The sequence below is a fragment of the Nocardioides sp. HDW12B genome (assembly GCF_011299595.1).
Lineage (GTDB): Bacteria > Actinomycetota > Actinomycetes > Propionibacteriales > Nocardioidaceae > Marmoricola_A.
Window position 1 is genome coordinate 1086655 of sequence record NZ_CP049867.1, and the last position, 115343, is coordinate 1201997.

The following is a 115343-nucleotide window of genomic DNA, read 5'->3' on the forward strand; positions in this document are numbered from 1 at the left end:
GGAGCAGCGGTGGATCCCGCGGCGGAGTCCGGGGAGACCGCTCCCGCGGCAGGGACCGCGGCCGGGGACGCGGCGAGCCCGGCGGCCGGGTCGGAGGTGGTCGTCGACGTGGTCGGCCGGGTACGTCGCCCCGGGATCGCCGTCCTGCCCGCTGGCTCCCGGGTCGTCGATGCGCTCAAGGCCGCCGGCGGCGCCCGCCCCGGGGTGCGCACCGACAGCCTGAACCTGGCGCGACCACTCACCGACGGCGAGCAGATCGTGGTGGGTCGTGCGGCAGCCGTGCCGGCACCACCCGCCGCGTCGGGCACGACCTCCGGGGCCACCTCGAGCGGCGCGTCTCCGACTGCCCTGGTCAACCTGAACACCGCCGACCAGGTGGCGCTCGAGACGCTGCCGGGAGTGGGTCCGGTGACCGCCGCGGCGATCCTGCAGTGGCGCACCGAGCACGGCGGGTTCACCGCGGTCGAGGAGCTGCTGGAGGTCAGTGGGATCGGGGACGCCACGCTCGCGGAGATCGCCCCGCACGTGACGATCTGACACAGTGCGAGCGGACGGCCCCCGCCCCCTGCTCCCACCGTCGGGCCCGGCGGACCCGGCCGGCCCCTCGGCCGCGGGTGGGGGGACGGCCGCGGCTGAGGGGACGACCCCGAGCGAGCAGACGGCCGCCGCCCAGCGAGCGGCACAGGACGCAGGGACGGCAGAGGCCGGAGGGACGGCGCGGGCCGGTGGGACTGACCCAGCACCCCGTGACCTGCGCGCACCGCAGCTCGCGGCGACGGCGTGGGCGGGCTGCGTCGTCGGGTTGCTGACGCCCGGGGCGGTGGCGGTCGCAGCCGTGACCCTGCTGGCGCTGGCCACGGCGGCTCTGGTCCGCCGCAGCCGGCTGGTCGCCGCCTGCTGCCTGCTCGCTGCGGGACTGTGCGGTCATGCGGCGCTGACCGTCGACCGGCTCGACTCCGGCCCGGTCGCAGCATGGGCCCAGGAGCGCCCCATCGTGACGGTGGAGCTGCGGGCGACCGCGGACGGAGTCGTGCGTGAGGGCGACCACGGCCCGTTCGCCCTCCTGCGCGCCGAGGGGACCGTGTGGACGGTCCGCGGGGAGACCGCCCGGGTATCCGCGCCGGTGCTCGTCATCGGTGACGAGTCGTGGGGCGACGTCGCGTGGGGGGACACGGTCCACGCCGTCGCGCGGCTGCAGCCCGCCGACGGGCACGACCTGGCCGCGGTGCTCAGCGCTGTGGGCGACCCGGAGGTCGAGGCCGGCCGCTCGGACGTGCTCGCGGGGGCGGACGCCGTACGCACCTCGGTCCGGACCGCCGCCCGGGACGGGCCCGGGCACTCCGACGCGCTCGTACCGGCGCTGGTGACCGGCGACGACGAGCGGCTGCCCACCGAGGTCACCGACGACTTCCGCACCGCGGGACTGACCCACCTGACCGCGGTGTCGGGCACGAACCTGACGCTGGTGCTGGCCTCGGTGCTGCTGCTCGCCCGCTGGGTCGGGGTCCGCGCCCGAGGGCTGCTCGTCGTCGGCGCGCTGTGCGTCGTGGGGTTCGTGCTGGTCGCCCGGCCCGAGCCGTCGGTGCTGCGGGCCGCCGTCATGGGCTCGGTGGCGCTCGTCGGTCTCGGGAGCGGAGGGCGCGCGGCCGGTGTGCGGGCGCTCGGTGCGGCGGTGGTGGTGCTGCTCGCCCTGACGCCGGCGATGGCGCTCTCACCCGGCTTCGCGCTGTCGGTCTGCGCCACGGCGGGCATCCTCGTGGGCGCGCCGGCGGTGCGCGACGCGCTGGCGTCGTGGCTGCCGCGCTGGCTGGCCGAGGCGATCGCGGTGCCGTGGGCGGCGCAGATGGCGTGCACGCCGCTGGTGGCAGGGCTGTCCGGTCAGGTGTCCTTGGTCGCCGTGGTGGCCAACCTGCTGGTCGCCCCGGCGGTCGGTCCGGCCACCGTGCTCGGCCTCGGCGGCGGGATCGTCGGGCTGCTCGTCCCGCCGCTGGGGCGCGTGGTCGGCTGGCTGGGCTGCTGCTCGGCGTGGCTCATCCTCGCTGTCGCCGAGCGTGCGGCCCGACTGCCGGGGGCGGAGGTGGCGTGGCCGAGCGGCTCGCTCGCCCTGGTGGTGCTCGTCGTGCTCAGCCTGGTCGGCCTCGTCGGCGCCTCGTGGGTGATGCGCCACCGGTGGCTCACGGTCGCGGCGGCACTGCTCCTGCTGGTGGCGATCCTGCGGCCGGCGCCGTCACCGGGGTGGCCGCCCGAGGGGTGGGTCCTGGTGATGTGCGACGTCGGACAGGGCGACGCCCTGGCGCTGCGGACCGGTCCCGCCGAGGCGGTGGTCGTCGACGCAGGGCCCGAGTCGGCGCTCGTCGACGGCTGTCTCGACGACCTCGGGGTGAGAAGGGTGCCGGCGGTCGTGCTGACCCACTTCCACGCCGACCACGTCGACGGGCTGCAGGGCGTGCTGGAGGGGCGGGCGGTGGGGGAGGTGCAGGTGACGTCGCTGCGGGAGCCGGCGTACGGCGCCGAGGAGGTGGACCGGCTCGCGGCCGCGCACGGCGTACCGGTGCGGGTGCCCGCAGTCGGAGAGCAGGCGGCGAGAGGGGAGGTGAGCTGGCGGGTCGTGGGGCCGCCACGGGTGCTGGGGGAGAACCCGAACGACGCGTCGCTGGTGCTCCTGGTCGAGGCCGGCGGGCTGCGTCTCCTGCTGGCCGGGGACGCGGAGCCGCCGGAGCAGGGTCAGCTCGAGCGGGCGGGCATCGGTGACGTCGACGTGCTCAAGGTCGCTCACCACGGCAGCCGCTACCAGGACCACGGGTTCATCGCCGACCTGCGGCCGCAAGTGGCGCTGGTGTCGGTGGGCGAGGGCAACGACTACGGGCACCCGGCCCCGGACCTGACGGCGTGGCTCACCGACGGCGGGGTCGACGTACGCCGCACCGACCGCGACGGCGACGTGGCCGTCGTGGTCGGCGAGGACGGGTGGGGCGTGGTGTCCCGGGGGTGAGGCCGGCGCCAGAGGAATGCTGTCGACGGGTTGTGGCAGGCTTCGCCGCATGAGTCCGCGCGCCGCCACCGACACCCACCCCTTGGGCTCGGTGACGCTGGTGACGGGGCCCGAGGAGCTGCTCAACGACCGGGTCGTGCGCGCCGCGCGCGCCGCCGTACGTCGTGCCGCTCCCGACTCCGACCTCACCGTCGTCCAGGCGGCCGAGCTGACCCGCGGCTCGCTGGGTGAGCTGACCGCGCCGTCGCTGTTCGCCACGACCCGGCTCGTCGAGGTCCGTCAGCTCGAGGACGTGCCCGAGGACAGCCACGACGGGATCGTGTCCTACGCGACCACCCCGGACGCCGACGTCGCGCTCGTCCTCGTCCACTCCGGCGGGCAGAAGGGCTCCGGCCTGCTGAATCGGTTGCGCAAGCTGCCGAGCGTGCACGAGCACAAGTCCGAGCAGGTGAAACCGGCCAACCTCGTGGGGTTCGTGATGGAGGAGGGCCGCAAGGTCGGGGGACAAGTCGACCGCGACGCCGCCGACGCGCTCGTCGAGGCCATCGGCGGCGACCTGCGCGCCCTCGCTGCGGCTGTCGAGCAGCTCAGCCACGACTTCCCGGGCCAGCCGTTGAGCACCGAGATCGTGGGGCGCTACTTCTCGGGACGCGCGGACGTGAAGGGCTACATCATCGCCGAGCATGCCCTGTCCGGGCGCACGGCGCAGGCGCTCGAGGAGCTGCGCTGGGCGCTCGAGACCGGCGTCGGGGGACCGGCCATCACGGGATCGTTCGCCTCGGCGGTGAGGTCGCTGGCACGGCTCAAGGGAGCAGCCCGCGGCATGCGCGACGCCGACCTGGCCCGTGAGGTCGGCGTGCCGCCGTTCCGCATCCGTCACCTGCGCGACCAGCTGCGCGGCTGGGACGAGCAGGGGCTGGGTGTGGCCGTCGGCGCGGTGGCCACCGCCGACGCGGAGGTCAAGGGAGCCGGCGCGCACGCCGGCTACTCGCTCGAGCGGATGGTCCTGACCCTGGCCGACGCGAGGGTCGGCGGGCGCTGACCGCGACGCGGCGTACCGTCCGGCGGGCAGCTCGGCGCCCGGACGCCCGGAAGGGGCTCGCGATCGGCTGAGCCGCCTGTCCGACGGGACCCCGGACGCACGAAAGCCGCCGACCCCGGAGGGGCAGCGGCTTCGAGCGTCACGCCGTGGAGGAGGGCCTCAGAGCGAGGAGGCCTGCTTCGCGATGGCCGACTTGCGGTTCGCGGCCTGGTTCTTGTGGATGACACCCTTCGAGGCGGCCTTGTCGAGCTTGCGGTTGGCGTCGGCGGCCAAGGTGCGGGCCTTCTCGGCGTCACCGGACTCGGCGGCCTCCTTGAAGCGGCGGATGGCCGTCTTCAGGGCGGACTTGACCGACTTGTTGCGCTCGTGCGCAACCAGGTTCTGCTTGTTGCGCTTGATCTGGGACTTGATGTTCGCCACGGGGCAGGCCTCAGTGCTTTCGATTGCGTTGACAGGTCGGATGCTCAGGGGCGCGGCGCACCCGGGGACGACCCGGTCGGCGCGCACGCGACAGGTGATCTTAGCAGCGGCGCCGGATCGGCCCCAAATCGAGCCGGGGAGCGCCTGCTTCCCTAACGATCCCGGCGCTTCCCGAGCGAAACATCGTTCGGGAAGTGCCGGTTTCACCAGGTACCTAGTGAAACCGACACCGACATCGCGCTACCAGTGGCGGCGGGAGGCGAGCCAGGACCAGGCGGCCTCGGCGCTCCAGCGGGCGTGGACGCCGAGGAAGGGGGAGCTCGCGCGGAGGGGCTGCTCTCCGGCGCGTCGCATCCATCCGGCGTACGCCGCCAGCCACACGTCGATCTCCTCGCCCGGGACCTCCCCGGTCAAGGGGTGGTCGGCCAGCAGCGGCTCGACGTCGACCCCGTCGCCGTGGGCGGCGACCAGGACGTCGACCACGTCGAGCCACACCGGCCCGCGGCACGGCCAGTTCCAGTCGCAGAGCAGCGTGCGGCCGTCGGCGCAGAGCAGGACGTTGTCGTCACGGGCGTCGCCGTGCACGAACCCCTGGCGCGGCAGGTCGGGCAGGCGGGCCGCCAGCGCGGCGGCCGAGCGGACGTGGCGGTCGTCGGGGGAGCGGGCCGCGAGGACCTGCCAGGCCCCGGCCAGCCCGGGGAACGCCTCGACGGCCGGGGGCAGCTCGTCGCCGAGGTCGTCGGCCACCTCAGCGGTGGACTGCGCCACCAGCGTCAGCAGCCCGAGGGTGCGGTCGAGCTCGTCGTCGCGCCACGGCCGCTCGGGGGTCAGCGCCCCGACGTCCTCGATGCCGAGCACCACCCACTCGTCGTCATCGTGGGTCCAGCGCAGCTCCGGCGCGGGCACGGCGTACGGCGCCAGGCGCGTCAGCACCCGGGCCTCCTCGGTGTAGGAGTCGGCGACGGCCCGTTGCGCGACCTTGCTGGCCGCCTTGACAAACAGCCGCGTCCCGTCGGCGGTGTGGAGCCGGGAGGCGAAGCCGGGGGTGAACCCGGTGCCCTGCGACTGCGACGACACCACGGGGGAGCCGAGCCGCTCCTCGACCTTGGCGCGCAGGGCGGCCGGGAGGTGCAGCCACGACAGGCGCCGGGCGGTGCGGCCGTGCGGCACCGCGGGGGCGGTGAGGACGGACGTCGAGGAGCCGGGCACCCGGCCATTGAACCGCACCGTCCGACCGTGGCCCGGCTGCGTGGGACACTGGGGGTGTCCGGCGCGTCGCCGCCCCCGGACCCCGCTCCACCCGCACCGTCCCCGCCCGTCGGCGGCGACCCAGCGGCCAGTCATCACCCAGCCCCGCCCAGATCATCGCCCAGTCATCGCAAAGGGAGTCGTGTCCAAGTCCTCGAGCCGTCCCGCGGCGCCTCAGCCGGGCAGCACCGACCCGTCGATCATCCGCAACTTCTGCATCATCGCCCACATCGACCACGGCAAGTCGACGTTGGCCGACCGCATGCTGCAGCTGACCGAGGTTGTCGACGCCCGCAGTGCCCGCGCGCAGTACCTCGACCGCATGGACATCGAGCGCGAGCGCGGCATCACCATCAAGAGCCAGGCCGTCCGCATGCCGTGGACGGCCCGCAGCGGTGACGAGAGCGGCACGACGTACGTGCTCAACATGATCGACACCCCCGGCCACGTCGACTTCACCTACGAGGTCTCCCGCTCGCTCGAGGCGTGCGAGGCCGCGGTCCTGCTCGTCGACGCCGCCCAGGGCATCGAGGCGCAGACGCTGGCCAACCTCTACCTCGCCCTCGGCGCGGACCTGCACGTCGTCCCGGTGCTCAACAAGATCGACCTGCCGGGTGCGGAGCCGGAGAAGTACGCCGCGGAGCTCGCCGGCATCATCGGCTGCGACCCGTCCGAGGTGCTGCGCGTCTCGGCCAAGACCGGCGAGGGCGTGCCCGAGCTGCTCGACGAGATCGTGCGCCAGACCCCGCCGCCCACCGGCGACGCCGACGCCCCGGCGCGCGCGCTGATCTTCGACTCCGTCTACGACACCTACCGCGGCGTCGTCACCTACGTGCGCGTCTTCGATGGCAGCCTCACCCACCGCGACCGGATCAAGATGATGTCGACCGGCGCGGTGCACGAGATGCTCGAGGTCGGCGTCATCTCGCCCGAGCCGCTGAAGTCCGCCGAGCTCGGCGTCGGCGAGGTCGGCTACCTCATCACCGGGGTGAAGGAGGTCCGCCAGTCCCGCGTCGGCGACACGGTGACGTGGCAGAACAACGGCGCGACCGAGCCGCTGAGCGGCTACAAGCACCCCAACCCGATGGTGTTCGCGGGTCTCTACCCGATCGACGGCGACGACTACCCGACCCTGCGCGAGGCGCTCGACAAGCTGCAGCTCAACGACGCGGCGCTGGCCTACGAGCCGGAGACCTCCGGCGCGCTGGGCTTCGGGTTCCGCTGCGGCTTCCTCGGCCTGCTGCACATGGAGATCGTCCGTGAGCGGTTGGAGCGCGAGTTCAACCTCGACCTGATCTCCACCACCCCCAACGTCGTCTACGACGTGACGATGGACGACGGCTCGACGGCCCAGGTCACCAACCCCAGCGAGTTCCCCGCGGGCAAGATCGCCGAGGTGCGCGAGCCGGTGGTGAAGGCCACGATCCTCACGCCGAAGGAGCACATCGGCACCATCATGGAGCTCTGCCAGGCCAAGCGCGGCAACCTCCAGGGCATGGACTACCTGTCCGAGGAGCGCCTCGAGATGCGCTACACGATCCCGCTGGCCGAGATCGTCTTCGACTTCTTCGACAACCTGAAGTCGCGCACCAAGGGCTACGCCTCGCTCGACTACGAGACCACCGGCGACCAGGCCGCCGACCTCGTCAAGGTCGACGTGCTGCTGCACGGCGACCCGGTCGACGCGTTCAGCGCGATCGTGCACCGCGACGCCGCCTACGCCTATGGCGTCTCGCTGGTCGGCAAGCTCAAGGAGCTCATCCCGCGCCAGCAGTTCGAGGTGCCGATCCAGGCCGCCATCGGCAGCCGTGTCATCGCGCGCGAGACCATCCGCGCCATCCGCAAGGACGTGCTCGCCAAGTGCTACGGCGGTGACATCAGCCGCAAGCGCAAGCTGCTGGAGAAGCAGAAGGCCGGCAAGAAGCGGATGAAGATGGTGGGCCGCGTCGAGGTCCCCCAGGAGGCGTTCATCGCCGCCCTCAACACCAGCGACCCGGGTCCGAAGGACAAGAAGTAGCGCCTCCCGCAGGCTCCGCGCGCAGCGCACGCGGGGCGACGTACGCCACAGGGGAGGGGTGCCCGAGCGGTGCTAGGGTGAGGCGCCGCCGTCCGGCGGCACACAACTCATTCACCTCGCCTGCCAGGGGAAGCCGGTCCAAGTCCGGCGCTGACCCGCAACCGTAGCCCTCCCTCGGGAGGGGAGCCGGAACACCTGCGGCCAGGGGATCTGACATCCACGCTGTCGCGGAACGCAGGTGGACTCCCTCCCGGGGTCCTGCCTGCATTGCAGCGGGAAGGGAAACCGATGCGCTTCCAGCGCTCTGCTCACCGAGCCCTCCTGGGACTCACCACCCTCGCCGTCGCCGCCGGTACGACGTTCGTCGGCCCGGCCGCCCAGGCCGCCACGGCTCCGGCGAGCGCCACCTCCGGCTGGCTGACCTCGCAGCTGCAGGACGGCATGCTGTTCACGACCTACGACGGGGTGCAGTACTCCAGCCCGGGCGTGACGCTCGACGCCGCCACGGCCATGCAGACCGCCGGCGTCCGGGCAGCGGCCCGCGACCGGGTGCTCGACCGCTTCGAGCGCGACGGCGCCGACTACTACGCGCCCGGAGGCAACGACTCCGCAGGCGGGATCGGCAAGACCCTGACCTTCGTCCTCGGCGAGGGCGTCGACGCCGACACCTTCGAGCCCGGCCTCGACGAGCGCCTCGAGGACCGTCTCGTCACGAGCGGGCCCGAGGCGGGGCGCGCGAAGGACGAGGGCGCGCCGGACTACAGCAACACGATCACGCAGAGCTTCGTCGTGCGAGCCCTGACCCTGGACGCCCCGGGCGCCGCGAGCGCGGAGCGCGCGACCGACTTCCTGCTGCAGCAGCAGTGCGAGGCCGGCTTCTTCCGGACCTACATGGACTCGGCCGACTTCACCTGTGACGGCGGCACCGACGAGGAGAGCGGGCCGAGCGTGGACGCCACGGCCTTCGCCGTGCTGGCCCTGGCCGAGTTCGAGCGCACGAGCGGCAGCGACCCTGTCGTCGACACCGCGCTCGCCGACGCCCGACGGTGGCTCCTGCGGACGCAGGCCGCCAACGGCTCCTTCAGCGACGAGGGAGTCCGCAACGCGAACTCCACCGGCCTCGCGGCGCACGCACTGTCCGAGCTCGGTCGCAGCGCCGCCGCCCGCGACGCCGCCCGCTGGGTCGCGAAGCTGCGAGTCACCACGAAGATCGCCAACCAGACCGCGCTCGACAAGGCCGACGTGGGCGCCATCGCCTACACCGCGGCCGACCTCGCCGCGGCCAAGCGACGCGACATCACCGCCGACCGGCTGTACTACTGGCACAACGCCTCCGCGCAGGCGCTGGTCTCGCAGAACCTGATCGGCTGATGCAGCTCCGGCTCGCTCCGTCGAGGGCGGCGACCGTGGTCGCCGCCCTCGCGGTCTCGTTCGCTGCCCTCCCGGTCGTGGCGGGCGGGGCTCCCGCGGTCGCCTCGGCCGGCGCGTGCTCGCCGGGGACCGGCGTCACGATCGTGGTCGACCGGAACCCCGGCGACGGCGCCGAGGGCGCGAAGTACTGCGCGTCCGGCAGCGGCCGGACGGCCAAGGCCGCGATGGAGGCCGCCGGCGTGCCGGTCGAGGAGGTCAGCTCCGAGCCGGGCTTCGTCTGCAAGATCCAGGGCTACCCCGCGGAGCAGTCCTGCCAGCAGACGCCGCCGGCGAGCGCCTTCTGGAAGCTCTACTGGTCCAACGGCACCTCGGCCAGCTGGAACGTGAGCTCCTACGGCTACGCCTCCCTCCGGGTGCCGACCGGTGGCTCGGTGGGCTGGGCCTACCAGGGCGGCGGCTCGGGGGCCCCCGACGGCTCCCCGAGCACGAAGCCGTCCCCGTCACCCTCGAAGCCGGCCGGTGGGTCCGGGGGGAGCACGAAGCCCTCACCCTCACCGAGCCAGCCGTCGGCCACGCCGTCGACGTCGGCCCCGGCGCCCTCCGCGTCCGCCTCCACCGCACCGAGCGCGAGCGCCTCGGCCGCGGAGCAGGCCGGTCCGAAGGTCAGGGAGAAGGCAGCACGCGAGAAGAAGGCCGACACGAAGGGTGAGAAGAAGTCGGACCGGAAGAAGGATGACGACGCTCCCGCCAAGCAGCGGGGTGCGGGTCGCGACGAGCCGACCGACCTGCTCGAGCCCTCCGAGGGCGAGACGGTGACCTCGGGCGAGCTCGCGACCCCGGTCAGCGCCGATGCCGCGGGCATGACGGGCAGCGACCTCGCCCTGCTGGGCGTGGCGGGCGTCTGCATCGCCGGGCTCGCCGCCTCGGCCCTCGTCATGGCACGACGTCGGAGGTCCTGACCCGGCGTGACGCACCCACCGGAGGCCGGGGCCACGAGCGCCGGCTCCGCCACGACAGCCGCCGCGGCGACCACGGGTCGCCGTCGGCGGCTGCCGCGCGACCTGCACCCGGTCGCCTGGTGGCTGTGGGCCCTCGGGCTGGCCGCCGCGGCGACCCGGACGACCAACCCCTGGCTGCTCGTCCTGATCGTGCTGGTCGCCTCGGTCACCGTGCTCGCGCGGCGCACCGACGCACCATGGGCGCTGTCGTTCCGGCTCTACCTCGTCCTGGGTGGCGTCGTGGTGCTGCTGCGCGTGGTCTTCCGCATCCTCTTCGGAAGCGGCTACGGCGAGACCGTGCTCCTCGACCTGCCGGCGGTGCCGCTGCCGGACTGGGCGGCGGGCATCACGCTGCTGGGACCGGTCGCACTCGAGTCGCTGCTCGCGGGTGCCTACGACGGCATGCGCCTGGCGACGGTCATCATCTGTGTCGGAGCGGCCAACTCGCTGGCCGACCCGCGCAAGCTGCTGGCCTCGCTGCCCGCGGCGCTCTACGAGGTGGGGACGGCCGTGGTGATCGCCTTCTCGCTGTTCCCGCAGCTCGCCGAGTCCGTCCAGCGCGTACGACGAGCCCGTCGCCTCCGCGGTGAGACCGGACGGGGCATCCGTGCCCTGCGGCGGATCGTCGTCCCGGTGCTCGAGGACGCCCTGGACCGGTCGGTCGCCCTGGCCGCGAGCATGGACGCCCGGGGCTACGGCCGCTCGGGTGCCACGAGCCACCGCCGGGTCACCGGGGCCTTCCTGCTGATGGGTCTGCTCGGGCTCGTCGTGGGGTCCTACGCCTATCTCGACACGACCGCGCCCCGGGTGCTGGCCTGGCCGATGCTGGTGGTCGGCCTCGCGCTGGCGCTGGGCGGGTTCCTGGCCGCCGGCCGCGGCGTGGCTCGGACCCGCTACCGGCCGCCGCGCTGGCTGGCGGCCGACGTGCTGACCGCCGTGACCGGGCTGGTGGCCGCGGTGCTGATGACGGTGGCCGCCCGCGACCTCGTCGTGGTGCTGCCCGACCCGTCCCGGGTCCCGCCGCTGTCGTCGCTGGCCCTGCTGGCGTGCCTGGTCGGGCTCGTCCCCGCCTTCGCCACACCGCCGCCGGTGCTCGGACCCACGACGGGCCAGGCCGGCGCGACCGACGACGTGGCAGGAGGTGAGCCCCTTGCTCGCGTGGCGTGAGGTGTCCTTCGCCTACGACCCGGACGCCGAGCCGGTTCTGCGCGGCGTCGACCTCGAGATCGAGGAGTCCGAGCTGGTGCTGGTCGCCGGGCGCACCGGCAGCGGCAAGTCGACGCTGCTGCGCACCCTGAACGGCCTGGTCCCGCGCTTCAGCGGCGGGGTGCTGAGCGGCGACGTGGTGGTCGGCGGGCGGTCGGTCCGTGACGCCAGCCCCCGCGAGCTGGCCGACCTGGTGGGCTTCGTGGGTCAGGACCCGGTGCAGTCGTTCGTCACCGAGGTCGTCGAGGACGAGCTGGCCTACGGCATGGAGCAGCTCGGCGTCGCCCCCGGCACCATGCGCCGCCGCGTCGAGGAGACCCTCGACCTGCTCGGCATCTCCGAGCTGCGGTCCCGCTCGTTGCGCACGCTCTCGGGCGGCCAGCAGCAGCGGGTCGCCATCGGCGCGGTTCTCACGATGCACCCGCGGGCTCTGGTGCTCGACGAGCCGACGTCGGCCCTCGACCCGACCGCGGCCGAGGAGGTCCTCGGCACCCTGGCCCGGCTCGTCGACGACCTGGGACTCACCGTCGTGCTCGCCGAGCACCGCATGGAGCGGGTCGTGCCGTTCGCCGACCGGCTCGTGCTCGTCGAGGACGGCCGGGTGCAGGTCGGCGACCCGGCGACGATGCTGGAGACCTCGGTCGTCGCGCCGCCGGTGGTGGAGCTCGGACGTCTCGCCGGCTGGAGCCCGCTGCCGCTGTCGGTGCGCGAGGCCCGGCGACGCTCGCGCGCGCTCAGTGAGCGGCTGGCAGCAGCCCCGCCGCCGGTGCGTCTCGCCGCGCGCCCGGCCGAGCTGGACACCGCCCCGGACGCGGGCACGACGTCGGGCGGGGCCCCGGCCCCGGTGCTGCGCGCCACCGACGTGGTCGTGACCTACGGCCGCACGGTCGCGGTGCGTCACGTCTCCCTCGACGCCCACGCCGGGCGGGTGACCGCGATCATGGGCCGCAACGGCTCGGGCAAGTCCTCGCTGCTGTGGGCGTTGCAGGGCACCGGTCGACGCCACGGAGGGCGCGTCCTGGTCGAGGGCACCGACCCGGCCGAGGTCGACGTACCGGCACGGCTGGTGGGGCTGGTGCCGCAGTCGGCCACCGACCTGCTCTACCTCGAGACCGTCGCCGCGGAGTGCGCCGCCGCGGACCGGCAGGCCGGCGTCGCCGCGGGCTCCTGCCGCGCGCTGCTCGACGAGCTCGTCCCCGACGTGCCCGACGACCGGCACCCGCGCGACCTCTCCGAGGGCCAGCGGCTGTGCCTCGTGCTGGCGATCGTGCTCGTGGCCAGCCCGCCGGTGGTGGTGCTCGACGAGCCGACCCGCGGCCTGGACTACGCCGCCAAGGCCCACCTCGCCGACATCGTGCGGCGCCTGGCCGGTCAGGGCCGGGCCGTGCTGACGGCCTCCCACGACGTCGAGTTCGTCGCGCAGGTCGCCGACGAGGTGGTCGTGATGGCCGCGGGGGAGACGGTCTCGTCGGGCCCGACCGCCGCGGTGCTGGCCGAGTCGCCGGCCTTCGCGCCGCAGACCACCAAGATCCTCGGCGACGGCTGGCTGACCGTCGAGCAGGTCCGGGCGGTGGTGGCGTGAGCACGCTGCGCGCCTCCCGCCGTGACGGCCCCGGCACCCGCGGCGCCGACCCGGTCGGACGCCACCTGCTGCCGCTGGGCCGCCGCTCCGCCGCGGTGCTGGGCCTCGCCTCGCTGGCCGGGCTGCTGATGTTCGCCTGGCCGCTGCTGCTGGTGCCGGACCCCGGGGCCGCCCAGGTGGCCCCGCCGTTCCTGTTCCTGGCCCTGCTGCCGGTGGTCGTCCTCGTGGTGCTCGCCGAGCTGTCCGAGGGCGGGATGGACGCCCGGTCGATGGCCCTGCTCGGCGTGCTCACCGCGGTGAACGCGGCGCTGCGCAGCCTGAGCGCGGGCGTGGCCGGCGTCGAGCTCGTCTTCTTCCTGCTGGTGCTGGCCGGGCGCGTGTTCGGGCCCGGGTTCGGCTTCGTGCTCGGGTGCACCTCGCTGTTCACCTCGGCGCTGCTGACCTCCGGCGTCGGCCCGTGGCTGCCCTACCAGATGCTGTGCGCGGCCTGGGTCGGGCTGGGCGCCGGGCTGCTGCCGCGCCGGGTGTTCGGGCGGCCGCTGCTGGGGCGCCGCGAGATCGCGGTGCTCGTGGTCTACGGCATCCTGTGCGCCTATCTCTTCGGCCTGCTGATGAACCTCTCGTCGTGGCCCTACACGCTCGGCATCGCGGTCCCCGGCCACGAGGGCACGCTGTCCTACGTGCCGGGCGCGCCGCTGGTCGAGAACCTCCAGCGCTTCGGGATCTACACGCTGCTGACCTCCACCGGCGGCTGGGACACCGGCCGCGCGATCACCAACACCCTGGCGATCCTCCTGCTCGGCCCGGCGGTCCTCGCCACCCTGCGGCGCGCCGCCCGCAAGGTCGCGTACGCCGCTCCCGTCGCGTCCGCGACGGACGCGACCTCGGGGCAGACGCCGGGACCCGGCACGCGCTGATGGTCCACCTGCCCGCCGGGGTGCGCGGCATGGCCGGCCGCGGCGAGACCTGGGCCGCCTGGGTCCGCGGGCTGCCCCGGCTGGCGGACGACCTGCTGGGGGAGTGGGACCTGCGCCAGGACGGCCTGGCCCAGCACGGCTACACGGCGCTCGTGCTCCCGGTCCGGGACCGCCAGGAGCAGCCGACCGTGCTCAAGATCGCCTTCCCCGACGACGAGTCGGCGTACGAGCACCTGGCGCTGCGGACCTGGCAGGGCCACGGTGCCGTGCGTCTGGTCCGGGCCGACCCGCGGCGGCGGGCGCTGCTGCTGGAGCGGCTGGAGGACCGCACGCTCGACACCGTCGACGCGATCGAGGCCTGCGAGGTCGTGGCCGGGCTCTACGGCCGGCTGCACGTGCCGGCCCCGCCCCAGCTTGACCTGCTGTCGGCCCGGGCGGCGCGCTGGGCCACCCGGCTGCGGGCCCTGCCGCGCGGCGCGCCGGTGCCGCACCGGCTCGTCGAGCAGGCCGCCTCCCTGGCCGAGGACCTGGCGCTCGACCCCGCCACCGACGGGCGGCTGGTCCACTTCGACCTGCACTTCCGCAACGTCCTGGCCGCCGGGCGCGGACCGTGGCTGGCGATCGACCCCAAGCCGCTGAGCGGTGACCCGCACGCGGAGGTCGCCCCGATGCTGTGGAACCGCTGGGACGAGGTGGTCGCGAGCGGCGACGTGCGCGAGGCCGTCCGAGACCGGTTCTTCACCCTCGTCGACCACGCCGAGCTCGACGAGGACCGGGCACGCGCCTGGGTCGTGCTGCGGGAGATGGTGATGGCCGTCGAGGAGCTCACCGCCGACGACGCGGGGCGCCGGTCCGAGAGCGCCGCCGCGGCGGCCGCGGTCACCACCGCAGTCACCATCGCGGTCACCATCGCGAAGGCCGTGCAGGACTGAGACGACCGAAAGCGCCCCTCGGGGGCGGGGGCGGCCCACACTGGGGCCATGAGCTTCCCGCGCCTCGCGTCGGTCAACGTCGGGACCGCGCGCACCCTCGAGCACAAGCCGCTGCTGGTCTCGGCCATCGACAAGCTGCCCGCACGCGGGACCGTCGAGGTCGACGGGTCGTCCCTGGTCGGTGACGAGGTCGCCGACACCCGGCAGCACGGGGGCACCTACCAGGCGGTCCACGCCTACGCCTCCGAGGACCTGGCCTGGTGGACCCAGGAGCTCGGGCGCCACGTCCGTCCCGGGCTGTTCGGCGAGAACCTCACCACCCTCGACCTGGACCTCAACGCGTGCATCGTGGGCGAGCAGTGGCTCGTGGGCACCGCACGCTTCCAGGTGTCCTCGGTCCGCACGCCGGGCCCCACCTTCGCCCGCTGGATGGGGCTGCAGGGCTTCGACAACGACCGCTGGACCGAGCGGTTCACCCGCCACGGGCGGGCCGGCGTCCACCTCACCGTCCTGGAGCGGGGATGGGTGCAGGAAGGCGACATGGTCACGGTCGTCGACCAGCCGAGCCACGGCCTGACCGCCGGCACGATGTTCCGCGCACTGACCACCGAGCCGGCCCTGCTGCCGCTGCTGCTGGAGGTCGACGGCCTGCCGCTGCACGTCTACGAGCGGGCCGAGCAGGGGCTGACCCGGCGCTGAGCCGCGGCTCGGCGTACGTCCCCGGGTGCGCCCGTCTCTCTGCCTGGCTCTGCGCCCCGCTCCGCGTGGGGACCCGGGTACCTACCCATCGGTAGAACCGGTGAACTAGGGTTCGCTCCAACACAACTGAGGCGGCCGTCACACCGGGGTGACGCGGTCGACCCACGGAGCCGGAGAGGTGTGCTGGGGTGTCCCCAATCGTCAAGGATGCAAGCGTCGTCGAGGACCGTCCGATGACGGTCGGCGAGCAGTTCATGGACCGTGTGGCCGCGGGAGGGGACCGTGAGGCCTTCCGTTTCCCCGACGGTGACGACTGGGCGTCGATCTCCTGGAAGGAGGTCGGGGCGAAGGTCACCCGCCTCGCCGCCGGGCTGGTCAAGCTCGGCATCGAGCCGCAGCAGCGCGTCGGCATCGCCTCGGGCACGCGCGTCGAGTGGATCTACGCCGACCTCGCCATCATGTGCGCCGGCGCGGCCACGACCACGGTCTACCCGTCCACGATGACCGACGACGTGGCCTACATCCTCTCGGACTCCGAGTGCCACATCGTCTTCGCCGAGGACGACGCCCAGATCGCCAAGCTGCGCGAGAAGAAGTCCGAGCTGCCGCACGTCCACAAGGTCGTCACCTTCGAGGGCACGGCGGACGGCGACTGGGTCATCGGCCTCGCCGACCTCGAGAAGCTCGGCGAGGACCTGCTCAACGAGAACGGCTCCGCGGTGCAGGAGCGCATCGACGGCACCGAGGGCGACTCGCTGGCCACCCTCATCTACACCTCCGGCACCACCGGCCGCCCCAAGGGCGTGCGGCTGCGGCACAAGTCGTGGACCTACGAGGGCGCGGCGATCCAGGCGCAGAACATCCTCTCCGAGGACGACCTGCAGTATCTCTGGCTGCCGATGGCGCACTCCTTCGGCAAGGTGCTGCTGAGCACCCAGCTGGCGATCGGCTTCGCCACGGCGGTCGACGGCCGGGTCGAGAAGATCATCGAGAACCTCGCTGTCGTGAAGCCGACCTTCATGGGCGCCGCCCCGCGCATCTTCGAGAAGGCGCACGGTCGCATCATGACGATGCAGGCGCAGGAGGGCGGGCTGAAGGAGAAGATCTTCAACGCCGCCTTCGCCGTCGGCAAGCAGGTCGAGAGCCGCAAGGCGCAGGGCAAGGGCATCCCGCCGCACCTGAAGGTGCTGCACGGGCTCTTCGACAAGTTGGTCTTCAGCAAGATCCGCGAGCGCTTCGGAGGGCGGGTCCGCTTCTTCATCTCCGGCGCCGCCGCGCTGAACCGCGAGGTGGCGGAGTGGTTCCACGTCGCCGGCATCCTCATCCTCGAGGGCTACGGCATGACGGAGACCTCCGCCGGCTCGGTGGTCAACCACCCCGACTCCTACAAGTTCGGCACCGTGGGCATCCCGATGCCCGGCACCGAGATCAAGATCGCCGAGGACGGCGAGATCTGCATCAAGGGCCCGGGCGTCATGGAGGGCTACCACAACATGCCCGAGGCGACCGACGAGACGCTGGTCGACGGCTGGGTCCACACCGGTGACATCGGTGAGTTCGACGGCGAGCACCTCAAGATCACCGACCGCAAGAAGGACCTCTTCAAGACCTCCGGCGGCAAGTACATCGCGCCGTCGGCGATCGAGTCGCAGTTCAAGGCGATCTCCCCGCTGGCCAGCCAGTTCCTCGTGCACGGCAACGAGCGCAACTACTGCGTCGCGCTGATCGCGCTCGACCCCGATGCTCTGGCCGACTGGGGCAACCACGCCGGCAAGGGGGAAAAGTCCTACGCCGAGCTGGTGAAGGACCCCGACCTCGAGAAGGTCATCGGCGAGCAGGTCGAGGAGCTCAACAAGCGCCTCAACCGCTGGGAGTCGATCAAGAAGTGGGTCATCCTCGACCACGACCTGACCGTCGAGTCCGGCGAGCTGACCCCCTCGATGAAGGTCAAGCGCAAGGTCGTGGAGCAGAACAACAAGGAGCAGATCGAGAAGCTCTACGCCTGATCGCCTGATCGCCTGATCGCCTGATCACCCGCACTCCCGTCGCGCCCGGCCCTCGTGGCCGGGCGCGACGCGTTTTGGGCCCGGCTCGCCCGCGGGGGAGGATGGGGCCATGCCGTCGGTCCCCCCTGAAGGCGAGCCGGCCCCGAGCGACGGCTCGCTGCCCGCCCCCGCCCTGGACGGGGCCGCCGAGCGACCGCTCGGGTTCTACGTGCACGTGCCGTTCTGCGCGACCCGGTGCGGCTACTGCGACTTCAACACCTACACGGCGGCCGAGCTCGGCGGGGCGGGCGCGCCTCCCGGGGCGTCGCGCGACTCCTACGCCTCGGCGGCGGACGTCGAGACCCGCTTCGCAGCCACGGTGCTGGGGGCGGCGGCCCGACCGGTCTCCACGGTGTTCTTCGGCGGCGGCACGCCGACGCTGCTGCCGCCGGACCACCTGGTGGACATGCTCGAGCAGATCCGCTCGTCCTTCGGGCTGGTCGACGGGGCCGAGGTGACGACCGAGTCGAACCCCGACAGCGTCGATCTCGCCGACCTCGAGCGGCTGCGCGAGGGCGGGATCAACCGCATCTCCTTCGGGATGCAGTCGAGCGTGTCCCACGTGCTGCAGGTCCTCGACCGCACCCACGACCCGGAGCGGCTGCCGCGGGTGGTCGAGTGGGCGCGGCAGGCCGGGTTCGAGCAGGTGAGCCTCGACCTGATCTACGGCACGCCGGGGGAGTCGCTGGCGGACTGGGCCGGGTCGCTCGACGCCGCTCTTTCTTGTCGACCCGACCACATCTCGGCGTACGCCCTGATCGTGGAGGACGGGACCGGGCTCGCCCGACGGGTGCGACGCGGCGAGGTGGCGACGCCCGACGACGACGAGATGGCCGACAAGTACGTCATGGCCGACGAGGTGCTCGGCTCCGCGGGGCTGGGCTGGTACGAGCTGTCGAACTGGGCGCGCGACGAGGCGGCCCGCTGCCGGCACAACCTGCTCTACTGGCGCGGCGGCGACTGGTGGGGCGTCGGTCCCGGCGCGCACTCCCACGTCGGTGGGGTGCGGTGGTGGAACGTGCGGCACCCCGCGGCGTACGCCGAGCGGCTGGCCGCCGGGGTCAGCCCGGCCCAGGCGCGCGAGGTGCTCGACGACGAGACCCGACGGGTGGAGCGGATCCTGCTCGAGACCCGGCTGGTCGACGGGTTGGCCGTCGACGTGCTCGACGACGCCGGCCGGTCCTGGCTGCCCGACCTCGTGGACAACGGCCTCGTCGAGCTCCTCGCCTCCTCGGGTGGAGCCGCCCCCGACGACCGGGTGGTGCTGACCCTCAAGGGCCGCATGCTCGCCGACGCCGTCGTCCGCGACCTCGTCCCCTGACCGACCGTCTTCCCCCGCGAAGCGTCGATCGTGCACGCGCGAAACGTCAGTCGTGCACGTGCAGGGGAGGGATCGTGCAGGTCGCGAACTGACGCGCGCGTCCCTCCGCGATCGGCCGGACGGGGGCGCATACGCTTCCGCCATGACCTCCACCCCTCCCGACCGTCCCGAGGACGAGGGCGACGGCCCGCCGCCCCCTCCCGCCTGGGGACAGCAGCCCCCGACGCCGTCGGACTCCCCGGTCCCGCCGCCGGCGCCCGGCTACGGCCAGCCCGGTGACAGCGCGTCGGGCCACCCCCAGTCGGGCTCCGGCGACTCGGCCTACGGCGACCAGGGCTACGGCCAGCAGGGCTACCCCCAGTCCGGCTACGGGCAGCCGGGGTACGACCAGGGCTACGGCCAGCAGGGCTACCCCCAGTCCGGCTACGGGCAGCCGGGGTACGACCAGGGCTACGGGCAGCAGGGCTATGCGCAGCAGGGCTACGGCCAGGGCTACGGGCAGCCGGGCTACGGACAGCCCGCCTACGGACAGGGCTACGGCCAGCAGTACGGACAGGCCCCCAGCCCCTACGGACCGCAGCCGGGCGCGCCGTACGGCGTCGACCCGAAGACGGGGCGACCGTTCTCGGAGAAGCAGAAGCTCGTCGCCGGGCTGCTCCAGGTCCTGCTGCCGCTCGGCATCGGGCGCATGTACATGGGCGACGTGGGGGTCGGGGTGGCGCAGCTCGTCGTCACGCTCGTGACCTGCGGCATCGGCGCACTGTGGCCCTTCATCGACGGCATCCTCATCCTCGTCGGCGACCCGGTCGACTCCGACGGGCGGCCGCTGCGGTCCTGAGAGCGCCGGAGCCTCAGGCGTCGAGGCGGGTGTCGAAGAACCGCACGGTGCGATCCATCGCGGCGAAGAACGCCGGCCCGAAGGCGTGCCCGTCGTCGTACCACTCCAGCTGCGAGTCGACGCCGGCCCGTGTCATCGCCTTCTGTGTTGCCGACGCCCAGCGCGGGGGACAGGTGTCGTCGTACCGTCCGTGCACGAGGAGCACCGGTTCGGTGATGCGGTCGAGGTAGGGCCGCGACGACGCCGCGGACCAGAAGTCGGGGTTGTCCTCGGGCAGCCCGTAGCGGCGCTCGATGACGTCACGCAGCCCGGCGTCCTCGGGATCGTCGCGCTGGAACTGGTCGTAGTTCTCGCCCTCCAGCGACGAGACCGAGGCCCAGGCGGACGCGGCGCCAGCGAGACCGGGCTCGGCGATGAGCGCCTTCTGCACGACCCCACCGCCCATGGAGCGGCCGAAGAGACCGATGCGGTCGTCGGCCACCGGGACGTCGCGGCTCGCCTGCAGGGCCTTGACCGCGTTGACGACGTCGGCGGCGTACCCCAGCCGCAGGTCGTTCTCCCCGTCGGGCGCGTCGTCGGACTCCGCGTGGTTGCGGTAGTCGACGTGCAGGGCGACGTAGCCGCGCGAGGCGAGGTAGCCGCGCTCACGCGTCATGCCCTGGCCGCGCACGTAGATCGCCGGGTCGATGTAGCCGTGGGCGAGCACGACCGCGGGGAACGGTCCCCTCCCGGTCGGGACGTTGAGGACGCCGGTGATGCGGTAGATCTCCTTCTCGCCACGCGCGTCGATCGTGATGCTGCGATACGCGACGTCGTACGACGTGTAGGCCGCCGTGCGCTCGCGGACCGCGCCGAGGGTCAACCGGTCGCCGCGGTGCTCGGCGGCGTCGAGGGCCTCGACCGACACCGGGCGCGGGAGCGGCGTGCGTGAGGGGGTCGGGCTCGTGTCCGACCGGTCGGAGGTGCCGCCGGGGGACCGGCTCGGGGTCTCCGACGGGCGGGGGCTCGCCGACGCGCTCGGCGGGTCCGAGGGGCTGCTCGACGTGCTGCCCCCGCTGGGGGCGGCCTCCGTGGTGTCGCTGGTGCAGGCGCTGAGCAGGCCGACCGCCGTCAGGGCGGAGACGACTCCGAGTCGGGTGCGCACAGCCAGCTCCTCGCGGTCGGGGACCTGCTGGGGACGCTACCGGGGTGTCCGAAACGAGGGCTCGGTCCGCTGCGGGCGACGTGTGCCGGCCGGTCCAGTCGAGCCTGGTGACGCGGGCCCGGCGGTGCCACGCTGGGAGGAGTGACGGGGAGACGAGGAGGTCACCGGCCGTGGACGTGTTCACCCTCTACCACCGCAGCGTCGAGACCTGGGCCGACCGGGTCAACGCCGTACGTCCCGAGCAGTGGGACCTGCCCACGCCGTGCCGCGAGTGGTCGGTGCGCGACCTGACCAACCACGTCACGGGCGAGGACCGCTGGACCGTGCCGTTGATGCGAGGGAGCACCCCCGACGAGGTGGGCGGTCGGCTCGACGGCGACCTGCTGGGCGACGACCCGATCGAGGCCTCCCTGACCGCGGCGGCCGACGCGACCACGGTGGTCCGCGAGACCGTGGCCTCGGACAAGCCGGTGCACCTGTCGTACGGCGACGAGGGTCGGGGGGAGTACCTGCACCAGCTCGCGGCCGACCACCTGGTCCACGGCTGGGACCTGGCGGTGGCGACCGGGAGCGACCCGCGCCTGGACCCGGCGCTGGTCCACGAGGTCGCGTCGTGGTTCGCCGCGCGGGAGGAGATGTACCGCAGCGCCGGCGTCGTGGGTGCCCCGGCGGTGGGAGCGGTCGCGGCCGGCGACGCGCAGGCCGAGCTCCTCGCGCGGTTCGGCCGGGACCCCGCCTGGGGGCCGAACCACGCCGCCCTGTTCCGGCTGTCCGAGGCGTTCGGGCGCGGCGACGTCGACGCGATCATGGCCACGCTCACCGACGACTGCGTCTTCGAGTCGACCTCGCCCCCCGACGGTGAGGTCGTCGTGGGCGCCGACGCCATCCGCGCGGTGTGGACGGACCTGTTCGCCGGCGCGGGTGCGCGGTTCGAGGAGGAGGAGCTCGTCGTCGCGGGCGACCGCGGGGTGCTCGCCTGGCGCTACTCCTGGACCGGTGAGGACGGCCCCGGGCACGTGCGCGGCGTCGACGTGCTGCGGTTCCGCGACGGTCGGGTCTGCGAGAAGCGGTCGTACGTCAAGGGCTGAGATCGGGCGCGCGTCGACGTACGCGCCGTCTCGTCGCGACGGGAGTGACGCTTCGCTGCGACGCGGGTGACGCTTCGCCGCGACGCGAGCGACGCTTCGCCGGGAAGGGCGGGGTGGGCGCGGGTCAGTCGGTGGTGACGAAGTCGATGAGCTCCTCGACGCGGCCGAGGAGGGCCGGCTCGAGGTCGGCGTAGGACCGCACGGTCCCGAGGATGCGCTTCCAGGCCTGGGCGACGTCGGCCTGCGTGCGGTGCGGCCAGCCGAGGTGGGTGCAGATGCCGTGCTTCCACTCCATCGTCCGCGGCACGGCGGGCCACGTCTCGAGACCGAGGCGCTGCGGCTTCACCGCCTGCCAGACGTCGACGTAGGGGTGGCCGACGATCAGCACGTGCGCGCCGTTCGGCCCGCGGCGTACGGCGTCCGCGATGCGGCTCTCCTTCGACCCCGCCACCAGGTGGTCGACCAGCACGCCGACCTTCCGGCCAGGGCCCGGGCCGAAGTCCTTGAGGTGCGAGCCCAGGTCGTCGACGCCGCCGAGGTACTCCACCACCACACCTTCGAGCCGCAGGTCCTCGCCCCAGACCTTCTCGACGAGCTCGGCGTCGTGCCGGCCCTCGACGTAGATCCGGCTGGCGCGCGCGACGCGGGCCTTCGCGCCCTGGACCGCCATCGAGCCCGACGCCGTGCGCGTCGGGGCCGCCGGGCCGCTGCGGACCGGCGGGCGGAGGGTGACGGGCTTGCCGTCGAGGTGGAAGCCGGGACCGAGGGGGAACACCTTGCGGCGGTTGCGCCGGTCCTCGAGCGTGACGGTGCCGATGTCGCGGTCGACCTTGACGATCTCGCCGCAGAACCCGGTCGTGGCGTCCTCGACGACCATGCCCTTCTCCGCCGGGGTGTCGACGGAGCGGCCCTTCTTGGGCCTGCGCCAGTCGTCGGTGAGCACGTCGGAGCCGTAGCGGTCGTGGGACATGGTGCGAACGCTACGGCGACTCGCGCGGGCCGGTCGCGCGGACGCGCCGGGGGCTCCGTGGGCGGTCAGGCCAGCGGGAGCTGGCGCGCCGAGCCGGGGGTGACGGGGGCAGGCAGCTGCGCGAAGCCGCGGCGTACGGCGTGCTCGAGCCCCTCGGCGGGGAACGGCCACTCAGCGTCGCGCAGCGTCTCCTCGACGCTCAGCCCCTGGGCGGCCGCGGCGCGGATGTTCTCCGCCACCGCCGTGATGTCGCCGCGCTGGTCGGTGACGAACGAGCGCGGCACCACCGCCCCGTGACCGGGCACGACCGTGGTCGACTCCGTCGTCAGGCCGATGGCGGTGTCCAGGGTCGCGGCCCACTCGAGGGGGAACGAGTCCGCCCCGTACGCCGGCGGGCCGGCCTCCTCGACCAGGTCACCGAAGACGACGAGGTCGACGTCGCCGATGCGCACGACCAGGTCGCCGCCGGTGTGGCCGCGCCCGGGGTGCATCAGCTCCAGGACCCGGTCGCCGAGGTCGACGACCCCGACCGAGCTGAACACGGTCTCTGCCGACAGGACGTCGGTCTCCAGCACGTCCGGGCCGTAGGGGTCGTCCGGGTCGTCGCGGAAGTAGCCCTTGACCCGCTCGGCCGCCTCCTGGGTCCGGGCCGCCGCCTCCTCGTGGGCGTGCAGGGCGGTGTCCGGCCACGTCCCGCGCAGCGTCGCGTTGCCCAGGACGTGGTCCCAGTGCTCGTGGGTGTTGACCGCCGCGACCAGCCCGCGCTCGGCGTACGGCAGCGACCGGAGGTCCTCGACGAGCCCGGCGGCCGCGGCCCCGGAGCCCAGCGTGTCGATGACCGCCAGGCCGCGCTCGCCGGCGACGACCGTGACGTTGAGCTCCATCCACTCGTGGTGGACCACCCAGACACGGTCGGCGATCTCGGTCAGCTGCCGGACGTAGCGCTGGGGGGAGGCCATGGCCGCCACTGTAGGTCGGGCACGGGTCGGGCAGAGGTGCCCGGAGGTCGGCACGAGGGCTGGACCACACGCTGCGGACCTGCCTCCGGGCGCCCCGCGCGTTAGGATTGGCACTCGCGAGATGTGAGTGCCAACGAGGAGCGAGGAGGAGCCATGGTCGAGGAGCGCAAGCTGGCCGTCCTCCGCGCGATCGTGCAGGACTACGTCTCCACCCAGGAGCCCGTCGGCTCGAAGTCGCTGGTCGAGCGCCACCAGCTCGGGGTGTCCCCGGCGACGGTGCGCAACGACATGTCTGCGCTGGAGGAGGAGGGGCTCATCGCTCAGCCCCACACCAGCGCCGGGCGGATCCCGACCGACAAGGGCTACCGCGTCTTCGTCGACCGGCTGAGCGCCATCAAGCCGCTCTCGACGGCCGAGCGCCGCGCCATCACCACGCTGCTCGAGGGCGCGGTCGACCTCGACGACGTCGTGGCCCGCTCGGTGCGGCTGCTGGCCCAGCTGACGCGGCAGGTCGCGATCGTGCAGTACCCGACCCTGTCGCGCTCGACCGTGCGCCACGTCGAGATGGTCACCCTCAGCGCCACCCGCATGCTGCTGGTGCTGATCCTGTCGACCGGCCGTGTCGAGCAGCGCGTCGTCGAGCTGCCCGTCACCCTCGACGACGAACAGGTCGGCTCCTTCCGCCGCGCGGTCAACCGCGCGGTGATGGGCGAGCGCATCGCCGACGCCACCGAGAAGCTCGCCGCGCTGCCGGGCACGTTCGACAAGGCCGACCGGCCGGTGCTGAGCGTGGTCGTCGCGGCGCTGGTCGAGGCCATGAGCGACCACCGCTCCGACGAGCGGGTGATGGTCGGCGGCACCGCCAACCTGGCCCGCTTCGGCGACGGCTTCGACGTGACGATCCGTCCGCTGCTCGAGGCGCTCGAGGAGCACGTGCTGCTGCTCAAGCTGCTCGGCGAGGCCAGCTCGCCCTCGGCGCTGACGGTCCGGATCGGCCACGAGGTGCCCCACGAGGGCCTGGTCTCGACCTCGGTCGTGGCCAGCGGCTACGGCCCCGGTGTCGAGTCGCTGGGCACCATGGGGGTGCTGGGTCCGACCCGCATGGACTACCCCGGCGCCATGGCCAGCGTCCGGGCGGTCGCGCACTACCTGTCCAAGATCCTCGACGAGGCATGACGGCCACCTCGGCGGCCCCCGGTCGCCGTACGCCGTGCCTGGTCCGCTGTCCCTTCACCTACGACGTGTCTGAGAGTTCTGAGTGAGTCACGACCCCTACGAGGTCCTCGGTGTCGCCCGCGACGCGGACGAGACGACCATCAAGAAGGCCTACCGCAAGCTCGCGCGCGAGCTGCACCCCGACGTCAACCCCGACCCGGCGACGCAGGAGCGGTTCAAGGACGTCAGCCGCGCCTACGAGATCCTGTCCGACCCGCAGAAGCGGCGGCAGTACGACCTCGGCGGCGGCGAGAGCGGCTTCGGCGGGTTCGGCGGCGCCGGGGCCGGGGCGGGCTTCTCGTTCACCGACATCATGGACGCCTTCTTCGGCGGCGGAGCCGGGGGCGGCCAGGGACGCGGTCCGCGGCCGCGGGTGCGTCGCGGCCAGGACGCGCTGATCTCGCTCGACATCGACCTCGCCGAGGCGGCCTTCGGGACCACGCGCGAGCTCAAGGTCGACACCGCGGTCCTCTGCTCGACCTGCTCCGGCGACGGCACCGCGCCCGGCACCCGCCCCGTCGTGTGCGAGACCTGCCAGGGTCGCGGCGAGACCTTCCACGTGCAGCGCTCGCTGCTCGGCGAGGTCCGCACCATGCGACCCTGCGCCGCCTGCCGCGGCTACGGCCAGCTCATCCCCGAGCCGTGCCGCGAGTGCGCCGGCGACGGCCGCGTCCGCTCGCGCCGCACGATCACGGTCAAGATCCCCGCCGGCGTCGACGCCGGCACCCGCGTCCAGCTCTCCGAGCAGGGCGAGGTCGGCCCGGGTGGCGGACCCGCCGGCGACCTGTACGTCGAGCTGCGGGTCAACGACCACCCGGTCTTCGTCCGGCACGGCAAGGACCTGCTCTGCACGGTCACGCTGCCCATGACGGCCGCCGCGCTCGGCGTACCCCTGCGGCTGCCGACGCTGGAGGCCGACCTCGGGGACGCCGAGGCCGCCGAGGCCGGGTTCTCCGGCCCGCCACCGGTCGACCTGGCCGTCGAGATCAAGCCCGGCACCCAGTCCGGCGCCGAGATCGTGATGCCCGGCCAGGGCGTGCCCGCGCTGCGCGGGGGCAACCGCGGCAACCTCGTCGTGCGCGTGGTGGTGGAGACGCCGACGCGCCTCGACGACGAGCAGGCCGAGCTGCTGCGCCGTCTCGCCGAGCTGCGCGGCGAGGAGAAGCCGGCCGGCCAGGTCGAGAGCTCCTCGCACAAGGGTGTCTTCGGCCGCCTGCGCGACGCGTTCGGGCCCCGATGAGCCTGGCGACCTTCGTCCACCCCGACGTCGGCTCGGCCGGCGTGGGGGAGCAGGTGCGCCTGGACGGCGAGGAGGGCCACCACGCCGCCGTCGTACGCCGCGTCGCCGCCGGTGAGCAGGTCACGCTGACCGACGGGGCCGGCCACGTGGCGCGGTGCCGCGTCGTCGAGGCCGGCAAGGGCTGGCTCGACCTGTCGGTGCTCGAGGTGGCGGCGCACCAGGCGGAGATGCCGCGGCTTGTCGTCGTGCAGGCGCTGCCCAAGGGCGAGCGCGGCGAGCTCGCCGTGGAGATGCTGACCGAGGTCGGCGTCGACGTGATCGTGCCGTGGTCGGCCTCGCGCTCGATCGCCCGCTGGAAGGGCGACCGGGTCGAGAAGTCGCTGGCGAAGTGGCGCTCGGCGGCCCGCGAGGCGGCCAAGCAGTCGCGCCGCTCGTGGTTCCCCGAGGTCGCCGACCTGGCGACCACCGCGGACGTCGTGGCGCTCCTCGCCTCCGCCTCGGTGCGCGTCGTGCTGCACGAGGCGGCGTCCGGCCCGCTGGCCGACGTGCCGGTGCCGGGCCGCGGGCAGATCGTCATCGTCGTCGGCCCCGAGGGCGGGATCACCGACGAGGAGCTCGAGGCGTTCTCCGCCGTCGGCGCTGAGCCGCTCCGCATGGGCTCCTCGGTGCTGCGTTCCTCGACCGCCGGCGTCGCCGCCGCGGCCGCGCTCCTCGCCCGCACCCCTCGCTGGCGCTGAGGGGCCCTGTCGGTTTCACCAGGTACCTAGTGACTCCGGCGCTTCCCGAACGAAACATCGCTCGGGAAGCGCCAGTTTCGTCGGGGGAGCTGGCACGTCTCGGCGCACGTACGTCGTGACGCGGCCGGCTCAGGCGGGTAGTGGCAGACCGTTCGGTGCGCCCGGCCGCACCGGGTCGACGTACGCCTGGGGAGGTTGCTTCCCGAGCGAAACCGGCGCTTCCCGAGCGAAACTTCGCTCGGGAAGCGCCGGTTTCACCAGGTACCTAGTGAAACCGACACCCCCACCTACTCGACGGTGAGGCGCTTGGTGTCCTCGGTCTCGACGGCGCCGGGCTCGCCGGAGGTGTCGGCCTGGTAGACGCGCAGGGTGTAGTCGCCGGGGTCGACGTCCTTGACCTGGAAGCGGTACGGCGACATCACGCAGCACTCGCGGGCCGTGGTGAACCCCTCCTTCACCACCTCGCCGGGGGGATCGAGGAGCTGCCAGGAGACGGTCGCCTCGAAGAACGCGCCCTGGCCCTCGACGGCGAAGGTCGAGCCCACGGTGTCGCCGTCCTGGGGGCTGGTGACCCACACGGGCGCCAGGGTCGACATCGCCTCGCCGCGGCTCACCCCGCCCGTGACGTCGACGCCGAGCAGGGTGTCGGGTGCGTCGCCGTCGACCTCGAAGGTCACCGGCACGTCGCGCTGCAACGCGGCTGTCGCGGTCCACACCAGCTGCTGCACCGCGAGACGCGCGTCCGCCGCGCTCATGCCGTCCGGCCGCTCGGCGAGGTCGGGTCCGCTCCCGCTCAGGGCGAGGAGGATAACGTCGCCCGCAGGGGGCGCGGCGTCGACCTGGGCGCCGAGGCCCTCCCACAGCGAGGAGTAGTCGGGGTCCAGGGACGCGCCGCTCAGTGACGCGCCCACCGCGCTCAGCAACGGGTCGTCGCCCTCCCCGGCCTGGAACTCGCGGTACAGCCCCAGGCCCCTGCCGGTGGACCCGACCAGGTAGACCGGGACCGTCCCGGAGACCACGGCCGACCCGGACGGCTCGGGGTCGGCCGTCTCCGAGGTCTCGGCCGACTCCGACGGCTCGGGTGACCCGGACGGCTCGGCAAGGTCGGAGCTGGCGGAGGGGGCAGGGTCCCCGGAGCCCGCGACCGGGGTGTCGTCGGAGTCGCTGAGCACGGTCACCGCGACGACGGTGGCGGCGGTCGCCACCGCCGCACCGAGGGCGCCGTAGATCCAGGGTCGCTTGTCGCTCATGGGGGTCGCCTTCGTTCGGTCGCGGATGTGGTCCAGGGCGGGTGCGGGGTCGACGTCGTCGACCGCGTGGTGGAGAAGACGCCGCAGATCGGCGTCGTCGGGGGGCGTGCGCTCGTTCACGGGCGGTCCTCCGGGGTCGCGGACGGCGTGCCGCCGTCGCGGTCGAGGTGGCGGCGCAGGGTGGCGGCGCCGCGCGAGGCGTGGCTCTTGACCGCGCCCCGGCTGATGCCGAGCTCCGCGGCGATCCCGGCCTCGTCGAGGTCGAGGTAGTAGCGCAGGACGAGGACCTCGCGCTGGCGCGACGGCAGCCGGCCGAGAGCAGACAGCACCGCGTCACGGCGTACGCCGTCCTCGGCGGGGTCGGTGACCAGCGCACCGGCGTCGGTGGCCAGGGTCGGCGCGTGCCGCCGCTCCACGCCGCGGTGCCGCAGCACCGACCGGGAGCGGTTGACGACCGACTGCCGCAGGTAGGCCAGAGCCTTGTCCGGCTCGCGGAGCCGACGCCACCGGCCGTGCATGGCCACGAAGCAGTCCTGCACGACGTCCTCGGCGGCGGCGCGCTCGCCGACCAGCAGGACCGCCAGTCGCACGAGGGAGGCGTAGTGGGCGGCGTACAGCTGCTCGACCGCGGTGTCGGCGTCCCACGCCGAACCCGCGGACCGCGCCGCCTCCGTCATCACACCCGTCACGCTAGTTCCACGCGCTCCTCGCCCCTCCGGTTCACACGCCGGGACGACTGGGTGATTTCTCCCGGTTCACCCTCGCTCCCGGTGGACGCGTCGGTTCACGGCCCGGGTCCTCCACCGGCGCTCTAGGTTGGTCGCCATGAGCGCATCCCAGCAGCTGGTCGAGGCCGTGCGGGCCCGGCTGGTCGGCACGCCCTACCGGCTGGTCGAGACCGAGCACGGCTTCGACGTCGGGGTCGACCTCGCCGACGCGACCTACTACACGCTGATGTACCAGCAGCACCTCGAGAAGACCTTCACCTACCGCGCGCGGCTCGACGAGGACGCGAAGGTGCTGGCGATCACCGACGACAGCTACGAGCTGGAGTGGAGGCGCGGGGCCGACGTCTCGGGAGGCGTCCCGGTGCCGACGATGGGTGCGCGGCTGTCGCGGCAGATGGGGCGCCTGGAGTCGAAGAGCTTCCAGCGCACCTACGCGATCGGGGAGGACGGGAAGTACGGCAAGGTCGTCGACTTCACCTTCGACTCCGGCGAGGGGCGCCGCCTGATCCGCGAGCCGGCGCGCGAGCTCGGGTGGACCGAGAAGGCCGGTACGGCGCAGCGTGTCGGCCTCGCCTTCGCCCTGGTCGGCGGCATCGGCGCGCTCATCACGATCGTCGTGCTGCTGCTCGCCCTGCTCTGACACGGGCCTCGACGGAGACCCCGACGTCATGGTCACCCGGGCGTCCTAGACTGGCCCCCGAGCCGAACCGGCTCGACCGGACGAGGGAGCCGTACCCGGACCGCGACAAGACGGCCACCGAGGAGTCCGTCATGGCGTGGTTGGTCCTGATCGTCTCAGGTGTCCTGGAGGCCGTGTGGGCCGTGGCGCTGGGCAAGTCCGAGGGGTTCACCCGGCTGACGCCCTCGCTGGTCTTCCTCGGCGCGATCGCGCTCAGCATGGCCGGGCTGGCCTACGCCCTGCGCACCCTGCCGGTCGGCACGGGCTACGCCGTCTGGGTGGGGACCGGTGCCGCCCTGACGGTCGCCTACGGGATGGCCACAGGAGCGGAGCCGCTCACCGCGGCGAAGGTGCTGCTGCTCGTCGGCCTGGTCGGCTGCATCGTCGGCCTCAAGCTGGTGCACTGAGCCCGCTGTGACGCGCGGACGCCCACCTGCGTCCTCGGGGGACGACGGGTGGGCGTCGCGTCGGTCGGGCCCGGGCCGGCCCGGGCCGGCTCAGAGCTGGTCGCGCCGGGTGGGGTAGGTCAGCGGCGGCTGCGGGTTGAAGGCCCACAGGGTGTAGCCGTCGAGCTTGCGCAGGGCACGTCGGGCGCGGCGCGAGGTGGGGACGGGGGGCAGGGTGGTCGCCATGCTCATGACGGGTCCTTCCTGATCGAGGTGGGATGTCGTGGGGGCGGGCCGTGGGCAGCCTCGCCGTCTGTCACTTATTTTAACGATCCAAGCATGTGGGTTCATCCCCGAACGGGCCCGAACATGTGTGATCCCGCGCACGGCGTACGACGACGCGGGCCCCGTGGTTGGCTGGCGCCATGACCGACTCCGACTGCCTGTTCTGCCGTTTCGTGGCCGGCGAGCCCGCCCCCGACGTGGTGCACGAGACGGCCACGACGCTGGCCTTCCGCGACATCAACCCGCAGGCGCCCACGCACGTGCTCGTGGTGCCGAAGGCGCACCACCGCGACGCCGCGGCGCTGGCCGCGGCCGAGCCCGCGGTGATGGCCGACCTGGTGGCGTCCGCGGCCGAGGTCGCGCGGGCCGAGGGTCTCGGCGACGGCTACCGCCTCGTGCTCAACACCGGCGAGGGGGCCGGTCAGACGGTGTTCCACGTGCACCTGCACGTGCTGGGCGGGCGCGCTATGCAGTGGCCTCCGGGCTGAGCGCGTGGTGCGTCCCGGTCCGGGCCGAAACGACCACGACGGGTGTCGCCGTGCTCCCGTAGCATGGCGATGACCGTTCCCTGATCGAGGAGGCCAGGCCGTCGAGGCCCGTCCATGACTGACACGACATCCCACGACACCGCCGCCGGCGCGGGCTCCCGCGACGCGCGCCGCGACCAGCCGCAGCACATCGTCGACGTGCCCAACAGCATCAACATGGTCTCGCTGCTCGGCCCCAACGACGAGCACCTGGCGATCATCGAGAAGGCCTTCGACGCCGACATCCACGTCCGCGGCAACCGGGTGACGATGCGCGGCGAGTCCGCCGAGCTCGCCCTGGCCGAGCGGCTGCTCGACGAGCTGGTCACGATCCTGCGCACCGGCCAGGGGCTGACCCCCGAGACCGTCGAGCGCGCCGCCGGCATGCTGCGCGCGGAGTCGCAGGAGCGCCCGGCCGACGTGCTGAGCCTCAACATCCTGTCCAACCGCGGCCGCACGATCCGGCCCAAGACGCTGAACCAGAAGCGCTACGTCGACGCCATCGACAAGCACACCATCGTCTTCGGCATCGGTCCCGCCGGCACGGGCAAGACCTACCTCGCCATGGCCAAGGCCGTGCAGGCGCTGCAGAACAAGCAGGTCAACCGGATCATCCTCACGCGTCCCGCGGTCGAGGCCGGCGAGCGGCTCGGCTTCCTGCCGGGCACGCTCAGCGAGAAGATCGACCCCTACCTGCGCCCGCTGTACGACGCGCTGCACGACATGCTCGACCCCGAGACGATCCCCAAGCTGCTCGCGGCCGGCACCATCGAGGTCGCCCCGCTCGCCTACATGCGCGGCCGCTCGCTCAACGACGCCTTCATCATCCTCGACGAGGCGCAGAACACCTCGCCCGAGCAGATGAAGATGTTCCTGACCCGCCTGGGCTTCGGCTCCAAGATCGTGGTCACCGGCGACATCACCCAGGTCGACCTGCCGGGCGGAGTGCAGAGCGGCCTGCGCGTGGTCGAGGGCATCCTCAACGGCGTGGAGGACCTGTCGTTCAACCGGCTCACCAGCCACGACGTCGTACGCCACCGGCTCGTGGGGCGCATCGTCGCGGCGTACGACGAGTTCGAGGCGCGTGCGACCCCCACCACCGACTGGACCGGCGGCCGCTCGCGATGAGTCCCCGAACGCCCGCCCGGGAGCACGTCCGATGAGCGTCGAGGTGCTCGAGGAGTCCGGGACGTCGGTCGACGTCGCGCGCATGGTGCAGCTGTGCCGCTTCGTCATCGAGCGGCTGCGGATCCACCCGCTCGCGGAGCTGTGCATCAAGCTCGTCGACGAGGACACCATCGCCGAGCTCAACGAGCAGTGGATGGACAAGGAGGGCCCCACCGACGTGCTGGCCTTCCCGATGGACGAGCTGCGGCCGGGGCTGGTCAACGACGAGCCGGAGCCGGGCGTGCTCGGCGACATCATGCTGTGCCCGCAGATCGCCGAGCGGCAGGCGACCGAGGCGCGCGAGAAGGGCCAGGAGGGCTACACCACGACCGACGAGGTCGACCTGCTGACCGTGCACGGCATCCTCCACCTCGTCGGCTACGACCACGCCGAGCCCGACGAGCACGCCGAGATGTTCGGCCTCCAGGCCCGGCTCCTCGCCGAGTGGCAGGGCGTCCTGGCCGGCGACCGGCCCGAGTGACGCCGACCGAGGGGCCAGGGACGACGTCGTGAGCACCGGGGACCCGTGGCTGGTGGCCCTCGCGGGCCTGCTCGTGGTCGTGGCGGGGGTCTTCTCCAGCGCCGACGCGGCGCTGGCCTCGGTGTCGCGGGTCCGGGCCCAGGAGCTGCTCGACGAGGGCGTCGGCGGCGCCCGGCGCCTGCTGACGATCGCCGAGGATCCTCCGCGCTACCTCAACACCGCGCTCTTCCTGCGCATGCTCTGCGAGATCGCCGCCGTGGTGCTGACGACCGAGGTCGTGCTCGGGTGGCTCGAGGACGAGCGGCTCGCGGTCCTGGTGGCCGTGCTGCTGATGCTCGTCGTGCAGTTCGTCGCCATCGGGGTCGGGCCCCGCACGGTGGGGCGGCTGCACGCGCAGCGGGTCGCGCTGCTGAGCGCGACGCCCGTCGTGGTGTTCACGCGCATCCTCGGGCCACTGCCGCAGCTGCTCATCGTGGTCGGCAACATCATCACGCCCGGGCGCGGGTTCAGCGAGGGACCCTTCTCGTCGGAGGCCGAGCTGCGCGAGCTCGTGGACATGGCCGAGGCCAGCCAGGTCATCGAGTCCGGCGAGCGGGCCATGATCCACTCCGTCTTCGAGCTCGGCGACACCCTCGTGCGCAACGTCATGGTGCCGCGCACCGACGTGGTGTTCATCGAGCACCACAAGACGCTGCGCCAGGCCATGTCGCTGGCCCTGCGCAGCGGCTTCAGCCGGATCCCGGTGGTGGGGGAGAACCTTGACGACATCATCGGCGTCGCCTACCTCAAGGACGTCACCAAGCGCGTCTTCGACCGCCACGAGGCCGAGACCACCGAGCGGATCGAGCGCGTGCTGCGGCCGGTGATGTACGTCCCGGACTCCAAGCCGGTCGACGCCCTCCTGCGCGAGATGCAGTCGCAGCGCACGCACGTCGCCGTGGTCGTCGACGAGTACGGCGGCACCGCCGGCCTGGTGACCATCGAGGACCTGCTGGAGGAGATCGTCGGGGAGATCACCGACGAGTACGACCAGGCCGAGGTCGAGGTCGAGCACCTCGCCACCGGGGCGGTCCGGGTCAGCTCGCGCTTCCACGTCGACGACCTGCACGAGGCGTGCGGGGTGGCGATCGAGGACGACGACGTCGAGACGGTCGGCGGGCTGATGGGCAAGCACCTCGGGCGGGTCCCCATTGCCGGGTCGGTCGTCGAGGCCCACGGGCTGCGGTTCGAGGCCGAGGGGCCGGCCGGGCGCCGCAACCGGATCGGCACCGTGGTCGTGACGCGTCTGGACGACGGCCCCGAGGACGACGCCTCCGTGCACGACTCCTACGCTGAGAACCATGCCTGACGAGCTCGCCCCCGAGGACGCCAAGATCGTGACGCTCGCCCGCTCGGCGCGGGCCCGGACCGGAGCACCCGAGGGCGCGGCGGTGCGCGACCAGGACGGGCGGACCTACTCGGGCGCTGCCGTCGACCTGCCGTCGCTGCAGGTCTCCGCGGTCGGGGTCGCGGTCGCGATGGCGGTCAGCAGCGGGGCGAAGAGCCTCGAGGCCGTCGCCCTCGTCACCGACGCCGACGACGTACGACCCGAGGACCTGGACGCCGTGCGCGACCTCGCCGGCACCGACGTCCCGGTGTTCCGGGCCGACCGGCGGGGCCAGGTCCAGGCGCGCGCCACCACCTGAGTGGAGCGATGAGGCGGCCGCCTCACATGTCGGTGCCGGGGAACTGCGGGTCGCCGCCGCCGGGTGGGACGTCGGCGAACTTCTCGCACGCTCCGGTCACGACGTCGCAGTCGTAGGCCTGGGCGTCGGGCTGCCCGAACGCCGTGGCCAGGACCGAGCCGTCGGTGTCGACGGTGAAGAAGGTGGCACGGACGTCGTCGAGACGGATCGGCGTGCCGCCCGGGGTGGTCGGCTGGAGGACGCGGTCCCAGGCGACCACGTGCGCCCCGTCGTGGGTCAGCAGTCCGTCGACCGGACCCTTCACCGCGCGCCAGCCCTCGGGCAGCCGGGTGGGCCGGCCGCCGTCGTACAGCGCGACCCGGTTCTGCACGTCGGCGAAGCGGGTGGCGGGACCGGCCAGCGGCATCCACTCCTGGTCGGGCGAGTCCCACGTCCAGGCGATCGTGCCGGCCTCCGAGCGCAGCAGGACGCGCCCGTCGGAGATCGCGTCGATGACCAGGGCGTCGCAGTCGCCCATGCAGTCCGGCGCGGTCGTGGCGACGGTCTCGTCCGCGGCCAGGTCGTAGACCTCGAGGCTCGGCTCCCCGCCGTCGTAGGTCATCCACGCGGCGAGGTCGGTGGCCGGGTCGACCTTGATGGTGGGGTGGGCTCCACCCGGGACCCGGCCGGCGTCGGTGAGCGGGCGGGGGGTGCCGGTCGGCTCGAGCAGCTGGATGGTCCCGTCGGTGTCGGTGTAGAGCACGCCGTACGACGACGCCGCCGCGTCGGTGTCGAGCCAGAAGAACTCCTCGCCCTTGATCGGCACGGACGTGTCGCCGAGGAAGAGCCGGGTGCTCGGGGAGAACACGGCGCGCAGGCCGTCGCCCATGTCGAAGCCGCCGGGGACGGCGACCTCCTCGCTCGGTCGGATGACCTCCGCGGCGCCGTCGGCCAGCTGGTAGAAGCCGAAGGTCGCGGCCGCGACGGCGCCGACCAGGACCCCGGTGCCAGCGACCCAGCGGCGCGAGCGCACGGTGCGACCGCGCGCACGGGCCCGTGCGAGGTCGGACGGCGGGGGAGCGACCTCGTCGAGGTGCTCGGTGAGGAGGCGGGACAGCTGGTCGGTGCTCATGCGGGGTCTCCTGCCAGGACGGAGGTCAGGCCGTGGGCCCGGAGGTTGGTCAGCGCGGCCGAGGCCTGGGACTTGACGGTGCCGGCGCTGCACCCGAGGGTGCGGGCGATCTCGGCCTCCGACAGGCCTTCGTAGTAGCGGAGCACGATCACCGCTCGCTGCCGCGGGGCGAGCGCCCGGACGGCGCGCCAGACCGCGTCGCGCTCGACGGTCGCGCCCTCGTGCGAGTCGAGGGGGGACGGTCGCGGGTCGTCGGTGGAGCGCTCGGCGCGGAACCACGGCTTGCGGACCGTGTTCAGCACCTCGTTGACCGCCATGCGGCGCACGTAGGCCTCGGGGTTCTCGGCCGCCTGCACCCGTGCCCACGACGCGTACGCCTTGGCGTAGGCCGCCTGGAGGGCGTCCTCGGCGACGGTGCGGTCGCCGGCGACGCCGTACGCCACCCGGAACAGGTGGGCCCACGTGGTCCGGTACAGCTCCTCGAACTCCGCGTCGCGTCGCCCGCTCACGGCGTACCTCCTGGTGCAGAGATCCTCATGCACCGTAGACGGTCGGGGAGCCCGGCAGGTTGGGTCGACGGTCCAGAAATCTCACGCGTGCCGGTTCACCGGGCACTAGTACCTCGGCGCTAGCCTGAAAGGGTGGTCGGCATCGTCGGGTGGCCCGCTCACGAGCGGGGCGTGGAGCGCCTGCGGGCGTCGTACGCCGCCCTGCCCGCGGACGCCCCGGTGCGGCTGGCCAAGCGCACCTCCAACCTCTTCCGGCGGCGCGACCCGGCCGGCGGGGGTACGTCGAGCGCGGGGCTCGACGTCACCGGCCTGGCCGGCGTCATCGAGGTCGACGCGGGGGAGCGCACCGCCGAGGTCCAGGGCATGTGCACCTACGAGGACGTCGTCGCCGCCACGCTCCCGCACGGCCTGGTGCCGCTCGTCGTCCCCCAGCTGCGCACGATCACGCTCGGCGGGGCGGTCACCGGTCTGGGCATCGAGTCGACGTCGTTCCGCCACGGGCTGCCGCACGAGTCGGTGCTCGAGATGGACGTGCTCACCGGGGCCGGAGAGGTGGTCACCGTCAAGCCGGGCGACGACCTCTTCGACGCCTTCCCCAACTCCTACGGCTCGCTGGGCTACGCCACCCGGCTGCGGATCGAGCTCGAGCCCGTCGGGCCGACGGTGGCCCTGCGCCACGTGCGCTTCCACGACGTCGCCGAGCTGGCCACGGCCGTCGAGCGGATCTGCGCGGAGCGGGCCTGGGAGAGCGAGCGCGTCGACGGCCTCGACGGCGTCGTGTTCGCCCCGGACGAGGCCTACCTGACGCTGGCGCGCTGGGCCGACGAGCCGGGTGAGACCAGCGATTGGACCGGCGCGACGCCGTACTTCCGCTCGCTGCAGCAGCGCGGCACCGACCTGCTCACCACCCACGACTACCTGTGGCGTTGGGACACCGACTGGTTCTGGTGCTCGGGTGCCTTCGGCCTCCACGATCCCCGGGTGCGGCGGGTCTGGCCGCGCCGGTGGCGGCGCAGCGACGTCTACCACCGGCTGGTCGGGCTCGACGCCCGCTTCGGGATCACCGCCCGGCTCGACCGGCGCCGCGGCGTGCGCCGGGAGCGGGTCGTGCAGGACGTCGAGGTCCCGGTCGACCGGCTGGCCGCGTTCGTCGCCTGGTTCGACGAGGCGGTCGGGATGCGGCCGGTGTGGGTGTGCCCGCTGCGGCTGCGCGAGCCGGCCGGTCCCGGCAGCGCCCGGACGTGGCCGGTCTACCCGCTGAGCCCCGGCACGACGTACGTCAACGTCGGCTTCTGGGGCACCGTCCTGCTCGGTCCCGACGAGTCCGACGGCGACCGCAACCGCGCCGTCGAGGCCGAGGTGACCCGGCTGGGCGGCCACAAGTCGCTCTACTCCGACTCCTACTACGACGAGGCGACGTTCGCCTCGCTCTACAGCACCGCCCACCTGGACCGGCTGCGCGCGCAGCTGGACCCGGCCGGGCGGCTGCCCTCCCTCTACGACAAGGCGGTGCGACGACGATGACGACCCTCCAACGGACCGAGCGCACGAGCGCGATCGCGCCGGCCCTCGAGCTGCTGTTCGCCCACGACCTGCCGTTCCGGCTCACGGCGTACGACGGGAGCGCGGCCGGTCCGCCCGACGCCCCGGTCCGGCTCCACCTGGCCACCGAGCGCGGCCTGGCCTACCTGCTCACCGCCCCCGGCGACCTGGGGATGGCGCGCGCCTACGTGCAGGGCGACCTGGTGCTCGACGGCGTCCACCCCGGCGACCCGTACGACGCGCTGCGGCTGTTCATGAGCCGGCTGACCTTCCGGCGTCCCTCGCCGGCCGAGGCGGTCCGCGTCGTGCGCGCCCTCGGGCTCGGGCAGCTGCTGCCCCCGCCGCCTCCGCCGCAGGAGGCGCTGCCGCGCTGGCGTCGCATCGTCGAGGGGGCGCGGCACAGCCCGGCGCGCGACGCCGAGGCGATCCAGCACCACTACGACGTCTCGAACCGGTTCTACGAGCTGGTGCTCGGGCCGTCCATGACCTACACCTGCGCCTGCTACCCGACCGCGGGGGCGAGCCTCGAGGAGGCGCAGGCGCACAAGTACGACCTGGTCGCGCGCAAGCTCGGGCTCCGTCCCGGGATGCGGCTGCTCGACGTCGGTTGCGGCTGGGGCGGGATGGTGCGCCACGCGGTGACCCACTACGGCGTGACCGCGCTGGGCGTCACGCTGTCGCGCGAGCAGGCCACCTGGGCGCAGCGTGCGATCCGCGACGCCGGGCTCGAGAGCGTGGCCGAGGTGCGCCACGCCGACTACCGCGACGTGGGGGAGACCGGCTTCGACGCCGTCAGCTCCATCGGCCTGACCGAGCACATCGGGATCCGCAACTACCCGGCGTACTTCGGGCGGCTGCGCGACCGGCTGGTGCCCGGCGGGCGGCTGCTGAATCACTCGATCACCCGGCCCCACAACCGGCCCACCTCGACCGGGGCGTTCATCGACCGCTACGTCTTCCCCGACGGGGAGCTGACCGGGTCGGGGCGGATCATCACCGAGATGCAGGACGTCGGGCTCGAGGTGCGGCACGAGGAGAACCTGCGCGAGCACTACGCGCTGACCTGCCGGGCCTGGGCGCGCAACCTGGCCGAGCACTGGGACGAGTGCGTCGCCGAGGCCGGGGAGGCGACGGCGCGGGTGTGGGGGCTCTACCTGGCCGGGTGCGCCCTCGGGTTCGAGATCAACGACATCCAGCTCCACCAGGTGCTGGCGGTCAAGCCGCACCCCGACGGCTCGGCCGACGTCCCCCTGCGCCCCGACTGGGGCGTGTGAGACGCACCGGCACAACCCCATGTAACGCGGGGTTATGGACGGCTCGCAGGGGTCACACCCCAGGGTCGGCGTCCATAACCCCGCGTTACATGCCCAGGGGTCACATGTTCTGGGGGTTGCATGCCCAGGGGGCTGGTCTGTCAGAAGCCGAGGCGGCGCAGCTGGCGCGGGTCGCGCTGCCAGTCCTTCGCGATCTTCACGTGCAGGTCGAGGTAGACCGGCGTCCCGAGCATCGCCTCGATGCCCTTGCGGGCGTCGGAGCCGACCTGCCGCAGCCGGGAGCCCTTGTGGCCGATGACGATGCCCTTCTGGGAGTCGCGCTCGACGAAGAGGTTGGCGTGGATGTCGAGCAGCGGCTTGTCGGCCGGCCGGTCCTCGCGCAGGTTCATCTCCTCGACCACCACCGCGATGGAGTGCGGCAGCTCGTCGCGCACGCCCTCGAGCGCCGCCTCCCGGATCAGGTCGGCCACGATCGCGGTCTCCGGGGCGTCGCTGAGCTCGCCGTCGGGGTAGAGCGCGGGCCCCTCGGGCAGCCGCGCCACGAAGAGGTCCGCCAGCAGCTGCACCTGGTCGCCGGAGACGGCCGAGACCGGCACGATCTCGGCCCAGTCGGTCTGGGTATCGACGCCGAGCTGCTGGATGTCCATCAGGTGCTCGGCCAGCCGCTCAGGGCTCACGAGGTCGGTCTTGGTCGCCACCGCGATCCGGGTCGTACGGCGAACCTTGGCCAGCTCGGTGACCAGGAACCGGTCGCCGGGGCCGATCTTCTGGTCGGCGGGGAAGCAGGCGGCGACGACGTCGACCTCGGCCCAGGTGGTCGTCACCAGGTCGTTGAGGCGCTCGCCGAGCAGCGTGCGGGGCCGGTGGAGGCCGGGGGTGTCGACCAGCACCAGCTGGGCGTCGGGCCGGTGCACGATGCCGCGCACCACGGTGCGCGTGGTCTGCGGCTTCGACGAGGTGATGACGACCTTGGTGCCCACCAGCGCGTTGGTCAGCGTGGACTTGCCGGCGTTGGGACGTCCGACGAAGCAGGCGAAGCCGCTGCGGAACCCCTCCGCCTTCTCGGACGGGAAGGCGGTGGCTGAGGGGCTGGGGTCAGGGGACTGCGGGGCGTCGCTCACCGTCCGATCCTCCCAGACCGCGCGCCGGGGTCTCGCCCCTTCGACAGGCTCAGGACACCGCGAGCTCGACCGGCGACCTGGGCAGGTGCACCTACGCGGGGGCCCAGCAGAAGCCGTAGCGCTGCCCGGTCTCCCACTGCGCCTCGGTCGGCCACTCCCAGCCGTAGTCGATCTCGGTGGTGAACCCGGCCTGGCTCTCGACGTAGTCGGCGCACGCGCCGTCACCCGACGAGCGCACCTTCGCCACGCCCGGGTAGCGCGCCGAGTCGGCGATGCGGAGCGTGGTCAGGGCCCGCCAGGTGTGGGGCAGCGAGCAGATGACCCGCTCGAACCCCGGCGACCCGGGAGCGGAGGTGCCGCAGGTGCCGAAGGTGTCCAGCGCCCCGTCGGCGGCGAGCACGCCCTCCAGGCGCTGCTGCGGCAGGGCGGCGAAGGCGTCGTCGCGCCCGAAGGCGACGACGTCGCAGCGGTACCACGCGGCCCCGGCCTCCGCCTCGGCGTCGGTGGGCACGAACCAGATGGCGACGAAGCGGCTGAGGTTGCGGGTGACCGGGTCGCCCCCGAGGAAGGCGTCGACACGGCGGGGACACTCCGTCGCGAGCCGTCGCCCGACCCGCGGGTCGGTGACCGAGTCACCGGCACCCAGGGCGGCCAGCCGTCCCACGTGCACGGTCCGGGCGGTGTGGTCCTTCGTGCACGGCACCGGGTCGGCGTCGGAGGAGGCGTCGTCGGCCGCCGCCACCGTGAGGTCGTAGCAGGCCCCGGCCTTCGGCGGCGGCGGAGGCGGCGTCGGGGCCGAGGACGAGCTCTCCTCGGCGGACGGGGACTCCGCGGGCGCCGGGTCGGGCGCCTCCGAGGAGCAGCCGGTCAGCACGACCGCGGCCAGCAGGGTGACGAGGGACAGACGCATGCTCACTCCGTCGTGCGCGCCCAGCAGACCGCACGGTTGTTGCCCGCCTCCCACTCGGCCTCACCGAACCAGGTGTAGCCGTAGTCGTACTGCGGGGGGTAGTCGAGCCACGCCAGCACCGAGTCGGAGCAGAAGTCGCGGCTGAGGACCTCGACGAGCCGGTCGCCGGGGTACTTCTCCTTCTCCGAGACCACGATGGTCGAGACCGCGCGCCAGGAGTGCGGCTCGTCGCACGAGAGGTACGGCGCGTCCTGCACGGCCTCGGCGTTCACGCAGGCCAGCCACCGGTCGGGCGGGATGCCCAGCAGCACGCCCTTCGTCGTCTCCGGCAGCGGCACCAGGCCGTCGGGGCGCTCCTCGCCGGCGACCACGTCGCAGCGGAACCACCGGGCTCCCTCGTCCCACGCCGACTCCGAGGGCCGGAACCACGCCCACGACACGATCGAGCGGAGCGTCAGGCTGGCGTCGGCGCCGGTGAACTTCGCCCACCGCTTCTGGCACTCGTCGTAGACCAGGCCCGCGAGCGCCGGGTCGTCGTACGCCGCGTCGTCGGGGAGCTCGCCGACGTGGAAGGTCTCCGCGGTGTGGTCCTCGCGGCAGTCCACGGGCTCGGTGTCGTCGCTGGGCTGGCTGATCGCCTCGACGTCGAGCACCCGGCACAGGCCGTTCTCCGGGGCCTCGACGGGGGTCTCCACCTGCTCGCTGCTCGACGACGACCCGCCGTCCTCGGGCGAGGAGACCTCGTCCAGGGGCGAGCTCTGGTCGCACCCGCTCAGCACGACGACGGCCAGTGCCGCGACGACGGCAGCGGCCCGCCCGCGCGGAAGTGCTGGTGCGCGCACGATCCTCCCTCACCTGGTCCGGCGAACCCGCCTCACCCTACCGAGGGGTACGCCGCCCCCGCGGCGGTTCGCGTGCACGGGCGCGTCAGGCGGCGGGCGCCGAGCGGGGACCAGGTGGGCACCCGGTGGGCACCCGGTGGGCACCAGGCGGGCATCAGGAGGGCATCAGCAGCGCCGCCAGCGTGCCGCCGAGGTCGAGGGCCCGTGCCCGGTCGTCGGACCCCACCTCGCCCAGCACCTCGACGGTCGCCGCCGCCTGCCGCCAGCCCAGCGCCCCGGTGATGGCGAGCACCGACCGGACCGCACCGGTGACGTCGTACCGGCCGTGCACGAGCAGCCCGAAGGGACGCCCGCTCGTGCCGCCCGTCCCGGGCCGGTCCCCGTCGCCGGCGGAGCCGTCGTCGGCGAGCGCGCCCCCGACCGCGAGGAACGTGCTGTCGAAGAAGTGCTTGAGGGCGCCGGACATGTAGCCGAAGTTCGCCGGCGTGAGCAGCAGGTAGCCGTCGGCGGCGAGCACGTCGTCCGCGGTCGCCTCCAGCGCCGGCCGTACGGCGACCTCGACCCCCTCGACGTCCGGGTGCCGTGCGCCCTCGAGCAGCGACGCGTGGAGGTCCTGCACGGACCGGGTCGGGGAGTGGTGCACCACCAGCAGCCGGGCCATGGGCAGGACCCTAGCCAGAACCCGAGCCAGAACCCGAGCCAGGACCCGAGCCAGGACCCGGCCACTGACGGTGACCGTGCCGGGTGGGTGCGGTAAGGTCGGGCCCATCATGACCCGCGGCCTCCTCCTTCGGTGCCGCAGCGAGGTTCGCTGACCCGGACCCCCTCGCTGCGGAGTTTCGTGTCGCTTCCGGAACCCTTCCCAGCCAGCGAGGACCCAGCCATGACCCCGTACGAGCACAACCCGCAGCAGTCGAGCGGCATGCCGCACACCCGCTACGAGCCGTTCATTCCCGTCGACCTGGCCGACCGCACGTGGCCGACCCGACGGATGACCGAGGCGCCGCGCTGGTGCGCGGTGGACCTGCGTGACGGCAACCAGGCGCTCATCGACCCGATGAGCCCGGCCCGCAAGAAGAAGATGTTCCAGCTCCTGGTGGACATGGGCTACAAGGAGATCGAGGTCGGCTTCCCGGCCGCCAGCCAGACCGACTTCGACTTCGTGCGGATGCTGATCGAGGACGACCTGATCCCCGACGACGTCGTCATCCAGGTGCTGACGCAGGCGCGCGAGCCCCTGATCGAGCGGACCTACGAGTCGATCCGCGGCGCCAAGCAGGCGATCGTGCACCTCTACAACTCGACCTCGACGCTGCAGCGTCGCGTGGTGTTCGGCCTCGACATGGACGGCATCGCCGACATCGCGGTCCAGGGCGCGCGGCTGTGCAAGAAGTTCGAGGAGTCGGTCCCGGGGACGACCGTCTACTACGAGTACTCCCCGGAGTCCTACACCGGCACCGAGCTCGAGTTCGCCGCCCGGGTGTGCAACCAGGTCATCGAGGTCTTCGAGCCGAGCGCCGAGAAGCCGGTCATCATCAACCTGCCGGCGACGGTCGAGATGGCCACGCCCAACGTCTACGCCGACTCGATCGAGTGGATGAACCGCCACCTCAACCACCGCGAGCACGTCGTGCTGTCGCTGCACCCGCACAACGACCGCGGCACGGCGGTCGCCGCGGCCGAGCTGGGCTACCTGGCCGGCGCCGACCGCATCGAGGGCTGCCTGTTCGGCAACGGCGAGCGCACCGGCAACGTCTGCCTGGTCACGCTGGGGCTGAACCTCTTCACCCAGGGCATCGACCCGCAGATCGACTTCTCCGACATCGACGAGATCCGACGCACGGTCGAGTACTGCAACCAGCTGCCGGTCCCCGAGCGTCACCCCTACGGCGGCGACCTCGTCTACACCGCCTTCTCCGGCTCCCACCAGGACGCGATCAAGAAGGGGTTCGAGGCCCTCGAGCGCGACGCGGCCGCGGCCGGCGTACCGGTGGGCGAGCACGCCTGGGCCGTGCCCTACTTGCCGATCGACCCGGCCGACGTCGGGCGCAGCTACGAGGCCGTGATCCGGGTCAACAGCCAGTCCGGCAAGGGCGGCGTGGCCTACATCATGAAGACCGAGCACAAGCTGGACCTGCCGCGCCGGCTGCAGATCGAGTTCTCCCGGGTGGTGCAGGAGCACACCGACAGCGAGGGCGGCGAGGTCTCCGCCGACAGCATGTGGAGCTACTTCACGCAGACCTACCTCGACCCGACCACGCCGCTGAAGCTCAACTCCGTCCACACCTCCTCCGCGGCGGGGGAGAAGGACCAGCTCGAGGTCAACGTGTACGTCGACGGCGAGCTGCAGACCCTGCGCGGGCAGGGCAACGGCCCGATCGCGGCGTTCTGCGACGCCCTCGCCGGCGTCGGGTACGACGTGCGCGTGCTGGACTACGCCGAGCACGCCCTGTCGTCCGGCGGCGACGCCATCGCCGCGGCGTACGTCGAGTGCGCCGTGGACGGTCAGGTCGTCTGGGGTGTGGGCCTGGACCCCAACATCGTGACCGCGTCGCTGCGGGCCGTGACCAGCGCCGTCAACCGCGGCTGACAGCCGACGGGGACGGGCGGGACCTCCCGCCCGTTCACCGTCGTTGCCGCCCCCGGACGTGGGCGCCTCTGGCACTCTGTGGGAGCGTCGCGCGCGCTGGCGCCCAGGAGAGCGGGAGGCCCAGCAGGTGCCGAGCAGGCGAGGGGGGCGACGGGTCCTGATGGACTCCGTGATGCACCGGCAGCTGCTGTTCGTCGTCCCGGTCCTGCTCAACGCCGCCTTCATCCTGCCGACCGGTCAGGCTGTGCTCGGCGCCGGGGACGCGTACCTCGGGGGCCTGGCCCTGGTGGTGCTGGCGACCGTGGCCGCCGTCGCGAACGAGACCGGCCGCTTCCCCACCCGGCTGCTGTGGCTCGTCCCGGTCCTCGACCTGCTGGCGGTCGGGGCCCTGCGCCTGGTGCCCGAGAACGGCGGGGTCGGCGTGCTCGTGGTGCTGCCGGCCGTGTGGCTCGGCGTCGACCTGCTCGAGCGCGGCGTGCTGCTGACGGCGGTGCTCACCCTCACCACCGTCTCGGTGCCGCAGCTGGCGGTCTTCGGCACGGGAGCGGACTCGTGGTCCCGCGCGGTGCTGCTGCCGGTCGTCGCGGCCAACGTGGCGATGGCCGGGGCGGCCCTCGCGCGCCGCTGGACCCGCCAGACGCACCGGCTCGCGATCAAGCACGAGGAGCTGGAGAAGACCTACGAGCACGAGCACCGGGTGGCCGCGCGTCAGGAGCTGATCGCCGCGACCATCGACGTCGGGCTGGTGATGATCGACCGCAGCGGCGCCTACACCTCGCTCAACAGCAAGCAGCGCGAGCTGCTCGACGTGGGCTACCCCCACGGGCACCGCGGGCAGGCCGGCCAGGAGGGGATGGTCTTCGCCGAGGACCGGGTGACCCCGCTGCGCACCCGCGACATGCCGACGACCCGGGCGCTGCGGGGGGAGCGGTTCACCGACTACGTCATCTGGGTCGGCGACCCGGCGGTCCGGCAGCTGGCGATCTCGGTGTCCGCCGCCCCGATGTTCGACGAGCTCGGCGACTTCGACGGCGCGGTGCTGGTCTACAAGGACGTCACGGAGCTGGTGTCCGCGCTGCGCGTCAAGGACGACTTCGTCGCCACCGTCTCCCACGAGCTGCGCACGCCGCTGACCTCCATCATGGGGTTCCTGGACCTGGTCACCGAGACCGACGAGTCCTTGAGCGAGAGCACCCGGGCGCAGCTGTCCATCGTCAAGCGCAACTCCGAGCGGCTGCTGCGACTCGTCAGCGACCTGCTGATGGCGGCCCAGACCGACGAGGGGCGCCTCGTCCTCGTCCGCCGGTTGCGCGACCTGTCCGAGCTGGTCGCCCAGGCCGTCGACGACGTGGTGCCGCAGGCCCGCGACGGCGAGGTCCGGCTGGAGCGCCGGATCGCGCCGCTGGTCGAGCTCGAGATGGACGAGACCCGGATGCGGCAGATGGTCGACAACCTGGTCAGCAACGCCGTGAAGTACACCCCGCCGGACGGCGTGGTCGAGGTGAGCCTGGTCGACCACGGGGACCGGGTGGTGCTGCGGGTCAGCGACACCGGCATCGGCATCGCCGTGGCCGACCAGGAGCACCTGTTCACCCGGTTCTTCCGGGCGCCGGAGGCCGAGACGCTGGCCATCCAGGGCGCCGGCCTCGGGCTGGCCATCACCAAGGCCATCGTCGAGGCGCACGCCGGGACGATCGAGGTGGACTCCGAGCCGGGGCGCGGCACCCGCTTCGAGGTCACGCTCCCGCGGCTGACGGCGGTGGACCCGCCGGACGCGGGGGACGCTCCATCTCGCTCTTCATGAGCGTGGCGCCGGGACGGATCGGCTCGCGGGCACCGGTCGGCGCGAAGCCCAGGTCGCGGTAGAGCCGCTCGGCCGGGTTCTGGTCGGCGACCCAGAGGACGAGGCGGTCGCCCCGCGGCACGGCGCCGACCAGGTGCTCCAGCACCGCGCGACCCACCCCGCGGCCGCGGTGCTCGGGGGCGGTCCACATCGCCACCACCTGCGACACCCCCGGGGTGGGGATCACCAGACCGCCCGTCGCCACCGGTTCGGCCTGCACGGCGGCACCGACGCGCGCCAGCACGGCGTACGACGTCGCAAGGCGCTCGCGCCACTGCTGCTCGGTGAAGTCCTGCTCGCGCTGCCACGCAGACCCGAACGCGTCAGGGTCGCTGCGGAGCCCGCGCAGACGGACCTCGCGCCAGGCGCGCCAGTCCTCGGGGACGGCCCGGTGCACGACGACGGGGCCGGCGGACGGGGAGGGCGGAGTCGGCGGAGACGGGGGAGTCGGCGGAGACGGGGGAGTCGGGGGTGGCGGCACCCGACCGGTTCTACCAACCTCCCGGCGACCGGTGCCACGGGGTTTCCACTTCTGGGAGACTGTACGCATGGCGGCGACGTTGGCCTCGGAGCAGGTCGGACAGTTCATGATGGGCCCCTACCGGCTGGAGTACACCCAGTACGGCGCCGGGGACCACTGGGTCGTGCTGCTGCCCGGCCAGCTCATGCCGCGCTCGATGCACGGGCCGCTGGCGCGGGTGCTGGCCTCGGCAGGCATGCACGTGGTGACGCTCGACTTCCTCGGCCACGGCCGCTCGGACCGGCCCGAGGACCCGCGCGTCTACTCGATGACGGCGTGGGGGGAGCAGGTCGTGGCGCTGCTCGACCACCTCGGGGTCGAGCAGGCGCTCGTCGGCGGCACGTCGTTGGGCGCGAACGTCAGCCTCGAGGTCGCCGACGCCGCCCCCGAGCGGGTCAAGGGGCTGCTGCTGGAGATGCCGGTCCTCGACAACGCGCTGGAGGCCGGGATCGTCGCCTTCGCGCCGCTGATCTACGTCGGCCGCTACCTGCCCTTCACCATCACCGGCCTGGCGACGCTGAGCCGGATGGTGCCGCGGCGGCTCGTGCCGCACTGGGGCGCCGTCGTGCTCGACACGATGCTGCAGCGCCCCCGGCCGATGTCTGCTGCCGTGCACGGGCTGTTCTTCGGTCGCGTCGCCCCGCCCCGCAAGGACCGGATGCGCATCACCGCTCCTGCCCTGGTCATCGGGCACCCGCACGACCCCATCCACCTCGCGGCCGACGCGCAGATGCTGGCCGAGGAGCTGCCGAACGCCACGCACCTGGCCGCCTCGAGCATCCTGGAGTGGCGGCTGCGGCCGCAGCGCCTCGACGACGAGGCGACGACCTTCGCCCGCGCGGTCTGGGGCGAGGGACCGGCCGTGGGCGGGTCCGCCTCGCGCGTCGGGGGCCGCTAGCGCCGTCGGGCTCGCGGGACCGGGCAGAATGGGCCGGTGCCCACCTACCGCGACGAGGCGGTCGTGCTGCGCACCCAGAAGCTGGGTGAGGCCGACCGCATCATCACCCTGCTGACCCGCTCGCACGGTCGTGTGCGCGCGGTCGCCAAGGGCGTACGTCGCACCAGCTCACGCTTCGGGGCGCGGCTCGAGCCGTTCGTCCACGTCGACGTCCAGCTGGCCGAGGCCCGCACCCTCGACGTGATCACGCAGGCCGAGACGCTGCACGCCTACACCGACCGGCTCGGTCGCGACTACGCCGCCTACACCGCCGGCACCGCGATGCTCGAGACGGCCGAGCGGCTGGTGGTGGAGGACAAGGAGCCCGCGCTCCAGCAGTACCTGCTGCTCGTCGGTGCGCTGCGCGCGATGTGCGAGGTCGGGCGGGCGCCGGCGCAGGTGCTCGACGCCTTCCTGCTGCGCTCGCTCGCGGTGGCCGGCTACGCGCCGTCCTTCGACGCCTGCGCGCGCTGCGGGGTCGAGGGCCCTCACGTCGCCTTCCACCCCTCGGCCGGCGGGATGCTCTGCGCTCCGTGCCGCCTGCCCGGCTCGGCCCGGCCCGCGACCGGCACGGTCGCGCTCCTCGGCGCCCTGCTCGCCGGGGACTGGGACCTCGTCGACGCCGGCGACCCCCGGCACCTGCGGGAGGCCAGCGGCCTGGTGGCCGGCTACCTGTCCTGGCACCTCGAGCGTGGCCTGCGGTCGCTGCCGCTGGTGGACCGGTGAGGGGCTCGCGTCGCCGGGCGGCCACCACCACCGCACGCCGGGAGGTCCGCGCACCGACCCCGCACCCGTCGGGCGACCGACCACCGGCGATCCCGGCCGAGCTCGTGCCCCACCACGTCGCCATCGTCATGGACGGCAACGGTCGCTGGGCCAACGAGCGGGGGCTGCCCCGCACGGCCGGGCACACCGAGGGTGAGAGCTCGCTGTTCGACGTCGTCGAGGGGGCCATCGAGCTCGGGGTGAAGGCGGTCTCGGCGTACGCCTTCTCGACGGAGAACTGGTCGCGCTCGCCCGAGGAGGTGCGCTTCCTCATGGGCTTCAACCGCGACGTCATCCGGCGCCGGCGCGACGAGATGCACGAGCTCGGCGTGCGGGTGCGCTGGGCCGGCCGGGCGCCGCGGCTGTGGCGCTCGGTCATCAAGGAGCTCCAGGTTGCCGAGGAGCTGACCCGCGACAACGACGTGCTGACGTTGACCATGTGCGTCAACTACGGCGGGCGGGCCGAGCTCGCCGACGCCGCGCAGGCGCTGGCCCGCGACGTCGCCGCCGGCCGGGTGAACCCGGACCGCGTCGACGAGAAGGTCTTCGCGCGCTACCTCTACGTGCCCGAGCTGCCCGACGCCGACCTCGTCTGGCGGACGTCGGGGGAGCAGCGGCTGTCGAACTTCGTGCTCTGGCAGGCCGCCTACTCCGAGATGGTCTTCACCGACGTGCTGTGGCCCGACGTCGACCGCCGCGACCTCTGGCGCGCCGTCGAGACCTACGCCCGCCGCGACCGCCGCTACGGCTCCGCCTGACCCCCGCTTCTCATTGCGAGGGGCCTGCCGATTTCACTGGGGCCTGCCGGTTTCACTAGGTACCTGGTGAAACCGGCACTTCCCGAGCGAAGCATCACTCGGGAAGCGCCGGTTTCGTGCGGGAAGCACGCCGTACGACGGGTCAGGGGCTCGTCGAGGGAGCCGGGGCGCTCGCCGCCGGGCTGGAGGCGACCGACGGGGAGCTGCTCGGCGACGGCGCCGGCGTGGTGCCGGAGCTGCCGCTGCCCGAGTCCGTGCCGGAGGAGGTGCCCGAGTCGGTCGAGCCGTCCGTGTCGTCCGTCGTGCCCCCGGTGGTGGTGCCACCCGTCGAGGTGGTCGGGGACGGGCTCGTGCCCGTGGTCGGGGTGGCCGACCCGGTGGGCGACGCGCCGTCGCTCGGGGTCGCGCTCGGGCTCCCGCTCGGCGTGGCGGACGGGTCCGGCGGGACCTCCACCGGGTCCAGTGCGTTCTCGGCGACCTGGACCTCCAGGATGGCGAGGATCTCGTCCTTGTAGCCCTCCAGCCGGCTGATGATGTCGGCCAGCGGCAGCGTCGGGATGGTGGCCGCGAAGGCGGCGATCTCGGTCCACAGGTCGGCCAGCGCGACCTGCTGGGCCTCGCCCGGGAGCGCGTCGACGGTGACGACGAGCTGGCTGGCCACGGCGGCGGTGATGCACTCGAAGCAGTCGTAGTTGGCGGCGGTCGAGAGGTTCTGCGGCACGATCACGTCGGCGTCGCCGACGATGACCACGACCTGGAACGCGACGGCCACCGACACGCAGTTGGAGCAGCTCGACAGGGCGATCGCCTCGTTGGTGTTCAGGGCCTGGTCGTCCTCGACCCACACCATCGCCATGGCGACGTCGTACTTCACCGAGCTGTCCGTGGTGTTGACCGCCAGTGCCTGGTTGTCGCCCTCGTCGGGGGGCAGCGGCTGGTTGAAGGGGAAGACCCAGGTGGGCGCCTGAGGGTCGGTCGAGCCGCCGTCGGTCTCGCTCCCGGCGTCGGGGTCGACCGCGGTGTCCTCGTCGCCGGGCTCGGCGACGGTGCCCCCGCTGTCGACGGTGCCGGTGCCGGAGGGCACGAGGACCAGGGCCGGGACCGGCTTGTCCTCGGTGGGCAGCGGCTGGTCGGCCGGCAGCACGGTGCGGGCCAGGCCGCCCTCGAGGGCCTGCGAGGTCGGCACCTCGATGCCGACCCGCTGCAGAGGGGCGGCCGCCGCCTGCTGCAGCGTGCCGCCCTCGAAGGGCAGCACGGGGCGGTAGCGCTCGGCGTCGGGCCACCACGCCCAGACCAGACCGGCGACCATCGCGGCGATCGTCGCCATCGCGATGCCGCGGCGGAAAGGCTTGCCGGCCGTGCGGGTCCACGTCGCGGTGCCGACGCTCGTGCCGAGGCGGTAGAGGATCAGCGCGATGGCCAGCACCGGGAACGAGAAGGCGATCATCGAGACCAGTGCGTCCAGGGAGGCCAGGACCTCCATGTCGCCGACGGCGGCGCCCAGCTTGGAGGCCTCCTGCGAGGTGCTCGCCCAGGCCGTGCCCAGGATGCGCGGCAGCGTCAGGACCATGGTGAGCAGCGCGAAGGCGAGCAGGGGCACGACCGCCAGCACCCAGACGGTGATGACCGCGCGCGCCCACGGCTTCAGCTCGGCGGCCTTCGGGTCGCGCCAGCGGGTCGGCCACAGCGACGCGAGGGTGGGCCCGATGCGCGGGTAGAGATCGGGTACGCCGGTCAGGTCGGCCAGCACGTGGTAGCCGTCGAAACGCACCAACGGGGTGAGCTGACGGATCATCTGCAGGATCTGGGTGGCGATGACCAGCAGCAGGGCGTCCCAGCCGGTGCCCCACCACACGCCCGCGATCGCGACGGCGACAATGGCGTTGAAGTAGAGCCCGCCGAGGTCGGTGCGGATCCGGCCCAGCCGCCCGAGGCGGTAGCTGTCGGTGACGTCGGTGTAGAAGGCGGGCCAGACCAGGTAGATGCCGGCGCCCATGACGCCGGGGACCGCGCCGCCCTTGCGGGCCGCAGCCGCGTGGCCGAACTCGTGGAAGCCGGCCGAGAGCACCGTGACGGCCACGACGAGCAGCAGCAGGCCGGGCTTCTGGAACGCCTCGTAGGTGGCCGAGGCCAGACCCTTGTCCAGCAGCAGCCACCAGCTGGTGACCAGGAAGGCCGCCATGAGCGGGATCCAGACCAGGGGCGAGAAGAGCACCCGGAAGGGATCGGTGATGCGCTGGGTCCGCTCGGGGTCGGTGACCGACACCTTGGCCCGCAGGCCGAGCAGCGGGTTGCTGCGCTTGAGCTCCGGTGCGGAGCCGTCGGCCTTGAGCAGCAGACCGAGCGGGCGCAGCTGCGAGTCGACGAGCGTCCGCACGTTGTCGGCGGTGACCGGCTTGCCGGTGCGGTCGCGCACGCCGTCGGCCACCTCGTCGTACCCGCGCCTGCCGTCGACGGCTTCGAGGACGGCGTACAGCAGCGGCGTGACCTGCAGGGTCTGGCCGTCGGCGCGACGGACCAGGGAGGGAGGGGTGCGGTAGCCCGACCCCTCCATCTCCCCGATCAGCTGCAGCCCGTCGGGGCGTGTCGGCACGTCCGAGACGACGGTCACTCAGGCCTCCCAGCCGGGTCCAGCGCCGGCACGGGGCCGGCGCGAGGTCACTGGGTGATCTCGGCGTCCTGGTCGGTGGTGGCCTCGGCGCTGCCGGTGATGTCCTGGGTGATGATGGCGTCCTGCTGGGACACCGCCGTCGCCTGGGAGTCGACCGAGCCGATGTTGGCCGCCACCGCGGCGTCGATGGGCGCCGCCACGTTGGCGTTGGCCGCGACCGAGCCGGCGATGGGCGCGGCCAGGTCGGCGTCGGCGTCGACGTTCACGTTGACGTTGAGCAGGTTGCCGTCGAGCAGGCCGCTGGTGTTGACGCCGTCGACGGTGTCGCCCACCGTGCCGGTCACGCCGTCCACGGTGCCGCCGAGGCCGCCGGTCACGCCGTCCACGGTGCCGCCGACGCCGTCGGTGCCTCCGACGACCCCGTCGACCACGCCGTCGGCCGTGCCGCCGGTGTCGCCACCGACCACGCCGTCCACGGTGCCACCCACGGTGTCGGTGACGGTGCCGGTGGTGTCGCCGCCGACCACGCCGTCGACGGTGTCGCCCACGGTGCCGGTCGCGCCGCCCACGGTGTCGCCCACCGTGCCGGTGGTCCCGTCGAGCGTGTCGCCCACGGTGCCGGTGGCGCCGTCGAGGGGCTCGGAGACCGAGGTGGGCGCGTCGGTGACACCGGCGGTGCCGGCGTCGGTGGCGGTCGTCGCAGCCGCGGCGTCGACCGGTGCGGTGCCGCTCTCGGTGCCGTCGTCGATGACGTCGTTGCCCTGGTCGATCGCGCTGTCCTGCTCGGACGTCGCGAGGGCGTCGGCGTCGACGCTCTGGTCGATGATCACGCCCTGGTCGCTGAGCGCCTGGGCGGTCGAGCCCTCGGACAGGATGTTGGTGCCGACGGCCGCGTCGATCGGGGCCGCCACGTTGAGGTTCGCGGCGACCGCGAGGTCGATGGGTGCGGCGGCGTCGATGGCGAGGTCGACGTCGGCGTTGAGGTCGAGGATGGATACGACCTCCTTGTCCGGAAGGGCGGTCACCCCCTCCGCCATGAGGTCGGCCTCGCTGAGTCCCTGCGGCTGTACGTCGGTCATGTGTGTGCTCCTCGAGTCCCGGACCAGGACCGCTCGTCAGGGCTCGTGCGCCCCGAGCGGTTCGTAGAACCCTGTCCCTTGCGTCCCGGTTCCAAACGTGCGGTGAGGGGGTCCGGACCGATGCGGTCCCTCGCCTGAGGCGCGGCGTCAGTCGCGGACCCGACGGCCCCCGTCGTCGTCGTACTCCACGCGCTCGAAGTCGACGGGTCGGCGCGCGTTCGCGAGCGCGGTGACGGTGACGTGGCCCAGCGGTCCGTGACGGTCGAGGACCGCCACGGTCCCGACCGCGATGCCGTCGTGCTCGACCCGGTCGGTCGCCTCCAGCCCCACCTCCACGCCGTACGGCGCACGCGCCAGCGTCAGGGTGAGGTCGGTGTTGATGTACTGCACGCCGCCGGTGCCCCAGTGCAGCACCATGCTGGCGCTGTCGGCGACCGAGGCGACGGCGACGAAGCCGCTGGGCCGCTCGCCCGCGACCACGGGGAGACCCGTCTGCCAGGTGCGCTTGCGGCCGTCGTTCTGGTGCTCGGCGAAGTCCTGCGACCACCCGGCGCCGCTGTCGAAGAACGGCACCCGCGGCTCGTCGCTCGCGGGCACCTGCTCCAGGGGCGGTGGCTGGGACGCGGCCCGCGACGACCACACGCGGCCCTCGGGGTTCTCGGTCGGCAGCAGGTGGACGGCACTGGCGCGCGCCACGACCGCGTCGCCCTGACGCAGGTCGGCGTCGACCAGCACGATGCGGCGCCCCTCGCGCACCACGCGCGTCGCGACCGTGCACGGCTCCATGGTGGCCGGGCGGAAGAGGTCGACCGCCCAGCGGGCCGGGCGCAGCTCGGTGCGTCCGAGCTGCGCGAGCTGCTGCTCGACCCCGCGGGCCAGGGCGCCGCTGACCGCGACGCCGTGCATCTGGTTCTCGCTCCACATGCTCCGTGCGATCGAGGTGGGGACCAGCTGGTCGCCGGCGAGGGTGAACAGGGCCAGGCTCATGGGCCCGAGCCTCCCAGGTCGTCGCGCCGGGCCGGGTCGTGGGTGTCCGCAACCGGACACCGCTTGTGTCCGCGAGCGGACGGACCGGGGGCCGGTCCGCTGGAAGAGTCGGCCCCGTCGGACCGGCTCGGGGGCCTGTCCGGTGCTGGGCCCGACCGGCGAGGAGGGGACGCCGTACGCCGGTCGGGGCAGGTGGGGAGCTGGTGGGGGGACATGAGCCGGTGGCGGGTCCGATCGGGCCCGCCACCGGTGACCCGGTGTCCCGGTGTCGCCGGTGTCGCTGTGTCCCGCGGCTCAGTCCTCGCGCGGGATCCCGGCCTGCGTCAGCCGCCGCGTGGGGTGGGTGCGGCTCAGCCGCAGCGAGGCGCCGTCGAGCAGGGCCGCGGTCGGGGTCTCCTGGGTCAGCGCCGCCACGAAGGCCTCGCCCGGGATGCGGAGCACGACGGCGTCGCCGACGGCCCGCACCGTCGCGGTGCGCGCGATGCCCTCGATCAGACCGATCTCGCCGAAGCCGGCGCCGGGGCCCATCGTCGGCAGGTCGACGACGCCGCCGTCCTCGCCGCGCGCGCTGACGGCGAAGTCGCCGGACTCGGCGACGTAGAACGCGTCGGCGGTGTCGCCCTGGCTGATGACCGTCGCGCCGGCCGGGACCTCCTCGCGCACCGCCTGGGCGGCGAGCTGCTCGAGCGCGCCCTCCGACACCGACGCGAACAGCCCGGAGCGGGAGAGCAGCGCGAGCCGGGGAGCGAGCTCGGCCCGACGGGCCGCTGACTCCGCGTCCAGCCGGCGCAGCGCGGGCAGCCCGAGCAGGCACAGCACCGGTACGCCGACGCCGGTGAACCACAGCATCGCGTCGAGGCCGAGGACCCGGATGCCGACCGGCACGAGGGCCGAGCCCACCAGGATGGCGCCGAGGCAGAGCCCGTCGAAGGCGCCGAAGACGCGTCCGAGACGCTCGGCCGGCACCGACCGCTGGAGCGCGGTGATGGCCAGCACGTCGACCACGAGGGTGGCGGCGCCGCGCAGGCACTGGGCCACGAAGCCCACCGCGGGCTCGTCGCTGACGAGGAAGACCAGGGTCGGCAGGCAGTAGAGCGCCATCCCGACGAGGATCACCGGTCCCAGCCGGGATCGCCGCTCGAGCCGGGTGACCAGCCCGGCGGCCGCGATGCCGCCGATGCCGAGGCCGGCGAGCAGGTAGCCGTAGCCCTCCGCCCCGGTGCCGAGGACCTCCTCGGAGACCACCACGAACAGCACCGTGTCGGTGCCGTAGACGAAGGTCGCCACCACGCTGAAGGCGACCAGCACGGCCGTGCCGGCGGACTCGCCGATCGTGCGGATCCCGACGGTGAGCTGGTGCAGCGGGCCGGCCTCGCCCCCGTCGGTCACGTCGACGGGGCGGCTGCGGGTGCGTACCCGACCCACCAGGAGCGCCGAGGCCGCGAAGGTGAGCGCGTTGAAGCCGACGGCCAGCCACGGGTCCGCGACCAGCAGGGTCAGGGCCCCGATGGCGGGTCCGGCCACCACGCACACGTTGTCGACGGTGTTGCGCAGCGCGTTGGCCGAGCCGAGGTCCCGCTCCGGCACCAGGAGCGGTGTCATCGCGGTGGCGGCCGGCTCGTAGACCGTCGACGTCGCCGCCGTGACGCCCACGGTCACCAGCACGAGCACGGGGGGCGCCCCCACCAGCATCTCCAGCGCCAGCACGGTCATCGCCAACGCGAGGAAGACGTCGAGCCCGACCATCAGTCGGACCCGCTCGAACCTGTCGGCCAGCACCCCGCCGTAGGCACTCATGACCAGGGCCGGCCCGAAGCGGGCGGCGGTGGCGGCCGCCAGCCACCCGGCGGACCCGGTCTCGTCGATCAGCCAGACGGCGAGCGCGACGTTGTAGGCCCACGAGCCGATGCACGAGGTGGTGAAGGCGCCGATGAAGAAGCGGTAGTCGCGGTGGCGCAGGCTGGTCAGCAGCGACGGCCGGTCCGGGGGCCGGTCGCTCACCGGCCCGCCTTGCGCGCCAGCGTGGGACGGTCCAGGACCACGACGCGACCGCGGCCGAGCTCGATGACCCGCTGCTCCTGCAGGCGCTGGAGCACCTGGTTGACCGACGGTCGCGTCCCTCCGACGAGGTCGGACAGCTGGTCCTGGGTCAGGGGGACGACCGTGGGCGACGGGCCGTCGGCGTACACCTCCTGGAGGCGGAGTAAACAGCGGTAGACACGACGGTCGAGGCCGACGTACATCGTCTCGAGCAGGCGGTCGCTCAGCTCGCGGACCCGCTCGGCGAGGAGGTCGACCAGGATCTGGTTGACCGCGGGGAACTGCTCGCGCACGGCGTGGAAGGCCGCCGCGGACAGCACCTGGGTCTCGGCCGGCTCGAGGGCCAGGACGGTCGCCGAGCGTCGGTGCCCCAGCTGGCCGGGCAGCAGCGCCAGCTCGCCGACGTGGGCGCCGGGGGCCAGCACGTTGAGCGTCGCGCGCTCCCCGTCCGGGGTGGCGACCTGGACCGCGAGGTGACCGGCGGTCACGAGGTGGAGGGCGTCGCCCGGGTCACCCTCGTGGAAGACGACCTCGCCCTTGCGGAAGGTGCGGTGACGGGCGGCGGAGAGCACCGCGGACCGCGCCTCGGGCGACAGCGGTGCCAGCAGGGGCCAGTCCATGGCGAAGGTCTACCACAGGGGTCCGGTGGCGGCGCGTGCACAACCGGCCCTCTGCGCACGGGGTTTGCAAGACTGCCGCCATGACGACCGACGGCACGCCTCCCACGGGCGCCCCCGACCCCGACGACATCGGACTGGCCGCCCGCCTCGGCGACGCCCTGGGCACGGCGGTCCGTCCCGACAACCTCGAGCGGGAGCTGCGCGCGGCCACCTCGGGCATCCGCGAGGCGTTCGGTGCCGCGGCCTGCTCCTTCGCCCAGGTGCAGCCGGACGGGGCGACCCTGCGCTTCGCCGCGGCCGACGGCGCCGGCGCCGAGGAGATCGTCGGCGTGAGCCTGCCGGTGAGCCGCGGCATCGTCGGGTGGGTGGCGATGTCGGGGGAGCCGATCCAGGTCGCCGACGTCGCCTCGGACAAGCGCTTCGCCCGTGACGTCGCCGAGTCCACCCACTACGTGCCGACGACGATCATGGCGGCGCCGGTGCTCGACGCGCACGGCGACATCGCCGGCGTCGTGGAGGTCCTCGACCCCGCCGAGGCGCCGGCGGGCGGCCCGGCCCGCGACTCCGGCCGCGACCTCACGATCCTGGGGCTGCTGGCCGCGCAGCTCGGCTCCATCATCCGGCTCTCCGCGCTGTACGACGCCCTCGGCACGGGCCTGCTGCGGACCCTGGCCGACCCCGAGGCCGGCGGCGCCTTCGACGAGGCCCTCGCGGCGGTGTCAGACCCCGAGGCCGGCGTGGCGCTGCAGGGCGTGGCCGAGGCCTTCCACGACCTGGCTGCGGCCGGGCCCGCGGCGGCCCGGATGGCCGAGCGCGTGCTGAGCGAGGTGGCGTCCTACGTCAGCCAGACCGCGCACCAGCCCGGCCGGGCCGGCGGCCGGTCGTCCCGCACCTCCGGTCGTCCCCGGCCATGACCGTGCTGCCCGAGTGGTCGGCGGCGTTCCTGGGCGACGGTCCCGGACGCACGATCGGTCTGCCGCTGCCGCAGGAGCGGCGCGAGTGGGCCTGGGGAGGAGCCACCGGGGCCGGGGTGAAGGTTGCCGTGGTGGACAGCGGCGTCGACGCCTCGCACCCCGCCGTGCGTCACCTGGCCGGGGCCGTCGCGATCGAGCCGGACGCCGAGGCGGAGGACGGCTACCGCGTGGTCGAGGGCGACCACGAGGACCTCTACGGCCACGGCACCGCGTGCGCCGGGATCATCCGCGCGCTGGCGCCCGAGGCCGAGATCTACAGCGTCCGGGTGCTCGGCAGCAACCTGAAGGGCAAGACGTCGGCGTTCTACGGCGGCATCGCCTGGGCGGTCGCGAACGGCATGCAGGTGGTGAACATGAGCCTGAGCTCCAAGAGCGACCAGTGGTACGCCGCGCTGCACGAGGTGGTCGACGAGGCCTACTTCGCCGACGTGATGCTCGTGTGCGCGGCCAACAACATGCCGGGTCCGACGTACCCCTCGCAGTTCGCCTCCGTCTTCTCCGTGGCCGCGCTGGGCGGGGACCGGTCCGAGGCGCTCGCCTACAACACCTCGCCGCCGGTGGAGTTCGGCGCCCGCGGGCTCGACCTCGACGTCGCCTGGACCGGAGGCACCACGATCAACGCGACGGGCAACAGCTTCGCTACCCCGCACGTCGCCGGCATGGCGGCGCGGATCCTCTCCAAGCACCCCGGGCTGACGCCGTTCCAGATGAAGGCGGTCCTGCACGCGATCGCCGACAACGCCGACTGAGACCCCGACCGAGGCTCGGACCGGAGCCCGGGCCGGAGCCCGGACTGGAGCCCGGACTGAAGGTCGGACGAGGGTCCCTGGTGTTCGGGACCGAACGGTGGTTGTGTCGGCCAGCAGACGGTCCGCGGACCGGCGGGCGGCGAGAGTAGTGGCACGGACAAGAACCCACCTACACACCCCCAGGGGGACACCATGAGCACCTTCCAGCCCGGCGACGAGACCTTCGACGACGTGACCGGCCACAAGCTTCCGGTCCGCGGCGCGGTCCCCGAGGACGAGTCCACGACCGAGGGCCACGGCTTCCGGGCGCTCGCCCTCCCGGACGACGAGACCGACCAGGCCGACGAGGTCGAGGGGCACAAGCTGGCCCGGACGAACTTCACCGACGACGAGGAGGTGGAGGGCCACAAGCTGGCGCGGACGAACTTCACCGGCGACGACGAGGTCGAGGGCCACAAGCTGGCCAGGACGAACTTCAACGACGACGACGAGGTCGAGGGCCACAAGCTGGCCAGGACGAACTTCACCGACGACGACGAGGTGGAGGGCCACAAGCTGGCCAGGACGAACTTCAACGACGACGACGAGGTGGAGGGGCACAAGCTGGCCAGGACGAACTTCACCGACGACGACGAGGTCGAGGGCCACCGCATCCAGGCCCTGCCCGGCGACCTGCCGGCCGACGCCGACGACGACGTCGAGGGCCACCGCCGCCCGATGGTGAAGTGACCCGCTCCTGACTCAGCTCTCCCACCGAGCCCCGCGGTACGACGTACCGCGGGGTTCGCTGCATCTGCCGGAGGGTTGTGGACGCCTCCCCAGGGGTGTGCGCCTTGGTCGGCGTCCATAACCCCGCGTTACATGCGGTGGGACCTCGACCTCGCACGCAGGGGGAGGGGCCGGAGGGGGGAGGGGCCGGAGGGGGGAGGGGCCGGAGGGGTGGGGTCAGCGGCAGGCGGGGCAGGTGCCGAAGATCTCGAGAGTGTGGCTGACGTCGGCGAAGTCGTGCTCCTCGGCGACGGAGGTGGCCCAGCGCTCGACGGTGGGACCCTCGACCTCGACGGTGCGGCCGCAGGCGCGGCACACGAGGTGGTGGTGGTGGGTGCCGCTGCAGCGGCGGTAGCGCGCCTCGCCGTCCTCGGCGCGCAGCACGTCGACCTGGTCGCTCTCCGCCATCGCCTGCAGGGTGCGGTAGACCGTCGACAGCCCGACCTGGTCGCCGCCCTGGCGCAGCAGGTCGTGGATCTCCTGGGCCGAGCGGAAGTCCTCGAGCCCGGCCAGGCAGGCCGCGACGGCCCGGCGCTGGCGGGTGGGCCGGCCCCCGGTCAGGTCGGTGCCGGGCTCGGCGCTCGTCGGCTCAGTGCTCGTCATAGTGGCTCCCGTGGGGTGCGTGGCGGTGGCCGTCGTGCACGTAGTCGACGTGGTCGCCGTGGCGGACCGCGAGGTGACCGCAGTCGGGTCCGTGAAGGTGGCCGTGGTCCTCGGGCACCACGTGGTGGGTGTCGTCGAGCTCGAAGGCGTCGGTCTCGTGGCCGAAGGGCTGGCGTCGCCGCAGCCGCGAGCGCGACCACATGCCCACCGGCCAGGCGAGGGCGAAGCCGGCCAGCGCGATCAGCACGATGGTCGCTCCCGGCTGGACGTCGACGTACGCCGAGACCATCAGCCCGGAGACCGACGCGACCGTCCCGACGACCATCGCGGCGAGCAGCGTCGCGCGGAACGTCCGGGTCACCTGCTGCACCGTCGCCACCGGCACCACCATGAGAGCGCTGACCAGCAGCAGCCCGACGGTGCGCATCGCGACGGTGACGGTGACGGCGGCGAGCACCGAGACCAGCATGTTGTAGGCCCGGACGTTGACCCCGGCGACCCGGGCGAAGTCGGGGTCCTGGGTGATCGCGAACAGTCGTGGGGCGAGGCCGACACTGAGGGCCACCACCGCCGTGGCCAGACCCACGACGATCCACAGGTCGTTGTCGTCGACGGTCACGATCGACCCGAAGAGGTAGCGGTTCAGCGTGTTCGCGCCCTGCCCGGCGAGCCCGGTCAGCAGCAGGCCACCGGCGATGCCGCCGTAGAACATCAGTGCCAGGGCGACGTCGCCGCTGGTCCCGCGCTCGCGCACGATCTCGACGACCACCGAGGCGATGATCGCGACCACGACCGCGGCGAGGACGGGGGAGGTCTGCGTGAGCAGCCCGATGGCGACGCCGGTGACGGCGACGTGGCCGATGCCGTCGCCCATGAGGGCCTGACGGCGCTGCACGAGGTAGGTGCCGACGGCGGGTGCGGCCAGCCCGGTGACGACGGCGGCGAGCAGCGCGCGCTGCATGAATTCGAGGGCGAGGATGCTCATCGGCGCGGCTCGTGGTCCTGGGGGCGCTGCGACCCGTCCGCCTGCGCGCGCGGGACCTCGAGCGGTCCCCGGACGTCAGGGGAGTAGTCGTCGTGCGCCTGGTGTGTCGGCGGGTGGTGGGCGTGCGAGTGCGGCACGTCGTGGAACGTGCCGAGGGGGTCGCCGTCGTAGGCGACGCGGCCCTCGCGCATCACGACCGTGCGCGTGATCAGCGGCGCGAGCGGGCCCATCTCGTGGGCGACCAGCAGGATCGTGGTGCCGCGGGCGACCAGCCGCTCGATGATCGCGGCGAAGCTCTCCTGGCTGGTCAGGTCGACGCCGGCGGTCGGCTCGTCGAGGACGAGCAGGTCCGGCTCGGCCGCGAGCGCGCGGGCGATGAGGACGCGCTGCTGCTGCCCGCCCGAGAGGACAGCGGTGCCGTCCTTCGCGCGGTCGGCCAGGTCGACGGCCTCGAGCGCGTCCTGCACCGCGCGCCGGTCGACGGCGCGCAGCGGCTGCCAGGCTCGGCGGTGGGCCAGGCGACCGGCGGTCACGACCTCGCGGACGCTGGCCGGGACGCCGGTGGTGGCGGTGATCCGCTGCGGGACGTAGCCGACCCGGCGGTGCTCGGTGAAGTGCGCGAGGTCGGTGCCGAAGAGCCTCACCGACCCGGTGCGCAGGGGGGTCAGCCCGAGCAGCGCCCGGACCAGGGTGGACTTGCCCGAGCCGTTGGCGCCGAGCACCGCGACGACCTCGCCGGCGTGCACGGCGAGGTCGAGGTGGCGCAGGATCGGGCGTCCGCCCAGCACGACGCCGCCGTCGGAGATCTCGACGACGGTCGCGCGGGGGGCGGACGAGGGGGGCAGAGGCGTCACGAGCAGGAGTTCGCCGTCCGGATGGCCTCGAGGTTGCTCTCCATGAGGGAAAGGTAGTCCTCGTCCTCGGTCTCGTCGGTCAGACCCTCGATCGGGTCGAGCACGGCGGTCTCGATGCCGAGGCCGTCGGCCAGGGTCTCGGCGAGCGCGGGGCTCACCAGGGTCTCGTAGAACACGGTCGTCACGCCCTCGTCGGTGATGACGTCCTGCAGCTCCGCCAGCCGGGCGGGGGACGGCTCGGCGTCGGGGGAGATGCCGGCGATGGGGGCCACCTCGATGCCGTAGGTGCCGAGGTAGGAGAACGCGTCGTGGCTCACCACGATCGTGTCGGTCTCGCACGACGCCAGACCGGTGCGCATCTGCTCGGCGAGCGAGCCCAGGTCGTCCTCCAGCGCCGTCAGGTTGGCGGCGTAGGCCTCGGCGTTGTCCGGGTCGGCCTCGGCCAGCTGCTCCTCCAGGGCCGCGGCGACCGACGACATCCGCTCGGGGTCGAGCCAGAAGTGGGGGTCGGTGCCGTCGGCTCCCTCGGCCGCATGGTCGTGCCCCTCCTCGCCCTCGTGCTCGGCGTGCTCCTCGGGGTCCTCCTCGGCGGCGAGCAGGTCGGCGGAGTCAGCGGCGTCGACGACGCGCTCGGGCCCGTTCTGCTCCAGCGCGTCGTCCACCGCGGGTTGGAAGCCGGCCAGGTGGACCGCCACGTCGGCGTCGGCCAGCTCGGCCGTCTGCTGCACGCCGATCTCCAGGTCGTGGGGCTCCTGGCCGGGGCTGGTCAGGTTGACCACGGTGGCGTCGGGGCCACCGATGCGCTCGGCCAGGTACTGCAGGGGGTACATCGAGGTCACGACGGTGACCTCGTCGCCGCCGGCGGCGGAGGCGTCGTCGCCGCAGGCGGCGAGGGGGAGCAGCAACAGGGACGCGGCGGGGAGCGCGAGGCGACGGGTGAACATGACAACTATTCTCAAGAGGAATGAGAACCGTTGTCAAGTTGGTCGGTGCGCGGGGGCCTACGATCGCCCCGTGATGGTCATCAACCGCTTCGTCGTCGAGCACGACTCCGACGCCTTCCGGGCCGAGATCGAGCGGGCCCGGGCCGTGCTGGCCGCGCAGAAGGGCTTCCTCGACGGCGCGGTCGGGCGCAACGTCGACGACCCCACTCGGTGGGTGCTGACGACCCGGTGGGAGGGGCCCGGCGCCTACCGCCGCGCGCTGTCGGCGTACGACGTCAAGGTCGAGGCCTGGCCGGTCCTGGGGCGTGCCGTCGACGAGCCCAGCGCCTACGAGACCCTGGAGCCGGGGGAGCGGGCCAACGACGCCCGCCCGCGCGTCACCGACTGACCGGATCCCGGGCGTCACGGCGCAGAAGGCCCCACTAGGGTGGGGCCTTCGTCCGGGGCGGTCAGCCAGGCCGTCGCACCACGACAGCGCAAGGAGCCACCAGCGTGTCCACCAAGTCAGGGGCCACCATCGACAGCGTCGTGAGTCTCGCCAAGCGGCGCGGCTTCGTCTACCCGTGCGGGGAGATCTACGGCGGCACGCGCTCGGCCTGGGACTACGGCCCGCTCGGGGTGGAGCTCAAGGAGAACATCAAGCGCCAGTGGTGGCGCGCCATGGTGCAGCGCCGCCAGGACGTCGTTGGGCTCGACTCCAGCGTCATCCTCCCGACCCGCACCTGGGAGGCCTCCGGGCACCTCAAGACCTTCAGCGACCCGCTGGTCGAGTGCCAGTCGTGCCACAAGCGCTTCCGCGAGGACCACCTGCAGGAGGACTTCGCCACCAAGAAGGGGCTCGACGACCCCGACGCCGTGGACATCAACGAGTCGGTGGCCTGCCCCAACTGCGGCACCCGCAACGCCTGGACCGAGCCGCGGGCGTTCAACATGATGCTCAAGACCTACCTCGGCGTCATCGAGGACGAGTCCGGGCTGCACTACCTGCGCCCCGAGACCGCCCAGGGCATCTTCCTCAACTTCGCCAACGTGCTCACCAGCAGCCGGCAGAAGCCGCCCTTCGGCATCGCCCAGATGGGCAAGAGCTTCCGCAACGAGATCACGCCGGGCAACTTCATCTTCCGCACGCGCGAGTTCGAGCAGATGGAGATGGAGTTCTTCGTCAAGCCCGGCGAGGACGAGGAGTGGCACCAGCACTGGATCGACGAGCGCACCCGGTGGTACACCGACCTCGGCATCAAGCCCGAGAACCTGCGCCACTTCGAGCACCCGGCCGAGAAGCTCTCGCACTACTCCAAGCGCACCGTCGACATCGAGTACCGCTTCGGGTTCTCCGGGCGTGACTTCGAGGAGCTCGAGGGCATCGCGAACCGCACCGACTTCGACCTCAAGCAGCACAGCGAGTTCTCCGGCAAGGACCTGTCCTACTTCGACCAGGCCAGCAACGAGCGCTACGTGCCCTACGTCATCGAGCCGGCAGCGGGGCTGACCCGCAGCCTCATGGCGTTCCTCATCGACGCCTACTCCGAGGACGAGGCCCCCAACACCAAGGGCGGCGTCGACAAGCGCACGGTCCTGCGGCTCGACCCGCGGCTCGCGCCGGTGAAGGTGGCGGTGCTGCCGCTGTCACGCAACGCCGACCTCACGCCGAAGGCGCAGAAGCTGGCCGCGGACCTCCGCGAGCACTGGACGGTCGACTTCGACGACGCCGGTGCCATCGGTCGCCGCTACCGCCGCCAGGACGAGATCGGTACGCCGTACTGCGTCACGGTCGACTTCGACACCCTCGACGACGACGCGGTGACCGTCCGGGACCGCGACACCATGGCGCAGGAGCGGGTGGGCCTCGACGGGGTCCGTTCCTGGTTCGCGGAGCGTCTCCTCGGCTGCTGAGGCTCCGAGCAGGCAGAATCAGTGGAATGGACGACGTGCTGACGAAGCGACCCACCCGAGCCCTGGCTGCCCTCCTCGCCTCGGGACTGCTGCTGGCCGGGTGCAGCGGCGGCGAGGACGAGCCGGAGGCGGACGCCAGCAGCACGCCCACGGAGAGCGCGTCGGAGTCGACGTCGGCCTCCCCGGCCGGTGACGACGTCACCTCCGCGGGCACGCAGCTGGTGTACGGCGACACCGCGACGGTGGAGTACGAGGCCAAGGGCCGCACCGCGCTGCTGGACCTGACGGTGAAGTCGGCCGAGGAGGGTGCGCTCGGCGACTTCTCCGGCTTCGACACCGAGGACCCGCTCGTGCGCAACGCGAGCTTCTACTACGTGCGCGTGCAGGTCGAGAACGCCGGCAAGAAGGCCTTCGGCAGCGCCGAGGTCCCGCTGTGGGGCATCAGCGGCGCCAACACGCTGCTGCCGCCGGTCAAGTTCACCTCCTCGTTCAAGACCTGTCCCACCGAGACGCTGCCGGCCAGCTTCAAGCCCGGCGCGAAGTTCTCCACCTGCCTGGTCTTCCTCTCCCCCCGCAAGGGCAAGCTCGAGGGCGTCAGCTACCGACCGACGGTCGACGTCACGCCCATCGAGTGGCGCGGCGACGTCGAGAAGGACGCGCCGAAGAAGAAGTCGGCCGACAAGAAGTCGGGTGCCAAGAAGAAGGGCTCCGGCCAGGGGTGAGCCCGGTCGGACCCGACCGTCGAGGCAACCGAACGGTGTCGCGGTGCGTCGTCTCCTGCGTAGGCCCCTGACAGGAGAACGAGCAGTGACCCTTCGACCCAGCACCCACGGCAGTCCGGCTGGGGGCGACCGGCTCCGGTTGCGTGCCCGGAGCACGGGCACAGCCCTGGCGCTGCTGCTCGCGTTCGCGGTCGCCGGCTGCGGCGACCAGGACGGTGCGTCGAGTTCCGAGGAGGGCGCGCTGGTCGGCGCCCGCGTGCTGACGCCGGGCGGGTCGACGTACGACGCGGTGCGACTGACGTGGGCGCAGGACGGCACCCTCCACTACGGCGACCGCACCTTCGACACCGGCGCGACCAGCATCCGCCAGCTCGCCGCCGCCACGTCGGGGTGGTTCCTCCAGGTCGCCGACGGCCAGTCGGCGGAGGACCCGGATCGCTGGGTCTTCTTCGACGGCGAGCGCACCACCGCGCTGGGCGAGGCCGTCGAGTTCGTGGCGACCTCGCCCGACGGACGGTACGCGGGCTGGGTCGACCGGGACGGTCCCGAGCGGGCGGGCGGTCAGGTCGCGCGGGTCGTGGTCGTGGACCTCACCACCGGCCGGGTGGTGCTCGACGACTCCACCGGGATGGGTGGGGAGAGTGCCGGGGACGACGTCGACTACCTCTACTCCGAGCTGCCGCCGACGTTCCTCGGTTTCGACGGCACCTTCGCCTACTGGCAGGCCCCGTCCGGCCGGCTGCGCTGGTCCGAGGCCACCGGCGTGGAGACGGCCCAGAAGGAGGTCGACGGCGCACCCGGCCCGATGCCGCGCGGCCGCCCCGTCGACCGCTACCTCGGCACAGCGATCGCGGTGCGGGAAGGGCGCGTGGACACGACCGGGGAGGGCGGGCCCACCGGCACGCTGTCGCCGGACCGGGACACGGTCGCCACGGCCAGCGGCTACGGGTCGACGGTGGTCACCGACGCCCGGACGGGCACCCGCGTCGCGCTGGACGTCGGGCACCGCTTCGCGACCTTCGGGTCGTGGGTCGGCGACGACCAGGTCGCCCTCGTCACCACCGACGAGAGCCTGTGGGGCCTCAAGGCCGAGGAGCGCTACCCCAGCGGCGGGTTCGTCACGACCTGCTCGCTGACCACCGGCGTGTGCCGCGACGAGCCGGTCCGTCGGGTCTACGAACCGACCCGCGGCACGTTCACGGTCGTCTTCCCCGGCGAGCTGCGCGACTTCTACCTCTGAGCGCCGGTCCGCCGGCCAGGGGCACGGCCGCCCGGCGGCGCGATTTCACCGCGGTGGGCCCACGGGGGACAATCGAGGCATGACGTCGCTGCAGCTCGGCCCCCTGGAGGTCGAGACCCCCGTGGTGCTGGCCCCCATGGCCGGCATCACCAACGCGGCGTACCGCCGGCTCTGTGCCGAGCAGGGGGCCGGGCTCTACGTCTGCGAGATGATCACCTCCCGCGGCCTGGTCGAGCGCGACGAGCACACGCTGGACATGCTGGCCTTCGACCCGGCGGAGAAGGTGCGCTCGGTGCAGCTCTACGGGACCGACCCGGCGTACGTCGGGAAGGCGACCGAGATCCTGTGCGCCGAGCACGGCGTGGCCCACGTCGACCTGAACTTCGGGTGCCCGGTGCCCAAGGTGACCCGCAAGGGCGGCGGGGGAGCGCTGCCCTGGAAGCGGGGCCTGCTGGGCGAGATCCTCACCGCCGCGGTGACCGCCGCCGCGCCGTACGGTGTGCCGGTGACGATGAAGACCCGCAAGGGCATCGACGAGGACCACCTGACCTACCTCGACGCCGGCCGCATCGCCGAGGAGACGGGCGTGGCGGCGATCGCGCTGCACGGGCGCACGGTCGCGCAGGCCTACTCCGGGCGCGCGGACTGGGACGCCATCGGCGAGCTGGCGGCGGCGGTCGACATCCCCGTCCTGGGCAACGGCGACGTCTGGGAAGCCTCCGACGCGCTGCGGATGGTCGAGCAGACCGGAGCCGCCGGTGTCGTCGTCGGCCGGGGCTGCCTCGGTCGCCCGTGGCTCTTCCGCGACCTGGCCGCGGCCTTCGCCGGTGAGCAGGTGGCGACGCTGCCGACCCTCGGCGAGGTGGCGGCGATGATGCGGCGGCACGCCGAGCTGCTCAGCGAGCTCATGGGGGAGGAGCGGGGGTGCCGGGAGTTCCGCAAGCACGTGTCGTGGTACCTCAAGGGCTTCGCGGCCGGCGGTGACCTGCGACGCGACCTCGGGCTGATCGACTCGCTGGCCACGCTCGACCGTCTGCTGGCCGAGCTCGACGCCACCGAGCCGTTCCCGGTCGCCGCGCTCGGGACCCCGCGGGGCCGCCAGGGGTCCCCGCGGCGCGTGGTGCTCCCCGAGGGCTGGCTCGACGACGCCGACGGTGCCGGTCTCGGCCTCGCCGAGGAGACGGGCGAGACCTCCGGCGGGTGAGCCAGGCCCCGAATGTCCTTGTGGACAGTCGACCAAGAACGCACGGATCCGTTGCCGACGCCTCCGTGGAGCGAGGAATCCGTGGTGCGGATGCGCCATACCCGGACGATCGAGGCGCTAGACGCTTGTGAAGCGAGGCACAAACGGGTGGCTCAACGTGACCTTTGCGCTCTCCTGGGGTTTACTCGTTGACCGTTGTGCCGACAACCGTCCACCCCGTCGTCGGCACGCCCCCTGCCCCCGATCGTCGAGGAGCTCGACCCATGCCCGAAGCGCGACACCGAGCGGACCACCGCTCCGCCGCGCGGAAGGGGCCTCTCGGAGCCCTTCTCGCCCCTGTCCTCGTCGCCACGCTGTTCGTGTCCGGACTCGTCGCGGTGAGCGCGTTCGCCCGCGCCGGCGACGACCCGGCCACCACCGCGACCGCTGCGCCGACCACCGTCACCTCGCTCGACGTCGACGCGATGGACGCCCGGCGCGACGAGCGACTCTCCCGGTCCGCCGGACGCTCGGTCCAGGTGGCCGACCGCATCGCCCTGCAGCCCACCGCCGTCGACCACGAGTTCGCCACCGCCCCGCTGAACATCTGGCGCGGCCCGCGCGAGCAGGGGCCGAAGATCGGCGTCCTGGACGAGCGCACCAAGGTCGCCGTCACCGGACAGCAGGTCGGCACCTGGGCCGAGATCCTGCTGACGAACCCCGAGCGCGGTCGCGTCGCCCGCTGGGTCAACGCCAGCTACCTGGCCGAGAACAAGCCGAAGCCGGAGCCCAAGGTCTCGAGCAACGGGTCGGGCTCGTCCGCCCCGGTCGCGACCGCCGGATGTACCAACGGCACCTCCGTCCCGTCGGGCGTCAGCCCCAACGTGGTCGCGGTCCACGAGGCCGTGTGCGCCAACTTCCCGGAGATCACCACCTACGGCACCTTCCGGTCCGACGGTGAGCACAGCCAGGGCCTGGCCATCGACATCATGGTGTCGGGCGACCGCGGCTGGCAGGTCGCCGAGTTCGTGCGGAGCAACTACTCCTCGCTCGGCGTCAGCTACCTGATCTACTCCCAGCAGATCTGGTCGGTCGACCGGTCCGGCGAGGGCTGGCGCGGCATGGAGGACCGTGGCTCCACCACGGCGAACCACTACGACCACGTGCACGTCACGACGTACTGACGCTCCTGTAGCCGCGTCACCGCGCGCCGGTGCCCGCTCGCCCACCGCGAGCCGGCACCGGCGCGTCTGCGTGTCGGGCCCGGGGCCTAGCATCGGCCCCGATGGACGAGACGGTGAGCGGGCCTGACGGCTGGTACGACGACGCGGACCGCGAGCGCGTCGTCCCCGAGCCGCCCAAGCGGGTCGAGGCCCCGGAGCGGACGGCGTTCGAGCGCGACCGCGCCCGCGTCGTGCACGCCGCCGGGTTCCGCCGGCTGGCCGCCAAGACCCAGGTCGTCGGGCCCGCCAGCGACGACTTCGTGCGCAACCGGCTGACCCACAGCCTCGAGGTGGCGCAGGTCGCGCGCGACCTGGCCCGGGCGCTGGGGTGCCACGCCGACGTCACCGAGACGGCCGCGCTGGCCCACGACCTCGGCCACCCGCCGTTCGGCCACAACGGCGAGCGGGTGCTCGCCGACCTGACCGAGGGCTGCGGCGGCTTCGAGGGCAACGCCCAGACCCTGCGGCTGCTGACGCGGCTCGAGTCCAAGACCGTCGACGCCGAGGGGCGCTCGGTCGGCCTCAACCTGACGCGGGCCACCCTCGACGCCTGCGCGAAGTACCCCTGGCCGCGCGGGGACGCCACGGAGCCCGACGGCACCTACGCCGACGGCAGCCCGCGCGAGATCCGCAAGTTCGGCGTGTACGACGACGACCGGCCCGTCTTCGACTGGCTGCGCCGTGGTGCGCCGAGCGACCGGCGCTGCCTGGAGGCTCAGGTCATGGACCTCAGCGACGACGTCGCCTACTCCGTGCACGACGTCGAGGACGGCGTGGCCGCCGGGAGGGTCGACCTCACGCGGCTGGACCCGGCGGCAGTGTGGGAGACGACCCGGGCGTGGTACCTCCCCGACGCCACCGAGGACGAGCTCGACGCCGTGCTCGCCCGGCTGCGGGCCATGGGCTCCTGGCCGACCCGGCCGCACGACGGCTCCCGCGCGGCGTCGGCGGCGCTGAAGAACCTGACCAGCGACCTCATCGGTCGCTTCTGCGGGGCGGTCCAGCAGGCCACCTTCGCGTCCGCCGACGGACCGTTCGTGCGCTATCGCGCCGACCTGGTCGTGCCGGAGGCCACCCGGGCCGAGATCGCGGTGCTCAAGGGGGTCGCTGCCCACTACGTCATGCAGGCCGACGACCGCATGGCGGCGATGGAGCGCCAGCGCGAGCTGCTCGAGGAGCTCGTGGCGTGCCTCGTGCAGCGGGGTCCCGAGGTGCTGGAGCGGGCGTTCGCCGACGACTGGGCTGCAGCCGGCGACGACACCGGGCGGCTACGGGCGGTGGTGGACCAGGTGGCCTCGCTGACCGACGCCAGCGCCGTCACCTGGTGGGAGCGGCTAGCGTCGCGGCCATGAGCGAACCCCTCGTCTGGCTGCCGTTCGACCCCAGCGACCTCGGCGACCCTCCCGAGGGCCTGCGCTACGAGGTCGTCGACCCCTCCGACGGGGTCCCGGGCTCCGTCTCCGACGTCGCCTTCTACGTGACGCCGTACCGGACCACCCCGGACGTGGCCGACGTGCTGCCCCGTATGACCTCGCTCGAGGTGGTGCAGACCCTCACCGCCGGGGTCGAGTCGGTGCGCTCGCAGGTGCCCGACGGCGTGACGCTGTGCAACGGCCGCGGCATCCACGACAGCTCCACCGCCGAGCTCGCCCTCACGCTGGTCCTGTCGTCCCTGCGGGGCGTCCCGGACTTCGTGCGGCAGCAGGACCGCCGCGAGTGGCGCTCGCCCTGGCGTCCGGCGCTGGCCGACAAGCGTGTCCTGATCCTCGGGTACGGCGCCATCGGTCAGGCGATCGAGGCGCGGCTGCTGCCCTTCGAGGTCGAGGTCGTCCGGGTGGCGCGCACCGCCCGGGACGGCGTCCACGGCCTCGACGAGCTGCCGGCGCTGCTGCCCGAGGTCGACGTCGTCGTGCTGGTGCTGCCGCTGACGGACGAGTCTCGTGGCCTCGTGGACGCGGGCTTCCTGGGCCGGATGAAGCAGGGCGCCCTGCTCGTCAACGTCGCCCGCGGCGGCGTCGTCGTGCAGGACGACCTCGTCGCGGCCCTGCACGCCGGGCAGGTGACCGCTGCGCTCGACGTGGTCGACCCCGAGCCCCTGCCGGAGGACTCCCCGCTGTGGGACGCCCCGGGCCTGCTGCTCTCGCCGCACGTCGGCGGACCCTCCAGCGCGATGTGGCCACGGGCCCACCGGCTGGTGCGCGACCAGCTGGACCGCTGGGCGGCCGGGGAACCGCTGGAGAACGTCATGACCGGCGACTACTGACCCCCGCCACTGACTCCCGCCGAGCCGTCGACCTGTTCTCCCCCAGGGCGGGCTCCCTGGGCGGGAGGTGGGGGTGGTGCCCCGTAGACTCGCGCCGTGGCTGGGCTGATCCGTGAGGAGGACATCGCGCTCGTGCGCGAGCGCGCCGACCTCGCCGAGATCATCGGTCAGTACGTCACCCTCCGCTCCGCCGGCGGCGGAGCCCTGAAGGGTCTCTGCCCCTTCCACGACGAGAAGTCACCGTCCTTCCACGTGCGCCCCGGTCGCGGGTTCCACTGCCTGGCGGCCGAGACCCGGGTGATCACCTGGGAGGGCGTTCGTCCCATCTCCGAGCTCGCCGGTGGCACGCACCGGATCCTCGGCCGCGACGCGCGGTGGCACGACGCGCCGTTCAGGTCCTACGGCACGCAGCAGCTGTGGAAGATCACCCTCACGCGCAACCGCCAGGTCAAGGAGCTGTTCGCCACCGACGGTCACCGTTGGTTCGTCCGTTCCGGCAAGGACCAGCTGTCGGAGCGGGAGGAGGTCACGACCTCGCTCAAAGCCGGCGACCGGCTGCGCAGCACCTTCCCGACGTCACGCATCAGCCAGACCACCCTCTCGCCCTTCGGCGTCGCTCACGGCTTCACGTTCGGCGACGGGACCCGGGCCAAGCGCGGATCCATGGCGCTGCTGTGCCCGCCCAAGGACGAGGTGATGCTGAAGTGGTTCCCCAACAGCGTGACCTCGGCCAGTGGGCCCAACCTCCTGGTCCACCACCTCCCGGGATTCTTCAAGAGCACGCCGTCGCTCGAGGAGTCGGCGCCGTACCTGCTCGGGTGGTTGGCCGGCTACTTCGCTGCGGACGGCTGCGTCGCCGCGGACGGGACCGTGATGCTCAACTCGGCGCGCCGCGAGCACCTCGAGTTCGTCCGCGCCCTGTGCACCCGGTTGGGGATCGCGACCTTCGGAATCACCACGCAGATGCGCGAGGGCTTCCCCGGCCGGGCTCCGAGCGCTCTTCATCGCGTCCATTTCGTCAACGAGGACCTGCCCGAGGAGTTCTTCCTCATCCCCGAGCACCGCGAGCGGTTCGTGCGCGCGGACAAGTTCGCCCGCAAGGGCTGGGTCGTGCGATCGGTGGAGGAGACCGACCGGGTCGAGGAGGTCTTCTGCGCCGAGGTGGAGGAGGGACACGCCTTCGTCCTCGAGGACAACATCCTGACGGGCAACTGTTTCGGGTGCCAGGAAGGCGGCGACGTCATCGCCTTCCTCATGAAGCACGACGGGCTCGCCTTCACCCAGGCGGTGGAGTACCTCGCCGACAAGACCGGCGTGCAGCTGCGCTACACCGAGGGTGACGGCACCGCCCCGCGCCGCGACCCCAACAAGCGCAACCGCCTCGTCGAGGCCAACCGGCTCGCCCAGGACTTCTACGCCGGCCGGCTCGGCCAGCCCGACGCCGTCAAGGCCCGGACCTTCCTCGACGAGCGCGGCTTCGACCGTGAGGCCGCCGACACCTTCGGGCTCGGCTTCGCCCCGCGTGACGGCGACGCGCTCTACAAGCACCTGCGCCAGAAGCAGTTCACCGACGGCGAGCTGGTCGCCGCCGGGCTCGTGGCCGAGGGGCAGCGCGGCCACTACGACCGCTTCCGGGGCCGGCTGCTGTGGCCGATCCGCGAGGTGTCGGGGGAGACCATCGGCTTCGGCGCGCGCCGGATCTTCGACGACGACCGGATCGACGCGAAGTACCTCAACACCCCCGAGACCGCGATCTACAAGAAGAGCCAGGTGCTCTACGGCATCGACCTCGCGCGCCGCGACATCGCCCGCGCTTCGCAGGCGGTCGTCGTCGAGGGCTACACCGACGTCATGGCCTGCCACCTCGCCGGCGTGCCCACGGCCGTCGCGACCTGCGGCACCGCCTTCGGTGAGGACCACGGTCGCGTGCTGCGGCGGCTGCTGCACGACCACGAGGAGTTCCGCGGCGAGGTCATCTTCACCTTCGACGGCGACGAGGCCGGCCAGAAGGCCGCCCTGCGGGCCTTCGGCGGCGACCAGCAGTTCGTCGGGCAGACCTACGTCGCCGTCGAGCCGGACGGCATGGACCCCTGCGACCTGCGGCTCAAGTCCGGCGACGCCGCGGTCCGCGAGCTGGTGGCCCGACGGACCCCGCTCTACCGCTTCGTGCTCGGCAACGTCGTCTCCCGCTACGACCTCGACCGGGCCGACGGCCGCATCGACGCCCTGCGCGAGGCGGCCAAGCTGGTCTCGTCGGTGCGCGACAGGTCCAAGGTCGACGCCTTCGCCCGCGAGCTCGCCGGCATGGTCGGCATCGAGGTGGAGGAGGCCCGCGCCGAGGTACGCCGTGCCTCGGGTCGCGCCGAGCGCGCCGCCCACGACCAGCGCACCGCGGCCGGGCCGATGCCGGGCTCCCGGACCGGCCAGGGGAGCGGGCGTGGGAGCGGCGCGGGCGCCTCCCAGGGCGGAGAGCACGCGGCACCGGTGGCGCCGATGCCGCAGATGCCCAACCTGCGCGACCCCCGCTTCAGCCTCGAGCGCGAGACCCTCAAGCTCGTCGTGCAGCAGCCTCTGCTGACCGCCCGCTTCAGCGGCGACCTGGCCGACAACGACTTCACCCACCCGGCCTACCTGGCTGTCTGGGAGACGGTCGCGGCCCTCGGCGGCCCGGGGTCGGCCGGGGACCCCGACACCTGGGCGGCCACGCTGCGCGACTCTCTGGTCGGGCAGTACTCCTCCGCCCAGCACCCCATCGTCTCGGCCTTCAACGGCCTGGTGGTCGAGCCGCTGCTGGCCGCGGGCGAGCCGTCGCCGACGTACGCCGCCCAGCACGTCTTCCGCCTGCAGGAGCTGACCGCGATGCGCGCCATCGCCGACCTCAAGTCCAAGCTGCAGCGGACCAACCCGGTCGAGCGCGCGGAGGAGTACAACCGCATGTTCGGCGAGCTCGTCGCCCTCGAGAGCCACCGCCGCACGCTGCGCGAGCGGGCGATCGGCGTCGACAGCTGATGGCCGGCCTGTTCTCGCGGGGGTCGTCCGTCCCCGACCCGGTCCGTCGTGCCGCCGGCGGCAAGGTGCTGGCCTGGGTGCAGGCCGAGGACGGCACGTGGCTGGCCGGCACCCGGGACGCCTGGGTGCAGGTGCCGCCGGAGGGCGAGCCGCTGCTGCTGCCCTGGGAGCAGGTCCACCGCGCCGACTGGGACACCGAGGAGCGCTCCCTCACCGTTGAGCGCGTGGAGGAGTGGGGCAGCCCGACCGCCCGGTGGACGCACCGCCTGAGCGAGCCGGGGTCCCTCCTGGTGCTGCTGCGCGAGCGGGTGACCGCCAGCATCGTGCTGCAGCGGCGGGTCGACGTACGCAGGAAGAAGGGCTTCACCGTGATCGCGCGACGACCCCCGGGTGGGGAAGGCTCGGTCACCTGGGCGCACCAGTTCGACCCGGGCGTGGACCCCGCCGACCCCGCCGTGGCCGCCCTCGCCGAGGCCGCGCTGGTCGAGGCCCAGGAGTCGCTGGGACTGCGCTGAGCGCGACGTCGTGCCCACAGCCGCCGAGGTGCCCCTCGATGTGCGGTGCGGGGGCTGAGTTGCTAACCTGTGCGGGCCGCGGACACGTCCGCCAGGCGATCCCCTGTAGCTCAATTGGCAGAGCATTCGGCTGTTAACCGGAGGGTTGTTGGTTCGAGTCCAACCGGGGGAGCCACCGGCACCGTCAGAGCCCGGACCCACCTCGGTGGGTCCGGGCTCGTCGCTCTCCCGGGGGTCCGGCCGGGCTCTCAGTCCTCGTCGCCGCCACCCCAGGTGAGGGAGTAGACCTCGAACGGCGCCGCGAAGGCGACACCCATCCGGCTGCCCGCCATCCGACCGAAGCCCTCGAGCATCTCGCGCTCGTCGAAGTCGGCCCACCCGAGACCGTCGATGTAGGCCCGGTGGGCCTGCAGCGAGGCCACCCCGACGTCGAAGGTGTCGGTGGTGTCGACGCCGTGCCGGGCGTCGGGGGAGCCGGTGGCCCAGACCGCGCGTGTGTCGCCCCACGGCTCGAGGCCGTCGACGAGCTGGTCGCTGAAGACCCAGCGGTTGCCGGCGTCGCGGGTGCCGTCGAGCACGGCCCGGCCGACCGCGATGTGGTCGGCCTGGTTGAGCGCGCCCGGTCCGAAGGTGTCGCGGAAGTTGCCGGTGATCACGATCTCGGGCCGGTGACGGCGTACGACGTGGGCGACCGCGGCCCGCAGCGGCAGGCCGTACTCCACCACGCCGTCGGGGAAGCCAAGGAACTCGACCTCCTCGACGCCGACCACGCGGGCGGACTCGACCTGCTCGGCCTCGCGGACGCGTCGGCACTCGTCGGGGGCGAGGCCGTCGATGCCGGCCTCGCCGCTGGTCACCATCACGTAGACGATGCGCTTGCCCTGGCCGGTCCAGCGCGCGACCGCGGCGGCGGCGCCGAACTCCATGTCGTCGGGGTGGGCGACGATCGCCACCGCGGTGGTCCAGTCCTCCGGCAGCGGCCGGAGGGGAGCGGGAGCCTCGGACATGGTGCCCTCCTGGGGGGTTTGCGGGACTTTCGTCCCGAATCGTCTCCGGTCGCCTAGTCTCGAGACGAGATCTGGGAGGACCTCACCCGGGACGTGCGACGTCGTACCTCCGGGACCGCACACGGACGCACCTGGGAGAGACCGTGGTTGCCGCTGACTACTCTGCCCGATACGAGCAGCTCGCGTCGCCCCCCGAGGCGCCCTCGCTGACGACGCCCCCACCGGGAGGCGCGGCCCGGATGCGGGCGGCCGGCACCGGTGCCGTGGCGCCGATGCCCCAGCTGTCCGCCGCCGACCTGCACCTCGTCCGCCGCTTCAGCGGCGGCCTCAGCCGCGGCCTGGCCACCGACGTGCGCCGTGCCGGCGGAGGGCGGGCCTGGCTCGTCGGCCAGCTGTCGCCGGCGTCCGTGGCGGACGCACCCGGGGACGACATCGACACCTGGTTCCCGAGCCTGAGCCACGCACCGAAACAGATCTTCGAGCGCCAGCGCTCCGACGTCCAGGGATCGTGGGAGGTCATGTGGGACCTCAGCCGGTGGACGGTGGCCCGGCGGATCCAGAGCCGCCGGCAGGTCCGCGAGGTCATGGTCGACTTCTGGTCCAACCTGCTGCACGTGCCGCTGGGCGACGACGTCGCGGCCTTCTGGCGCGTCGACTACGACCGCGTCCTGCGCGAGCACGCGCTCGGCAGCTTCGAGGACCTGCTGCGCGCGGCCATCACCCACCCGGCGATGGGGCTCTCGCTCGACAACGCGGTGTCGACCAAGGACAACCCGAACGAGAACCTCGGTCGCGAGCTGCTGGAGCTGCACACCGTGGGCCACGGCAGCGGCTACACCGAGGCCGACGTCAAGGCGTCGAGCCGGATGCTCACCGGCTACCGCGCCGACGTGTGGTGGCCGGAGTTCCGCTCGTTCTACGACCCGTCGGTCCACGCCACCGGGCGCATCGACGTCCTCGGGTTCAGCCACCCCAACACCGACGCCGACGGCCGAGCCGCCACCGACGCCTACCTGCGCTACCTGGCCCGCCACCCCGCGACCGCGAAGCGGATCGCCCGGCGGCTGGCGGTCCGGTTCGTCTCCGACCGGCCCTCCGCGGCCCTCGTCGACGCGGTCGCGGCGGCGTACCTGAAGAACGGCACCGCCGTGCGACCGACGCTGCTGGCGCTCGTCGACCACCCCGACTTCGCGGCCTCGGCCGGGACCAAGGTGCGGCTGCCCACCGAGGACTACGTGGCAACCGTGCGCGCGATGCGGGTCGTGCTGCAGCGCCCGGTCGACGACGAGTCGTTCGTCAACGCGATGTACTGGCAGTACGTCGGCTTCGGGCAGGCCCCCTACGAGTGGCCCGCGCCCGACGGCTACCCGGAGGTGGGGGAGGCCTGGACCAGCGCCGGACGCCTCCTCGGCGGCATGCGTCACCACGTGAACCTCGCCGCCGGCTGGTGGCCGGCCTCCCAGGCCCAGCGACCGAGCGCCGCCGCCTGGCTGCCCCCGTTGCCCGCGACGCTCGGGGCCGTGATCGACCACGTCGGCCGCCAGGTGCTGGGACAGCGTCCGACCGCCTCGATGCGCAAGGCGATCGCCACCCTGCTCGGGATGTCGCTGACCCGCCAGGTCGGCCGCGGCGACCTCTGGGACATGCGGGTCTACGCGATCATCGCCTCCCTGCTCGACTCCCCGACCCACCTGCACCGCTGAGGAGCACCCCATGACCACGGACTCCACCGGGTGCGGCTGCCCCGACTTCACCCGCACCACCCTCAGCCGCCGACGCTTCCTCGCCGGCGCCGCCGCCGGTGCGGGCGCCCTGACGACCGGGTCGCTGTTCGGCGACGCCCACCGCCAGGTCGCGTACGGCGCCGCGCCGGGCGGCAACGTCGTCGTCGTGCTGTCCCTGCGGGGCGGCTGCGACGGGCTGTCGATCGTCGTGCCCCGTGGGGTCACCGACCACGACCGGCTGCGCGCCCTGCGGCCGCGGATCGTCGTACCGCGCGAGAGCCTGCTCGGTGCGGACCCGGCCTTCGGCCTCCACCCGGCCTTCGCGCCCCTGGCCTCGATGTGGGACGACGGACGCTTCGGCGCCGTGCACGCCGTCGGGCTGCCGGCCCCCAACCGCAGCCACTTCGACGCGATGCAGACGATCGAGGACGCCGACCCCGGCACCTCGGAGCGGGTGGGATGGATCAACCGCACCATCGGTCTCGACGCCACCGCCGTGGAGGAGACCGCCGTCCAGCTGGGGTCCTCGCTGCTGCCGACGTCGCTGGTCGGACCCGCGGGCGCCATCGGGGCTGCCCGGGTGAACGACCTCGGGCTCTACGACCTCGGCGCCGGCCGCACCGCCCGGCAGGCGTCGCTGCAGGAGATGTGGGGCAACCAGGCCGGCCTGCTGGGGCGCAGCATGCGCGGCACCCTGGCCACGGTGAAGCGGCTCGAGCCGGCCGTCGCGGCGGCCGACGACGACGCACCGGGCGGGTCGTCGGTCCACGAGTCCGCCTTCCCCGAGGGCCCGCTGCGCAGCGTCCTGGCCAACACCAGCGCGCTCATCCGCGCCGACGTCGGCACCCGCGTGGTGACCGTCGACTACGGCAACTGGGACATGCACAACGGCCTCGGTGGCGCTGACCCCACGCGGGGGTGGATGGCCGACCAGGTCCGTCACCTCGCCGGCTCGCTCGCGGCCTTCTTCACCGACCTGGGCCCGGCGGCGTCGCGGGTGACGGTCGTGACGCTCAGCGAGTTCGGCCGCCGGGTGAAGGAGAACGGCGACAACGGCGTGGACCACGGCTACGGCAACGTCATGCTGCTGCTCGGCGCCGGGGTGAAGGGCGGCACGGTGCACGGGTCGTGGCCGGGGCTGGCCGACCTCGACGACGGCGACCTGCGCGTGACCCGCGACTACCGCAGCGTGCTGTGGGAGGTGCTGTCGACCCGGTTCCCCGACGTCTCCGGCAGCCGCGCCACGATCTTCCCCTCGCTGACCCCCGAGACCATCGGCGCCATGGCCTAGGCCCGTCTCCCCATAGCCGGTCCGCCCCGGCGCATGTAACGCGGGGTTATGGACGCCTCCCCAGGCGTACAACCCGTGGGAGGCGTCCACAAGGCTCGCTCGGTCGTGCCGCGAGCTCCGCAGACGCACCCGGTACGACGTACGCCGTGATGCTCAGGCGCGCTCGAGGCGACGGCGCAGCCGGGTGTTCTCCGCCTCGAGGTCGAGCACGAGCGCGATGCCGGCGAGGTTGACCCCGGCTTCGAGGAGCTCGACGATCCGGACCAGCCGGTCGAGGTCGTCCTGGCTGTAGAGCCGCGTGCCCCCGTCGGTGCGGTGAGGCTCGAGCAGCCCGCGTCGCTCGTAGACGCGCAGGTTCTGCACGTTCGTGCCGACGATGTCGGCCGCGACCGAGATGGCGTAGACGGCGTGGTGCCCGGGTCGCTGGCGTGCGCGCTGCGTCATCGCGGCTCCTGGGGTGGAAGGGGTTGAACCCCTCGCTGATGGTTCATATAATCTATATCAGACGTTACAGATCGCGGAAGGACCGCGACATCCGTTGGAGGTGAAGACCATGTTGATGAGGACCGACCCGTTCCGAGACCTCGACCGTCTCGCCCAGCAGGTGTTCGGCGCCGGAACGACGTCCCGCCCGGCCGTGATGCCGATGGACGCCTGGCGCGAGGGCGACACGTTCGTCCTGGAGTTCGACCTGCCCGGCGTGAGCCGCGAGAGCATCGACATCGACGTCGAGCGCAACGTGCTGACGATCCGGGCCGAGCGGCCGCGCCGCAACGGCGACTGGGAGATGCTCGCCAGCGAGCGCCCGACGGGCCACTTCAGCCGTCAGCTCGTCCTGGGCGACAACCTCGACCTGGAGCGCATCGACGCGTCGTACGACGCCGGGGTGCTGCTCCTGCGCGTGCCGGTGGCCGAGAAGGCCAAGCCGCGCAAGGTCGAGATCAGCGTCGGCTCGTCGGAGCAGAAGAAGTCGATCGACGCCTGACCGGAGCGGTCGACCGAGCCAGGGTTGTGGACGCCTCGCCGGGGTTGTGACCCTTGCGGGGCGTCCATAACCCCGCGTTACATGCGGTGAAGGGTCAGTCGTCCTGGCGCTCCTCGGTGCGGTCGCCGGCCCAGAGCAGGTGGTAGGTGCCCTCGCGGTCGACGCGCTGGTAGGTGTGGGCGCCGAAGTTGTCGCGCAGGCCCTGGATCAGCGCCGCGGGCAGCCGCTCGGCCCGCAGCCCGTCGAAGAACGACAGCGACGAGGCGAAGGCCGGGGTCGGGATCCCGTGCAGCGCGGCGTCGGCCACGATCCGCCGCCACGCCTGGACCCCGTCGCTCACCACGCCGGCGAAGTAGGGGTTGACCAGCAGGCTCACCAGCCCCGCGTCCTCGGCGTACGCCTCGGTGATGCGGTCGAGGAAGCGCGCCCGGATGATGCAGCCGCCCCGCCAGATCCGCGCGATGCCGCCGGGATCGACGTCCCAGTCGTGCTCACGGCTGCCGGCGGCGATCTGGTCGAAGCCCTGCGCGTAGGCCACGACCTTCGACGCGTAGAGCGCCTTGCGGACGTCGTCGACGTAGGCGTCGCGGTCGTCGACCGCGTCGGACGACACCGAGACGTCGGCGAACGCCTCGCGCGCGGCCTTGCGCTGGCCGGCGTGGCCGGACAGCGAGCGGGCGAAGGTGGCCTCGGCGATGCCGGTGACCGGTACGCCGAGGTCCAGCGCCGACTGCACCGTCCACCGACCGGTGCCCTTCTGCTCCGCCTGGTCGAGCACGACGTCGACGAACGGGGTGTCGGTGCCGGGGTCGTCCTGCGCCAGCACATCGGCGGTCATCTCGATGAGGAACGACTCGAGGTCGCCGCCGTTCCACTCCTCGAAGACGCCGGCGATGTCCTTCGGCGTCATCTCGAGCCGTCGCCGCAGCAGGTCGTAGGCCTCGGCGATCAGCTGCATGTCGGCGTACTCGATGCCGTTGTGGACCATCTTCACGAAGTGGCCGGCAGCGTCCGGACCGACGTGGGTGCAGCACGGGGAGCCGTCCACCTCGGCCGCGATGTCCTCGAAGATCGGCCCCAGCCGCTCGTAGGCGTGCTCGGAGCCGCCCGGCATGATGCTCGGGCCGTTGAGCGCGCCCTCCTCGCCGCCGGAGACGCCGCAGCCGACGAAGTGCAGCTTCTTCTCCGCCAACGCCTCTTCGCGCCGGCGGGTGTCGTCGAAGTGCGCGTTGCCGGCGTCGACGATGATGTCGTCCTCGTCGAGCAGCGGGACGAGGTCGTCGATCACGGCGTCGGTCGCCTCGCCGGCCTTCACCATGACGATGATGGCGCGCGGCTTCTCGATGGCGGCCACGAAGTCCTCGAGCGACTCGCAGGCCACGAAGTCGCCCTCGTCGCCGAACTCGTCGACCAGCGACTGCATCTTCTCGACGCTGCGGTTGTGCACGGCCGTCACGTGGCCGTGGCGGGCGATGTTGCGGGCCAGGTTGCGGCCCATCACGGCCAGACCGGTGACGCCGATGGTGGCGCGGGCGGCGCTGTCGGTCGTGTCAGCGGTGCCGGTGGTGTCGTCGCTCATGGGTTCCTCTCGGAGGGGATCTCGGGACGCCGCCCGGGGGAGGGCGTCCGAGGACCACCATGCCCCTCCGCACCACGTCGTACGCCGGCCGGACCCTGGTCACTCGCCGCGGGCGGGTCCGATCGTGGTCGGCGGCTGCAGCCAGGGACGCCTCAGCGCTGCGGGCAGTGACCAGACGCAGGCTTGGGACGGCGGGCATAGGCTCGAAAACATGACGGACAGCCCCGCTGCGCAGACCACGTCGAGCACCGCCCCGCCGGCCGGCACCACGCGGGGAGCCCTGCTCGCGCAGGGCTACCGCTCCCGCACGGTCAAGGAGGAGCTCCGCGAGAACCTCCTGTCCCGGCTGCGCGCCGGCGCCCCGGCGTTCCCCGGCATCGTCGGTTTCGACGACACCGTGCTGCCCCAGCTCGAGGGTGCCCTGCTGGCCGGCCACGACCTCGTCCTCCTCGGCGAGCGCGGCCAGGGCAAGACCCGGCTGATGCGCACGCTCGGCACCCTGCTCGACGAGTGGATGCCGGTGGTCGAGGGCTGCGAGATCAACGACGACCCCGCCGCACCGGTCTGCTCGCGCTGCCGCCGCCTGGCGGCCGAGACCGGCGACGACCTGCCGGTCGTCTGGGTCCACCGCGACGACCGGTACGTCGAGAAGCTCGCGACCCCGGACACCAGCGTCGGCGACCTGGTCGGCGACGTCGACCCGGTCAAGGTCGCCGAGGGGCGCACCCTGGGCGACCCCGAGACCGTCCACTACGGGCTCATCCCCCGCACCAACCGCGGCATCTTCGGCATCAACGAGCTGCCCGACCTCGCCGAGCGCATCCAGGTGGCAATGTTCAACGTCCTGGAGGAGCGCGACATCCAGGTCCGTGGCTACAGCCTGCGGCTGCCGCTCGACCTGCTGCTCGTGGCCAGCGCCAACCCCGAGGACTACACCAACCGCGGCCGCATCATCACCCCGCTGAAGGACCGCTTCGGCGCCGAGATCCGCACCCACTACCCGGTCGAGGTCGAGGAGGAGGTCGCGGTCATCGCCCAGGAGGCCGAGCTCGTCGCGCCCGTCCCGGCGCACCTGCTCGAGGTGCTCGCGCGGCTCACCCGCGGCCTGCGCGAGTCGTCCTCGGTCGACCAGCGCGCCGGTGTCAGCGCCCGCTTCGCCATCGCCGCAGCCGAGGGTGTGGCCGCCAGCGCGCTGCGCCGCGCGGCACGCACCGGCGACACCCACGCGGTGGCGCGCGTCTGCGACGTGCCCGCCGTGCTGCCGACCCTGCTCGGCAAGCTCGAGTTCGAGATGGGGGAGGAGGGCCGCGAGGTCGAGGTGGTCCGCCACCTGCTGCGGATCGCGGTCGCCGAGACCTTCCGCGAGCGGCTGCTGGGCCTCGACCTGTCCGGCTTCACCGAGCTGTTCGCCGAGGGTGCGGTCGTCGAGACCGGCGAGCTCGTCACCACCGAGGAGCTGCTCAGCCAGCTCGGCCCGGTGTCGGGCCTGGCGAAGGTGCTGGACCGGCTGGGCGACGACAGCGACGTCGCGGTCGACCTGGGGCACGTCGCCGCCGGGGTCGAGTTCGTCCTGGAGGGTCTGCACCTGACCCGCCGGGTCGACAAGGAGAACGTCGGCGGCCGGACGGTCTACGGCGCGTGAGCGACCCCCGGTTCCGCTACGGCCCCTGGCACGGGGGGCCGGACCCGCTCGCGCCGCCGTACGACGTGCGGCGGGCGCTCGACGAGATCGGCCAGGACGTGCTCGCAGGGGGCTCGTTGCGCGAGGCCCTGCGTGACCTCATGCGCCGCGGGGTCGACGGTCGCCGGGGCCTCGACGAGCTGCGGCAGCGGGCGCGCCGGATGCGCAAGGCGGCCCAGCGCCGCGGCGACCTGGCCGGCACCCTCGACCAGGTCCGCGCCGCGCTCGACCAGGCGCTGGCCGCGGAGCGCGAGACCCTCGCCGGGGCCGACGACGCCGACGCCCGCCTGGCCGAGATGGACCTGGCCACGCTGCCCGACGACACGGCCGGCGCCGTCCGCGCGCTCGACCCCTACGACTGGCGCTCGCCCGAGGCGCGCGCGACGTACGAGGCGATCAAGGAGATGCTCCAGCGCGAGGTGCTCGACGCGCAGTTCGCCGGGATGAAGCGGTTCCTCGAGGACGGCGACCCGGAGGCGATGCAGGCCGTCAAGGACATGATGGCCGACCTCAACGACCTGCTCGCCGCGCACGCGCGTGGCGAGGACACCACCGACCGGTTCGCCGACTTCATGGACAAGCACGGCGAGATGTTCCCGGAGAACCCGGAGAACGTCGACGAGCTCATCGACGCCCTCGCCCGTCGCCAGGCGGCCGCCGACCGGATGATGGCCTCGCTGCGGCCGGAGCAGCGCGAGCAGCTCGGCCAGCTGATGAGCCAAGCGATGAGCGACCCCGACCTGGCCTCCCAGATGGCGCAGCTGTCGGACAACCTGCGGGCGCTGCGCCCCGGCCTGGAGCGCGGGCCGGCGCAGATGGGTGGGGGCGAGCCGATGGGCTACAGCGCCGCCGTCGAGGCGATCGCCGACCTCGCCGACCTCGAGGCGCTCGAGCAGCAGCTCTCCGAGGCCGGCGGCCCGGGGTCGCTCGACGCGGTCGACGTCGACACCCTGGAGAAGCAGCTCGGCGGGGAGGCGGCCGCCGACATGCGCGCGCTTCGTGAGCTCGAGCGCGAGCTGGAGCGGCAGGGATTCCTGACCTCCGGTGACGACGGGCTCCGGCTGACGCCCCGGGCGGTGCGCCGCCTGGGGGAGACCGCGCTGAAGAAGGTCTTCGACCAGATCGCGGCGTCGGGGTCGGGCGACCACGACGACCGCCGCACCGGCTCGGCCGACGAGCCGACCGGGCTGACGCGGCCGTGGGAGTTCGGCGACGACCTTCCGCTCGACGCGGTCCGCACCGTCTCCAACGCCGTACGGCGAGGGGGGCTGGTCAGGACAGGCTCGACCGACGGGGGAGCGCGGCTGCTGGTGGAGGACTTCGAGGTCGTGGAGACCGAGAAGCGCACCTCGGCGGCGGTCGCGCTGCTCGTCGACCTGTCGTTCTCCATGGTCAACGAGGGTCGTTGGGGGCCGATGAAGCAGACGGCGCTGGCGCTCTCGCACCTCGTGCAGACCCGGTTCCGCCAGGACGCCCTGGAGATCATCGGCTTCAACCTGACCGCGCGCCGGATGACGGCCGTCCAGCTCGCCGAGGCCGAGCCGGAGTGGGTGCAGGGCACCAACCTCCAGCACGCGCTCATGCTCGCGGGGAGGCACCTGCGGCGCCACCCCGACGCCGAGCCGGTGGTCATGGTCGTCACCGACGGTGAGCCGACGGCTCACCTCTGGCCCGACGGCACCCCGGAGTTCCGCTGGCCCACCACCCGCGAGACGCTGCGCGCCACCGTCACGCAGGTCGACGAGATCACGCGCTGGGGGGCGAGCCTCAACCTCTTCATGCTGGGCGAGGACCCCGGCCTGGCCCGCTTCGTCGACGCCATCGCGCGTCGCTCCGGCGGTCGGGTGTTCACCCCCGACATCGGCCGCTTGGGGGAGTACGTCGTCGCCGACTACCTCCGGGCCCGGCGCGGCCGCCGCTAGGACCCGGCCGCCGCCCGCCGTACCTCCCTGTGCGGTGGGTCCGAGTCACCTCGTGGCTCGGACCCACCGCAGCAGGAGTGCCCCCGTCAGCTGTCGCAGACGAAGTTCGCCGGGTTGAGGGAGTAGACCGGGTTCGCGTTGGAGCCTCGGTCGGCGTTGTAGACCATGCCCAGCTCCCACCAGCCCGACGTCTTCGACGACGCGGCCGACACCAGGCCGTCGTCGGCGGCGACCTGCTGCCAGAACGACTCCATCGCCGGCGACAGCAGCCGCATCACCGAGTTGCCGCCGTAGGCGCCCTCGCAGACGAAGTAGCCGTTGTAGGCGCCCGTCCCGTCGACCATCTTGTCGGTCTGGTTGCTCGGGCTCGGCTTGCTGACGTCGGCCTGCATGCCGTCCTGGCCCCAGCCGCCGTACATGAAGTCGATGCCCTTGAAGTCGACCGTCGGGTCACCCTGGCGCGAGCCGTTGAGCACCGTCACCAGGTCGAGCTGGTCGGCACCGTGACCGCCGTAGAGCCGGTCGTGCTGCCACCCGCCCCACGCCCGGTCGTCGCCGTGGCCACCGAAGATCACGTCGTCGTCGAGCCCGGAGATCCCGACCGGCGAGGTCTCCTTCGTCGGCACCAGGGTGGCGAAGGTCGACCCGACGAACGAGCGGTTGCCCCACATCTGGTCGTTGCCGGCGCCGCCGTGGGTGACGTCGTTGCCGAGCCCGCCGAGCAGGACGTCGGTCCCACCCACACCGCCGCTGGTGGCCGAGGTCGGCACCGGGTACGTCGTCGTGGTGCGCTTCAGCGTGCCCGGCACGTTGATCGTCTCGGAGATGAAGCCGCTGGCCTCGACGACCTTGGAGGAGCCGGTCCGGACCGAGGTCACGACCTCGCCGAGGTCACCGAGGACGGAGTCGTCGCCGGCGTTGCCCTCGAGCTTGTCGTTGCCGAGCTGGCCGTAGAGCTCGTCGTGACCGTCGCCGCCGTGGCCCTCGTCGTCGCCGTAGGCGCCGGTGCCCTCGTCGGCGCGGGCCGACAGGACCTTGCGGACCAGCAGCTTGCCGGCGGTGGTCTCGCCGGAGCCCTTGTAGGACTGGTAGGTCCACAGGCTGCCGGCCGCCGCCCGGTCGACGCGCCCGTTGTCGCCGAGCACGGCGTCGTTGCCCGCGTCGCCCCACAGGCGGTCGCCACCGTCCAGCACCTTGTTCGGTGTGGCCGGGAAGGCGCCCGCGCCGGCCGTGCCGGTGGATCCGGTCACCCCGGTGGTGGTGCCGACGTTGTTCGACGAGCCGCCGAGGACGTCGTCGTCGCCGTCCCCACCCCGGATGGTGTCAGGGGAGCCCGACGGCGAGGCCGGGTTGGTGTTGCCCTCCAACCAGTCGTCGCCGGCGTCGCCGTCGATCGTGTCTGCCCCGCACTGGCCGTAGACCAGGTCGCGGTCCGCGTTGCCACGGATCACGTCGTTGCCCGAGACCAGGGTCGACGGCAGCGACTTCGCCACGACCGCGAGGTCGTAGAGCACCGTCGACCGGGCGGCCTGCTTCGTGTTCGGGTCGGTGCCCGAGCGGGAGATGCGGCCGTTGTCGCCGAGGATCACGTCGGCGTCACCCGAGGTCGCGGTCGCGCCAGGGGCGTCACCCCACAACGAGTCACCCTCGTCGCGGACCCCGGCGAGGTCCAGCGGGAGCTGGGCCAGGCCCGAGCCACCGACGATGTCATCGGCGCCGCTGTCGCCCGCCATGGTGTCGGCGCCGGAGTCACCGGACATGGCGTCATCGTCGTTGCCACCGGACATGGCGTCGTTCAGGCCCTGGCCGAACATCCGGTCCCGTCCGGCGTCGCCGAACAGCCGGTCGTTGCCGGCGGCCTCGGGCGCCTCGGCGCCCGAGGCACGCCAGACGTCGTACTCCTCGACGCTCGCGGTCGCCCCGCTCCCGGTCACGCGGCCGTTGTCGCCGAGGACGACGTCGTCACCGGCGTCACCGTTGACCAGGTCGCCGCGGAATGCGGTCTCCCCGGCGGGCTTGCGGTCGCGGTCGTCGATCTTCTCGCCCTTGACCGTCGCGGTCGCGCCCTGCTGGGAGCCACCGACGAGCACGTCGTCCTCGGTGCCGCCGCGCAGGGTGTCCGCGCCGCTGTTGCCGTCGACGACGTCGTTGCCGGCGTCGCCGCCCAACGTGTCGTCGCCGGACTGCCCGTAGACACGGTCGCCCTCGGTGCCGCCGCTGACGACGTCGTCGCCGAACGGGCCCGCAGCTGGGTCGGAGCCGCCGGTCGGGACGTCGAACAGCGTCCGGGTCTTCGCCACGCCGTTGTCGCCGAGGATCGTGTCGTTCCCGGCGTCGCCGTACAGCTCGTCCCCGGTGTCGGAGGTCCCCGCCCAGGTGGTGCGCGCCGTGCCGGTCGTCAGCGTGTCCGTGCCGGAACCGCCGACGATGGTGTCGGAACCGTCGCCACCGCGGACGACGTCCGAGCCCGGACCGCCCTCGATGTCGTCCTGGTCGGCGTCACCCCCGATGGTGTCGGCGCCGCCCTGACCGTAGATGCGGTCGTCGTCGTCACCGCCGGACAGCAGGTCCGTGCCGGCTGCCTTGTCACCGGTCACGTCCTCGAGCTGCAGCCCGACGAGCAGACCCGCCTTGCGGGCCGGACGGGCGTTGTCACCGGCGATGAAGTCGTTCGCCTGCCCGCCGTAGACGGTGTCGTCGCCGTCGGCCGCGCCCGTGCCGGTGGTTCCGCCGACGAGCGCGTCGACGCCCTCGCCACCGTTGAGCGTGTCGTCGCCTTCGTTGCCCTCGACCTGGTCGTCGTCGGCACCGCCGTACGCCGTGTCGTCACCGGTGTTGCCGAGGATCGAGTCGTCGCCCGCGTCGCCGAGCAGCTCGTCGTCGTCGTCCGAGCCCCGCAGGACGTCCACGCCGTCCTCACCGCGGACGGTGTCGTCGCCGGCACCGCCGACGCCGAGACCGTCCCCGAGACCCTCGAGGAGCACGTCGCCGCCGGCGCCGCCGAACATCGCGTCGTCGTCGTCCTGGCCGAGGAGGCAGTCGGCGTCGCCGTCGCCCGCCCAGGCCAGCGCCGTCAGCGCCTGGCTGGCCTTCACGTCGAACGCACCGCCGCCGATGGGCAGCCCTGCGACGACCCCGTTGTCGGCGCTGTCGGTGTCGCCGTCGCCGTCGACGTCCACGAGCCCGTCGACGACGCCGTAGCCGTCGAGCCGCCCGTCGTCGTCCTGGCTGATCTCGCCGTCGCCGTCGACGTCGGCCTTGCCGAGGGGCTGCGTCTCCGAGCTGGTCGGGCGGATCACGAGCACACGCGTCGTGCAGACCGTGACCGAGCCGTCCTCACCGCCCGCGTCGTGATCCTTCACCAAGCCCTCGTACGCCGTACCGCCCGCGTCCGGCAGCCCGAGGCCGGCGACGCCGGCCTGGCCGTCCGTGAGGTCGAGCGCCTTCAGGGTGCCGGTGTCACCGAGCACCACGTCGGCGGCGTCGCCGCTGTTCACGGCGTCCGAGCCCGTGCCACCGAGGGTCAGGTCGACGGCCTCGCCGCCCTCGACGAGGTCGTCGCCGTCGCCACCGTCGGCGACGTCGGAGCCGCCCCGACCCTCGAGGCGGTCGTCGCCGTCGCCACCGCGGAGCTCGTCGTTACCCGCGGCCTCACCGGTCGGACCGTCGTCGCCGTCGAGGGAGTCCTGGTCGCCGTTGCCGCAGAGCGTGTCGGAGCCCTCGCCGCCGGTGAGCGAGTCGTCGCCCGGTCCACCGGCGAGCCAGTCGTCGCCGACGTCGCCGTTGAGGGTGTCGTCACCGGTGCCTGTGCCGGCGTTTCCGGTGCAGGCACCGGAGCGGAAGGCCGACACGGGGTTCGCCGTGCGGTTCTCGCCGAAGAGCTGGTCGTCGCCGAGGTGTCCGCTGAGCAGGTCGTCGCCCTCGCCGCCGATGACGACGTCCGCGAGGTCCTGGGGGCTGACGAACTCGCCGGCCGGCCCAGGCTCCTCCGCGTCGGCGTCGTCCTCGACGCGCGCGGCTCCCGCTGCGCCTCCGGCGTCGCCAGTGTCGGGCCCGGCCTCCCAGGCCGCGCGTGCGGCCTCGGCCTGCTCCTCGGTGAGGCCGGGACCGCCGGTGACGCGGTCGTCGCCGGTGCCGCCGTCAACGGTGTCGGCCCCGGCGTCGCCGGTGACGTCGTCGCTGCCGCCGTCGCCGCTGACGGTGTCGTCGCGCAGGCCGCCGGCGACCATGTCGTCGCCCTCGCCGCCGGACAGCGTGTCGAGGCCCGAGCCGCCGGTGATCTGGTCGCTCTCGGCACCGCCGGAGACCTCGTTGTCCCCGTTGCCGAGGTTGGCGGTGTCGGGGCCGTCACCGAGGTCGGCCTTGACCGGGACGGTGAAGTCGAAGGTGGTGCCCTCGAGGTCCACGCCGGGCAGGAACTCGAGCACGTCGCGGCCGTCGCCGGAGTCGGCGATGATGCGACCACCCTTGGGGACGTCGAACTCCTGGTACTCACCCAGCATCTCGACCGAGATCCGGGTGACCTTGTCCGCGACCTCCTCGCTGAGCTGGCGGACCTTCACCCGCTCGTCAGGCTTGTCGTTGCCCAGGTTGCGATTGGCCGCGTTCGGGCCGAGCTTGAGAACCAGGTCCTTGCCGTCGGCAGACGTGGTGGCGAGGAGCGGATCCTCGGTGGTGCAGGTCAGCTTGAAGAGCGTCAGCGGGGGCGACAGGCGCCAGAGCTCGACCTCGTAGCGCAGTGTCTCGATGAACAGGTCGACCTCGACGAAGAAGCCGAAGAAGAAGTCCAGCGTGCCGCTGAAGTCGAAGAGGCAGGCAGGGCTGCGTGAGCTGATCTCGGAGAAGCGCAGCTTGCCGTCGGCGTCCGGGTCGTTGAGGTCGGCCGCGAGGGTCAGGGTGACGCCGCCGTAGAGACCGACGCGGAAGATGCGCACCGAGACGCCGCCCTCGACCTGGACGGTGATGGTCAGGGTCATCTCGGGCACGTCGTTGCCGGCCTCGTCGAGGTCCTCGACGTAGAGGCCGTCGAGCATGGCGGTCGGGTCGGCCGTGCCGGGCTCGCTGTCGAGCAGGGCACGGATGCCGGCGGTGTCGTAGCCGAGCGCCAGGTGGGCGGCGAAGGCGATGTTGAACGAGACCCCGATGTCGACCGGGACCGGTCCGGCCATGAAGGGGCCGAACTTCAGCCCGACGCCGGCACTGGCGTTGAGCGTGCCGAGGTCGAGGCGCACCAGATTGGCGTCCTCACCCATGAGGAGACCGAAGATCTCGGTGAAGTCCTCGAGGAACGGGAAGGTGATCGCGGTGCCGGTGAGGGCGGGACGGTTGGCGTACTTCGAGATGTTGGACGCGCCCGAGCCGCTGCGGCAGCTGGCAGTCGTGGTCGTGGTGGCGGTCTTGGTGCACGGCTTTGCCACGACCTTGCTGATCCCGCGCGGGCTGCCGCTCGGCGCGGCGGGGGCGCAGTTGGTCGGCGCCGGACGGCGCTTGGCCTGTAGGGCCGGTCCTCGCACGGTGCCGGTGCGGCCGATGCCGTTGGCGCCGTTGGCCTGCGCCCGTGTGGTGTTGATCGTCCTGCTCGTGCCGCAGGGGGCGGTCGCGACCTGGTTCGGCTCGATGCTGAACTCGCCGGCACCGCCGTTGGGGAGCAGGCCGGCCAGAGGGGACTCGGGGACGCTGGTGCCCAGCGGGATGAGGGTCGTGCCGCCGACGTCCTCGAGGTTGGCGACGACGTCGAGCACCTCGAGCACCTTGCGCACGAAGCCGAGCCGGGCGCCGGTGACGTTCTCCAGCACGGAGATCGGCGTGACGGCGGGCTTGCCGAGCTGGACCGCGATGTCGGACACGACCGGGATGGGGGCGCGCAGGGCGTCGATGAGCGGCTTGTAGGGCTTCACGTGGTCGGCCACCCCGCCGATCACCGGGCCGGCGAAGTCGTTCACGAACGAACCCGCGTCGAGGTAGAGGCTGCCGAAGTCGACCGACCAGTCCTCGTTCAGGTTGATGTCCCAGATGTTCTTGGGCTCCTCGCCCTCCTCCGGCTGGTTGAAGCCCATGTCGAGGATGCCGTGCACGCTGGGCAGGCTGCCCTTCTGGAGCTTGCCGCCGCCGACGTCGGGGTTCAGTCCGGTGATGAAGTAGACGTTCAGACGCCCGGTGGCGACGAGGCTGACACCCTTCTCCTCGAGCTTGTCGCCGAAGGAGGCTTTCTTGACGTCGGCTGCCGGCGCCTCCTCGGCGTCCTCGCCGGACAGGCCGACCAGGTCACCGAGGTTGACGCCGAGCTCGACTTTGGCCTGGCTGCGGTCGTCGTCGCCCGCGGCGTCGTACGCCGTGGCCTGCAGCAGACCGAGCGTCAACGCCTGGCAGCGACCGGAGTCGTAGTCCTCGAAGGGACCGTCGCCGCTGAAGGCGCCGTCCGACGTCGCCACGGGGCACTTCTCTCCGGGAAGGTTGTCGGGGAAGGTGACGTCGGCGCTGAGCGTGAGGTCGCTGTCGGCGAGGTCGAGGTAGGGACCCTTGGAACGGGACAGGCCCAGCATGAAGGTCAGGTCCCAGCTGGCCTTGGAGTCGAGGGCGAAGTCCGCCTGCAGCGGCATGCCGTCGAGTCCGGCGCTGAAGGGCAGCTGGTAGGTCGCCTCGTCGCCGATGGAGATCGGCATCTTGATGTCGGTGATGTCGCCGATCGTGGCGACGTCGCCCTCGTCAGGGTCGAGGTTGCACGGGTCCTCGTCGCAGAGGATCTCCGGCTCGACGGTGATCTTGTCGGCCATCGGGTTGCCGCCGGCGGCGGACTTCAGGTCCTCGAGCGCGGCGTCTGCAGCCGCCTGGAGGACCTTGTCGAGGCTCTCCGTGCCGTCGCCCACCGCATCCAGCGGCGTCTCGCCGTCGATGGTGGCGAAGACGGTCTGCAGCTGGGTGGAGAACTCAGGCCCGAACAGGTCGAGGAATTGAGTCAGGTACGTGCCGGCGGCCGGGTCGGAGCCCACCAGCGGCATCGAGGCGTCCTCGGTCGAGCCGTCGAGTCCCTCGTTGGTCGAGGTGGCGGCGTCGTCGAAGGCGTCGCCCATGGCGCTGAAGGCCATCGGGGTGTCGCCGTCCTTCAGCGCAACCACGGCGTCGGGCACGGTGCTGGCCAGCAGAGGCGCCCCATCGGCGCCGATGGTCGCGCTCAGCTTCAGCACGCCGAGCGCCGTGCCGTCGGGCTGGTCGTCGGTCGGCTTGGTGCGCAGCGAGAGGGCGGCGCAGAGTGCGCGCTTCGCGGTGTCGCAGGTGGGTGCGTTGGCGCCCGTGCCGAGCTTGCCGACGAGGTTCGCGGGCGTGGTCTCGTCGTCGTCGTCGCCGACGTAGGCGGTCACGGACAGGGGCGTCGTGGCGGTGCCGAGCAGCGAGAAGGCGTAGGACGCCTGGAAGGTCGCGGCGCCCGGGATCTCGTAGGCGTCGCCGGGCTCCCAGCGGTTGTCCGTGCCCTTCTCGAGACCGGCGGTGCCGCAGGTGAGCGAGTCGGCGGTCGCGGTCGCGATCTTGCACTCGGACTTGTCGGTCAGGTTCTTGACCACGCTGCCGACGAGGCCGGCCTTGTCGAAGTTGGCCCCCGGCGACATCAGGGCGTCCTGGACCACGCGGTACGTCGTGGGGGTGGCGCCGGCAGTGAAGGTGGCGCTGTTGGTGAGCGCAGCAGCACAGGTGAGGAGGTGCTTGGCCACCGTGGCCACCTCGCAGGCGCCGACCTTCTGACGGGCGCCGTCCTTCAGCGTGTAGGTGTAGACGACGTCGCCTACCGCGACCTTCTTCGTGAGGAAGTCGGCCTTGGTGTCGGCCAGCACGGTGGTGCTGGAGTAGGCCAGCGTGTAGGTGTCACCGACGACCCAGTCCTTCTTCACCGTCGCCGACGGGTCGGGGAGGTCGCAGAGCAGGCCGGTGCCGGAGACGCCGGTCGCTGCGCACTCGGCCGGGTCGGTGGTGGTGCGCTTGGCCTTGGTCGTGCTCGGCGTGGTGGCCGTGCCCGCGGTGTAGAGCTTCGACAGCTCGAGGGCGGCGTCGGTGAGGGTCGAGCCGGCCGTGGTCGTCGTACCGCTGACCGCGACCGTGCCCTCTGTGCGCACGAGCTCGGAGGTGAGGTCGTCGGGGTCGGTGGACACACCCTTCATGGCGCCGCTGGTGCCGACGTTGACCTCGACGGGACCGAGCGTGCCGGCGAGGTCGACGGTGGTGGAGCCGACGTCGACCTTCATCTCGGTGACGCCGGTGCCGGGCAGGACCGTGACGGCGCCGGGCGCCTGCATCAGGTTGGTCGGGACCGCGACCTTGAGGGCGATCTTCGACGACCAGGAGGCCTCGAGGGTGGTCGTGTCACCCGTGGCCATCTCCGATCGTCGCAGGCTGTAGTCGGTGCCGCCGCCGACGGCGACCTCGAGGGGGACCTGGAGCTTCCCTGCAGCCGGGACCGTGACGTCGAGGACCATGGCCGGCTGTCCGGCGACGTCCTTGACGGTGATGGCGACCTGGGTGCCGGCGCCACTGGCACCGTTCTTGGTCGCGAACGCGTCCACCTTGCTCTCGAGCGCGGTGCGCAGGGCGGCGACGTCCGCGGGCGCGAGGTCGGCAGTCTTCTCGGTCTCGGTGACCAGAGCGGACAGCTCGGTCACGAGGTCCTGCACGCCGCTCAGCTGCGGCGCGAGCTGCGCGGGTGCGATGCCGAGGGCCGGGAACGGTGTGTTCCACGCAGCATCGTCGCTGCCGGCGATAGCGCTGGCGACGTCACCCAGGGCACCCAGCGCTATCGTCCGGGTGGCGACCGGGTCGCCGCTGATGAGGTAGGAGTCGCCGACCTTCCAGCTGTTGTCCACGAGGTACTCGTCGCCCTCGACGTCCGGGTCCTGCTCCGTGTTGGGGACCTTGCCGCCCGACATCAGGCCCGGGGCCCAGGTGACGGTGAGGTCGTCGGTGCCGGCGGGGGTGCCCTGCTCCTGGCAGGTGAGGGAGTTGGTGGCGACCTTGACCGCCGCGCAGGACGCGCCCGTGCGCAGGTTGGTCAGGGTCAGGGCGAGGACGTCGCCCGCGGCCACCGCGGGACCGAGCGCGGAGGTGAACGTGGTCCGGCTGTCGGACATGGCCTTGGCCCCGTCGACGGAGGTGACGACCCCGGTGACCTGGGGAGCGACGTCCTGGGGGGCGACGTACGTGGCGTAGTCGGGGCTCATCGTCACCGTCGGCAGCGCCGCGGTCTGCGTGGTCGTGTCGGCGAGCTTGACCGGGTAGGCGAGTGTGGTCTCGTAGGTCTTGCCCGACGGAAGCTCGGGCGCCGTGACGGTGAGCTTCCCGCCCACGTTCAGGTCGACCGCACCGGTCGTGGGCACCGCGGCGGTGACGCCCGGGGCGCTCAGGACCTTGCTGAGCATCGCGGCCCCGCTCGGGGCTCCGCCGTTCGGGGCAGGGACCTGGGCTGCGGTGTCGATGTTCGCTGCCAGAGGTGCGACTCCGTTCGCCGTGGCGGCGCTGATCTTCATGCTCGAGCCGGCGACGTTCACGCCGAGCAGCCCGACGTTGCCGGTGCCGCCGCTGAATACACCGTCGCTGCTGATGCCGGCGACCGAGAGCTCCGGCCCGCTGACGCCCTTGAGGAAGGCGCGGTCGGCGACCGAGACGTTCTCGCCCTCGGGGGCGAGCAGCAGACCGAGGGTGCCGGCGAGGGAGACCTTGCCGACGTCGACGCGCAGCTTCGACCCGGTCTCGATCGAGCGCAGGTGCGCCTTGGTGCGGAAGAGGTCGCCGAAGGCGTAGTCGAGGTCCTGGGGGGCCGGGTCCACGTCGGAGGTGACCGGGAACGTGAGGGCGCGCGCCGTGGCGTCGTACGCCGGGACGGTGGCAGAGCCGCCGGGCAGGGCGGAGAGGCGCGCGGCCATCTCCTGCGCGGTGCGCATGCGACGCTGGGCGGTGAAGGTGACAGGCTCGCCGCCGCCGGTGCCGGCGACCTTGAAGGAGACCGACACGTCGGGCTCGGTGGCGCTGCCGGTCACGGTGACGTTCGTGGTCGGGTCCGGGCCGACGGTCGTGGCGGTGGCGCCGGACAGCGTGCCCGCGCCGGCGAGCTTCCAGCTCGCGGAGCCGGCGACGACCGGGTCGGCGGTGCGGGCCTGGCAGTACCACGTCGTGCCAGGCACAGTGGTGGCGCTCGGCGGGCTCGTGTTGGCGCGCCCACAGGTGACCGCGGCTGCGCCCTGGGCCTCGACGAGCTCGTTGAGGCCCTTGGCGGCCGAGCCGATCTGGCTGACGGCGGTGTCCACCAGGGGGAGCCGGGGGTCGATGCGTGACTCAGCGTTGGTGTACGCCGCAGCCATCTGGGCCAGCGCCACGAGCGCGTCGCCGGAGGTGATCTTGGCGAAGTCCTTCAGCCCGGTCCCGGTGGTGACGGTCGGTGCCGGGAAAGCGTACGCACCGTCGCCGGTGGGCGTCGGTGTCATCTGGGTCGCGCCGCTGAGGGTCTGCTTGACCGTGCCGTCGGTGGTGCCGGTGCCGCCGACGAGCCCGCTGTCGAGGGCGAGGTCAACGGCGGCGGAGCCGGCGATCGTGACGGGTGCCAGCTCGGCGAAGGGGGTGGTCTGCCACTCGGTCGGGGTGATCGCGAGGCTGCCGTCGGGGTCGCGGACGGTGAAGGTCGCCGAGACGTCGTAGGCGGTGGTGCCCGCGGCCGTGACGTCGGTGAAGCCGTAGCGAGAGGGCACGGTGAGCCCGCTGCGGCCGCCCTTGAGCGCCACGGACAGCGAGGCGTTCGGGTCGAGGGTGACGACACCGTCCGAGCCGACGGTGAGCTTCAGCGTGCCGCCGACGGAGCCGGTGAGGGGGGTGCTGCCTTCCGGGGCGCTGGTGCCGTCGAGGAAAAGTGCCTCGTCGGAGTGCAGGGCGTAGGCCCGACCACTGACGGTCTTCTTGTCCAGGGTGACGGTGACGGTCTTGTCCTGCTGTGTCGCGGTGACGCCGAGGGTGGCGGTGTCGGAGGCGTCGAGTGCCTTCACCAGACCGGCGAGGTCGGTCTCACCGGAGCCGTCGTACGAGGTCGCCGCCGCGCCGAGCGAGCGCACGAACGCGGCGTCGAGGCCCAGCACGTCGCTGACCGACTGTCCGGCCAACGGGAGTCGTGCCTGGAGCGTCGGCGTGGCGGACAGGGCGTCGAGCGTGACGGCCAGGCTCTGCACCGCCTTCTTCATCGCGGTCGCGTCGGCGCTCAGCGCTCCGGCGGCCGTGGCGGGGGGAGTGGTCGTGGCGATGAGTGCGGCGCCGACGAGCCCGGTCAGGGCGGTCGTGACGCCGAGGCGGCGCCCCCGCGCCGCCGGTCGACGTCGACGGCCGTGCCCGCCCGACTGGTTCCCGAATCCACCCGTGCGGACATGACCGTTCGACATCGCTTGCCCCCAAGCTCTCCCAGCGCCCACATCCGCGGCTGCGGCCACGAGGCGTCGGGCGAGCCCGGCGACGGATGGTCTGTGAACCCGGACATTCCATCCTGTCCAGACCATCGCCAGCCAGCGACCTAGGTCCTGATGGAGGGGTGGGGTCACACCGACCGAACGGCTGATGCGCAGTGACAGACGGCAACGTGTGGGGCTGGTGGGGCGTGCGAGGCGGTCAGCTCACGAACCGGGCGGAGGCGACCACGTGCTTGCGGATCGCCCGGACCTGCTCGCGCTCGGCCAACCGGCCCACGACCTCGATGCGGTTGCCCTCGGTGAGGACCACGCTGACGAAGGGGTCGACGTCGCCGGTGCCCGGCTCGGTGAACGAGTAGGCCCACCGGGCCGTCATGCCACCGGCGGAGCGGTCGACGTCGAAGGCGAGCTCGCGATAGCTGTCGCCGTACGTCGCCGCGGTGCGGTCGCGCTGCGCACGGAGGTCCGCGGCGGTCCCGTTGCGGGGGGCGAGGTCCACCGAGATGGCACGTCCGCCCGTGAAGGGCTCGTGCCAGGTGACCTTGTGGGGGTTGCGCCGGTCCCGGACGTAGCCCGTGGGCACGTCGAGGCGCACCGACTCACGCGCCGACGGGGGCTCGTCGGTGCCGTAGGTGAGCCGGACGGAAGCCCGCTCGGACGTGTAGACCACGGCCTCGGCGACCGCGGGGGTGGGGGTGGCGAGGACACCGGCAGCGGCGGTGGCGGCGGCGGCGAGTGCGGTCGAGCGAGTGGTGCGGCGTGACATGGCAGATCTCCTGGCTGGTGGCCCGGGGGCCGACGGCGGTCCGGGGTTCCGAACAGCTCCAAGACGCAGCCAGGACGGCGACAGTTGCACGCGCGCCGAGGTGCAGGGCGAACACAGGACCTTCGCCCCGAGCCGAGGGGTCCGGTGCCCGCAGCAGCGAGGTGCCTCAGGGAGCGTCGGGTGCGACCACGTCGATCAGCACCAGCGCCGAGTCGTCGTCGAGCGGACCGTGCCCGCGGCCGTGCTCGGCCATGAGCACGTCGCTGAGCGCCTCGGCGGTGAGCACCGAGGCGGTGACGCCGGCCGCGAAGGCGTCGAGGTTGGCGCCCAGGTCCTCGCCGCGGCGCTCGACCAGCCCGTCGGTGATGAGCACCAGGCGGTCACCGGGACGCAGGTCGACCGTCAGGGTCTCCGGCGCCCCCAGCAGACCGCCGAGGAGCGGGCCGGAGGCGTCGAGGTAGTCGCCGGTGCCGTCGCGCACCAGCAGCGGGGGCAGGTGCCCGGCGTTGGCCACCTCGACCGTCCGGTTGCCGTCGGGAGCCGGAGGACCGAAGGCCAGCAGGCACAGGGTCGCCGTCATGTCGGGCCGGCTGCGGTGCAGCGTCAGGTCCAGCCGCTCGAGCACGTCGCGGGGGGAGTGGCCGTCCTGGGCGTAGGCGCGCAGGGTGTAGCGCAGCTCGGCCATGAGCACCGCGGCCTCCAGCGAGTGGCCCTGCACGTCGCCGATGACGACGTGTGCGGTGCCCTGGTCGGTGACGAAGGCGTCGAAGAAGTCCCCGCCGATCTGCGACTGACCGTCCGCCGCGCGGTAGCGCGCCACCAGCTGCAGCCCGTCGAGGGGCGGCAGGATGGCCGGCAGCAGGCTGCGCTGCAGGATCAGCGCGGTGCGGTGCTCGGCCTCCATGGCGCGGAGGTTCTCCACGGCGACCCCGGCAGCCTGGGCGAGCTCGGCGAGCATCCGCTCGTCGTCGTGGTCGGACACCATCGCGCTGTCGACCGCGACGAACCCGACCACCTCCGAGCCGGAGCGGATCGCAGCGACGGCACACGCCCCGGCAGGTGTCGTCTCGGGTGCGCGTTGCGTCACCAGCCCGCCGGGTCCGTTGCCGGTCGCGAGCGCGTCCCCCGCGAGCGCCGACCAGGTGGGGTCGCTCAGGTCGACCCGGCCGAGCTCGGGGACCGCGGCCAGCATGCTGCGCAGCGTCTCGGGGTCCACGCTCACGACGTGGCGGGGGGACAACCCGTCGTCGCGGCGCATGAGCTGCGTGGGCACCGCGGGGTCGTTGCTGCTGACCAGGGCGGCGCCGCGCCCGCCGAACACCAGCTGGACACCGGCGGCGGCGGCGTCGGACAGCCGCGGGACGGTGGTGGCGACGTTGAGCCGCAGGGCGGCCCGGTTGAGCCGACCCAGACGCGTCGCCAAGGACTCGGCACGGCGGCGGGCTCCCGACGAGCGCAGCAGCGCTCCCACGGTCGACACCAGCTCCTGCGGCTCGATGGGGTCGACCAGGTAGGCGTCGGCACCGCGGTCCAGCCCGGCACTGCGGTGTTCGGGCTCCATCGCGACCGCCGAGATGTGCACGACGGGGATGGCGGCGGTCTCGGCCGTCGACTTGAGCTCCATCGCGACGTCGAGGCCGCTGCGGTCGGGCAGGTGGACGTCGAGGACGACGAGGTCGACCGAGCGGGTCGCCACCGTGCGCATCGCCTCGGCGGCCGAGCTGGCGCCGATGACCTCGTAGCCCGCACGTCGCAGCCAGCTGGAGATGACGTACCGCTTGGCGGCGGTGTCGTCGCACACGAGGAGCGTGGTGCTCGCAGGGCTCACGCGGGACCTCCCCCTTCGGCCGTTGTCCCGGACGGCTTCCGGGGCAGACGCACGCTGAATCGGCTCCCTGCACCAGGGGTGCTGGCGAGCTCCAGGGAGCCGCCGAGGGTGACCGCGATGCGCTGGGCAAAGGCTAGCCCGAGTCCGGTGCCCTTGACCCCCGCATGGAGAGGACTGCGCGCCTGGAAGAATTCCTCGAACACCCGGCTCCGGTCCTCCTCCGCGATGCCGATGCCGGTGTCGGCGACCTCGAGGACCACGGTCTCCGCGGTCGTCCGGGCCGACAGGTCGACGCGGCCCTCGGCGGTGAACTTCGCGGCGTTGCTCAGCAGGTTGCGCAGGATGTGGCGCAGCAGGGTGCGGTCGGTGTGCAACGTGGTGCCCGGCTCGGGGGGGCGCACGTGCAGCGAGACGCCGGACCGCAGCAGGGGGCGGGTCACGCCGGACAGCTCGTCGAAGAGCTCGGCGAGGTCCACCGCCTCGGCCGTGGCGTCCATCCGGCCCGACTCGGCGGCGGCGAGGTCGAGCAGCTCGTCGACCAGCCCGAGGAGGTCGCGGGCGCTCGCCTCGATGAAGTTCACCTGCTCGCGCTGCTCGTCCACGAGCTGTGACTCCGCGCCCGAGTCGAGCAGCAGGCGCGCGAGCCCGATGATGGAATTGCTGGGGGAGCGCAGCTCGTGGCTGATGTTGCGCATGAAGCGGGTCTTGGCCTCGCTGGCCTCACGGAGCTGGCGGCTCTTGTCGTCGATCTCGGCGTACAGCGCCACCACGCCCTGGTTGGTGCGCTCCAGCTCCTCGGAGAGCTCGTGGTAGAGCCCGATGATGCCGTCGGCGTCCGCGGCTGACTCCGCCTCCATGCGTTCGCGCGGGCTCTCGTCGCGCGACTGCAGCTGGGCCAGCACCATCATCAGGTCGCGGCCCTGGTCGTGCAGGTGGTCGGCCCAGGTGCTGTGGCCCGGCTCGGCCAGCCGGTGCCGCAGGACGTCCACCTCGTCGGCCGTCAGGGCGTGCACGACGTCCTCGACCATGAGCGCCACCGTCGCCTCGTCCGCCCCGTCGCCGAGGCTGGTCCGGTCGGCCAGGAGGGCCACCGCCGGGGCGCTCGCGGCCCAGCTGACCGGCTCGGGACCGCGCCCGGAGGTCGCCGTGGCCGTGCGCGGGGTGCACCGGACCCGCAGCGGCTCGCCGTGCGTGGCCGACAGCTCGACCCGGCCTCCGCCGGCGACCGCCAGGTCGTGGGCCAGCGAGCCGACGCACACGGTGACCCGGGTCGCGACGACGTCCGCCGAGCCGAGCGCGAGCGCGACCGTGCGGGCCGCCTCTCGCGCGCGCAGGACGTCGAGGTCCTCGGCCACCTCGACGACGTGCCGCAGGGTGTCACTGCCCATGCCCACCTCCGCCGTCGAGCCGCAGGGTGAGCACCCCCGCGTCGTCCCGACGCCCGCCGGCGGCCCGGAGCAGCGCCGCGGAGAGCACGACCGGGGACGTGGCCAGGACACCGGGCAGGTCCTGCACCCGCCAGCGGTCGGAGAGGCCGTCGCTGTGCATCACCAGCCACTGCCCGCGCTCGAGCCGTACGTCGACCTCCCGCACCGAGGGCGCGTTGTGGCCGACGATCCCGGGCTGGGAGGCCAGCTGCGAGCTGGCGGAGGCGTCGACGACCCGACCGGCGATGTTGCCGATCCCCGCGTAGGTCAGCGACTGCGTCCGGTGGTCGACCCGGGCGATGGCCACCGCCGCACCGCGGGTGTCGCGCAGCGCGACGTGGAGCTCCTCGAGGAGGTGGCCGGGAGCGGAGCGCCGACTGGCGAGGAAGGTCCGGACCGCGGCGTCGGAGGCGCGGGCGGCCATGGGGCCGTGGCCGAGCCCGTCGACCATCATGACGATGCTGCCGTCGTCCGTGGCCCGGTGGGCGTAGGCGTCGCCGCAGACGCTCTCGCCGGGCAACGGGCGCAGCAGCCCGCCGAACAGGTCGGAGCCGTGGGTCGGGTCGGAGCCACCGCGGGCGGCGCTCTCGTGGCGCCAGAACTCGGCGCTGACGACCGTCCCCAGCCCGGGCACCGAGTGCAGGTCGAGACGGTCGGCGAAGCGGCGTACGGCGCCCAGGCCGATGCCGAGGGTGCCCGTGGTGGTCACCCCGTCGACGCTGAGAGCGGCGATGTCGCGGGTGCCCGGCCCGTGGTCGAGGGTCAGCACCCCCACGCCGGCGGTGCCGCCACGACGGAGCACCCGGAGCAGGACCGCGCCCTCCCGGGCGTGCTTGACCAGGTTGGAGGCCAGCTCGGAGGCGGCGACGGCCACCTCCTCGATCTGGTCGTGGGCGAGCTGCACCTGACGCGCGAGCTCGGCGGCGCGGCGTCGTACGGACGCGCACGTGCTCGGCTCCTCGACCCGGATCCACACCGACTCGTCGGTGCTGGAGGAGCCGAGGTCACCCGGTGAGGTCATCTGGCCCACTTGGTGACGGTGACGGTGGTGCCCTCACCGGGGGAGGAGCTGATGTCGAACTCGTCGACGAGGCGGCGCGCTCCGGACAGCCCGAGGCCCATGCCCACGCCGCTCGTCCAGCCGTCGGTGAGCGCCTTCTCGAGGTCCGGGATGCCGGGACCGCCGTCGCTGAAGGTGACCCGGATGCCGGCGCGGTTGTGGAGGCTCACGTGCTCGATGACCGCCGTGCCGCCGCGGCCGTAGATGACGGTGTTGCGGGCCAGCTCGCTGGTGGCCGTGACGAGCTTGGTCTGGTCGATCAGGGAGAGCTTCGCCGCGACCGCCTGCGTGCGCACGGCCTGGCGGACGCGGACCACGTCGGCGTCGTCGGAGACCGGGTGGCTCTCGGTGGGACGCTCACCCAGGCGGGCCGTCATCGTCCTCGGGCGCGCAGGACCCGGCCCCGCCGCTCGTGCTCGAGCAGGCGGTCCAGCAGGTCCATGCCGCGGTCCACGTCGAGCGCGGTGCGGACTCCGGGCAGCGTGAGCCCGAGCTCGACGAGCGTGATGGCGACGGCGGGCTGCATGCCGACGAGCACGGTCTGGGCGTCGAGCACCCGGGAGGTCGAGGCGATCATCGAGATCATCCGGCCGATGAAGCTGTCGACGATGTCGAGGCCCGAGATGTCGATCAGCACGCCGCGGGCGCCGGTGGCGACGAGCTTCTCGCCGAGGTCCTCGAGGAGCTGGGTGGCGATGTGGTCCTCCAGCTCGACCTGGATGGTGACCAGCAGGACGTCTCCGATGCGCAGGATCGGGATGCGGGTCATCAGTCGGCCTGAGCCCCACCGCGCGAGACGATGTCGAGGCCGGACTCGCGGAGGGCCAGCAGCAGGGCATCGGCCAGGCTCGACTTGGTGGAGATGTCGCCGAAGTCGATGCCGAGGCCGACGACGGTCTGGGCGATCTGCGGGCGGATGCCGGAGATGATGCACTCCGCGCCCAGCAGCCGCGCGGCCTGCACCGTCTTGAGCAGGTGCTGCGCGACCTGGGTGTCGACCGCGCCGACGCCGGTGATGTCGATGATGGCGTGCTCGGAACCGGTCTCGACCAGTGCCTGCAGCAGGCTCTCCATGACGACCTGCGTCCGCGCGGAGTCCAGGGTGCCGACCAGCGGCAGCGCGACCACGCCGTCCCACAGCTTCACCACGGGGGTCGAGAGCTCCATGAGGGTGTCGGCCTGCTCGGCGATGACCCCCTCGCGCGTGGCCGCGTACGTCTCGAGCATGAAGAGGCCCAGGTCGTCCGTGCGACGCGACAGCGCGGCGAAGCCGCGGTAGCCCTCGGTGTCGTTGCTCGCCTCGAGCACCGACAGGACGGCCTCCTTCAGGCCGAACACGCCGATGGCGGTCTCGGTGGGCGTGAAGCCCTGGCGGGCGCGGGTGCGGCTGATCTCCGCCAGCAGCCCGCGCACGTCGGAGTAGGCGTCGCTGGTCAGCCCGTTGCCGCTGCCGCCGGCGACGTCCTCGGCCGCGATGATGCCGTCGAAGATGTCGCGGCAGTCCCGCTCGAGCTCGGAGCGCGTCATGCGCCCGGCGAGGGTCGCGGCGGCGACGTCGGCCCAGCGGGTCAGCACCGCCTCGCGGTTGCTGCGGAGGAGCTCCACCCAGGACGGGTCGGAGGCGGAGGTGGTCATCGTGCTCCCTGGCTCGGTCGACGCGTGGGACGGCCCGATCCTGCCACGTCGAGTAGCGTCGAGGGGTGGCCATGGACCGGAAACGCGCCTACTTCTGGCTCATGGGGTGCTGCGTGGCCCTCATCGTGCTGGCCTGGACCGTCGTCAAGGACGTGTCCCTGGTCGCGGCGGCCGTCATGACCGTCGTCGCGGCCGTCATCCCACCGGTCGCCTCGGCGGTGGCCAACTTCGGCGTCCTCAGCGGTCGGCGGAAGCTGGACTTCGACGAGGTGCCGACGTGGCGTCGCGGCGGCCACGAGTACGGCGGCCACGACGACCTCTGATCGTGGCACCGAGCGGGACGGGCCCGACTCGACGTACATGTCGGAAAAGTCCCGGAGTGCGCGGGACCAAGGCCTCCTCTCCCCATCCGGTCTAGACCGAAGACTGGGCGGGCCCCGCCTCTCGGAGTCGCCAGTCAGGCAGCCGCGCGGGATTCAGAGAGGACCACGATGTCCCGTCGGTCGATCCATGTCCCACGCATGCCTGGACGCGGGAGGGCCGCTCTGTCGACGGTCCTGTCCGCGGCCCTGATCTCGGGGGTGGCGGCCGCGGCCGTGGTCTCCACCCCGACCCCGGCGGAGGCGAAGGTGCCCAACGCGGGCACCACGACCACGACCTTGGCGGCCACGTTCCGCACCCAGGACCAGAGCCTGTGGGGTCCCGGAAACGCCCAGGGCCCAGGCACGCAGAACCTGGAGCTCTTCGACGAGTCCTGGAACGACTCGGCCGAGGGTGGGTCCTACAGGGATGGAGCCTTCGGCGACGAGTACGGCGCCGGCGGGTCGATCTCGACCTCAGGTCGGGTCGGCATGTCGCTCGACCTCGAGGGCATGGACGGCGGCAAGGTCGCCGTCAACTACCCCGTGAAGGTCGACGTCACCACGCCCGCCCCCAAGAGCTTCGGCGCCGGGGACACCATCGAGATCAGCACCTCGCCGGCCGCCGTGCAGTCGGGAGCGGCGATCACCACCGTCGAGCCCACGCTCGACGCCGTCACGCTCAAGGGCACCGTCGGCGGCCGGGCGGACGCGTCCTTCGAGATCTGCGTCGTCGACTGCGGAGGTGAGAGCGCGACGCTCTTCCACGTGCCGCAGACGTCGGGCCAGATCTTCCGGGTCAGCCTGGAGGACCTCCGGTCCGTCTCACCCGGCAGCCCGGCCGACACCTACTGCTTCGGCTCCGCCGAGAAGACGGCCCTGGGCCTCACCGAGGCCGACCGCCCGACCCGTTGCTCGGGCAACGGCGGCTACGTGGCTCGCCCGAACCCGGTCGTGTCGACGACGACCAACGCCGACGGGAGCCTGTCGGCGTCGGGCACCGACACCTTCGCCCTGCTGCCGATCAGCGCGATGAAGTGGGTCCAGCGCCTCGTGGGCGACTTCCCGCTGAACAAGAGCATCGACATCGGGCCGCTGGACCTCTCGTGGACGACCTTCGACGTGAGCCTGAACACGAGCGCCCAGCGCACCGAGGAGCTCGACTTCGCCGCCAAGGTCGACGTGACCCTCGCCCTACCGCGCTCGATGTCCTACCGGGTGGTCACCCCGGGGGGGACGCAGGTGTCGCAGGGCACGGGCAGCTCGGTCACGCTGCGCGCCGGGAACAAGGTGCTCGTCGACGTGCCGACCGACCAGACGACGGCATTCTCGGTGACCCCCTCGCTGTCCCTGGCCCAGCCCGACCTGTCGAACGAGGTCACCCACTCCGTCGCCTTCTCCGGGCTCATGAAGGTCCTGCAGGCCGCTCTCGAGCTCGACGCGGAGATCTTCACGATCGGCTTCGCCGTGGGCCCCGCCTACGAGTACCGCTTCTCGGCGCCCAGCACCGACATCACCGCCGTCCCGATGAGGACCTGGGCGCTGGCCGGCTTCAACGCCCCGACGCTGGCACCGGTGCAGATCGTCCCGGCCCCGCCGCCCGTGGTCTCGCCGGTCACGGTCACGCCGGTCGAGGGTGCGCCCACCGACCTCACGGTGGCCACCTTCACCGACGAGGTCACCACGGCTGTGCCGTCCGACTACGCCGCCACCATCAGCTGGGGCGACGGCACGCCGACCGTGCCCGCCACGGTCACCGGCAAGGACGGGTCCTACGCGATCTCCGCACGCCACACCTACGAGCAGTACGGGACCTACCCGGTCGAGGTCGACCTGCGCACGCGGCCCGAGGGCAACCTCGCGACCAACCACGTGGTGACGGCGAGCTCGGCCGTGGTCTCGGACGCGGCCCTGACGGGCACCGGCCTGACGAACAACACCACCGCCTCCGGGCAGAAGGTGCTGATCTGGGCCAACCCGTCGCCGGCGGCTCCGAACAACGCGGTGGCGACCTTCGCCGACGCCAACCCGTTCGGGCTGCTGTCGGACCTGAGCGCCACGATCGACTGGGGTGACGGCACCGCTCCCACCGTGGGCACGGTGTCGGGCGGAGTCGGTGGCCCCTTCACCGTCAGCGGCGCGCACGACTACGTCGAGCTGGGGCTGCACACGGCAACCGTCACGATGACCAGCAAGGGCGGCAGCAAGGCCTCGGTCTCGACCGCCACCCTGAGCTACAGCAACCCGGCGTCGGGCAGCTTCCTGCTCGGGGGCACGAGGGCGACCGGCGCGGTCACCTACTGGGGATCGCAGTGGGCGAAGTCGAACGGCTTCACCGGCTCGAGCTCGTCGCTCAAGGGCTTCGCCAACCAGACCGCCCCGGCCTGCGGCACCACGTGGAAGGGCAGCTCGGCCACCGGCGCGACCTCTCTCCCGCCGAGCACCGTGCCGACGTACATGGCGGTGACGGTGACGGACAAGGTCACCACGACCGGCACCACCGCCACCGGCCTGACCCGTGGCGTGGTCATCGTGCGGACCAACCCGGGCTACGGCACGGCGCCCTCGCAGGTCGGCACCGGCACCGTGGTGGCAGTCCTCTGCGGCACCGCGGGCTGACCGACGCGTGAACCAGCGGCTGCTCGCCGGGCTTCCTCAGCCGGCGAGCAGCTGCAGCGTCTCCAGGCGGGCGGGCGCGCTGTGCGGCTCGGTGCCGACGTGGGCGCCGGCGATCGGGACCACCATCACCTCGTCCACGCCGTACGACGCGGCCAGCTCGGCCACGCGCGCCCGGGCCTGCCCGGCGTCGCCGATGACGTAACGGGCGGCCATCTTGTCGAGCAGCTCGACCTGGGCCGGCGGCGCGTCAACCTTCTCGGCCTCCTCGACGAGCACCTGCGGGCCGAGCGGCTGCCCGGTGCGCAGGGCCAGCATCATCTGCAGCTGGGGGAGGGCGCGTCGGCGTGCCTCCTCGGCGGACTCGGCCACCGAGGCGTTGACCGTCAGGAAGGTGCGCGGCGCGTCGAGGTGCTCCGAGGGCTGGAAGGTGGAGCGGTAGAGCTCCAGCGCCTCGGCGGTGCCGGAGCCGGAGAAGTGGTGGGCGAAGACGTAGGGCAGTCCGCGGGAGGCGGCGAGCCGTGCGGAGTAGTCCGACGACCCGAGCAGCCACACCTGCGGCACCCCGCCGGCCACGGGGGTGGCCCTCAGGACGGACTGGTTGCCGCGCACGCTGATCTGCGCGCCCTCGGGGGCCATCATCGTGAGCACGTTGTCGACGTACTCGGGGAAGCGCGAGACCGCGTCCTCGCTGACGCCGCCGGCTCCGTGACGCAGCGCGAAGCTGGTGACCGGGTCGGTGCCCGGCGCGCGACCAAGGCCGAGGTCGATGCGGCCGGGGTGGGCGGCCTCGAGCAGGGCGAGCTGCTCGGCCACCACGAGAGGCGCGTGGTTGGGCAGCATGATGCCGCCCGAGCCGACGCGGATGCGCTCGGTGGCGGCCGCGATCATCGCGATGAGCACCGGCGGGTTGGTGGAGGCCACGGCCGGCATGTTGTGGTGCTCGGCCACCCAGTAGCGGTGGTAGCCGAGGGAGTCGGCGGCACGGGCCAGCTCACGCATGGCGGCGAGGGCGTCGCTCGAGGTCTGGTCGCTGCGGACCGGGACGAGGTCGAGCACGGACAGGCGCGGGAAGTCGGTCACTGGAGGCACAACGCCGCTCCGGGTCGTGGCTATTCCGGGCTGAGGTGGCTGATGCCTGACCACACCGTCGGCGGGTGCTCGGGCTCGCGTCCTCTAGGGTGCCGTTCCGAGGGGCGGTAGCTCAGCCGGTCAGAGCAGAGGACTCATAATCCTTGGGTCGTGGGTTCGAGCCCCACCCGCCCTACCGACACCGCTTGTGTGGTGGATCCGCAGGTCATGCGCCTGCTGATCCACCACGCAAGTAGGGACGTCTAGCGTCGCTGCTCCCGCCACGTCACCGGGTCCCCGCCGGCGAGATCGTACGCGGTCTCGAACTGGCCCCAGCGGAGCCCGACGACGTCCGCGCCGGTCGTCGTCTGGACGATCACGCAGTCCTTCACGCTGTCGCCCCGCTCGGGCCTCAGCGGGAGGCCGCGCGCCGGGCACGGGGCATAGACCTGATCGGTGATGCTCCAGCTGCCGAGCTGCCTCCCGCCGCTGAGGACCGGCTCGACGTCGGGATCGAGGTAGTAGCCGCCGAGCCGCCCCGAGCGGTAGGTGACGGTGACGTCGACGTACCAGAACTCGCCGCGGGTCGCGCTGGACCGGAGGCTGGGCGCCAGGCCGGGGACGGCCAGGATGTCGGCCCGGTCCCCGCGCCGCACGTCCGTCACGCTGAGCCCAGCCTCTCCTCGTCCGACGTGCTGGACCGGGACGATGGCGCTCTCGCCGAGGGCGAGCTGCGTCCCGGGGGGCGTGGCCGCAGGCGTTCGGTCCGGCCGGGGCGCAGGGCTCGGCGTCGGGTCAACCGGGGCGACCGGGCCCAGCCCGCGTGACTCGTCGGTCTCCCAGGGCCGGAGGGTGACGGCCATGGCGCCGACGACCAGCACCAGGACGGCCGCGACGCCACCGCGCACCAGTGCGCGGCGACGGACGCGCCGGCGACCGACGCGCACGACCTCGAGAGGGTCGATCGCGGGCCGGTCCTCGAGGCTCGCGTCGTCCAGCAGGTGTCGGAGATCGACCATCACTCACTCACTTCCAGTTCCACCTCGTGGTGCCACCCGGCCTCGACCAGTGCGTGGCGCAGGGTGTCGAGCCCGCGGGCGGTCTGGCTCTTCACGGTGCCGGGGGAGCAACCCATGACCTGGGCCGTCTGCTCGACGCTGAGGTCCTCGAAGTAGCGCAGGACCACGACGGCCCGCTGCCGGGGCGCGAGCGCCTCGAGCGCCGCGACGACCACCGTGCGCTCGGCGTAGGCACCGGCCACGTCGGGCGACGGGGGCGGGACGGGCTCGCGCGCCTCGTACCGCTCACGCGTGCCGCGCTTGCGGGCAGCGTCGATGGCGACGTTCACGACGGTACGACGCGCGTACGCCATCGGGCTGTCGAGGTCGCCGAGCCGGGGCATGGCGACGTACAGCCGCACCAGGGCCTCCTGGGTGACGTCGTCGGCAGACGCCCAGTCGCCCGTGATCAGGAAGGCTGCTCGTCGCAGGCGCTCCTGGTGGGCGGCCACGAACTCCACGAACAGGCGTTCGTCCCTGCGCGTCATCGAGGATCCTTCCCGAGGGTCGAGCATCGCTCCCTCACCAGGGTGACGTGCGCCGCGCCGAGGTGGTTGCATCCGGGAGCCGCGGTCGTCGTCGCGGCTCGGCCGTCACGCGCGGAGGCCCTGCTCAGCCGCCGACCAGGAGGAACTCGTGAGTGGAGGCCCGGGAGTCGCCGTCGTGTGGCCGCACCTCCACGGCGCTCACCCGCTGCTCGGTGAACGCGCCGACCGGCGCGATCCGCAGGTTCTGCTCGACCGCGTCGACCACGCCGGCGCGGTCGACCAGGAGGTCCGACGAGGCCCGGGTGGCGGCGTGCTGACGCAGGAGCAGCACGACGATCGCGTGCAGCACCGGCTCCTCGGCGGTGCTGTACCCGACCGGCGCCTTCTCGTCGAGCCGGAGCGTGATCCGCAGCGTGAGGTCGACGGTCACGACCACGTCGTCGGCGGCGACCACCGAGCACCGCGTCAGCACGTACTCGCGGTCGCGGAGGTCGGGGGAGAGCGCCGTGGGGCGGGAGAAGAGGCCCATGGCGGCATCATGCCCTCCGGCGCGCTCCCGGCCAGCAGCCACGCGGTCCGGCGAGGGCTATGCTCCGGCAATGACACGCCCACGGCGGCTGACCGACGTGGGACGCGTCCTCCGGGCTGCGGATGCCGCCTCACCCGTCGACGCCGTCGAGTCCGTCGCACGCGAGCTGGGTGCGGCCCTCGACGCGACCGACGTCTCCTTCCTCATCACCGACCTGTCGGGCCGCGCTCTGGTCCGCCTGGCCCACGTGGTGCCGAGTGGCCGGTCGGCCGACGACCGGGCGCTGGAGCACGGCGAGCGACGCGACGACGAGGAGTCGGCGACCGTGCTGCCCTTCGACGGCGGACCCCTGGAGCAGGCAGTCCGCGCCCAGTCGGTGCAGGTGCTCGCCCCCACGTCGCAGGCCGGTCAGGAGCAGGTCGGGCTGTGGCGGGTGCTCGCCCCGGTCACCGAGCGGGGTGAGTCGATCGGCCTGCTCGAGCTGTTCCTGCCCGAGGAGCCTGACGACGACGTGGTCGCGGAGGTCGCGCAGGTGGCGCACCTCCTCGCGTTCGTCGTCGTCGCGAACCGGCGCCACACCGACCTGTTCGAGTGGGGCCAGCGCAGCCGCACCTTCAGCCTCTCGGCCGAGATCCAGCAGCGTCTGCTGCCCGAGGCCCGCACCTGCGAAGCGTCGTCATTCACGCTCGCGGGGTGGCTGGAGCCGGCCGCCCGCATCGGTGGGGACACCTTCGACTACAGCCTGGCCCGCGACCAGCTGCACCTGTCGCTGACCGACGCCATGGGTCACGGAGTCGACGCCGCGCTGACCGCGAGCGTGTGCCTGGCCGGGCTCCGCGGGGCCCGACGTCGCGGGCTGTCGCTGGTCGAGCAGTCGCGCGTCACCAACGACGCGCTGGCCACGCACGCGGTGAACTGCGACGGCGACGACTTCGTGACCGGTCTCGTCGGACGCCTCGAGCTGCGGACGGGGCACCTGGAGATGGTCAACGCCGGCCACGTGGCGCCGTACCTCCTGCGGGGCACGGAGCTGGTCCACGTCGACCTCCGGGTGGACCTGCCCTTCGGGATGTTCGTGGAGACCTCCTACGGCAGCAGCGGCGTCACGCTCCAGCCCGGCGACCGGCTCGTGCTGGTCACCGACGGCATGCTCGAGCGCAACGTCGCCACCGTCGACGTGCCCGGTGCCATCAAGGACACGGCGGGCCTGCACCCGCGCGAGGTCGTGCGCGCACTGGCCGACAGCGCCCTGACCGCGGCCGGACAGGCGCTGGAGGACGACGCGACGGTGCTGTGCCTGGACTGGCACGGGGAGCACGCCGGGACGCGGGCCGCGGTGTCGGGTGCCGATCCGGACCGGGCCAGCGTCCCCCTCGAGGCGGGCCCGGAGAGCTGACCGGCGGCTACCAGCAGGTCCGTCCGGAGCAGTCGGCGAGCTGGTCGAGCCGCGCCGAGAGCCGGGCCACGACGGCGGCGTACGACGGGTCGGCGGCGACGTTGACGAGCTGCGCCGGGTCCCGCGCGCGGTCGTAGAGCTCCTGGAACCCGCTGGTGTAGCGGACGTAGGTGAAGCGGCTCGACCGGACGCCGCGCCACCACCACGGCACGTTCCGCGTGCTGGCCTGGATCAGGTAGGTGGGGTAGCCGCCCCCACCGCGGCGCAGGGTCCCGAGCATCGACCGGCCGTCGAGGACCCGGTCCTGGGAGCGCGCGTCCGCGAGGTCGAGGATCGTGGGCGCCAGGTCCACGAGGCCGTACTGCGCGCCGCGCACCTCGCCGTCGGGCAGCCCGGGGCCCCGGGCGAGGAAGGGCACCTTCAACGACTCCTCGTAGGGCAGGTTCTTGCCGTGCATCCGGTGCTCGCCGAGGAGGTAGCCGTTGTCGGAGGTGAACGCCACGACGGTGTCGTCCAGCTCGCCGGCCTCCTCCAGGGAGGCGACGATCCGGGCGACCTGCTCGTCGAGGGCGGCCAGCGATCGGACCCGGGCGCGGTGGTCGGTGCGGGCGCGGTCGGGCGGCAGCAGCCGCTCGCGGGTGACCCACAGGGGCTTGTCGCTCACGTCCACCTCGTTGAACGACGGGTTGTCCAGGCTGGGCGGCTCCACCGAGGCAAACAGGTCGCGGTGCCGCGGTGCCACCCCGGGCGGGCGCCACCCGGCGGGCGACATCCGGTTGTGCGGTGCCACCGGGGCGACCCAGAGGAAGAACGGGACGTCGTCGCGGGAGAAGCGGCGGATGGTCGTCCGTGCGTACCGTCCGATCACGTCGGTGGAGTAGCCGCGGGGATAGGTGCGCGGCGAGCCGTCGTTGAAGAGGGTGAAGCCGACGTAGCGGTAGACGTCGCGGAGCAGCGGGTTGAACACCGTCCACCCGATCTGCCGGCCGGGGGCGAGCTCCCAGCCGTTGAGGTACTTGCCGACGAAGGCGGTGCGGTAGCCCGCGTCCCGCAGCCAGGCGCCGAGGGTGTCGTGCGGCCGGAGCAGGGCCTGGTGGCCGCCGTAGCGGCCGTCGTTGTCGTGCACCCCGTTGTTGTGCGCGTACTGCCCGGTGAGGATCTCCGCACGCGCCGGGCAGCAGATCGGGTGGTTGCTCAGGAAGCTGGTGAGGCGGACGCCGGCGCCGCCGAGCAGCCGCCGGGTCCGCGGCATCCAGCGCAGGTCGGTCGCCGCCATGTCGTCGGCGGTGATCAGCACGACGTTCGGTCGCTGCGCCGGCGGTACGCCGTCCCGGGGCGGGGTCGGCTCGGCGCGCGCCACCCACCGCGGCTCCACCGGCGCGGGCTCGGCGGCGAGGCCCGCCGCCCGGGCCACGACCAGAGGAGCCGGCTCGTCGAGCAGCCCCCGGGGGACCAGCAGGGCACCGGACACGACGAGACCGGCGACCACGAGCCCGGTGACGACGGCGGCGCGGAGGGCGCGTGGTCGGCCCGGGGGCGTGGGCCCCCCTGGCTCGTGCGGACGAGACGCCTCCGACATCGTCATCGACCACCCCTCGCGTCGATGTCCTCACCGCCAGGATGGGCCGGTCACCCGACAGGGGGGAGGGTCGATGGTCCTCGGCGGGAGTGACGCAGGGCAGACGTGCAGACGGCCGGCAGGTGGGCGCCCGGGAGGGCGCTCAGCTGCCGGCCGGTGGCCTGCGGTCCCGCGTCAGGAGCGCGAGCGGCTCACGCTCTCGCACGCGAGGACCTTGTCGGTGCTCTTGGCCTCGGCCGTGTCGGAGCCGGCGCCGCAGCTGACCTTGTCGCGTCCCTCGCCGGCGTACAGCTTGTCGTGGCCGGCGAGCCCGATGAGGATGTCGTCGCCCGTGCCGCCGTAGATGACGTCCTGGCCGTCCACGCCGACCAGGTAGTCGCCGTCGGCGCCACCGTCGATCCAGTCGTCGCCGATGTTGGTGCGCAGCCAGTCACGACCGGCGCCACCGCTCGCGCGGTCGTTGTCCTGGGCGCCGTTGACGAAGTCGGCGCCGTCGCCGGTCAGGGCCACGTCGTGCCCCCGGTCGCCGAGGAACGAGATCTCGAACCGGTCCGAGAGGGCGCTGGAGTCGATGGTGTCGTTGCCCAGCCGCGGCCAGACCTCGATGAGCATGGGGGCGGAGTCGGCGAACTTCGACGCGATCGTGCAGGTGGCGCCGACGCCCTGGGGCACGTTGATGCTGGTGCACGAGGGGTCGAGGTACTTCCAGGACGCGGTGCCGGTGTCGACGAACCGCACCTGGCCGTTGCTCTGCGTGATGGTGGTGTTGTTGTTCTGCTGACCGCCACGGAACAGCAGGCCGTGCTCGGTGCGGTTGACCATCGCCTGGTTCTTCAGCGGCACCACGCCGCCGATGTTGATCGACTGCACGAACGGCCGCGACGGACCGATGCCGGGCCACGGCGAGGTGGACCGCGGCAGGTCGAGCGTGGGGTCGTGGTACTCCTCCGCCTGGGCGGGGGCGCTGGTGCTGACGAGGCCGGCGGCGAGCGCGGACAGGGCCACGAGTGCGGTGCCGGTGCGCGCGAAGATGGTGCGAGACATTGGTTCCTCCCAGATCAAGACTCTTGTCCTGACTGTAGGTGACCAAGGTCCCGAGTGGGACAAGTTGCCCGAACTCGCGAAATTCTCGACTAGACCGGTCCGCTAGCGTCGAGACCTTACCCGGTCGCGCCGGGGTGCCCGAGCGGCCCCCGCGGATCGCCGTCCCCCCACCCGCTACACCAGGCCGAGGAGCCCCCATGTCCCAGCAGCGCCGACGCGGCGTCCGCGACGTCCCCGGAGCCCTGGCCCGCGGGCGTGCACGCGTCGCGGGCGTGGCCAAGCGCCGCTTCCCCAGCGTCGCCGTCACCGGCATGACCGGGGTGGGCAAGTCCGAGCTCGTCGACCACATGACCGGCCGCGCCCGCCCCGAGGGCGTGCCGGACGCGGGGTCCGCGGTGGTCGAGCGCCGGGTCCGCCGCGGCCGGCTGCTGCGCGGCTTCCGCTTCCGGGTGGTGCCCGGTGTCAACGCCGCCACCCGCCTCGGCGGGCTCGACGAGGTGTTCCACGACGCTCCCGTCGACGGGGTCCTGCACGTGGTGGCGAACGGTTACGCCACCGGGCGCCGTCCGGCCGGGACCACCGGGGCGGTGGTGGTGTCCCGCGAGGACCAGCTCGCCGCCGAGCTCGAGGACTGGACGGTCACCGCGCACCGCATCGCCTCGATGGCCGTCCGTCGCGAGCGGCCGACCTGGCTGGTCGTCGTGGTCACCAAGGTCGACCTCTTCGACGAGCCGGTCGAGGACGTCGTGACCCGCTACTCCCCGGGCAGCGGCACGGAGTTCGGCAACCGGCTCGACGAGCTCCGCGCACTCGCCGGTGCCGCCAAGCTGTCCGTCGACGTGCTGCCCGTGTGCAGCCACCTGGAGAAGGGCTCCGCGGTGTCGCGGTCGCAGCGCGACGCCTACCTCGCCGCCCTCGAGGCGCGCATGGCGCAGCTCTCCGGGCACGTCTGAGGGTTGGCCCCCCCCGGGGACCGGGCGCCGGGTCAGCGGGGGTTGCCGAACATCTGCACCCAGTAGTGCCCGTACGGCGATCCCGCCACCTGGGCGTGACCGACGCCGAGGTGGACGTAGCTGCCCATCAGGTTGTGGCAGTGTCCGACGCTGGTCCGCCACCCCTCGACGACCCTGGCCGGGGTGCTGTAGCCGGCCGCGATGTTCTCGCCGTAGCCGCGCCACGCGTAGCCCGCGGCGCTCGCCCGGTCGCCGGGGTCGTCGCCGGTGGGGGAGACGTGGTCGAAGAACCGCTCCTCGCCCATCCGGACCGCGTAGGCACGCGACGCCGTCGTCAGCTCCGGGCTCAGCTGCACCGGGGCCTTCGGTCCGTACGTCGTGCTGCCGCACGTCGTGCCACGGGCTCGGAGCTCGTTGGTCAGCCGCAGGACCTCGGCCTCGAAGGCCGTCGGGGTCCCGGCCGGGTCGGTCGGGGGGTCGGTCGGGGGATCGGTCGGCGGGTCGGTCGGCGGGTCGGTCGGGGGGTCGGTCGGCGCCGTGACCGTGACCGGCTGGCGTGCAGTGACGGCGCCCGCCGCCGTACGCGTGGCCGGGACCTTGACCCGCAGCGAGCCGCTGCGCGGCACGGCGGCCGCGACCAGGGTGGCCACCCCGCGCGCGTCCGTGCGGGTGCTCGCCAGTGTCTGCCACGTGAGGCTCCCGCCGGGACGGAGCTGCAGCAGCGCGCGCCGCTCGACGACGCGGCCGCCGGTCAGCACGGTGACGGCCCGGCGCACCTCGGTCGCGGGCGCGACGGTGGACGCGGTGGTGGACCAGCCGGTGACGCTCGTCCGCGTCGCGGCGACCGCCCCGGTGGGCGCGACGAGCAGCGGGGCGAGGGTGAGGCCGAGGAGCAGCGTCAGTGTCCTGCCTGCACGTGATGTCCGGTTTGTCCGCATCGCACCACGGTAGGTCGCTCCCGGCCCGCCCCGGGCGGGTTCGGCGAAGAACGCGCCGTCGGGGTGGGGGCCGCGGTGGTCAGGAGGTGCGGTGGGGGTCCTCGCCGACCTGGACGACGAGCTTGCCGAAGTTCGCCCCCGTCAGCAGCCCCCGGAACGCCTCGGGCGCGTTCTCGAGACCCTGCACGACGTCCTCGCGGTAGTGGACCGCACCGGTCGCGAGCCAGCCCGTCATGTCGCGCACGAAGTCGCGGCCGTGGGTGCGCAGGAACTCGTCCTGGATGAAGCCGCGCACGGTGAGGCTGCGGCGCAGCACCAGCCCCAGGAAGCCGGGGAGGCGGTCCGGACCCTCGGGCACCTCGGTGGCGTTGTAGCCCGAGACCAGTCCGCACACCGGGATGCGGGCGTACTTGTTGACGTGGCGCAGGACCTGCTTGGTCACCTCGCCGCCGACGTTCTCGAAGTAGACGTCGATGCCGTCCGGCACGGCGGCCGCGAGGTCCTCGGCGAACGTGGGGGAGCGGTGGTCGACGGCGGCGTCGAAGCCGAACTCGTCGAGCAGGGCCGCGCACTTCTCCGCACCGCCGGCGATGCCGACGGCGCGGGCGCCGCGGGCCCTGGCGATCTGTCCGACCGCGGACCCCACGGGGCCGGTGGCCGCGGCGACCACGACGGTCTCGCCGGCCTGGGGCCGACCGATCTCGAGCAGGCCGGCGTAGGCGGTGAAGCCCGGCATGCCGAGCACGCCGAGAGCCGTGGAGACCGGGGCCTGGGCGGGGTCCAGCCGGCGCAGGCCGGTGCCGTCGCTGATGGCGCGGGTCTGCCACC

At 73.0% G+C, this 115343-nt stretch carries 97 protein-coding genes, 2 tRNA genes, 1 pseudogene and 2 riboswitches (2 of these 102 only partly in view); of the genes and pseudogenes, 57 read left to right on the forward strand and 43 right to left on the reverse strand.

Annotated features, from left to right (window positions below; genetic code table 11):
• From G7072_RS19735 to holA, 3 genes are all read left to right on the forward strand, one after another.
• A protein-coding gene (locus G7072_RS19735) for a ComEA family DNA-binding protein (protein ID WP_206063293.1) crosses the window boundary here: on the forward strand, positions 1-537 show its 3' portion. Its footprint begins 507 nt before the window's first position; 537 of the gene's 1044 nt are visible here — the last part of the coding sequence; its start codon lies beyond the left edge, outside the window; the stop codon is at positions 535-537.
• Between the two features lie 283 nt (positions 538-820).
• Complete coding sequence (locus G7072_RS05205) at positions 821-2992, forward strand: ComEC/Rec2 family competence protein (RefSeq protein WP_240917156.1); 2172 nt, start codon at positions 821-823, stop codon at positions 2990-2992.
• Between the two features lie 49 nt (positions 2993-3041).
• Positions 3042-4034: a DNA polymerase III subunit delta gene (gene holA, locus G7072_RS05210; RefSeq protein ID WP_166084560.1), complete on the forward strand. Its 993-nt coding sequence runs from the start codon at positions 3042-3044 to the stop codon at positions 4032-4034.
• Between the two features lie 159 nt (positions 4035-4193).
• Here the strand turns inward: holA and rpsT are convergent, their stop codons facing one another.
• Both rpsT and G7072_RS05220 read right to left on the reverse strand, forming a co-directional pair.
• Positions 4194-4454: a 30S ribosomal protein S20 gene (gene rpsT, locus G7072_RS05215; protein WP_166084561.1), complete on the reverse strand. Its 261-nt coding sequence runs from the start codon at positions 4452-4454 to the stop codon at positions 4194-4196.
• A gap of 240 nt (positions 4455-4694) precedes the next feature.
• Positions 4695-5681, reverse strand: a complete 987-nt coding sequence (locus G7072_RS05220; protein WP_166084562.1) for a phosphotransferase — start codon at positions 5679-5681, stop codon at positions 4695-4697.
• A 163-nt stretch (positions 5682-5844) separates the two neighbouring features.
• Between G7072_RS05220 and lepA the strand changes: the two genes are divergently transcribed.
• The 11 genes from lepA (at position 5845) to G7072_RS20195 (ending at position 19628) form a co-directional block, all read left to right on the forward strand.
• Positions 5845-7719, forward strand: coding sequence for a translation elongation factor 4 (lepA, locus tag G7072_RS05225; protein ID WP_206063294.1), 1875 nt, complete (start codon positions 5845-5847; stop codon positions 7717-7719).
• A gap of 71 nt (positions 7720-7790) precedes the next feature.
• Positions 7791-7937, forward strand: a riboswitch (cobalamin riboswitch).
• A 70-nt stretch (positions 7938-8007) separates the two neighbouring features.
• The gene (locus G7072_RS05230; protein ID WP_166084563.1) at positions 8008-9090 is read left to right on the forward strand and encodes a prenyltransferase/squalene oxidase repeat-containing protein; all 1083 of its coding nucleotides are present in this window, start codon (positions 8008-8010) and stop codon (positions 9088-9090) included.
• Positions 9090-10049, forward strand: a complete 960-nt coding sequence (locus G7072_RS05235; protein ID WP_166084564.1) for a hypothetical protein — start codon at positions 9090-9092, stop codon at positions 10047-10049. Before G7072_RS05230 ends, G7072_RS05235 begins: the two co-directional genes overlap by 1 nt.
• Positions 10050-10055: 6 nt before the next feature.
• Positions 10056-11255 (forward strand): CbiQ family ECF transporter T component, encoded by a 1200-nt coding sequence (locus tag G7072_RS05240; RefSeq protein WP_240917157.1) that lies wholly within the window; start codon positions 10056-10058, stop codon positions 11253-11255.
• Positions 11239-12876 carry an ATP-binding cassette domain-containing protein gene (locus G7072_RS05245; protein WP_166089717.1) on the forward strand — a complete coding sequence of 546 codons (1638 nt, stop codon included), beginning with the start codon at positions 11239-11241 and terminating at the stop codon, positions 12874-12876. The genes G7072_RS05240 and G7072_RS05245 overlap by 17 nt, the downstream gene beginning before the upstream one ends.
• A complete protein-coding gene (locus G7072_RS05250) occupies positions 12873-13793 on the forward strand; it encodes an ECF transporter S component (protein ID WP_346766219.1) in 921 nt (306 codons plus the stop codon). The genes G7072_RS05245 and G7072_RS05250 overlap by 4 nt, the downstream gene beginning before the upstream one ends.
• Positions 13793-14725 carry an aminoglycoside phosphotransferase family protein gene (locus G7072_RS05255; RefSeq protein ID WP_166084565.1) on the forward strand — a complete coding sequence of 311 codons (933 nt, stop codon included), beginning with the start codon at positions 13793-13795 and terminating at the stop codon, positions 14723-14725. Before G7072_RS05250 ends, G7072_RS05255 begins: the two co-directional genes overlap by 1 nt.
• A gap of 48 nt (positions 14726-14773) precedes the next feature.
• Positions 14774-15424 carry an MOSC domain-containing protein gene (locus G7072_RS05260; RefSeq protein WP_166084566.1) on the forward strand — a complete coding sequence of 217 codons (651 nt, stop codon included), beginning with the start codon at positions 14774-14776 and terminating at the stop codon, positions 15422-15424.
• Positions 15425-15612: 188 nt separating this feature from the next.
• Complete coding sequence (locus G7072_RS05265; RefSeq protein ID WP_240917158.1) at positions 15613-17430, forward strand: long-chain fatty acid--CoA ligase; 1818 nt, start codon at positions 15613-15615, stop codon at positions 17428-17430.
• A gap of 109 nt (positions 17431-17539) precedes the next feature.
• Positions 17540-18790 (forward strand): radical SAM family heme chaperone HemW, encoded by a 1251-nt coding sequence (gene hemW, locus G7072_RS05270; protein WP_166084567.1) that lies wholly within the window; start codon positions 17540-17542, stop codon positions 18788-18790.
• A 142-nt stretch (positions 18791-18932) separates the two neighbouring features.
• Positions 18933-19628 carry a TM2 domain-containing protein gene (locus G7072_RS20195; protein ID WP_166084568.1) on the forward strand — a complete coding sequence of 232 codons (696 nt, stop codon included), beginning with the start codon at positions 18933-18935 and terminating at the stop codon, positions 19626-19628.
• 13 nt (positions 19629-19641) lie between these two features.
• Here G7072_RS20195 and G7072_RS05280 read toward each other — a convergent pair whose 3' ends face one another.
• Positions 19642-20772 carry a prolyl oligopeptidase family serine peptidase gene (locus G7072_RS05280; RefSeq protein ID WP_240917159.1) on the reverse strand — a complete coding sequence of 377 codons (1131 nt, stop codon included), beginning with the start codon at positions 20770-20772 and terminating at the stop codon, positions 19642-19644.
• 170 nt (positions 20773-20942) lie between these two features.
• On the opposite strand from G7072_RS05280, the gene G7072_RS05285 reads away from it, so the two are divergent.
• Complete coding sequence (locus tag G7072_RS05285) at positions 20943-21860, forward strand: TIGR03086 family metal-binding protein (RefSeq protein WP_166084570.1); 918 nt, start codon at positions 20943-20945, stop codon at positions 21858-21860.
• A gap of 124 nt (positions 21861-21984) precedes the next feature.
• Here G7072_RS05285 and G7072_RS05290 read toward each other — a convergent pair whose 3' ends face one another.
• Positions 21985-22830 (reverse strand): DUF3097 domain-containing protein, encoded by an 846-nt coding sequence (locus G7072_RS05290; RefSeq protein WP_166084571.1) that lies wholly within the window; start codon positions 22828-22830, stop codon positions 21985-21987.
• A gap of 65 nt (positions 22831-22895) precedes the next feature.
• A complete protein-coding gene (locus tag G7072_RS05295) occupies positions 22896-23789 on the reverse strand; it encodes an MBL fold metallo-hydrolase (RefSeq protein ID WP_166084572.1) in 894 nt (297 codons plus the stop codon).
• Positions 23790-23942: 153 nt separating this feature from the next.
• Between G7072_RS05295 and hrcA the strand changes: the two genes are divergently transcribed.
• The 3 genes from hrcA to G7072_RS05310 all read left to right on the forward strand — a co-directional run bounded on the left by hrcA (position 23943) and on the right by G7072_RS05310 (position 26981).
• Entirely contained in the window at positions 23943-24965 is a 1023-nt protein-coding gene (gene hrcA, locus G7072_RS05300) for a heat-inducible transcriptional repressor HrcA (RefSeq protein WP_166084573.1), read from the forward strand.
• Between the two features lie 82 nt (positions 24966-25047).
• Positions 25048-26244 (forward strand): molecular chaperone DnaJ, encoded by a 1197-nt coding sequence (gene dnaJ / locus G7072_RS05305; RefSeq protein ID WP_166084574.1) that lies wholly within the window; start codon positions 25048-25050, stop codon positions 26242-26244.
• The gene (locus G7072_RS05310) at positions 26241-26981 is read left to right on the forward strand and encodes a 16S rRNA (uracil(1498)-N(3))-methyltransferase (RefSeq protein WP_166084575.1); all 741 of its coding nucleotides are present in this window, start codon (positions 26241-26243) and stop codon (positions 26979-26981) included. The genes dnaJ and G7072_RS05310 overlap by 4 nt, the downstream gene beginning before the upstream one ends.
• A 287-nt stretch (positions 26982-27268) precedes the next feature.
• Here the strand turns inward: G7072_RS05310 and G7072_RS05315 are convergent, their stop codons facing one another.
• Both G7072_RS05315 and G7072_RS05320 read right to left on the reverse strand, forming a co-directional pair.
• Positions 27269-28231, reverse strand: a complete 963-nt coding sequence (locus G7072_RS05315) for a Gmad2 immunoglobulin-like domain-containing protein (protein WP_166084576.1) — start codon at positions 28229-28231, stop codon at positions 27269-27271.
• A gap of 116 nt (positions 28232-28347) precedes the next feature.
• A complete protein-coding gene (locus G7072_RS05320; protein ID WP_166089724.1) occupies positions 28348-28908 on the reverse strand; it encodes a SigE family RNA polymerase sigma factor in 561 nt (186 codons plus the stop codon).
• Between the two features lie 148 nt (positions 28909-29056).
• Between G7072_RS05320 and G7072_RS05325 the strand changes: the two genes are divergently transcribed.
• Together G7072_RS05325 and G7072_RS05330 are read left to right on the forward strand one after the other, a co-directional pair.
• The gene (locus G7072_RS05325) at positions 29057-29599 is read left to right on the forward strand and encodes a hypothetical protein (protein WP_166084577.1); all 543 of its coding nucleotides are present in this window, start codon (positions 29057-29059) and stop codon (positions 29597-29599) included.
• Between the two features lie 54 nt (positions 29600-29653).
• A riboswitch (guanidine-III (ykkC-III) riboswitch) is annotated at positions 29654-29718 on the forward strand.
• 12 nt (positions 29719-29730) lie between these two features.
• On the forward strand, positions 29731-30045 hold the full coding sequence (locus G7072_RS05330; protein ID WP_166084578.1) for a multidrug efflux SMR transporter: 315 nt from the start codon (positions 29731-29733) through the stop codon (positions 30043-30045).
• A 90-nt stretch (positions 30046-30135) separates the two neighbouring features.
• On the opposite strand, the gene G7072_RS05335 is transcribed toward G7072_RS05330, so the two are convergent.
• Positions 30136-30276 carry a hypothetical protein gene (locus tag G7072_RS05335; RefSeq protein WP_166084579.1) on the reverse strand — a complete coding sequence of 47 codons (141 nt, stop codon included), beginning with the start codon at positions 30274-30276 and terminating at the stop codon, positions 30136-30138.
• Between the two features lie 173 nt (positions 30277-30449).
• Between G7072_RS05335 and G7072_RS05340 the strand changes: the two genes are divergently transcribed.
• The 5 genes from G7072_RS05340 to G7072_RS05360 all read left to right on the forward strand — a co-directional run bounded on the left by G7072_RS05340 (position 30450) and on the right by G7072_RS05360 (position 34169).
• Positions 30450-30797 (forward strand): histidine triad nucleotide-binding protein, encoded by a 348-nt coding sequence (locus G7072_RS05340; RefSeq protein ID WP_206063295.1) that lies wholly within the window; start codon positions 30450-30452, stop codon positions 30795-30797.
• A 216-nt stretch (positions 30798-31013) separates the two neighbouring features.
• The gene (locus tag G7072_RS05345; RefSeq protein ID WP_240917256.1) at positions 31014-31964 is read left to right on the forward strand and encodes a PhoH family protein; all 951 of its coding nucleotides are present in this window, start codon (positions 31014-31016) and stop codon (positions 31962-31964) included.
• A gap of 31 nt (positions 31965-31995) precedes the next feature.
• A complete protein-coding gene (gene ybeY / locus G7072_RS05350; protein WP_166084582.1) occupies positions 31996-32484 on the forward strand; it encodes an rRNA maturation RNase YbeY in 489 nt (162 codons plus the stop codon).
• Between the two features lie 28 nt (positions 32485-32512).
• Positions 32513-33832 (forward strand): hemolysin family protein, encoded by a 1320-nt coding sequence (locus tag G7072_RS05355; RefSeq protein ID WP_166084583.1) that lies wholly within the window; start codon positions 32513-32515, stop codon positions 33830-33832.
• A complete protein-coding gene (locus G7072_RS05360; protein ID WP_166084584.1) occupies positions 33825-34169 on the forward strand; it encodes a cytidine deaminase in 345 nt (114 codons plus the stop codon). The genes G7072_RS05355 and G7072_RS05360 overlap by 8 nt, the downstream gene beginning before the upstream one ends.
• A gap of 22 nt (positions 34170-34191) precedes the next feature.
• Here G7072_RS05360 and G7072_RS05365 read toward each other — a convergent pair whose 3' ends face one another.
• The gene (locus G7072_RS05365; protein ID WP_166084585.1) at positions 34192-35280 is read right to left on the reverse strand and encodes a hypothetical protein; all 1089 of its coding nucleotides are present in this window, start codon (positions 35278-35280) and stop codon (positions 34192-34194) included.
• Positions 35277-35789, reverse strand: a complete 513-nt coding sequence (locus tag G7072_RS05370; RefSeq protein ID WP_206063296.1) for a SigE family RNA polymerase sigma factor — start codon at positions 35787-35789, stop codon at positions 35277-35279. Before G7072_RS05370 ends, G7072_RS05365 begins: the two co-directional genes overlap by 4 nt.
• 132 nt (positions 35790-35921) lie before the next feature.
• Here G7072_RS05370 and G7072_RS05375 point away from each other — a divergent pair, with 132 nt between their 5' ends.
• Positions 35922-37313, forward strand: a complete 1392-nt coding sequence (locus tag G7072_RS05375) for an FAD-binding oxidoreductase (RefSeq protein WP_240917160.1) — start codon at positions 35922-35924, stop codon at positions 37311-37313.
• Positions 37310-38605, forward strand: coding sequence for a cyclopropane-fatty-acyl-phospholipid synthase family protein (locus G7072_RS05380; protein WP_166084587.1), 1296 nt, complete (start codon positions 37310-37312; stop codon positions 38603-38605). The genes G7072_RS05375 and G7072_RS05380 overlap by 4 nt, the downstream gene beginning before the upstream one ends.
• Positions 38606-38745: 140 nt before the next feature.
• On the opposite strand, the gene era is transcribed toward G7072_RS05380, so the two are convergent.
• The 4 genes from era to G7072_RS05400 all read right to left on the reverse strand — a co-directional run bounded on the left by era (position 38746) and on the right by G7072_RS05400 (position 42139).
• Entirely contained in the window at positions 38746-39726 is a 981-nt protein-coding gene (gene era / locus G7072_RS05385; protein ID WP_166084588.1) for a GTPase Era, read from the reverse strand.
• A gap of 91 nt (positions 39727-39817) precedes the next feature.
• Positions 39818-40636 carry a septum formation family protein gene (locus G7072_RS05390; protein ID WP_166084589.1) on the reverse strand — a complete coding sequence of 273 codons (819 nt, stop codon included), beginning with the start codon at positions 40634-40636 and terminating at the stop codon, positions 39818-39820.
• A 2-nt stretch (positions 40637-40638) separates the two neighbouring features.
• The gene (locus G7072_RS05395; protein ID WP_166084590.1) at positions 40639-41478 is read right to left on the reverse strand and encodes a septum formation family protein; all 840 of its coding nucleotides are present in this window, start codon (positions 41476-41478) and stop codon (positions 40639-40641) included.
• A 154-nt stretch (positions 41479-41632) separates the two neighbouring features.
• Entirely contained in the window at positions 41633-42139 is a 507-nt protein-coding gene (locus G7072_RS05400) for an NAD(P)H-dependent oxidoreductase (RefSeq protein WP_166084591.1), read from the reverse strand.
• Between the two features lie 222 nt (positions 42140-42361).
• Between G7072_RS05400 and leuA the strand changes: the two genes are divergently transcribed.
• Positions 42362-44068, forward strand: coding sequence for a 2-isopropylmalate synthase (gene leuA, locus G7072_RS05405; protein WP_166084592.1), 1707 nt, complete (start codon positions 42362-42364; stop codon positions 44066-44068).
• 160 nt (positions 44069-44228) lie between these two features.
• Positions 44229-45872, forward strand: a complete 1644-nt coding sequence (locus tag G7072_RS05410; RefSeq protein WP_166084593.1) for a HAMP domain-containing sensor histidine kinase — start codon at positions 44229-44231, stop codon at positions 45870-45872.
• Here the strand turns inward: G7072_RS05410 and G7072_RS05415 are convergent.
• Entirely contained in the window at positions 45805-46308 is a 504-nt protein-coding gene (locus G7072_RS05415; RefSeq protein WP_166084594.1) for a GNAT family N-acetyltransferase, read from the reverse strand. The genes G7072_RS05410 and G7072_RS05415 overlap by 68 nt on opposite strands.
• A gap of 151 nt (positions 46309-46459) precedes the next feature.
• Between G7072_RS05415 and G7072_RS05420 the strand changes: the two genes are divergently transcribed.
• The 3 genes from G7072_RS05420 to G7072_RS05430 are packed head-to-tail and all read left to right on the forward strand — an operon-like array spanning position 46460 to position 48891.
• Positions 46460-47329: an alpha/beta hydrolase gene (locus tag G7072_RS05420; protein WP_240917161.1), complete on the forward strand. Its 870-nt coding sequence runs from the start codon at positions 46460-46462 to the stop codon at positions 47327-47329.
• A 36-nt stretch (positions 47330-47365) separates the two neighbouring features.
• Entirely contained in the window at positions 47366-48094 is a 729-nt protein-coding gene (gene recO, locus G7072_RS05425; protein WP_166084595.1) for a DNA repair protein RecO, read from the forward strand.
• Positions 48091-48891, forward strand: coding sequence for an isoprenyl transferase (locus G7072_RS05430; RefSeq protein WP_166084596.1), 801 nt, complete (start codon positions 48091-48093; stop codon positions 48889-48891). Before recO ends, G7072_RS05430 begins: the two co-directional genes overlap by 4 nt.
• Positions 48892-49033: 142 nt before the next feature.
• Here G7072_RS05430 and G7072_RS05435 read toward each other — a convergent pair whose 3' ends face one another.
• The 5 genes from G7072_RS05435 to G7072_RS05455 form a co-directional block, all read right to left on the reverse strand.
• Positions 49034-51502 (reverse strand): hypothetical protein, encoded by a 2469-nt coding sequence (locus G7072_RS05435; RefSeq protein ID WP_206063297.1) that lies wholly within the window; start codon positions 51500-51502, stop codon positions 49034-49036.
• Positions 51503-51549: 47 nt separating this feature from the next.
• Positions 51550-52581 (reverse strand): peptidoglycan-binding protein, encoded by a 1032-nt coding sequence (locus G7072_RS05440; protein ID WP_166084597.1) that lies wholly within the window; start codon positions 52579-52581, stop codon positions 51550-51552.
• A 147-nt stretch (positions 52582-52728) separates the two neighbouring features.
• Positions 52729-53568 carry a thioesterase family protein gene (locus G7072_RS05445; protein ID WP_166084598.1) on the reverse strand — a complete coding sequence of 280 codons (840 nt, stop codon included), beginning with the start codon at positions 53566-53568 and terminating at the stop codon, positions 52729-52731.
• A 294-nt stretch (positions 53569-53862) separates the two neighbouring features.
• Positions 53863-55569, reverse strand: coding sequence for an MFS transporter (locus tag G7072_RS05450; RefSeq protein WP_166084599.1), 1707 nt, complete (start codon positions 55567-55569; stop codon positions 53863-53865).
• On the reverse strand, positions 55566-56228 hold the full coding sequence (locus G7072_RS05455; protein ID WP_166084600.1) for a Crp/Fnr family transcriptional regulator: 663 nt from the start codon (positions 56226-56228) through the stop codon (positions 55566-55568). The genes G7072_RS05450 and G7072_RS05455 overlap by 4 nt, the downstream gene beginning before the upstream one ends.
• 80 nt (positions 56229-56308) lie before the next feature.
• On the opposite strand from G7072_RS05455, the gene G7072_RS05460 reads away from it, so the two are divergent.
• The 3 genes from G7072_RS05460 to G7072_RS05470 all read left to right on the forward strand — a co-directional run bounded on the left by G7072_RS05460 (position 56309) and on the right by G7072_RS05470 (position 58680).
• Positions 56309-57142 (forward strand): GAF domain-containing protein, encoded by an 834-nt coding sequence (locus G7072_RS05460; RefSeq protein WP_166084601.1) that lies wholly within the window; start codon positions 56309-56311, stop codon positions 57140-57142.
• Positions 57139-57951 carry a S8 family serine peptidase gene (locus G7072_RS05465; RefSeq protein ID WP_166084602.1) on the forward strand — a complete coding sequence of 271 codons (813 nt, stop codon included), beginning with the start codon at positions 57139-57141 and terminating at the stop codon, positions 57949-57951. Before G7072_RS05460 ends, G7072_RS05465 begins: the two co-directional genes overlap by 4 nt.
• 192 nt (positions 57952-58143) lie before the next feature.
• Positions 58144-58680, forward strand: a complete 537-nt coding sequence (locus G7072_RS05470; RefSeq protein WP_166084603.1) for a hypothetical protein — start codon at positions 58144-58146, stop codon at positions 58678-58680.
• Between the two features lie 216 nt (positions 58681-58896).
• Here G7072_RS05470 and G7072_RS05475 read toward each other — a convergent pair whose 3' ends face one another.
• The 4 genes from G7072_RS05475 to G7072_RS05490 are packed head-to-tail and all read right to left on the reverse strand — an operon-like array spanning position 58897 to position 62105.
• Positions 58897-59322, reverse strand: a complete 426-nt coding sequence (locus G7072_RS05475; RefSeq protein WP_166084604.1) for a Fur family transcriptional regulator — start codon at positions 59320-59322, stop codon at positions 58897-58899.
• Complete coding sequence (locus G7072_RS05480; RefSeq protein WP_166084605.1) at positions 59309-60307, reverse strand: metal ABC transporter permease; 999 nt, start codon at positions 60305-60307, stop codon at positions 59309-59311. Before G7072_RS05480 ends, G7072_RS05475 begins: the two co-directional genes overlap by 14 nt.
• A complete protein-coding gene (locus G7072_RS05485) occupies positions 60304-61161 on the reverse strand; it encodes an ABC transporter ATP-binding protein (RefSeq protein ID WP_166084606.1) in 858 nt (285 codons plus the stop codon). Before G7072_RS05485 ends, G7072_RS05480 begins: the two co-directional genes overlap by 4 nt.
• Entirely contained in the window at positions 61158-62105 is a 948-nt protein-coding gene (locus G7072_RS05490) for a metal ABC transporter substrate-binding protein (RefSeq protein WP_166084607.1), read from the reverse strand. The genes G7072_RS05485 and G7072_RS05490 overlap by 4 nt, the downstream gene beginning before the upstream one ends.
• Before the next feature lie 73 nt (positions 62106-62178).
• Between G7072_RS05490 and G7072_RS05495 the strand changes: the two genes are divergently transcribed.
• The 12 genes and pseudogenes from G7072_RS05495 to G7072_RS05545 all read left to right on the forward strand — a co-directional run bounded on the left by G7072_RS05495 (position 62179) and on the right by G7072_RS05545 (position 74328).
• A complete protein-coding gene (locus G7072_RS05495; protein ID WP_240917257.1) occupies positions 62179-62493 on the forward strand; it encodes an antibiotic biosynthesis monooxygenase family protein in 315 nt (104 codons plus the stop codon).
• 104 nt (positions 62494-62597) lie between these two features.
• Positions 62598-63998, forward strand: a complete 1401-nt coding sequence (locus G7072_RS05500; RefSeq protein ID WP_166084609.1) for a glycine--tRNA ligase — start codon at positions 62598-62600, stop codon at positions 63996-63998.
• A gap of 26 nt (positions 63999-64024) precedes the next feature.
• Positions 64025-64720, forward strand: coding sequence for a hypothetical protein (locus G7072_RS05505; protein ID WP_166084610.1), 696 nt, complete (start codon positions 64025-64027; stop codon positions 64718-64720).
• Between the two features lie 85 nt (positions 64721-64805).
• Positions 64806-65960 (forward strand): phosphoribosylformylglycinamidine synthase subunit PurQ, encoded by a 1155-nt coding sequence (locus G7072_RS05510; RefSeq protein ID WP_166084611.1) that lies wholly within the window; start codon positions 64806-64808, stop codon positions 65958-65960.
• Between the two features lie 79 nt (positions 65961-66039).
• A complete protein-coding gene (gene dusB, locus G7072_RS05515) occupies positions 66040-67164 on the forward strand; it encodes a tRNA dihydrouridine synthase DusB (RefSeq protein WP_166084612.1) in 1125 nt (374 codons plus the stop codon).
• A 263-nt stretch (positions 67165-67427) separates the two neighbouring features.
• Positions 67428-68327 (forward strand): SH3 domain-containing protein, encoded by a 900-nt coding sequence (locus G7072_RS05520; protein ID WP_166084613.1) that lies wholly within the window; start codon positions 67428-67430, stop codon positions 68325-68327.
• A gap of 101 nt (positions 68328-68428) precedes the next feature.
• The gene (locus G7072_RS05525; RefSeq protein ID WP_166084614.1) at positions 68429-69718 is read left to right on the forward strand and encodes a deoxyguanosinetriphosphate triphosphohydrolase; all 1290 of its coding nucleotides are present in this window, start codon (positions 68429-68431) and stop codon (positions 69716-69718) included.
• On the forward strand, positions 69715-70629 hold the full coding sequence (locus tag G7072_RS05530; RefSeq protein ID WP_166084615.1) for a 2-hydroxyacid dehydrogenase: 915 nt from the start codon (positions 69715-69717) through the stop codon (positions 70627-70629). Before G7072_RS05525 ends, G7072_RS05530 begins: the two co-directional genes overlap by 4 nt.
• Before the next feature lie 96 nt (positions 70630-70725).
• Positions 70726-70908, forward strand: a pseudogene (locus G7072_RS19985) (CHC2 zinc finger domain-containing protein); the annotation flags it as partial.
• A gap of 417 nt (positions 70909-71325) precedes the next feature.
• Complete coding sequence (gene dnaG / locus G7072_RS05535) at positions 71326-73638, forward strand: DNA primase (protein WP_240917258.1); 2313 nt, start codon at positions 71326-71328, stop codon at positions 73636-73638.
• Entirely contained in the window at positions 73638-74153 is a 516-nt protein-coding gene (locus G7072_RS05540) for a hypothetical protein (RefSeq protein ID WP_166084617.1), read from the forward strand. The genes dnaG and G7072_RS05540 overlap by 1 nt, the downstream gene beginning before the upstream one ends.
• Before the next feature lie 99 nt (positions 74154-74252).
• Positions 74253-74328: transfer RNA gene (locus tag G7072_RS05545), tRNA-Asn, on the forward strand.
• A gap of 73 nt (positions 74329-74401) precedes the next feature.
• Here G7072_RS05545 and G7072_RS05550 read toward each other — a convergent pair.
• Positions 74402-75160: a PIG-L deacetylase family protein gene (locus G7072_RS05550; RefSeq protein ID WP_166084618.1), complete on the reverse strand. Its 759-nt coding sequence runs from the start codon at positions 75158-75160 to the stop codon at positions 74402-74404.
• Between the two features lie 272 nt (positions 75161-75432).
• Between G7072_RS05550 and G7072_RS05555 the strand changes: the two genes are divergently transcribed.
• Both G7072_RS05555 and G7072_RS05560 read left to right on the forward strand, forming a co-directional pair.
• Entirely contained in the window at positions 75433-76863 is a 1431-nt protein-coding gene (locus G7072_RS05555; RefSeq protein ID WP_166084619.1) for a DUF1800 domain-containing protein, read from the forward strand.
• Between the two features lie 10 nt (positions 76864-76873).
• Positions 76874-78175, forward strand: a complete 1302-nt coding sequence (locus G7072_RS05560) for a DUF1501 domain-containing protein (RefSeq protein WP_166084620.1) — start codon at positions 76874-76876, stop codon at positions 78173-78175.
• Positions 78176-78328: 153 nt separating this feature from the next.
• Here the strand turns inward: G7072_RS05560 and G7072_RS05565 are convergent, their stop codons facing one another.
• Entirely contained in the window at positions 78329-78619 is a 291-nt protein-coding gene (locus tag G7072_RS05565; RefSeq protein ID WP_166084621.1) for a MerR family transcriptional regulator, read from the reverse strand.
• A gap of 109 nt (positions 78620-78728) precedes the next feature.
• Here G7072_RS05565 and G7072_RS05570 point away from each other — a divergent pair, with 109 nt between their 5' ends.
• A complete protein-coding gene (locus G7072_RS05570; RefSeq protein WP_166084622.1) occupies positions 78729-79160 on the forward strand; it encodes an HSP20 family small heat-shock protein in 432 nt (143 codons plus the stop codon).
• A gap of 94 nt (positions 79161-79254) precedes the next feature.
• Here the strand turns inward: G7072_RS05570 and gndA are convergent, their stop codons facing one another.
• Complete coding sequence (gene gndA / locus G7072_RS05575; protein WP_166084623.1) at positions 79255-80739, reverse strand: NADP-dependent phosphogluconate dehydrogenase; 1485 nt, start codon at positions 80737-80739, stop codon at positions 79255-79257.
• Positions 80740-80950: 211 nt separating this feature from the next.
• On the opposite strand from gndA, the gene G7072_RS05580 reads away from it, so the two are divergent.
• Both G7072_RS05580 and G7072_RS05585 read left to right on the forward strand, forming a co-directional pair.
• A complete protein-coding gene (locus tag G7072_RS05580) occupies positions 80951-82381 on the forward strand; it encodes a magnesium chelatase (protein ID WP_166084624.1) in 1431 nt (476 codons plus the stop codon).
• A complete protein-coding gene (locus tag G7072_RS05585) occupies positions 82378-84342 on the forward strand; it encodes a hypothetical protein (RefSeq protein ID WP_166084626.1) in 1965 nt (654 codons plus the stop codon). Before G7072_RS05580 ends, G7072_RS05585 begins: the two co-directional genes overlap by 4 nt.
• An 86-nt stretch (positions 84343-84428) precedes the next feature.
• On the opposite strand, the gene G7072_RS05590 is transcribed toward G7072_RS05585, so the two are convergent.
• The 8 genes from G7072_RS05590 to G7072_RS05625 form a co-directional block, all read right to left on the reverse strand.
• Positions 84429-95744 carry a calcium-binding protein gene (locus G7072_RS05590; RefSeq protein ID WP_166084627.1) on the reverse strand — a complete coding sequence of 3772 codons (11316 nt, stop codon included), beginning with the start codon at positions 95742-95744 and terminating at the stop codon, positions 84429-84431.
• Between the two features lie 223 nt (positions 95745-95967).
• Positions 95968-96534, reverse strand: a complete 567-nt coding sequence (locus tag G7072_RS05595; RefSeq protein WP_166084629.1) for a hypothetical protein — start codon at positions 96532-96534, stop codon at positions 95968-95970.
• A gap of 166 nt (positions 96535-96700) precedes the next feature.
• On the reverse strand, positions 96701-98362 hold the full coding sequence (locus G7072_RS05600; RefSeq protein ID WP_166084630.1) for a SpoIIE family protein phosphatase: 1662 nt from the start codon (positions 98360-98362) through the stop codon (positions 96701-96703).
• Positions 98359-99750, reverse strand: coding sequence for a HAMP domain-containing sensor histidine kinase (locus G7072_RS05605; RefSeq protein ID WP_166084631.1), 1392 nt, complete (start codon positions 99748-99750; stop codon positions 98359-98361). The genes G7072_RS05600 and G7072_RS05605 overlap by 4 nt, the downstream gene beginning before the upstream one ends.
• Entirely contained in the window at positions 99740-100810 is a 1071-nt protein-coding gene (locus G7072_RS05610; protein ID WP_240917259.1) for an ATP-binding SpoIIE family protein phosphatase, read from the reverse strand. Before G7072_RS05610 ends, G7072_RS05605 begins: the two co-directional genes overlap by 11 nt.
• A complete protein-coding gene (locus G7072_RS05615; protein ID WP_166084633.1) occupies positions 100807-101226 on the reverse strand; it encodes an anti-sigma regulatory factor in 420 nt (139 codons plus the stop codon). Before G7072_RS05615 ends, G7072_RS05610 begins: the two co-directional genes overlap by 4 nt.
• On the reverse strand, positions 101223-101618 hold the full coding sequence (locus tag G7072_RS05620) for an STAS domain-containing protein (RefSeq protein WP_166084634.1): 396 nt from the start codon (positions 101616-101618) through the stop codon (positions 101223-101225). The genes G7072_RS05615 and G7072_RS05620 overlap by 4 nt, the downstream gene beginning before the upstream one ends.
• On the reverse strand, positions 101618-102484 hold the full coding sequence (locus tag G7072_RS05625) for an STAS domain-containing protein (protein ID WP_166084635.1): 867 nt from the start codon (positions 102482-102484) through the stop codon (positions 101618-101620). The genes G7072_RS05620 and G7072_RS05625 overlap by 1 nt, the downstream gene beginning before the upstream one ends.
• A gap of 71 nt (positions 102485-102555) precedes the next feature.
• Between G7072_RS05625 and G7072_RS05630 the strand changes: the two genes are divergently transcribed.
• Together G7072_RS05630 and G7072_RS05635 are read left to right on the forward strand one after the other, a co-directional pair.
• Positions 102556-102807, forward strand: a complete 252-nt coding sequence (locus G7072_RS05630; protein WP_166084637.1) for a DUF3099 domain-containing protein — start codon at positions 102556-102558, stop codon at positions 102805-102807.
• A 198-nt stretch (positions 102808-103005) separates the two neighbouring features.
• On the forward strand, positions 103006-105462 hold the full coding sequence (locus G7072_RS05635) for a hypothetical protein (RefSeq protein WP_166084638.1): 2457 nt from the start codon (positions 103006-103008) through the stop codon (positions 105460-105462).
• A gap of 36 nt (positions 105463-105498) precedes the next feature.
• Here G7072_RS05635 and G7072_RS05640 read toward each other — a convergent pair whose 3' ends face one another.
• Positions 105499-106542 (reverse strand): LLM class flavin-dependent oxidoreductase, encoded by a 1044-nt coding sequence (locus G7072_RS05640; protein WP_166084639.1) that lies wholly within the window; start codon positions 106540-106542, stop codon positions 105499-105501.
• Between the two features lie 110 nt (positions 106543-106652).
• On the opposite strand from G7072_RS05640, the gene G7072_RS05645 reads away from it, so the two are divergent.
• Positions 106653-106726, forward strand: a tRNA-Ile gene (locus G7072_RS05645).
• Between the two features lie 67 nt (positions 106727-106793).
• On the opposite strand, the gene G7072_RS05650 is transcribed toward G7072_RS05645, so the two are convergent.
• The 3 genes from G7072_RS05650 to G7072_RS05660 all read right to left on the reverse strand — a co-directional run bounded on the left by G7072_RS05650 (position 106794) and on the right by G7072_RS05660 (position 108605).
• Entirely contained in the window at positions 106794-107549 is a 756-nt protein-coding gene (locus G7072_RS05650; protein WP_166084640.1) for a hypothetical protein, read from the reverse strand.
• Positions 107549-108076, reverse strand: coding sequence for a SigE family RNA polymerase sigma factor (locus tag G7072_RS05655; RefSeq protein WP_166084641.1), 528 nt, complete (start codon positions 108074-108076; stop codon positions 107549-107551). Before G7072_RS05655 ends, G7072_RS05650 begins: the two co-directional genes overlap by 1 nt.
• A 124-nt stretch (positions 108077-108200) precedes the next feature.
• Positions 108201-108605 carry a hypothetical protein gene (locus tag G7072_RS05660; RefSeq protein ID WP_166084642.1) on the reverse strand — a complete coding sequence of 135 codons (405 nt, stop codon included), beginning with the start codon at positions 108603-108605 and terminating at the stop codon, positions 108201-108203.
• 70 nt (positions 108606-108675) lie between these two features.
• Here G7072_RS05660 and G7072_RS05665 point away from each other — a divergent pair, with 70 nt between their 5' ends.
• Positions 108676-110001, forward strand: a complete 1326-nt coding sequence (locus G7072_RS05665) for a PP2C family protein-serine/threonine phosphatase (protein WP_166084643.1) — start codon at positions 108676-108678, stop codon at positions 109999-110001.
• A gap of 7 nt (positions 110002-110008) precedes the next feature.
• Here G7072_RS05665 and G7072_RS05670 read toward each other — a convergent pair whose 3' ends face one another.
• Positions 110009-111586, reverse strand: coding sequence for a sulfatase (locus tag G7072_RS05670; RefSeq protein WP_166084645.1), 1578 nt, complete (start codon positions 111584-111586; stop codon positions 110009-110011).
• A gap of 168 nt (positions 111587-111754) precedes the next feature.
• Positions 111755-112624, reverse strand: a complete 870-nt coding sequence (locus G7072_RS05675; protein ID WP_166084646.1) for a calcium-binding protein — start codon at positions 112622-112624, stop codon at positions 111755-111757.
• A 197-nt stretch (positions 112625-112821) separates the two neighbouring features.
• Here G7072_RS05675 and G7072_RS05680 point away from each other — a divergent pair, with 197 nt between their 5' ends.
• Positions 112822-113577: a hypothetical protein gene (locus tag G7072_RS05680; RefSeq protein WP_166084647.1), complete on the forward strand. Its 756-nt coding sequence runs from the start codon at positions 112822-112824 to the stop codon at positions 113575-113577.
• Positions 113578-113609: 32 nt separating this feature from the next.
• On the opposite strand, the gene G7072_RS05685 is transcribed toward G7072_RS05680, so the two are convergent.
• A complete protein-coding gene (locus G7072_RS05685; RefSeq protein WP_166084648.1) occupies positions 113610-114515 on the reverse strand; it encodes a CAP domain-containing protein in 906 nt (301 codons plus the stop codon).
• A 79-nt stretch (positions 114516-114594) separates the two neighbouring features.
• On the reverse strand, positions 114595-115343 hold the 3' portion of the coding sequence (locus G7072_RS05690) for an NADP-dependent oxidoreductase (RefSeq protein WP_166084649.1). Its footprint extends 289 nt past the window's final position; the window shows 749 of its 1038 coding nt (coding positions 290-1038); the start codon falls outside the window, past its right edge; the stop codon is at positions 114595-114597.

Excerpts from the sequence above, each read along its gene's own strand:
- hrcA (WP_166084573.1), top strand. The coding sequence starts at position 23,943 with ATGGTCGAGGAGCGCAAGCTGGCCGTCCTCCGCGCGATCGTGCAGGAC.
- G7072_RS05495 (WP_240917257.1), top strand. The coding sequence starts at position 62,179 with ATGGTCATCAACCGCTTCGTCGTCGAGCACGACTCCGACGCCTTCCGG.
- G7072_RS05230 (WP_166084563.1), top strand. The coding sequence starts at position 8,008 with ATGCGCTTCCAGCGCTCTGCTCACCGAGCCCTCCTGGGACTCACCACC.
- G7072_RS05565 (WP_166084621.1), bottom strand. The coding sequence starts at position 78,619 with ATGACGCAGCGCGCACGCCAGCGACCCGGGCACCACGCCGTCTACGCC.
- G7072_RS05360 (WP_166084584.1), top strand. The coding sequence starts at position 33,825 with ATGCCTGACGAGCTCGCCCCCGAGGACGCCAAGATCGTGACGCTCGCC.
- G7072_RS05480 (WP_166084605.1), bottom strand. The coding sequence starts at position 60,307 with ATGAGCATCCTCGCCCTCGAATTCATGCAGCGCGCGCTGCTCGCCGCC.
- G7072_RS05380 (WP_166084587.1), top strand. The coding sequence starts at position 37,310 with ATGACGACCCTCCAACGGACCGAGCGCACGAGCGCGATCGCGCCGGCC.
- G7072_RS05685 (WP_166084648.1), bottom strand. The coding sequence starts at position 114,515 with ATGCGGACAAACCGGACATCACGTGCAGGCAGGACACTGACGCTGCTC.
- hemW (WP_166084567.1), top strand. The coding sequence starts at position 17,540 with ATGCCGTCGGTCCCCCCTGAAGGCGAGCCGGCCCCGAGCGACGGCTCG.
- G7072_RS05325 (WP_166084577.1), top strand. The coding sequence starts at position 29,057 with ATGAGCGCATCCCAGCAGCTGGTCGAGGCCGTGCGGGCCCGGCTGGTC.
- G7072_RS05330 (WP_166084578.1), top strand. The coding sequence starts at position 29,731 with ATGGCGTGGTTGGTCCTGATCGTCTCAGGTGTCCTGGAGGCCGTGTGG.
- G7072_RS05635 (WP_166084638.1), top strand. The coding sequence starts at position 103,006 with ATGCCTGGACGCGGGAGGGCCGCTCTGTCGACGGTCCTGTCCGCGGCC.
- ybeY (WP_166084582.1), top strand. The coding sequence starts at position 31,996 with ATGAGCGTCGAGGTGCTCGAGGAGTCCGGGACGTCGGTCGACGTCGCG.
- G7072_RS05630 (WP_166084637.1), top strand. The coding sequence starts at position 102,556 with ATGGACCGGAAACGCGCCTACTTCTGGCTCATGGGGTGCTGCGTGGCC.
- G7072_RS05555 (WP_166084619.1), top strand. The coding sequence starts at position 75,433 with ATGCCCCAGCTGTCCGCCGCCGACCTGCACCTCGTCCGCCGCTTCAGC.
- G7072_RS05290 (WP_166084571.1), bottom strand. The coding sequence starts at position 22,830 with ATGTCCCACGACCGCTACGGCTCCGACGTGCTCACCGACGACTGGCGC.
- G7072_RS05470 (WP_166084603.1), top strand. The coding sequence starts at position 58,144 with ATGAGCACCTTCCAGCCCGGCGACGAGACCTTCGACGACGTGACCGGC.
- G7072_RS05410 (WP_166084593.1), top strand. The coding sequence starts at position 44,229 with ATGGACTCCGTGATGCACCGGCAGCTGCTGTTCGTCGTCCCGGTCCTG.
- G7072_RS05655 (WP_166084641.1), bottom strand. The coding sequence starts at position 108,076 with ATGACGCGCAGGGACGAACGCCTGTTCGTGGAGTTCGTGGCCGCCCAC.
- G7072_RS05255 (WP_166084565.1), top strand. The coding sequence starts at position 13,793 with ATGGTCCACCTGCCCGCCGGGGTGCGCGGCATGGCCGGCCGCGGCGAG.
- G7072_RS05345 (WP_240917256.1), top strand. The coding sequence starts at position 31,014 with ATGGTCTCGCTGCTCGGCCCCAACGACGAGCACCTGGCGATCATCGAG.
- G7072_RS05680 (WP_166084647.1), top strand. The coding sequence starts at position 112,822 with ATGTCCCAGCAGCGCCGACGCGGCGTCCGCGACGTCCCCGGAGCCCTG.
- G7072_RS05365 (WP_166084585.1), bottom strand. The coding sequence starts at position 35,280 with ATGAGCACCGACCAGCTGTCCCGCCTCCTCACCGAGCACCTCGACGAG.
- G7072_RS05540 (WP_166084617.1), top strand. The coding sequence starts at position 73,638 with ATGGCCGGCCTGTTCTCGCGGGGGTCGTCCGTCCCCGACCCGGTCCGT.
- G7072_RS05460 (WP_166084601.1), top strand. The coding sequence starts at position 56,309 with ATGACGACCGACGGCACGCCTCCCACGGGCGCCCCCGACCCCGACGAC.
- G7072_RS05615 (WP_166084633.1), bottom strand. The coding sequence starts at position 101,226 with ATGACGGCCCGCCTGGGTGAGCGTCCCACCGAGAGCCACCCGGTCTCC.
- G7072_RS05570 (WP_166084622.1), top strand. The coding sequence starts at position 78,729 with ATGTTGATGAGGACCGACCCGTTCCGAGACCTCGACCGTCTCGCCCAG.
- G7072_RS05455 (WP_166084600.1), bottom strand. The coding sequence starts at position 56,228 with ATGGACTGGCCCCTGCTGGCACCGCTGTCGCCCGAGGCGCGGTCCGCG.
- G7072_RS05650 (WP_166084640.1), bottom strand. The coding sequence starts at position 107,549 with ATGGTCGATCTCCGACACCTGCTGGACGACGCGAGCCTCGAGGACCGG.
- G7072_RS05315 (WP_166084576.1), bottom strand. The coding sequence starts at position 28,231 with ATGAGCGACAAGCGACCCTGGATCTACGGCGCCCTCGGTGCGGCGGTG.
- gndA (WP_166084623.1), bottom strand. The coding sequence starts at position 80,739 with ATGAGCGACGACACCACCGGCACCGCTGACACGACCGACAGCGCCGCC.
- G7072_RS05465 (WP_166084602.1), top strand. The coding sequence starts at position 57,139 with ATGACCGTGCTGCCCGAGTGGTCGGCGGCGTTCCTGGGCGACGGTCCC.
- G7072_RS05320 (WP_166089724.1), bottom strand. The coding sequence starts at position 28,908 with ATGACGGAGGCGGCGCGGTCCGCGGGTTCGGCGTGGGACGCCGACACC.
- G7072_RS05400 (WP_166084591.1), bottom strand. The coding sequence starts at position 42,139 with ATGGCCCGGCTGCTGGTGGTGCACCACTCCCCGACCCGGTCCGTGCAG.
- G7072_RS05625 (WP_166084635.1), bottom strand. The coding sequence starts at position 102,484 with ATGACCACCTCCGCCTCCGACCCGTCCTGGGTGGAGCTCCTCCGCAGC.
- G7072_RS05335 (WP_166084579.1), bottom strand. The coding sequence starts at position 30,276 with ATGAGCATGGCGACCACCCTGCCCCCCGTCCCCACCTCGCGCCGCGCC.
- G7072_RS20195 (WP_166084568.1), top strand. The coding sequence starts at position 18,933 with ATGACCTCCACCCCTCCCGACCGTCCCGAGGACGAGGGCGACGGCCCG.
- G7072_RS05590 (WP_166084627.1), bottom strand. The coding sequence starts at position 95,744 with ATGTCGAACGGTCATGTCCGCACGGGTGGATTCGGGAACCAGTCGGGC.
- G7072_RS05260 (WP_166084566.1), top strand. The coding sequence starts at position 14,774 with ATGAGCTTCCCGCGCCTCGCGTCGGTCAACGTCGGGACCGCGCGCACC.
- G7072_RS05620 (WP_166084634.1), bottom strand. The coding sequence starts at position 101,618 with ATGACCCGCATCCCGATCCTGCGCATCGGAGACGTCCTGCTGGTCACC.
- G7072_RS05580 (WP_166084624.1), top strand. The coding sequence starts at position 80,951 with ATGACGGACAGCCCCGCTGCGCAGACCACGTCGAGCACCGCCCCGCCG.
- G7072_RS05605 (WP_166084631.1), bottom strand. The coding sequence starts at position 99,750 with ATGGGCAGTGACACCCTGCGGCACGTCGTCGAGGTGGCCGAGGACCTC.
- G7072_RS05235 (WP_166084564.1), top strand. The coding sequence starts at position 9,090 with ATGCAGCTCCGGCTCGCTCCGTCGAGGGCGGCGACCGTGGTCGCCGCC.
- dnaG (WP_240917258.1), top strand. The coding sequence starts at position 71,326 with ATGCTGAAGTGGTTCCCCAACAGCGTGACCTCGGCCAGTGGGCCCAAC.
- G7072_RS05505 (WP_166084610.1), top strand. The coding sequence starts at position 64,025 with ATGGACGACGTGCTGACGAAGCGACCCACCCGAGCCCTGGCTGCCCTC.
- leuA (WP_166084592.1), top strand. The coding sequence starts at position 42,362 with ATGACCCCGTACGAGCACAACCCGCAGCAGTCGAGCGGCATGCCGCAC.
- G7072_RS05525 (WP_166084614.1), top strand. The coding sequence starts at position 68,429 with ATGGACGAGACGGTGAGCGGGCCTGACGGCTGGTACGACGACGCGGAC.
- G7072_RS05295 (WP_166084572.1), bottom strand. The coding sequence starts at position 23,789 with ATGGCCTCCCCCCAGCGCTACGTCCGGCAGCTGACCGAGATCGCCGAC.
- G7072_RS05310 (WP_166084575.1), top strand. The coding sequence starts at position 26,241 with ATGAGCCTGGCGACCTTCGTCCACCCCGACGTCGGCTCGGCCGGCGTG.
- G7072_RS05445 (WP_166084598.1), bottom strand. The coding sequence starts at position 53,568 with ATGAGCCTGGCCCTGTTCACCCTCGCCGGCGACCAGCTGGTCCCCACC.
- G7072_RS05530 (WP_166084615.1), top strand. The coding sequence starts at position 69,715 with ATGAGCGAACCCCTCGTCTGGCTGCCGTTCGACCCCAGCGACCTCGGC.
- G7072_RS05595 (WP_166084629.1), bottom strand. The coding sequence starts at position 96,534 with ATGTCACGCCGCACCACTCGCTCGACCGCACTCGCCGCCGCCGCCACC.
- dusB (WP_166084612.1), top strand. The coding sequence starts at position 66,040 with ATGACGTCGCTGCAGCTCGGCCCCCTGGAGGTCGAGACCCCCGTGGTG.
- G7072_RS05665 (WP_166084643.1), top strand. The coding sequence starts at position 108,676 with ATGACACGCCCACGGCGGCTGACCGACGTGGGACGCGTCCTCCGGGCT.
- G7072_RS05340 (WP_206063295.1), top strand. The coding sequence starts at position 30,450 with ATGACCGACTCCGACTGCCTGTTCTGCCGTTTCGTGGCCGGCGAGCCC.
- G7072_RS05420 (WP_240917161.1), top strand. The coding sequence starts at position 46,460 with ATGGCGGCGACGTTGGCCTCGGAGCAGGTCGGACAGTTCATGATGGGC.
- G7072_RS05475 (WP_166084604.1), bottom strand. The coding sequence starts at position 59,322 with ATGACGAGCACTGAGCCGACGAGCGCCGAGCCCGGCACCGACCTGACC.
- G7072_RS05660 (WP_166084642.1), bottom strand. The coding sequence starts at position 108,605 with ATGGGCCTCTTCTCCCGCCCCACGGCGCTCTCCCCCGACCTCCGCGAC.
- G7072_RS05490 (WP_166084607.1), bottom strand. The coding sequence starts at position 62,105 with ATGTTCACCCGTCGCCTCGCGCTCCCCGCCGCGTCCCTGTTGCTGCTC.
- G7072_RS05390 (WP_166084589.1), bottom strand. The coding sequence starts at position 40,636 with ATGCGTCTGTCCCTCGTCACCCTGCTGGCCGCGGTCGTGCTGACCGGC.
- G7072_RS05550 (WP_166084618.1), bottom strand. The coding sequence starts at position 75,160 with ATGTCCGAGGCTCCCGCTCCCCTCCGGCCGCTGCCGGAGGACTGGACC.
- G7072_RS05675 (WP_166084646.1), bottom strand. The coding sequence starts at position 112,624 with ATGTCTCGCACCATCTTCGCGCGCACCGGCACCGCACTCGTGGCCCTG.
- G7072_RS05440 (WP_166084597.1), bottom strand. The coding sequence starts at position 52,581 with ATGACCGACGTACAGCCGCAGGGACTCAGCGAGGCCGACCTCATGGCG.
- G7072_RS05560 (WP_166084620.1), top strand. The coding sequence starts at position 76,874 with ATGACCACGGACTCCACCGGGTGCGGCTGCCCCGACTTCACCCGCACC.
- G7072_RS05610 (WP_240917259.1), bottom strand. The coding sequence starts at position 100,810 with ATGACCTCACCGGGTGACCTCGGCTCCTCCAGCACCGACGAGTCGGTG.
- holA (WP_166084560.1), top strand. The coding sequence starts at position 3,042 with ATGAGTCCGCGCGCCGCCACCGACACCCACCCCTTGGGCTCGGTGACG.
- G7072_RS05520 (WP_166084613.1), top strand. The coding sequence starts at position 67,428 with ATGCCCGAAGCGCGACACCGAGCGGACCACCGCTCCGCCGCGCGGAAG.
- G7072_RS05670 (WP_166084645.1), bottom strand. The coding sequence starts at position 111,586 with ATGACGATGTCGGAGGCGTCTCGTCCGCACGAGCCAGGGGGGCCCACG.